Annotated in this window: 113 protein-coding genes and 1 tRNA gene (2 of these 114 running past the window's edge); 58 read left to right on the forward strand and 56 right to left on the reverse strand. The window is 60.7% G+C overall.

Going from position 1 to position 112883, the window contains the following annotated elements; all coding sequences use genetic code 11:
- The 12 genes from pheT to infC form a co-directional block, all read right to left on the reverse strand.
- Positions 1-2196, reverse strand: partial view of a phenylalanine--tRNA ligase subunit beta gene (gene pheT / locus SJY08_RS17245; RefSeq protein WP_377277161.1) — the 5' portion only. It extends 228 nt beyond the left edge of the window; 2196 of the gene's 2424 nt are visible here — the first part of the coding sequence; it begins with the start codon at positions 2194-2196; its stop codon lies beyond the left edge, outside the window.
- A gap of 82 nt (positions 2197-2278) precedes the next feature.
- Positions 2279-2557, reverse strand: coding sequence for a DUF2442 domain-containing protein (locus tag SJY08_RS17250; RefSeq protein WP_054151418.1), 279 nt, complete (start codon positions 2555-2557; stop codon positions 2279-2281).
- Positions 2541-2774, reverse strand: a complete 234-nt coding sequence (locus SJY08_RS17255) for a DUF4160 domain-containing protein (protein ID WP_054151417.1) — start codon at positions 2772-2774, stop codon at positions 2541-2543. The genes SJY08_RS17250 and SJY08_RS17255 overlap by 17 nt, the downstream gene beginning before the upstream one ends.
- Before the next feature lie 46 nt (positions 2775-2820).
- Entirely contained in the window at positions 2821-3111 is a 291-nt protein-coding gene (locus SJY08_RS17260) for a DUF2442 domain-containing protein (RefSeq protein WP_054151437.1), read from the reverse strand.
- 95 nt (positions 3112-3206) lie between these two features.
- Positions 3207-4292 (reverse strand): phenylalanine--tRNA ligase subunit alpha, encoded by a 1086-nt coding sequence (gene pheS, locus SJY08_RS17265; protein ID WP_377277164.1) that lies wholly within the window; start codon positions 4290-4292, stop codon positions 3207-3209.
- Between the two features lie 126 nt (positions 4293-4418).
- Positions 4419-4823 (reverse strand): 50S ribosomal protein L20, encoded by a 405-nt coding sequence (gene rplT / locus SJY08_RS17270; protein ID WP_006725066.1) that lies wholly within the window; start codon positions 4821-4823, stop codon positions 4419-4421.
- A gap of 37 nt (positions 4824-4860) precedes the next feature.
- Positions 4861-5064, reverse strand: coding sequence for a 50S ribosomal protein L35 (gene rpmI, locus SJY08_RS17275; RefSeq protein ID WP_054151415.1), 204 nt, complete (start codon positions 5062-5064; stop codon positions 4861-4863).
- Between the two features lie 154 nt (positions 5065-5218).
- Positions 5219-6541: a HAMP domain-containing sensor histidine kinase gene (locus SJY08_RS17280; protein ID WP_300889813.1), complete on the reverse strand. Its 1323-nt coding sequence runs from the start codon at positions 6539-6541 to the stop codon at positions 5219-5221.
- Entirely contained in the window at positions 6538-7203 is a 666-nt protein-coding gene (locus SJY08_RS17285; RefSeq protein WP_054151413.1) for a response regulator transcription factor, read from the reverse strand. Before SJY08_RS17285 ends, SJY08_RS17280 begins: the two co-directional genes overlap by 4 nt.
- Before the next feature lie 3 nt (positions 7204-7206).
- Positions 7207-7731, reverse strand: a complete 525-nt coding sequence (locus SJY08_RS17290) for a PepSY domain-containing protein (RefSeq protein WP_377277168.1) — start codon at positions 7729-7731, stop codon at positions 7207-7209.
- 147 nt (positions 7732-7878) lie between these two features.
- On the reverse strand, positions 7879-8466 hold the full coding sequence (locus SJY08_RS17295) for a hypothetical protein (RefSeq protein ID WP_246727458.1): 588 nt from the start codon (positions 8464-8466) through the stop codon (positions 7879-7881).
- A 175-nt stretch (positions 8467-8641) separates the two neighbouring features.
- Complete coding sequence (gene infC, locus SJY08_RS17300) at positions 8642-9178, reverse strand: translation initiation factor IF-3 (RefSeq protein WP_236759370.1); 537 nt, start codon at positions 9176-9178, stop codon at positions 8642-8644.
- Positions 9179-9355: 177 nt separating this feature from the next.
- Between infC and SJY08_RS17305 the strand changes: the two genes are divergently transcribed.
- Positions 9356-10150: an alpha/beta hydrolase gene (locus tag SJY08_RS17305; RefSeq protein WP_377277171.1), complete on the forward strand. Its 795-nt coding sequence runs from the start codon at positions 9356-9358 to the stop codon at positions 10148-10150.
- A gap of 174 nt (positions 10151-10324) precedes the next feature.
- Positions 10325-10942, forward strand: coding sequence for a transglutaminase-like cysteine peptidase (locus SJY08_RS17310; protein ID WP_054151436.1), 618 nt, complete (start codon positions 10325-10327; stop codon positions 10940-10942).
- 6 nt (positions 10943-10948) lie between these two features.
- On the opposite strand, the gene SJY08_RS17315 is transcribed toward SJY08_RS17310, so the two are convergent.
- Complete coding sequence (locus SJY08_RS17315) at positions 10949-12130, reverse strand: MFS transporter (protein ID WP_377277173.1); 1182 nt, start codon at positions 12128-12130, stop codon at positions 10949-10951.
- A gap of 138 nt (positions 12131-12268) precedes the next feature.
- Between SJY08_RS17315 and SJY08_RS17320 the strand changes: the two genes are divergently transcribed.
- Both SJY08_RS17320 and SJY08_RS17325 read left to right on the forward strand, forming a co-directional pair.
- A complete protein-coding gene (locus SJY08_RS17320; protein ID WP_377277175.1) occupies positions 12269-12877 on the forward strand; it encodes an RNA polymerase sigma factor in 609 nt (202 codons plus the stop codon).
- 31 nt (positions 12878-12908) lie between these two features.
- Positions 12909-13307, forward strand: coding sequence for a VOC family protein (locus SJY08_RS17325; protein ID WP_377277177.1), 399 nt, complete (start codon positions 12909-12911; stop codon positions 13305-13307).
- A gap of 28 nt (positions 13308-13335) precedes the next feature.
- Here SJY08_RS17325 and mbfA read toward each other — a convergent pair whose 3' ends face one another.
- Entirely contained in the window at positions 13336-14319 is a 984-nt protein-coding gene (mbfA, locus tag SJY08_RS17330) for an iron exporter MbfA (protein WP_069042526.1), read from the reverse strand.
- Positions 14320-14448: 129 nt separating this feature from the next.
- Here mbfA and SJY08_RS17335 point away from each other — a divergent pair, with 129 nt between their 5' ends.
- The 3 genes from SJY08_RS17335 (at position 14449) to SJY08_RS17345 (ending at position 17991) form a co-directional block, all read left to right on the forward strand.
- A complete protein-coding gene (locus SJY08_RS17335) occupies positions 14449-14919 on the forward strand; it encodes a group III truncated hemoglobin (RefSeq protein WP_054151434.1) in 471 nt (156 codons plus the stop codon).
- Positions 14920-15076: 157 nt separating this feature from the next.
- A complete protein-coding gene (locus SJY08_RS17340) occupies positions 15077-16174 on the forward strand; it encodes a TRAP transporter substrate-binding protein (RefSeq protein WP_054151405.1) in 1098 nt (365 codons plus the stop codon).
- Positions 16175-16365: 191 nt separating this feature from the next.
- Positions 16366-17991: an alpha/beta hydrolase gene (locus tag SJY08_RS17345; RefSeq protein WP_377277180.1), complete on the forward strand. Its 1626-nt coding sequence runs from the start codon at positions 16366-16368 to the stop codon at positions 17989-17991.
- A gap of 7 nt (positions 17992-17998) precedes the next feature.
- Here the strand turns inward: SJY08_RS17345 and SJY08_RS17350 are convergent, their stop codons facing one another.
- From SJY08_RS17350 to SJY08_RS17365, 4 genes are all read right to left on the reverse strand, one after another.
- Positions 17999-19027 (reverse strand): histone deacetylase family protein, encoded by a 1029-nt coding sequence (locus tag SJY08_RS17350; RefSeq protein WP_377277182.1) that lies wholly within the window; start codon positions 19025-19027, stop codon positions 17999-18001.
- Between the two features lie 138 nt (positions 19028-19165).
- Positions 19166-19534, reverse strand: a complete 369-nt coding sequence (locus tag SJY08_RS17355) for a hypothetical protein (RefSeq protein ID WP_069042528.1) — start codon at positions 19532-19534, stop codon at positions 19166-19168.
- A gap of 120 nt (positions 19535-19654) precedes the next feature.
- Positions 19655-20179: a GNAT family N-acetyltransferase gene (locus SJY08_RS17360; RefSeq protein WP_300889803.1), complete on the reverse strand. Its 525-nt coding sequence runs from the start codon at positions 20177-20179 to the stop codon at positions 19655-19657.
- A gap of 32 nt (positions 20180-20211) precedes the next feature.
- Positions 20212-20787: an XRE family transcriptional regulator gene (locus tag SJY08_RS17365; RefSeq protein WP_300889912.1), complete on the reverse strand. Its 576-nt coding sequence runs from the start codon at positions 20785-20787 to the stop codon at positions 20212-20214.
- A gap of 120 nt (positions 20788-20907) precedes the next feature.
- On the opposite strand from SJY08_RS17365, the gene SJY08_RS17370 reads away from it, so the two are divergent.
- From SJY08_RS17370 to SJY08_RS17385, 4 genes are all read left to right on the forward strand, one after another.
- Positions 20908-21474 (forward strand): XRE family transcriptional regulator, encoded by a 567-nt coding sequence (locus tag SJY08_RS17370; protein WP_300889802.1) that lies wholly within the window; start codon positions 20908-20910, stop codon positions 21472-21474.
- Between the two features lie 82 nt (positions 21475-21556).
- Entirely contained in the window at positions 21557-22759 is a 1203-nt protein-coding gene (locus SJY08_RS17375; RefSeq protein ID WP_377277186.1) for a glycine C-acetyltransferase, read from the forward strand.
- A gap of 2 nt (positions 22760-22761) precedes the next feature.
- Entirely contained in the window at positions 22762-23787 is a 1026-nt protein-coding gene (tdh, locus tag SJY08_RS17380; protein WP_377277188.1) for an L-threonine 3-dehydrogenase, read from the forward strand.
- 90 nt (positions 23788-23877) lie between these two features.
- Complete coding sequence (locus SJY08_RS17385; RefSeq protein ID WP_377277190.1) at positions 23878-24606, forward strand: MOSC domain-containing protein; 729 nt, start codon at positions 23878-23880, stop codon at positions 24604-24606.
- Here the strand turns inward: SJY08_RS17385 and SJY08_RS17390 are convergent.
- Positions 24591-26282, reverse strand: coding sequence for an FAD/NAD(P)-binding protein (locus tag SJY08_RS17390; protein ID WP_377277192.1), 1692 nt, complete (start codon positions 26280-26282; stop codon positions 24591-24593). The two genes, SJY08_RS17385 and SJY08_RS17390, sit on opposite strands and share 16 nt — an antisense overlap.
- 165 nt (positions 26283-26447) lie before the next feature.
- Between SJY08_RS17390 and SJY08_RS17395 the strand changes: the two genes are divergently transcribed.
- A complete protein-coding gene (locus SJY08_RS17395; RefSeq protein ID WP_069042536.1) occupies positions 26448-26678 on the forward strand; it encodes a DUF2171 domain-containing protein in 231 nt (76 codons plus the stop codon).
- Between the two features lie 71 nt (positions 26679-26749).
- Here SJY08_RS17395 and SJY08_RS17400 read toward each other — a convergent pair whose 3' ends face one another.
- A complete protein-coding gene (locus SJY08_RS17400) occupies positions 26750-27151 on the reverse strand; it encodes a ketosteroid isomerase-related protein (protein WP_377277194.1) in 402 nt (133 codons plus the stop codon).
- 81 nt (positions 27152-27232) lie between these two features.
- On the opposite strand from SJY08_RS17400, the gene SJY08_RS17405 reads away from it, so the two are divergent.
- From SJY08_RS17405 to lepA, 3 genes are all read left to right on the forward strand, one after another.
- On the forward strand, positions 27233-27826 hold the full coding sequence (locus SJY08_RS17405; RefSeq protein WP_377277196.1) for a GNAT family N-acetyltransferase: 594 nt from the start codon (positions 27233-27235) through the stop codon (positions 27824-27826).
- Positions 27823-28698 carry a carbon-nitrogen hydrolase family protein gene (locus tag SJY08_RS17410; protein ID WP_377277198.1) on the forward strand — a complete coding sequence of 292 codons (876 nt, stop codon included), beginning with the start codon at positions 27823-27825 and terminating at the stop codon, positions 28696-28698. Before SJY08_RS17405 ends, SJY08_RS17410 begins: the two co-directional genes overlap by 4 nt.
- 75 nt (positions 28699-28773) lie before the next feature.
- Positions 28774-30594, forward strand: coding sequence for a translation elongation factor 4 (gene lepA / locus SJY08_RS17415; protein WP_377277200.1), 1821 nt, complete (start codon positions 28774-28776; stop codon positions 30592-30594).
- A 49-nt stretch (positions 30595-30643) separates the two neighbouring features.
- Here lepA and SJY08_RS17420 read toward each other — a convergent pair whose 3' ends face one another.
- Entirely contained in the window at positions 30644-31456 is an 813-nt protein-coding gene (locus tag SJY08_RS17420) for an NAD(P)H-binding protein (RefSeq protein ID WP_377277202.1), read from the reverse strand.
- Between the two features lie 71 nt (positions 31457-31527).
- Here SJY08_RS17420 and SJY08_RS17425 point away from each other — a divergent pair, with 71 nt between their 5' ends.
- The 4 genes from SJY08_RS17425 to SJY08_RS17440 all read left to right on the forward strand — a co-directional run bounded on the left by SJY08_RS17425 (position 31528) and on the right by SJY08_RS17440 (position 32969).
- On the forward strand, positions 31528-31929 hold the full coding sequence (locus SJY08_RS17425; protein WP_377277204.1) for a winged helix-turn-helix transcriptional regulator: 402 nt from the start codon (positions 31528-31530) through the stop codon (positions 31927-31929).
- A gap of 61 nt (positions 31930-31990) precedes the next feature.
- Positions 31991-32221 carry a type II toxin-antitoxin system CcdA family antitoxin gene (locus SJY08_RS17430; RefSeq protein ID WP_076391471.1) on the forward strand — a complete coding sequence of 77 codons (231 nt, stop codon included), beginning with the start codon at positions 31991-31993 and terminating at the stop codon, positions 32219-32221.
- A 2-nt stretch (positions 32222-32223) separates the two neighbouring features.
- Positions 32224-32523: a CcdB family protein gene (locus tag SJY08_RS17435; protein WP_377277206.1), complete on the forward strand. Its 300-nt coding sequence runs from the start codon at positions 32224-32226 to the stop codon at positions 32521-32523.
- An 80-nt stretch (positions 32524-32603) separates the two neighbouring features.
- Positions 32604-32969 (forward strand): YegP family protein, encoded by a 366-nt coding sequence (locus SJY08_RS17440; RefSeq protein WP_377277208.1) that lies wholly within the window; start codon positions 32604-32606, stop codon positions 32967-32969.
- Between the two features lie 1426 nt (positions 32970-34395).
- Here the strand turns inward: SJY08_RS17440 and SJY08_RS17445 are convergent.
- From SJY08_RS17445 to SJY08_RS17465, 5 genes are all read right to left on the reverse strand, one after another.
- Positions 34396-36033 (reverse strand): CRTAC1 family protein, encoded by a 1638-nt coding sequence (locus SJY08_RS17445; protein WP_377277210.1) that lies wholly within the window; start codon positions 36031-36033, stop codon positions 34396-34398.
- On the reverse strand, positions 36030-37343 hold the full coding sequence (locus tag SJY08_RS17450) for a vanadium-dependent haloperoxidase (protein WP_377277212.1): 1314 nt from the start codon (positions 37341-37343) through the stop codon (positions 36030-36032). Before SJY08_RS17450 ends, SJY08_RS17445 begins: the two co-directional genes overlap by 4 nt.
- Before the next feature lie 98 nt (positions 37344-37441).
- Complete coding sequence (locus tag SJY08_RS17455) at positions 37442-38035, reverse strand: LysE family translocator (protein ID WP_377277214.1); 594 nt, start codon at positions 38033-38035, stop codon at positions 37442-37444.
- A gap of 104 nt (positions 38036-38139) precedes the next feature.
- On the reverse strand, positions 38140-38844 hold the full coding sequence (locus SJY08_RS17460) for a type 1 glutamine amidotransferase (RefSeq protein WP_377277216.1): 705 nt from the start codon (positions 38842-38844) through the stop codon (positions 38140-38142).
- A gap of 98 nt (positions 38845-38942) precedes the next feature.
- Positions 38943-39383, reverse strand: a complete 441-nt coding sequence (locus tag SJY08_RS17465) for a DoxX family protein (RefSeq protein ID WP_054149484.1) — start codon at positions 39381-39383, stop codon at positions 38943-38945.
- A gap of 124 nt (positions 39384-39507) precedes the next feature.
- Here SJY08_RS17465 and SJY08_RS17470 point away from each other — a divergent pair, with 124 nt between their 5' ends.
- Complete coding sequence (locus SJY08_RS17470) at positions 39508-39810, forward strand: SelT/SelW/SelH family protein (protein ID WP_069042550.1); 303 nt, start codon at positions 39508-39510, stop codon at positions 39808-39810.
- Between the two features lie 47 nt (positions 39811-39857).
- Here the strand turns inward: SJY08_RS17470 and SJY08_RS17475 are convergent, their stop codons facing one another.
- Positions 39858-40322 (reverse strand): BA14K family protein, encoded by a 465-nt coding sequence (locus SJY08_RS17475; RefSeq protein WP_054149482.1) that lies wholly within the window; start codon positions 40320-40322, stop codon positions 39858-39860.
- Between the two features lie 242 nt (positions 40323-40564).
- Between SJY08_RS17475 and SJY08_RS17480 the strand changes: the two genes are divergently transcribed.
- The 8 genes from SJY08_RS17480 (at position 40565) to SJY08_RS17515 (ending at position 46621) form a co-directional block, all read left to right on the forward strand.
- Positions 40565-40651: transfer RNA gene (locus SJY08_RS17480), tRNA-Leu, on the forward strand.
- A gap of 101 nt (positions 40652-40752) precedes the next feature.
- On the forward strand, positions 40753-42186 hold the full coding sequence (locus SJY08_RS17485; protein WP_377277220.1) for a tyrosine-type recombinase/integrase: 1434 nt from the start codon (positions 40753-40755) through the stop codon (positions 42184-42186).
- A 140-nt stretch (positions 42187-42326) separates the two neighbouring features.
- Complete coding sequence (locus SJY08_RS17490; RefSeq protein ID WP_377277222.1) at positions 42327-42812, forward strand: hypothetical protein; 486 nt, start codon at positions 42327-42329, stop codon at positions 42810-42812.
- Positions 42799-43347: an ImmA/IrrE family metallo-endopeptidase gene (locus SJY08_RS17495; RefSeq protein ID WP_377277224.1), complete on the forward strand. Its 549-nt coding sequence runs from the start codon at positions 42799-42801 to the stop codon at positions 43345-43347. The genes SJY08_RS17490 and SJY08_RS17495 overlap by 14 nt, the downstream gene beginning before the upstream one ends.
- Positions 43348-44582: 1235 nt before the next feature.
- Entirely contained in the window at positions 44583-45056 is a 474-nt protein-coding gene (locus SJY08_RS17500; protein WP_377277226.1) for a hypothetical protein, read from the forward strand.
- Positions 45053-45685, forward strand: a complete 633-nt coding sequence (locus SJY08_RS17505; protein ID WP_377277228.1) for a hypothetical protein — start codon at positions 45053-45055, stop codon at positions 45683-45685. Before SJY08_RS17500 ends, SJY08_RS17505 begins: the two co-directional genes overlap by 4 nt.
- Complete coding sequence (locus tag SJY08_RS17510) at positions 45682-46167, forward strand: hypothetical protein (protein ID WP_377277230.1); 486 nt, start codon at positions 45682-45684, stop codon at positions 46165-46167. Before SJY08_RS17505 ends, SJY08_RS17510 begins: the two co-directional genes overlap by 4 nt.
- Positions 46168-46246: 79 nt before the next feature.
- Complete coding sequence (locus tag SJY08_RS17515) at positions 46247-46621, forward strand: hypothetical protein (RefSeq protein WP_377277232.1); 375 nt, start codon at positions 46247-46249, stop codon at positions 46619-46621.
- A 35-nt stretch (positions 46622-46656) separates the two neighbouring features.
- Here SJY08_RS17515 and SJY08_RS17520 read toward each other — a convergent pair whose 3' ends face one another.
- The 4 genes from SJY08_RS17520 to SJY08_RS17535 all read right to left on the reverse strand — a co-directional run bounded on the left by SJY08_RS17520 (position 46657) and on the right by SJY08_RS17535 (position 48323).
- A complete protein-coding gene (locus tag SJY08_RS17520; protein ID WP_377277234.1) occupies positions 46657-46911 on the reverse strand; it encodes a hypothetical protein in 255 nt (84 codons plus the stop codon).
- 168 nt (positions 46912-47079) lie between these two features.
- Entirely contained in the window at positions 47080-47607 is a 528-nt protein-coding gene (locus tag SJY08_RS17525; RefSeq protein WP_377277236.1) for a hypothetical protein, read from the reverse strand.
- Positions 47608-47764: 157 nt separating this feature from the next.
- Positions 47765-48028 carry a hypothetical protein gene (locus SJY08_RS17530; RefSeq protein WP_377277238.1) on the reverse strand — a complete coding sequence of 88 codons (264 nt, stop codon included), beginning with the start codon at positions 48026-48028 and terminating at the stop codon, positions 47765-47767.
- The gene (locus SJY08_RS17535; protein ID WP_377277240.1) at positions 48015-48323 is read right to left on the reverse strand and encodes a hypothetical protein; all 309 of its coding nucleotides are present in this window, start codon (positions 48321-48323) and stop codon (positions 48015-48017) included. Before SJY08_RS17535 ends, SJY08_RS17530 begins: the two co-directional genes overlap by 14 nt.
- A 456-nt stretch (positions 48324-48779) precedes the next feature.
- On the opposite strand from SJY08_RS17535, the gene SJY08_RS17540 reads away from it, so the two are divergent.
- From SJY08_RS17540 to SJY08_RS17555, 4 genes are all read left to right on the forward strand, one after another.
- The gene (locus SJY08_RS17540) at positions 48780-49004 is read left to right on the forward strand and encodes an SHOCT domain-containing protein (protein WP_377277242.1); all 225 of its coding nucleotides are present in this window, start codon (positions 48780-48782) and stop codon (positions 49002-49004) included.
- 433 nt (positions 49005-49437) lie between these two features.
- On the forward strand, positions 49438-50007 hold the full coding sequence (locus tag SJY08_RS17545; protein ID WP_377277244.1) for a recombinase family protein: 570 nt from the start codon (positions 49438-49440) through the stop codon (positions 50005-50007).
- Positions 50008-50121: 114 nt separating this feature from the next.
- Complete coding sequence (locus SJY08_RS17550) at positions 50122-50244, forward strand: hypothetical protein (RefSeq protein ID WP_377277246.1); 123 nt, start codon at positions 50122-50124, stop codon at positions 50242-50244.
- 333 nt (positions 50245-50577) lie between these two features.
- Positions 50578-50799 (forward strand): hypothetical protein, encoded by a 222-nt coding sequence (locus tag SJY08_RS17555; RefSeq protein ID WP_377277248.1) that lies wholly within the window; start codon positions 50578-50580, stop codon positions 50797-50799.
- Between the two features lie 18 nt (positions 50800-50817).
- On the opposite strand, the gene SJY08_RS17560 is transcribed toward SJY08_RS17555, so the two are convergent.
- The 4 genes from SJY08_RS17560 to SJY08_RS17575 form a co-directional block, all read right to left on the reverse strand.
- The gene (locus SJY08_RS17560) at positions 50818-51198 is read right to left on the reverse strand and encodes a hypothetical protein (protein ID WP_377277250.1); all 381 of its coding nucleotides are present in this window, start codon (positions 51196-51198) and stop codon (positions 50818-50820) included.
- Positions 51199-51269: 71 nt separating this feature from the next.
- Positions 51270-52124, reverse strand: a complete 855-nt coding sequence (locus SJY08_RS17565; protein ID WP_377277252.1) for an NlpC/P60 family protein — start codon at positions 52122-52124, stop codon at positions 51270-51272.
- A 13-nt stretch (positions 52125-52137) separates the two neighbouring features.
- Positions 52138-52485 carry a MarR family transcriptional regulator gene (locus SJY08_RS17570; protein WP_203019140.1) on the reverse strand — a complete coding sequence of 116 codons (348 nt, stop codon included), beginning with the start codon at positions 52483-52485 and terminating at the stop codon, positions 52138-52140.
- 94 nt (positions 52486-52579) lie between these two features.
- Entirely contained in the window at positions 52580-53971 is a 1392-nt protein-coding gene (locus SJY08_RS17575) for a M17 family metallopeptidase (protein WP_069042556.1), read from the reverse strand.
- 195 nt (positions 53972-54166) lie between these two features.
- On the opposite strand from SJY08_RS17575, the gene SJY08_RS17580 reads away from it, so the two are divergent.
- Positions 54167-54940, forward strand: a complete 774-nt coding sequence (locus SJY08_RS17580; protein WP_236759373.1) for a tetratricopeptide repeat protein — start codon at positions 54167-54169, stop codon at positions 54938-54940.
- A gap of 4 nt (positions 54941-54944) precedes the next feature.
- Here the strand turns inward: SJY08_RS17580 and SJY08_RS17585 are convergent, their stop codons facing one another.
- Both SJY08_RS17585 and SJY08_RS17590 read right to left on the reverse strand, forming a co-directional pair.
- On the reverse strand, positions 54945-55532 hold the full coding sequence (locus SJY08_RS17585) for a YigZ family protein (protein WP_054149475.1): 588 nt from the start codon (positions 55530-55532) through the stop codon (positions 54945-54947).
- 11 nt (positions 55533-55543) lie between these two features.
- A complete protein-coding gene (locus tag SJY08_RS17590) occupies positions 55544-55936 on the reverse strand; it encodes a hypothetical protein (RefSeq protein WP_069042557.1) in 393 nt (130 codons plus the stop codon).
- Between the two features lie 254 nt (positions 55937-56190).
- On the opposite strand from SJY08_RS17590, the gene SJY08_RS17595 reads away from it, so the two are divergent.
- Both SJY08_RS17595 and SJY08_RS17600 read left to right on the forward strand, forming a co-directional pair.
- Positions 56191-59268 carry a DNA translocase FtsK gene (locus SJY08_RS17595; RefSeq protein ID WP_377277256.1) on the forward strand — a complete coding sequence of 1026 codons (3078 nt, stop codon included), beginning with the start codon at positions 56191-56193 and terminating at the stop codon, positions 59266-59268.
- Between the two features lie 161 nt (positions 59269-59429).
- On the forward strand, positions 59430-59939 hold the full coding sequence (locus tag SJY08_RS17600) for a ferritin-like domain-containing protein (protein WP_054149472.1): 510 nt from the start codon (positions 59430-59432) through the stop codon (positions 59937-59939).
- Between the two features lie 85 nt (positions 59940-60024).
- Here the strand turns inward: SJY08_RS17600 and SJY08_RS17605 are convergent, their stop codons facing one another.
- On the reverse strand, positions 60025-60480 hold the full coding sequence (locus SJY08_RS17605) for a hypothetical protein (protein WP_054149471.1): 456 nt from the start codon (positions 60478-60480) through the stop codon (positions 60025-60027).
- A gap of 130 nt (positions 60481-60610) precedes the next feature.
- On the opposite strand from SJY08_RS17605, the gene SJY08_RS17610 reads away from it, so the two are divergent.
- Positions 60611-61603: a YihY/virulence factor BrkB family protein gene (locus SJY08_RS17610; protein WP_054149521.1), complete on the forward strand. Its 993-nt coding sequence runs from the start codon at positions 60611-60613 to the stop codon at positions 61601-61603.
- Between the two features lie 80 nt (positions 61604-61683).
- Here the strand turns inward: SJY08_RS17610 and ngg are convergent, their stop codons facing one another.
- From ngg to SJY08_RS17650, 8 genes are all read right to left on the reverse strand, one after another.
- Positions 61684-63489 (reverse strand): N-acetylglutaminylglutamine synthetase, encoded by a 1806-nt coding sequence (ngg, locus tag SJY08_RS17615; protein ID WP_377277259.1) that lies wholly within the window; start codon positions 63487-63489, stop codon positions 61684-61686.
- A gap of 1 nt (position 63490) precedes the next feature.
- A complete protein-coding gene (locus tag SJY08_RS17620; RefSeq protein WP_377277261.1) occupies positions 63491-65266 on the reverse strand; it encodes an N-acetylglutaminylglutamine amidotransferase in 1776 nt (591 codons plus the stop codon).
- Between the two features lie 176 nt (positions 65267-65442).
- Entirely contained in the window at positions 65443-66855 is a 1413-nt protein-coding gene (locus SJY08_RS17625) for a PepSY-associated TM helix domain-containing protein (RefSeq protein ID WP_377277263.1), read from the reverse strand.
- Between the two features lie 28 nt (positions 66856-66883).
- A complete protein-coding gene (locus SJY08_RS17630; protein WP_377277265.1) occupies positions 66884-67564 on the reverse strand; it encodes a Crp/Fnr family transcriptional regulator in 681 nt (226 codons plus the stop codon).
- A 99-nt stretch (positions 67565-67663) separates the two neighbouring features.
- Positions 67664-68056 carry a hypothetical protein gene (locus SJY08_RS17635; RefSeq protein WP_069042565.1) on the reverse strand — a complete coding sequence of 131 codons (393 nt, stop codon included), beginning with the start codon at positions 68054-68056 and terminating at the stop codon, positions 67664-67666.
- Between the two features lie 137 nt (positions 68057-68193).
- A complete protein-coding gene (locus SJY08_RS17640) occupies positions 68194-69180 on the reverse strand; it encodes a GlxA family transcriptional regulator (RefSeq protein WP_054149465.1) in 987 nt (328 codons plus the stop codon).
- Positions 69181-69351: 171 nt separating this feature from the next.
- On the reverse strand, positions 69352-70509 hold the full coding sequence (locus SJY08_RS17645) for an osmoprotectant NAGGN system M42 family peptidase (RefSeq protein ID WP_377277268.1): 1158 nt from the start codon (positions 70507-70509) through the stop codon (positions 69352-69354).
- A 96-nt stretch (positions 70510-70605) separates the two neighbouring features.
- On the reverse strand, positions 70606-71304 hold the full coding sequence (locus SJY08_RS17650) for a FadR/GntR family transcriptional regulator (protein WP_054149463.1): 699 nt from the start codon (positions 71302-71304) through the stop codon (positions 70606-70608).
- Between the two features lie 154 nt (positions 71305-71458).
- Between SJY08_RS17650 and SJY08_RS17655 the strand changes: the two genes are divergently transcribed.
- From SJY08_RS17655 to hydA, 5 genes are all read left to right on the forward strand, one after another.
- On the forward strand, positions 71459-72253 hold the full coding sequence (locus SJY08_RS17655) for an ABC transporter substrate-binding protein (protein ID WP_069042567.1): 795 nt from the start codon (positions 71459-71461) through the stop codon (positions 72251-72253).
- A gap of 63 nt (positions 72254-72316) precedes the next feature.
- Positions 72317-72988, forward strand: a complete 672-nt coding sequence (locus tag SJY08_RS17660) for an amino acid ABC transporter permease (protein ID WP_377277271.1) — start codon at positions 72317-72319, stop codon at positions 72986-72988.
- A complete protein-coding gene (locus SJY08_RS17665) occupies positions 72988-73737 on the forward strand; it encodes an amino acid ABC transporter ATP-binding protein (protein WP_054149460.1) in 750 nt (249 codons plus the stop codon). Before SJY08_RS17660 ends, SJY08_RS17665 begins: the two co-directional genes overlap by 1 nt.
- Positions 73738-73765: 28 nt before the next feature.
- Positions 73766-75037 carry a cysteine desulfurase-like protein gene (locus tag SJY08_RS17670; RefSeq protein WP_377277273.1) on the forward strand — a complete coding sequence of 424 codons (1272 nt, stop codon included), beginning with the start codon at positions 73766-73768 and terminating at the stop codon, positions 75035-75037.
- A gap of 25 nt (positions 75038-75062) precedes the next feature.
- Positions 75063-76472, forward strand: a complete 1410-nt coding sequence (hydA, locus tag SJY08_RS17675) for a dihydropyrimidinase (protein ID WP_377277275.1) — start codon at positions 75063-75065, stop codon at positions 76470-76472.
- A 19-nt stretch (positions 76473-76491) separates the two neighbouring features.
- Here the strand turns inward: hydA and SJY08_RS17680 are convergent, their stop codons facing one another.
- From SJY08_RS17680 to dctP, 4 genes are all read right to left on the reverse strand, one after another.
- On the reverse strand, positions 76492-77421 hold the full coding sequence (locus tag SJY08_RS17680; RefSeq protein WP_377277277.1) for a dihydrodipicolinate synthase family protein: 930 nt from the start codon (positions 77419-77421) through the stop codon (positions 76492-76494).
- A gap of 32 nt (positions 77422-77453) precedes the next feature.
- Positions 77454-78749 carry a TRAP transporter large permease gene (locus SJY08_RS17685; RefSeq protein WP_054149456.1) on the reverse strand — a complete coding sequence of 432 codons (1296 nt, stop codon included), beginning with the start codon at positions 78747-78749 and terminating at the stop codon, positions 77454-77456.
- The gene (locus SJY08_RS17690) at positions 78746-79309 is read right to left on the reverse strand and encodes a TRAP transporter small permease subunit (protein WP_300889474.1); all 564 of its coding nucleotides are present in this window, start codon (positions 79307-79309) and stop codon (positions 78746-78748) included. The genes SJY08_RS17685 and SJY08_RS17690 overlap by 4 nt, the downstream gene beginning before the upstream one ends.
- 78 nt (positions 79310-79387) lie before the next feature.
- Positions 79388-80404, reverse strand: coding sequence for a TRAP transporter substrate-binding protein DctP (gene dctP, locus SJY08_RS17695; protein WP_069042572.1), 1017 nt, complete (start codon positions 80402-80404; stop codon positions 79388-79390).
- 206 nt (positions 80405-80610) lie between these two features.
- Between dctP and SJY08_RS17700 the strand changes: the two genes are divergently transcribed.
- Entirely contained in the window at positions 80611-81288 is a 678-nt protein-coding gene (locus SJY08_RS17700; protein WP_377277281.1) for a GntR family transcriptional regulator, read from the forward strand.
- 35 nt (positions 81289-81323) lie between these two features.
- On the opposite strand, the gene SJY08_RS17705 is transcribed toward SJY08_RS17700, so the two are convergent.
- Together SJY08_RS17705 and SJY08_RS17710 are read right to left on the reverse strand one after the other, a co-directional pair.
- Positions 81324-83213 (reverse strand): bifunctional sugar phosphate isomerase/epimerase/4-hydroxyphenylpyruvate dioxygenase family protein, encoded by a 1890-nt coding sequence (locus tag SJY08_RS17705; protein WP_377277283.1) that lies wholly within the window; start codon positions 83211-83213, stop codon positions 81324-81326.
- 213 nt (positions 83214-83426) lie between these two features.
- Positions 83427-84314: a shikimate dehydrogenase gene (locus SJY08_RS17710; protein ID WP_377277285.1), complete on the reverse strand. Its 888-nt coding sequence runs from the start codon at positions 84312-84314 to the stop codon at positions 83427-83429.
- A 185-nt stretch (positions 84315-84499) separates the two neighbouring features.
- Between SJY08_RS17710 and SJY08_RS17715 the strand changes: the two genes are divergently transcribed.
- The 11 genes from SJY08_RS17715 (at position 84500) to SJY08_RS17765 (ending at position 102572) form a co-directional block, all read left to right on the forward strand.
- Positions 84500-85147, forward strand: coding sequence for a TetR family transcriptional regulator (locus SJY08_RS17715; protein WP_054149450.1), 648 nt, complete (start codon positions 84500-84502; stop codon positions 85145-85147).
- A 193-nt stretch (positions 85148-85340) separates the two neighbouring features.
- Entirely contained in the window at positions 85341-87752 is a 2412-nt protein-coding gene (ppsA, locus tag SJY08_RS17720; protein WP_377277288.1) for a phosphoenolpyruvate synthase, read from the forward strand.
- A 222-nt stretch (positions 87753-87974) separates the two neighbouring features.
- Positions 87975-89201, forward strand: a complete 1227-nt coding sequence (locus SJY08_RS17725; RefSeq protein ID WP_377277290.1) for a tyrosine-type recombinase/integrase — start codon at positions 87975-87977, stop codon at positions 89199-89201.
- Between the two features lie 493 nt (positions 89202-89694).
- Entirely contained in the window at positions 89695-90234 is a 540-nt protein-coding gene (locus tag SJY08_RS17730) for a hypothetical protein (protein ID WP_377277292.1), read from the forward strand.
- A complete protein-coding gene (locus SJY08_RS17735) occupies positions 90235-91065 on the forward strand; it encodes a hypothetical protein (RefSeq protein ID WP_377277294.1) in 831 nt (276 codons plus the stop codon).
- Positions 91066-91262: 197 nt separating this feature from the next.
- The gene (locus tag SJY08_RS17740; protein WP_377277296.1) at positions 91263-93296 is read left to right on the forward strand and encodes a hypothetical protein; all 2034 of its coding nucleotides are present in this window, start codon (positions 91263-91265) and stop codon (positions 93294-93296) included.
- On the forward strand, positions 93296-94258 hold the full coding sequence (locus SJY08_RS17745) for an OmpA family protein (RefSeq protein WP_377277298.1): 963 nt from the start codon (positions 93296-93298) through the stop codon (positions 94256-94258). Before SJY08_RS17740 ends, SJY08_RS17745 begins: the two co-directional genes overlap by 1 nt.
- A gap of 81 nt (positions 94259-94339) precedes the next feature.
- A complete protein-coding gene (locus tag SJY08_RS17750) occupies positions 94340-95575 on the forward strand; it encodes an EH signature domain-containing protein (RefSeq protein WP_377277300.1) in 1236 nt (411 codons plus the stop codon).
- 11 nt (positions 95576-95586) lie between these two features.
- Positions 95587-98688 (forward strand): DEAD/DEAH box helicase, encoded by a 3102-nt coding sequence (locus SJY08_RS17755; RefSeq protein WP_377277302.1) that lies wholly within the window; start codon positions 95587-95589, stop codon positions 98686-98688.
- 94 nt (positions 98689-98782) lie between these two features.
- Entirely contained in the window at positions 98783-99595 is an 813-nt protein-coding gene (locus SJY08_RS17760) for a hypothetical protein (protein WP_377277304.1), read from the forward strand.
- 31 nt (positions 99596-99626) lie between these two features.
- Positions 99627-102572: a UvrD-helicase domain-containing protein gene (locus SJY08_RS17765; RefSeq protein WP_377277306.1), complete on the forward strand. Its 2946-nt coding sequence runs from the start codon at positions 99627-99629 to the stop codon at positions 102570-102572.
- Between the two features lie 109 nt (positions 102573-102681).
- Here SJY08_RS17765 and SJY08_RS17770 read toward each other — a convergent pair whose 3' ends face one another.
- The gene (locus SJY08_RS17770; protein WP_377277308.1) at positions 102682-103308 is read right to left on the reverse strand and encodes a hypothetical protein; all 627 of its coding nucleotides are present in this window, start codon (positions 103306-103308) and stop codon (positions 102682-102684) included.
- Between the two features lie 142 nt (positions 103309-103450).
- Between SJY08_RS17770 and SJY08_RS17775 the strand changes: the two genes are divergently transcribed.
- The 5 genes from SJY08_RS17775 (at position 103451) to SJY08_RS17795 (ending at position 110970) form a co-directional block, all read left to right on the forward strand.
- Positions 103451-105019, forward strand: a complete 1569-nt coding sequence (locus tag SJY08_RS17775; RefSeq protein WP_377277310.1) for an N-6 DNA methylase — start codon at positions 103451-103453, stop codon at positions 105017-105019.
- 71 nt (positions 105020-105090) lie between these two features.
- Positions 105091-106161: a restriction endonuclease subunit S gene (locus SJY08_RS17780; RefSeq protein WP_377277312.1), complete on the forward strand. Its 1071-nt coding sequence runs from the start codon at positions 105091-105093 to the stop codon at positions 106159-106161.
- Positions 106162-106170: 9 nt separating this feature from the next.
- Positions 106171-106710 carry a hypothetical protein gene (locus SJY08_RS17785; RefSeq protein WP_377277314.1) on the forward strand — a complete coding sequence of 180 codons (540 nt, stop codon included), beginning with the start codon at positions 106171-106173 and terminating at the stop codon, positions 106708-106710.
- Between the two features lie 133 nt (positions 106711-106843).
- Positions 106844-110263: a DEAD/DEAH box helicase family protein gene (locus SJY08_RS17790; protein WP_377277316.1), complete on the forward strand. Its 3420-nt coding sequence runs from the start codon at positions 106844-106846 to the stop codon at positions 110261-110263.
- Positions 110264-110412: 149 nt separating this feature from the next.
- The gene (locus tag SJY08_RS17795) at positions 110413-110970 is read left to right on the forward strand and encodes a hypothetical protein (RefSeq protein WP_377277318.1); all 558 of its coding nucleotides are present in this window, start codon (positions 110413-110415) and stop codon (positions 110968-110970) included.
- Positions 110971-111088: 118 nt separating this feature from the next.
- Here SJY08_RS17795 and SJY08_RS17800 read toward each other — a convergent pair whose 3' ends face one another.
- The 3 genes from SJY08_RS17800 to SJY08_RS17810 all read right to left on the reverse strand — a co-directional run.
- A complete protein-coding gene (locus tag SJY08_RS17800) occupies positions 111089-112258 on the reverse strand; it encodes a tyrosine-type recombinase/integrase (RefSeq protein WP_377277320.1) in 1170 nt (389 codons plus the stop codon).
- A 132-nt stretch (positions 112259-112390) separates the two neighbouring features.
- Positions 112391-112849 carry a helix-turn-helix domain-containing protein gene (locus tag SJY08_RS17805; RefSeq protein ID WP_377277322.1) on the reverse strand — a complete coding sequence of 153 codons (459 nt, stop codon included), beginning with the start codon at positions 112847-112849 and terminating at the stop codon, positions 112391-112393.
- Positions 112846-112883, reverse strand: partial view of a helix-turn-helix transcriptional regulator gene (locus tag SJY08_RS17810; RefSeq protein WP_377277324.1) — the final stretch only. Its footprint extends 367 nt past the window's final position; the window shows 38 of its 405 coding nt (coding positions 368-405); its start codon lies off the right edge, out of view; the stop codon is at positions 112846-112848. The genes SJY08_RS17805 and SJY08_RS17810 overlap by 4 nt, the downstream gene beginning before the upstream one ends.

The following is a 112883-nucleotide window of genomic DNA, read 5'->3' on the forward strand; positions in this document are numbered from 1 at the left end:
CGCCTCGACCGCCTTTTCGACGACGAAGGCAAAGTCGCGCTTCACCATCTGGAAGGCCGAGAGTTCCAGCGCCGGCTTGGTGCGGGTCGCCTTCTTCTTCGGCTCCGGCAGAGCGTCGACATAGATCTCGAAGCCGCAGAGCGTGCCTGACACGTCCAGCGCTTCCAACGTCTTCGGGTGAAATTCGCCGAAGGTGCCGAGGATAACCTTGGGGCCGGCCTTGATCGTGCCGGACCGGCCGGGGTGATACCATTCGGGGCCGCCCTGCTCGATCTGCACATTGCCCGTGGGAATACCGCAGGCTTCGAGCACGGCGAGTGCATCGGCCTTCGCGTCGAAGACATCAACCGGCTTGCCGCCGCCCTTGGCACTGTTCGACCACATGCGGCCGGAACCAGCAATCGAGGCCGTACCACGGCGTACACCACCGGCGACGCGACGCTGGGTCTCGGGCGTATCGCCCTCATAGGTGCCGGAAACTTCGAAGACCGCCACATCGCCAAAGCCACGGTCGGCATTGCGCTGTGCAGCCGTCAGCAGACCCGGCAGCAGCGAAGGCCGCATGTCGGACATGTCTGATGCAATCGGGTTGACCAGCTTCAGCTTCTCGCTGCCGCCGCCGAAGAGCCTGGCATGCTCGGCCGAGATGAAGGACCAAGTGACGGCTTCCAGCATGCCGCGCGAGGCAAGCGCCCGGCGGGCCGAACGCGTGCGGATCTGCAACGTGGTCAGGATCTTGGCATTGACCGAACCGGTCGGCGGCAGGGGCTCCGGCTTGATCTTGTCGACGCCGTGCATCCGCATGACTTCTTCGACGAGATCGGCCTTGCCATCGACATCAGGACGCCAGGAGGGCACGGAAACCCTGGCCGAGGTCTCGTCGCCCGACAGGATCTCGAAGCCGAGGGCTGTCAGGATCTGGCGCAACTCGTCGTTGGAAACGGTCAGACCCGTCAGGCGCTTGACTTCCGCATAGGGGAAATCAACGACCTTCTTCTGGTGACCCTTGTAGCCCTCGACCTTCTTTTCGGCCGCAACACCGCCGCACATTTCGAGCACCAGCTCGGTGGTGCGCTCCAGACCCGGGACCATATATTCCGGATCAACGCCACGCTCGAAGCGATAGCGCGCATCGGTGATGATGCCATGCGCACGGCCGGTCTTGGCAATGTTGATCGGATCCCAGAGGGCAGACTCAATCAGCACATTGACGGTGTTCTCGTCACAGCCGGAATGCTCGCCGCCCATGATGCCGCCGATGGATTCCAGGCCGTTGTCGTCAGCGATGACGACATTGTTCGGGTTGAGCTTGTAGGTGCGGGTGTCGAGCGCGAGGATTTCCTCGCCCTCCTTTGCGCGGCGGACGACCAGCGCGCCGTTGACCTTGTCGGCGTCGAAGACATGCATCGGACGACCCTGGTCGAAGGTCATGTAGTTGGTGACGTCAACAAGCGCCGAGATCGGACGAAGCCCGATCGCGAGCAGCCGCTGCTGCATCCATTTCGGGCTCGGGCCGTTCTTCACGCCGCGCACCAGGCGATAGGCAAAGCCCGGGCAAAGATGGTCTTCAAGCTCCAGCTTGACCTGATGCGGGGTTTCGCCCTCGACCTTGAAGGCGGGCGCCTTCGGGGCCTTCAGCGTGCCGAGACCGGAGGCTGCGAGATCGCGGGCGATGCCGAAGACCGACGTGCAGTCCGGACGGTTCGGCGTCAGGTTGATCTCGATGACCGGATCGTCGAGGCCGGCATAGGATGCGAAGGAGGTTCCAACCGGCGCATCCTCGGGCAGGTCGATAATGCCGTTGTGATCGTCGGAGATGTTGAGCTCCTTTTCGGAGCACATCATGCCATGGCTCTCGACACCGCGGATCTTGCCGACGGAGAGCGTGACATCAATGCCCGGCACATAAGTGCCCGGACGCGCCAAAGCGCCGATCATGCCGGCGCGGGCATTCGGCGCGCCGCAGACGATCTGCACTGGCTTGCCGTCGCCGGCATCGACCGAGAGCACCTTCAGGCGATCGGCCTCAGGATGCTTTTCCGCCGTCAGGATCTTGGCGATGACGAAAGGCTTGTAGGCCGCCTTGTCATCGACATCCTCGACCTCAAGCCCGATCGCGGTCAGCCGCTCGCAGATCTCGTCGAGCGAGGCCTCAGTTTCCAGGTGATCCTTCAGCCAGGAGAGTGTGAATTTCATTGAACTTTCTCGTCTTCCTCAATGCGCGTCTCGCGCAAATTCAGTATTCCGTCGCGGTCTCGTCGATAGGCCGGCGCGTCAATCAGGCCGCCTTGTCGGGCGCTTTGGCGCCCGGTGCCTTCCAGCCTGCCAGCATGCCTCGAATCGACAAATCCTCATCTACATCAGGCCAATGAACCCCCGCGAGCATGAGATGCACGTTGTTGCGCTGCGCAGGCGTTGCGTTCAGAAGGCGCGGATACCACCACAGCGGCGTCGATACCTGCCGTCCGTCGGCGAGCCGAACGTGGACCGTATGCGGGTCGCACCAGGCCTCGGTCGGGCGCTCCGCCTCTGGATAGGAATCATGCGAAATAGTCATTCCATGCCTCCAGCATCTGCTGCCTGTGTTCCGCGACCACTTCCAGTATACGTGCAAGGTCTCTCTGGCTAAAGCCCCCGGCTTCCGCGACCTTGAGATCCGCAAGCCAGACCTTCGCTTCACCTCCATTGCCATCGACGTGAATATGAGGCGGCTCATATCGGTCGGCGGAGTAGAAATGAAAGCGGAACCCATACTTGCGAAGGACCGTCGGCATCAGCTCACCCCTTGCACAATCTCCTTCAACCTGAAGGATCCTGTTCTTACTGTCTCGTTCCCATCTGTATCTTGCCCGAGACGTCCAGCGGTCGCGCGCCTGATGCCTGTCTTCCGAGGAGCATGCTGACCACCGTCACATCGAGATCGATGTCGGGCCAGTGGATGCTCGACGGCATGAATTCCACGTTGTTCCGCTCCACCGGCATCGCCTCCTGAAGGGGCGGGTACCACCAGACCGGGACGCTGACGATACGACCGTCCGTCAGTTCCACATGCAGCAGGTCGTCATCGCAAAGCAGATCGACCGGCCGCATGTTGTCGAGATGTTCAATCACGTCGCATTTGCCTTCATTCACTCGGAGAAGCGGGCTTCATCCACCCCTCCGTCTGGCCACCCCTCATTCATCGGGGCAGCCACGCATTGTGCCAATCAGCTGCTCAGACCGCCGAACAGCGTCGGCACATCGAGCGGGCGGAAGCCGTAGTGGCTCATCCAGCGGACATCGGCGTTGAAGAAGTCGCGCAGGTCCGGCATGCCGTATTTCAGCATGGCGATGCGGTCGAGGCCCATGCCCCAGGCGAAGCCCTGGTATTCGTCGGGATCAAGACCGCCAGCTCGCAGCACGTTCGGGTGGACCATGCCGCAGCCGAGGATTTCCATCCAGTCCTTGCCCTCGCCGAACTTGACGATCGGACCCGACGAGCGGTCGCACTGGATGTCGACCTCGAAGCTCGGTTCGGTAAAGGGGAAGAAGGACGGGCGGAAGCGCATGGTGACGCTGTCGACCTCGAAGAAGGCCTTGCAGAATTCCTCGAGAATCCAACGCATGTTCGCGACATTGGCCGTCTTGTCGATGACGAGGCCTTCGACCTGGTGGAACATCGGCGAATGGGTAGCGTCCGAGTCCTGGCGATAGGTCTTGCCGGGAATGACGATGCGGATCGGCGGCTTCTGGGCCTCCATGGTGCGGATTTGCACCGGCGACGTGTGCGTGCGCAGCACTTTGCGCTCACCGTTCTCGTCGGGAGAGAGGAAGAAGGTGTCGTGCATCTCGCGGGCCGGGTGGCCTTCGGGGAAGTTCAGCGCCGTGAAGTTATAATAGTCGGTCTCGATATCGGGACCTTCGGCGATCGAGAAACCCATGTCGGCGAAGATCGCGGTGATCTCGTCGACGATCTGGCTGATCGGGTGGATGCGGCCACGTTCGGCCGGCGAGGAGCGCACGGGCAGCGAGACATCCAGCGTCTCTGCCTTCAGGCGGGCGTTGATCGCCGCGTCCTTCAGCGCCGTCTTGCGGGTTCCGATTTCCTCGGTGATCTCGTTCTTCAGCGCGTTAATCGCGGCACCGCGCGTCTGGCGCTCTTCCGGCGTCATCGTGCCGAGCGTCTTCAAGAGTTCCGAGACGGACCCCTTCTTGCCGAGGGCCGCCACGCGCACAGCCTCGATCTGAGCCTCGTCCGCAGCAGCGGCGATGTCAGCGAGAAGCGTCGTCTTCAAACTGTCGAGATCGGACATGTTTCCGTTTCCTGCCCCATTGTCTCGCCACCATTTCCCGGCGGCATGAAGATCACATGAAAAAACCCGCGCCAGCCCTGCCAGCGCGGGTTTCCCAATACTTGAATTCAGTCTGGGAAGCGCTGGTTACTTGACCGCGCTTTCAAACTCGTTGGCCGTGCCTGCGTCCTTGAGGTAGGCGAGTGCCTTCTTGGAAGCTTCTACGAGCTTCGCGAATGCTGCCGGCTCATGGATGGCGAGGTCGGAAAGGACCTTGCGGTCGACTTCGATGCCAGCCTTGTTGAGGCCATCGATGAAGCGGCCGTAGGTCAGGCCGAATTCGCGGACTGCAGCGTTGATACGCTGGATCCACAGAGCGCGGAAGTTGCGCTTGTTGTTCTTGCGGTCGCGGTAAGCAAACTGCTTGGAACGATCAACGGCAGCCTTTGCTGCGCGGATCGTGTTCTTGCGGCGGCCGTAGAAGCCCTTGGCCTGCTTGAATACCTTGTTGTGCTTGGCGCGGGAAGTTACGCCACGTTTTACGCGTGCCATGTCATGATCTCCTTAATTGTCCAACAGCGAGCGGGTCTCAGAGACCGTTTGGCAGGTAGTTCTTGATGACCTTCTTGCCGTCAGGTTCAGCCAGAACCATCGTGCCGCGGGCATCGCGAATGAACTTGTTGGAACGCTTGATCATGCCGTGGCGCTTGCCAGCAGCGGCGGCGAGAACCTTGCCGGTCGCCGTGATCTTGAACCGCTTTTTGGCGGCAGATTTCGTCTTCATCTTGGGCATTTTGCTACTCCATTGTTCTTGTATCGAAACAGGCTGACGAATGCCCGTTTTCAAGCATAAAGAACGGCCACGGCATGCCCTGCCGGACCGTTCGGACGCGCGCTTATAACCGTAGACCTGAAAAAGCGCAACGGGTGGCGATCGGAATCTTCGTTTACAGGCCAGCCGGCAAAAGCAAGCTCACTCTGAGGCCACCGGTTGCCCCCCGCGAAAAGGCGATGGCACCGCCATAGGCGTTCAGAATATCGGAGGTGATCGCTAACCCCAGCCCCGTACCCTCGTCCTCCACCAGATGGACACCGCGAGCAGCAATTTCCGGGATCGCTGCCTCGGCAACACCTGGACCATCATCCTCGACTTCGAGCCGAATATGTTTCCCGTCGCGCTCCGCCACGACAGCGATCTGAGTTTTGGCGAAGTGCGTGGCATTGTCGAGCACATTGCCGAGCGCCTCTGCGAGGTCGGCTGGATCCATGTCGACTGTCAGCTGATCATCGACATCGACCTTCCAGGCGACATCACGCGCTGACGTGACCGGCGTCAGAACCGATATCAGCTTGCCGGTGAGCGAGGCCAGGCCCGTCTGCGCCATCTGCTCGACGCCGAGCCTTGCCGACTGCAGCTGCCGGTCGGAGCGTTGCCGGATCAGATCGACCTGCTGGCGGATCATGCTGCGCTCGCGCTCGGGCAGATTGTCTGCGAGCTGCAGCAGAACGGTGAGCGGCGTCTTCAGGCCATGGGCTAGATCGCTTGCTCTGGCACGGGCGCGCTCGACGGCCGTTTCCCTCTCCTTCAGGAGGCCGTTGAGCTCCGTGACGAGAGGACGGAGCTCGGTAGGGCCGGCATCGGGCAATTGGTCGGTCCGTCCGGAACGGACGAGAGAAAGCGCCTGCTGCAATCTCGACAGCGGCGCAAGGCCGATGCCGATCTGCAGGAAAGCCGCCGCCAGCAGGACGGCAGCCGTGAGGACGAGCATGATCGTCATCGCGCCATGGAATTTAGAGATGGCATCATCGATCATCTTTTGATCGAAACCGGCAAGCAGCGTCAGAGGCCGATTGCCTTCCGGCGTTTCGAGTTGAACCTCGCGCAGTTGAAGCAACAGAGGTTCACCATCCGGCCCTTCGCCCTGTCGAAATCCGTAGGCGCCGTGTTTCAGGGTCTCGGGCAGCAGCTCGACATCCCAGAGCGAACGGGAGCGGAAGACCTGGTCGGTTCCGGCGATCACCTCCCAGTAAAGGCCACTGCCCGGCAGTTCGAAGCGCGGATCACCTGGCTCGTCCGTCATGCGCGCAACGCCGGCGGGGAATTCGACGCCGGCGGCCAACTGATCGATGATCGCCGACATGTCGGCATGATAGCGGTCTGCGACATAATTGGAGAAGATCCGGCTCAGGCCGGAGGCGACGAGGAGCAGAACAAAAGCAATCGCCAGAACGGCGCCAATGAACAGGCGCAGACGTAGCGACTGGGTCATGCCTCCTCGCCTGATAGCGTGTAGCCGAAACCCCGGCGGGTCGCGATGGCAGACGGATGGGTCTTGCGGCGGATGCGCGCGATCATTGCCTCAACCGCATTCTTGGCCTGCTCGTCGTCCCGTCCCTGAACCTGGCGCGCAATCTCGATCGGATCGAAGACCTTGTGCGGCTCGGCGATCAGCATGGAAAGCAGCCTATACTCGAGCGGCGTAAGCTCGATCGGCCGGCTCTCGAAGGTCACGCGACGGGAGGTATCGTCGAGCACGAAACCTCCGGCTGATGCAGTCGCCTTTGCGCGGCCATGAACCCTTCTCAACAGAGCCTTCAGACGGGCGATGAGTTCCTCGCTGCGGAATGGCTTTGGGAGATAGTCGTCAGCGCCGGCATCGAAGCCGTCGACCCGTTCCATCCAGGATCCTCGTGCGGTCAGGACCAAGATCGGAACCTCGACACCGGCTCCGCGCCAGCGCTTGAGGATGGACAGGCCATCCATGCCAGGCAGGCCCAGATCGAGGATGATCGCCTGATAGTCGCCCGTTTCGCCCTCGGCCCAGACATCGGGCCCATTGTTGAAATGTTCGATGATGAAGCCCTCCGCCTCCAGCTTCGAACGTGTGTGGTCCGCAATGGTCTGGTCGTCCTCCGCGAGCAGAATGCGCATGTGTCACCATCCAAAGATATTGAGTTTGCGGCCGGTCGCCGCCTCGAACTTGAGTGTTCTGACACTCGAACCGCTCTGCACCTTCAACGTATAGAAGGGCTTGCGAGCCTGCATGTTGAGATCGACGGCGATCACCCGTCCGCCGCCCTGCTCGTCGAGCCGTTTTAGAATTTCCCGCAGTGGCAGGATCTCTCCGCGCCTGACGGCTTCGCGCGCCTCCTTCTGGTCGCGCTCACGCCTGGAGCTGCCGGATCGGTCGTCGTCGTCGTCCCTGTTGTCATCATCAGAGCCACGTCCCGAGCCGCTGCGGTCCTCCTTGTCGTCCTTGTCGTCCTTGTCGTCATCTTTGCCACTGTCATCATCATCATCGTCGTCAGATCCGCTGCCGCCGCTACCGCCGCTGTCGCCACCGCCGCCGTCATCGCTGTCGCCATCATCCCCTCCGTCCTTTGCCCATGCCGATGACGTCGGCATGGCGGAGGCCAGACCGAGGCTCAAAAAGGCAAGAATGAAAAGACGACGATCCATACAGGCTCTGTTCGGGTTTGTCGGAGAGTAGCGCGGGCCGAGACTTGCGCCAACAGGAGAAAAGCTATCCCCGCCCGGTGGGGGCCGGGCGGGGCGAAACGGTGAGAGGGTGCCCGCGGCGGCTCGGGCTTCACCGCTTCGAACTGGTCAGATGGCGGGGACCACGGTCACGCTGGACAGCGTGCCGCGTGGGGCCCGAAGCTTGATTTCCGTGTTGCCATGCTCCTGCTCAACCTCGAAGCGCAAACGCTTGCCATTCTGGTCGACGGGGATCATGGAGCCGCTGAGCAAGCCCTGCAGCTGGGTGTTATTGACGATAAGGCGGATCTCGTCGCGATCGCGGTTGCCGCTCCGGCGGCTGCCGTCCTCGGCGCTGTCATCATAACGATCGTCGCTGTCGTCATAGCCATCATCGTCATCATCATCGCCGCTACGGTTGCGATCGCGGTCGCGGTCCCGGTCCCGACCCGAGCTGTCGTCATCGTCATCGTCGGAGCTGTCGCGGCCACTATCGTCCCTGCCGCTGTCGTCGCTACCACTGTCATCGCTACCGCCGCCGCCACTGTCACCGCTGTCGTCGCTGCCACCATCATCATCACCGCCACGCGCTTCGGCCTGGCTGACGACGAAGGATGCAAGGGTAGAGGGCGCGAGCGAGGCGATCGCGGGGATCAGGGTGAGTGCGGCCAATGCCGTGGTCGAGACCAGCAAGGTCCGGCGCAGAAATCGGGTCATCTTGAATTCCTCCAGGTTCGCAATCGCTTTCGATGGAGGGATCATGCATCAACGCCGCTGACAGAGCGGCCGCTGTGACGATCAGCGTTCTGTCAGACAAGGAACCGGCAAAAACCACGCATGAAAAAAGCCGCCCCGTAAGGCGGCTTCATCCGGTCCTGCCATGCGGCAGCAATCAACGCGGCGCGAGCACCATCATCATCTGGCGACCTTCGAGCTTCGGCTCGGCTTCCACCTTGGCGATCGTCGCGGTGTCTTCCTTGACCTGAAGCAGGAGCTTCATGCCCAGTTCCTGGTGGGCCATTTCGCGGCCACGGAACTTGAGCGTCACCTTGACCTTGTCGCCCTCTTCGAAGAAGCGATTCATAGCCTTCATCTTCACCTCATAGTCATGGGTGTCGATGTTCGGGCGCATCTTGATTTCTTTGACCTCGACGATCTTCTGCTTCTTGCGCGCTTCGGCCGCCTTTTTCTGGTTGGCGTATTTCAGCTTGCCCAGGTCGAGGATCTTGCAGACCGGAGGCTCGGCATTCGGCGAAATCTCGACCAGATCCAGTCCGGCCTCTTCGGCCATGCGCAACGCCTGATCCGTCGCCACGACACCGAGGTTCTCGCCCTCTTCGTTGATCAGCTGGACTTTCGGAATGCGGATTTCACGGTTGGAGCGCGGCCCGTCCTTTACGGGGGCATCGGTCTTGAACGGTCTGCGAATGGTCGTATTCTCCTCAAAACATTTCGGAATGTCGCAGCGTAAACCCGCGCGCATCCGCGTCAAAGGGCTATGTGATATCTGCGACGGCAGTGTCAATAGCATGCTTGCGAAAGAAAATCACCTGTTGTCGCGCACTTCCTGGATGTGTTTTACAGCATTCGACAAAAGGAGCACGCGATGACCGACACAGCCAATATCCTCAGAGAGACGACACTGACCGTCGGTTCCGGCGATGCAGCCCGCGACATCGCGGTCATCACCCGCATGGGAACCGAGACGGACCGGCCGGCGCTTGTCTGGCTCGGCGGTTATCGCTCCGATATGGCCGGCACCAAGGCAATCGAAATGGACGCTCTCGCCCGGGATCAGGGGCTCACCGCCATACGCTTCGACTATTCCGGCCACGGGGTATCCGGCGGCGATTTCCGCTTGGGAACCATTTCGCGCTGGACCGAGGAAGCACTTGCCGTGCTTGCCTCGTCGGGCGTCAAGAAGGTCGTGCTGATCGGCTCGTCCATGGGTGGATGGATTGCGCTTCGCGTCATCCAGGAGGCACGGCGCCTCGGCCTGCCCTTCTCGGTCGATGGTCTGGTGCTGATCGCGCCGGCACCCGACTTCACATCGGAGCTCATCGAGCCCAGCCTGACTGCGGCAGAGCGGCAATCCCTGGCCGAGCGCGGCTATTTCGAAGAGCCGTCCGAATACAGCCCGGAGCCCAACATCTTCACCCGCGACCTGATGGAAGACGGGGCCGAGAACCGGGTGCTGACCGGGCTCATCGAGACCGGTTGCCCGGTCCATATCCTGCAGGGCATGAAGGACCCGGACGTGCCCTATCAGCACGCCCTGAAGCTGATGGAATTCCTGCCGCTCGACGACGTGGTGCTGACGCTGATTCGCGATGGCGACCACCGGCTTTCCCGTCCAGAAGACATCGCCAAGATGAAATCGGCGATACTTTCAACGATCTGAGTATTTCGGTGTCTCTATATCTCCTCGATCTTGGGAACCGATTCTCATTTCGGCTGTTCGAACTGTCGCATTTTAACCATACCGGATGAATTGCGCGGGAGAGAGCCTCCCGCGCCGTTGACTCACGTCCTGTCGCAATCTTAACCTTTTGTTAAGGATACAGGGGACGTGTTCATGACGAACGGCTCGCGCGCCATCAAGGCGCTGATCATTGCAGTTGCGGTGCTCGCACCTGCCCATGCGGGTCTTTCGGCACCGCAGACATTGCGATCGATGATCACCGGCGCCGTGACATCCCAGCCCATCGGCCATTACGAATTCTGCAAGGCCCTCGCCGATGAATGCAGCATCCGGACCCGTCCTTCGGTGCCACCGAAGGTCACCGATCACGGCTGGAGCGTCATCCGCGACATCAATGCCAGCGTCAATCACGCCATCGTCCCCATGACGGATGCGGAGATCTACGGCCGCGAGGAAGTCTGGGCCTATCCGGTCGATCTCGGCGATTGCGAGGATTTCGTGCTGTTGAAGCGCAAGAAGCTGATGGAAGCCGGATTCAATGCGGCCGATCTCCTGATCACCGTCGTGCGCAAGCCGGATGGCGAAGGTCATGCCGTGCTGACGGTCCGCACCCAGTCCGGCGACTTCGTGCTCGACAACCTCAACGACGACGTCAAGCTCTGGACCGAGACGCGCTATGCCTTCCTCAAGCGCCAGTCTTCGACCGACACCGGCCGCTGGGTCACCATCGAGAACGGCACCTCCGACGTTCTCGTCGGCGCGCTGCAGTAAAATCGGTCAGCTTTGTCTCTCGCGCGTCAGCGCGAGGGTCGCGATCACGGCAAGGCCGGCCATGCCTGCCAATGCAGCCAGAGCTGCATTGGTCCCGACCGTCTCGTTCAGCCAGATCACGGACACAGGCGCAATCGCCGAGGCGATGATGCGGGCGGACGCGAGCGTGCCCATGGTCCGCCCATAGCCCGCAGCGCCGAAGTAGTGCAGCGGCAAGACGCCCCGCACGATCGAGGTCAGCCCCTGCCCTGCCCCGTAGAAGATTGCAAAGGCGATGGAGAAAGCCGCCATCGGCTGGACCAGTGCGCCGGCAAGAATGGCGAGGCTCAGCGCCATGGCCGATGCGGCGATGATTGCGGTCAGCGGCGGCGAGAAAAGGTTGCGTCTGACATATTCGATCAGCCTGGCAGCTACCTGGCTTGGACCGATGAGGCTGCCAGCAAGCGTTGCCATTGCCGTGGCATAGCCGAGGTCGCGCATCAGGACGAGAAGTGTCGACCCCACCGCCGACATGACGAAACCTCCGGCGGCGAAGGCCGTTGCCATGAGGATCATCCGGCGTTTGCGCTCGCCGTCGAGAACAGGCTCACCGGTCGATTGCTCTTCACGGACGGTCTCCTCCGGCGCGATCATCCGCGCCCTTGGCAGAGCCAGATGGATCGGCAGCGCGATCAAGAGGTTCATTGCGGCCATCACCAGGTAGATGTCGCGCCAGGTCATGATGGTGAGCAGCCATTGCAGGAGCGGCCAGAAGACGGTGGAGGCAAAGCCCGCGATCAGCGTCACCAGCGTGATATGGGCGCGCGCCTCGCGGCCATGGCTCTGGGCGAGTGCTGCAAAGCCCGCATCGTATTGTACCGCAAGCGCGATGAATTCGGCGACGAGCGTGATCGCCGCGAATTGCCAGGCATTCTCCATCACCGAAAACAGCGCGAGCGAAAGTGCTGCCGCGACGGAACCGAGACAAAGGATGAGGCGTGCACCGTATCGATCGACCAAGCGCCCGAGCACGGGGGCTGCCACCGCGCCCGCCAGCAGCCCGAAAGAAAAGACGCCGAAGACGAAGCTCTGGCCCCAGCCGAATTCGCGAGCGATCTCGGGAGCCAGCACGGAGAAGGAATAGTAGAGCGTGCCGTAACCAATGGTCATGGTGACGCCCAGACCGATGGTCGCGGGAGATGCTTTCATGAAGGCGCCATATCCACGGATTATTGCAGGCATGTGACCATTCATCCTGACGCAATCGGTCACCTCAGCCAAACTCAATCTCTGTTGCTTGTCGGGTCAGCCGGGCTCTGCCACCATAACTGGTGAGTGGGGGACATCGTGCAGGCCAGACAGTTCAGACAGCTTCTCGACGAGGCGCGACGCCTCAGCAGGCGGGCGGACGAGGCGGAAGACCTTCTCCAGGACGCGCTCGTCGCGGCTATCACCGCAGGCCGGGAAGACCTTTCCAAGCCGGAGAACCTGCGTTGGCTACGCGGCGTATTGCGCCATCGCAGTAGCTTCGTGGCGAGATCGGCGGTAAGGCGACGGCAGCGGGAGAGCGTCTTCGTGTTTCGGCAACCGCAGACCAGCGAACCGGCCGAGCCGAATGACCTCGACCGCCATCTGCAACGCCTGCCGCCCGGCCTCAGAACCACCTTCCTGCTCGCTCTCAACGGCCAGACGCATGCGGAGATCCGCCATCTGCTGAAGCTCAACGAGGCGGCGCTGCGCCAGAGGATCTGCGACATCCGCAAACGCCTGCGTCCCTTTGAATTTACTGGCGCAGTACCAGAACGGCTGTGCGGAAATCTCGCCTTCGGCTCGATCCGCCAGACGCTGCGTCCGCTGATCGGCCATGTCGACGCGATGCTTGCGACCCATGATCCGGACGGTCATCTGATTTCTTTTGGACGCAACCTCACGAAAATACGGCCAGCGGCAACATGATCATGTTCGCATTCCAACACGGGAGTTCTCCATGCTGAAATCCAAAAAACTCACCAATATCTGCTACTACGTCGCCGATATCGATCGGACGGCCCGTTTCTATGGCGAGACGCTGGGGCTCGACCTTCAGCGCATGCCGAACGAGCCCGGCGAACCCGACTGGCTCATTGCCTCGACGGCCAACGGCATCAATCTCCTGTTCTTTCAAATGGAGACCAGGCCCGGCAATTCACCGATCATCGTCTTCGACCTCGACGACGGCGGCATCGACGACATGGTTGCGGGACTGGCCGAGCAGGGTGTCACAATCGTGACACCCGTCAGCCATGCGCCCGGCGGCTGGTCATCTGAATTTGCCGATCCAGACGGACATACGCTGTCCATGTACCAGACCGAGGAGATGCCGCGACAGAAGAAGGCCGCAGTCTAAGGCGAAGGCAGCCGCTCCTCGCATTGCGTCATCCCTGCCCGATCAGAACCCCGGCGGCCAGCACCAGCGAGCCGCCGAGCACCACCTGCATGGCCGCGCGCCAGAAGGGCGTCTCCATGTAGCGGTTCTGAATGAAGGCGATCGCCCAGAGTTCGAAGAAGACGATGACGATGGCGGTGATCGTCGCGGTCCAGAAATGCGGGATGAGATAGGGCAGTGCGTGGCCGAGACCGCCGACCGTGGTCATGATGCCGGAGGCAAGGCCGCGCTTCAGCGGCGAGCCGCGGCCAGAAAGCTTGCCGTCGTCATGGGCTGCCTCGGTGAAGCCCATCGAAATGCCCGCACCGACCGAGGCCGAGAGGCCGATCAGAAAGGTCGACCAGGTATCGCCTGTCGCGAAGGCGGCCGCAAAGATCGGCGCCAGCGTCGAAACAGAACCGTCCATCAGGCCTGCGAGGCCAGGCTGCACATAAGTCAGAATGAACTGACGCTTCTTCGTTTCATCTTCCGTCTCGCGTGCATCCTCCGGCAGATGCCGGTCGCCGAGCATGGTCGCGATCTCCTCGTGACCCTGTTCGGCCATGGCGAGATCGCCGAGCAGCTTGCGGATGCCGGCGTCGGAGGTGTGTTGGGCGGCCTCGTGATAGAAGCGATAGGCCCCCTCTTCCATCTGCAAGGCCTCTTCGCGGATCTGGTCCAGCGTCAGGTTCTTCCTGAGCCAGTCCGGCTTGCGATCATAGAAGCCGCGCACATGTTCGCGCCGGATCAGCGGGATACGCTCGCCGAAACGGTCCCGATGCATCTCGATCAGCATGTTGCGATGGGTATGCTCCACCTCGGCCATATCCTCGAAGACCTTGGCAGATTGTGGATAGGCCGCCCGCAACTGGTCGGCATAGGCGAGGTAGATGCGGGCATCGTCCTCCTCGGAGGAAATGGCAAGCGCCAGGATCTCCTGTTCGGAGAGTGTGTCGAAGGGGCGCTTGCCGCCCTTCTGGAAAAGACTGAACATGACGATTATCACCTATCTTAGAATTATTCTAAACTTAGGCCATGGGAGGCCTTGTATCAAGATGCCGCATAGACCATTTGCACGGCAGGGTGCATCAGGTGTCCGAAAGCCATGAACGAGACGAAACCGATGACGATGGAACTGACGGGCCGCGCCGCCCACCGCGCTGAAATCACGGCTCGTGCCCAGGCCGACATGGCAGCCATGGGTGTCGATGGGGCATTTATCGACCGCTTGGTGGAGACGTTCTACGGGCATATCCGCCAGCATCCCGAGCTCGGCCCGGTGTTCGACGGGCGGCTCGCCGGACGCTGGCCGGACCATATGGTCAAGATGAAGGCCTTCTGGAGTTCCGTCGCCTTCAAGACAGGCGCCTATGGCGGCAAGCCAGTGATGGCTCACCAGAATGTCGACGGCATGGCGGAACACCTTTTCCTGCAATGGCTGCAGCTCTTCTCCGACACCCTCGTCGAAATCGGCGCCTCGGAAGAAGCCCATGGCTGGTTCATGGCCAGCGCCGAGCGGATCGCCAAGAGCCTGGTGCTGTCCCTCTTCTACAATCCAGCCTTCGATGACCCGCGCATGCGTAGCCCGTCCTGACAGTTCCTTGCGCGGAACACCGCTTGCGCGAAAGAATAGGCAAATTTGGTAAGGTTGCCGGACAATTTCCTGAGCTTTTGAACTTGCACTCCCGGTCATGCCCGACTAGACCCACCGCGGGAGCTGGAGGAGTGCGTATTATCAGAGGCAAGAGATCATGAACCGCCGTCAATTTTTCAAGCAGGCCAGTGTCGCCGGCATCGGTGCCGCCGCGCTTGCCGCCCCCGCGATTGCCCAGGAAAATCCGAAGATCACCTGGCGCCTCGCCTCGTCCTTCCCGAAGAGCCTCGACATCATCTATGGCGCTGCCACCGACATTGCCGAAAGCGTCTCGAAGGCGACCGACGGGCAGTTCCAGATCCAGGTCTATGCAGCTGGCGAAATCCTGCCGCCGCTTGAGGTCGCCGATGGCGTCGCCGACAATACCGTCGAGATGGCCCATACCTGCTGCTATTATTACATCGGCAAGGATCCGGCCTTCGCGCTCGGCACCGCCATCCCCTTCGGCCTCAATGCCCGCATGACCAATGCCTGGTTCACCGCCGGCGGCGGCAATGAGCTGCTCAACGAGTTTCTCGCCCCTTACAAGCTCTATGCACTTCCCGCGGGCAATACCGGCGCGCAGATGGGCGGCTGGTATCGCAAGGAGATCAAGACGATCGACGACCTCAAGGGGTTGAAGATGCGGATTGCCGGTCTTGCCGGGGAAATCATGACCAAGGTTGGCGTCACGCCGCAGCAGATCGCCGGCTCCGACGTCTATCCGGCGCTCGAAAAGGGCGCCATCGACGCCACCGAATTCGTCGGCCCCTATGACGATCTGCAGCTCGGCTTCTACAAGGTCGCGCCCTACTACTATTACCCGGCCTGGTGGGAAGGCGGCCCGACGGTTCACGCCTTCTTCAACCTCGAAAAGTTCAACGCGCTGCCCGAAAGCTACAAGCGTATCCTGACGGATGCCTGCGCTGCCGCCAACGCCCGCATGCTCGCTCGCTATGATGCGTCCAACCCCGGGGCGCTTCGCGAACTCGTCGCCGGCGGCGCACAGCTGCGCGCCTTCTCGTCGGATATCCTCGACACCTGCCACAAGGCGGCGAAGGAAACCTATGCGGATCTCTCGGCCAAGAACGAGTGGTTCAAGAAGCTCTTCGATAGCCAGCAGGCGTTCAAGCAGGACGCCTATCTCTGGGCTCAGATCGCCGAATACAGCTTCGATACCTACCAGATGATCCAGCAGCGCCAGGGCACGCTCTGATCAAGGCGTCATCGTCCGACAACGACAAACCCGGCTTCCAGGCCGGGTTTGTCTGCTTTTGCCGCAGGGTCGCTTCATGCCCTTCAAAAGGCAGGACAAAACGACTAAGCTCTCGGTGGAACGGAACAGGAGCCGCAACGCTCCAACTGCATGAAGCGGGAGACAGTGCACTGTCGGTCATCGTCAGGGTCTTGATCGGCAAGCTTTCCCTGTCGGGCGTCGTTCTCGCGATCGCCTTCTTCTGCGCATCGCTCACTCCCAGTCTCATGCCACGCGAAGCCTTGGTGCAGGGCTCACTGTCCGGCATCGCGTCAGCTGTCGGCTATTTCTTCGGCGTTCTCCTGAGCTCTGTCTGGCGGCTGTTCGAGTTGCCCGAACCCCGGCTGCGTCGGGACAAGGCGCTTTTCTGGATAGCGGCGTTTGGTGTGTCCGCAATGGCCGTGGCGCTCTGGCGCTCCGCGGTCTGGCAGGAATCGGCGCGCGAGCTATGGCAGATGGCCCCTCTCGACGTGTCATATCTCGAGGCGGTGCTGGTGGCGGCAGCCCTGTTCCTTAGCCTGCTATGGATCGCCCGTCTGTTCATGATGCTGTTCAGGAGGCTGGCGGCACGCATGGCCACCATCTTCCCGGCACGCTTCGCCACCGCGATCGGCTTCGTCATCGCCGCCTTCATCTTCTGGTCGATCGGCGAAAACGTGGTTTTGCGCGGCGCAATCCGGCTCGCCGATTCCTCCTTCCAGCAATTGGACGACCTGATGGAGGACGAATTCGCCGCGCCGACGTCCTCGGCAAAAACCGGAGGACCGGATTCGCGTCTCGAGTGGCATGGTCTGGGCCGTCAGGGTCGTCATTACATCGCGTCTGGCCCGACGCGCGAAGATATCGAGCGCTTCTGGGGAGAGCCGGCGCTGGCGCCGATCCGCGTCTATGCGGGCCTCAACAATGGAGAAAACATCGAGACGCGCGTCGCACTCGCGCTCGAGGAACTTATCCGACAGGGCGGTTTCGAACGCTCGACGCTGGTGATCAAGGCTCCGACCGGAACCGGCTGGATCGACCCTGCGGCGGCAGACACTCTCGACCTTCTGCTGCGCGGCGATGTCGCAAGCGTCGCCCTGCAATACTCCTATCTGACCAGTTGGCTCTCGCTGCTAGTCGAGCCGGAATATGGCTCGGAGTCGGCAAAGGCGTTGTTTCGCGCCGTCTATCGTCACTGGAAGCAGTTGCCGCCCAATGAACGTCCCCGGCTGGTGCTCTATGGCCTGAGCCTTGGAGCGCTCAACTCGCAGAGCTCAGTCGACCTTCTCGAAATCGTCGCCGATCCCTTCTATGGCGCATTGTGGGTCGGACCGCCGTTCCAGAGCCGGATGTGGAGCGAACTCACCGCCGGTCGGGAGGCGGGCTCGCCTGCATGGCTGCCCCGCTACGGCGACGGCTCGATCGTGCGCTTCACCAATCAGCGGGCCGACCTCAATTCACCCTATGCCGAATGGGGGGCACTGCGGATCGTCTACCTGCAATATGCGAGCGACGCCGTGGTATTTTTCGACCCCCGTTCGGCCTATCGGTCTCCCGCCTGGCTCTCGGGCACGCGGGGTCCGGATGTCTCTCCTGAACTCACCTGGTATCCCGTGCTCACCATGTTGCAACTCCTGTTCGACATGATGATCGCGACGACCAGCCCGGTCGGTTACGGGCATGTCTATGCTCCGCAGCATCATATTGATCCCTGGATCGCCGTAACCGGGATTGAAATCGACCCGGCCGACGTGGCCCGGCTGAAGCGCCATTTCACCGCAGTCGCCGAGACCTATTGAGGCGCCTTCAACCTTCCAGCCCTTTGAGCACATTGGCGACGTTGAGCCCGATTTCGGGCACGCCGTAGCCGCCTTCCATGAGCGTCAGCACCGGCACGCCACTGGCCGCGATCATTTCGCCCATCCGGATATAGTCAGGGCTCTTCAGCTTGAAGAAGCTGATCGGGTCCTTCTCGAACGTATCTACGCCGAGCGAGACCACGATGGCTTCCGCGCCATAGGCCTTGATCTTCTTCAGGCTGCCTTCTAGCGCTGCCGACCAGATGTCGAAAGGCGTGCCCGAGGGCATCGGGTAGTTGGCGTTCAGGCCTTCGCCATCGCCCTCACCGGTTTCGTCGGCATAACCGAGGAAGAAGGGGAAGGCGTCTTCCGGCTCGCCATGCAGCGAGGCAAAGAAGATGTCGCCGCGGCGATAGGTGATGTCCTGCGTACCATTGCCATGGTGGAAGTCGACGTCGAGGATCGCGACTTTCTTGGCGCCGTGGTCGATGAGCCGCTGGGCGGCGACGGCGGCGTTGTTGATGAAGCAGTAGCCGCCGAAGAGATCGATGCCTGCATGGTGGCCGGGCGGGCGGCAGAGCGAGAAGGCGAAGCGGTTGCCCTCGTTCAGCCAGTCGGCACCGGACAGGGCCACATCCATCGAGGCAATCGCCGCCTCATAGGTGCCCTTGGAAATCGAAGTCTCTGCCGAATTGGTGTAGTAGCCGACGGCGCCGTCGATGTTCTTCGGCACGCGGCCCGTCTGGCTGCGGCGGCAGGGGAAGGAGGTGGCGATCGCCTCGCCTTCGAAGCCGTGCGCCTGCCAGCGGTCCCAGCAGGTGCGCAGGAATTCGAGATAGCCTGCGTCATGCACCTTGAGCGCGGTTTCAAGCCCGTGTTCGGCCGGCGCGCGGACATCGGTGAAGCCCGCCTCCCGGACGCCCGAGAGCACCCATTCGGCGCGGAACGGCCCCTCGAAAGGCTTGACCAGCAGGCCGCCATGCAGCTCGGTCTTGGCGTCTCGCAGCTTGTGCTTTTCGGAATAGAATACGCGCATGTCGGTTGTTTTCCCTCTGGTGTTTTGGAGAGAAAACTAGCCTCGTCACGGCCTCAGCCACAAGTGCAAAGGGGGCGATTTTCCTGGTCAATCGACCAAAAAAATCGCCCCCGCCCCTCGGCCCCCGCCGATCCGATGTTACTCGGTCAGGTTAATCTGCTCGGTCTCGCCACCGGTGCAGGTATAGCAGCAGTTCTCGCAATTCTCGGCATTGTCAGGACCGACGCCCCAGTAGCTCTGCTTGTCGCCGGAAATCCAGGCGCCGTAGCAGATCGTCTCGCCTTCTTCGCAAGACAGGGGGATCTCCTTGGTCTCACCGTCATCGAGATAAAAGACCTGGTTGTCACCCGGCCAGACATGGTCGCGATCCTGGCTGTAGAGCTCGACCTCGACGGCATTCGGATGATCGTTGCGCATGAAGAAGGTCACGTCTGCGGCCAATGCGGGTGCCGCAACGGCAACAGCCAGCGCCAAACCCAACCATCTCAAAGTTGCTGTTGCAACCATCTGAAGTCCACCCCCGGAAATTTGAAAACGGAGGGACGATAATCAGATGCGTCGACCGCTGAAAAGGGCGAAGCTCAGACGTTTTTTGGGCTCAATCTCAAGAACTTGGCAGAGATGCCGTCAGGCCACAGTTTTCCAGAAGATCACCGTGTCGCAGTAGCGACCATCCGGAAACAGCGCGTAGTTCGGGATGATGCCTGAACGCTGCCAGCCAAGCTTTTCATAGAGCGCCTCGGCAAGCTCGCCTGCTGCCGTGTCGAGCACCAGCAACGTGCGTCCGGCCTGCGCTGCCCCCTGTTCGGCGACCGCCATCAGCGCCTTCGACAAGCCGAGACCACGGGCGTCGCGATGCACCAAAAGCTTCATCAGATCGCCGCGATGCGGCTGGTTCGGCTTCGAGGCAAAGCCGACCTGAACCGTGCCGATAAGTCGATCGCCAAGAAAGGCCCCGTAGAGCAGGACCTCACCACGCCCGACGGCGTCCGCCACACCCCGCCAGAAGGTTTCGCCATCAGCGGGCGCAAACGGCGACATGAAGCCGAGCGAGGCGCCGCCTTCGACGCAATCGGAAAGCGTCTCGCAGAGGTCGGGCAAGGCGCCAAGCGTCTCGTCTTTGGAAAGCGGGCGGATGTCGGGCGTGGGCATGGGTCAGGTCCTGTCGTCGGAATGGGAGATGGTCAGGGGCCGAGGCAAATCACAACGGCATAGCGGGCGGGTCGATCGGTCGGGTTTCGGTAGCCATGCACGTCACCGACATTCATGAACAGGCAGTCGCCCGCCTCCAGCCGGTGTACCGTTTCGCCAACCAAGAGTTCGATCACGCCGTCGAAGACCCAGACATGCTGCGTCTGGCTGCGCCCGGTCGGGCGTCCGGGAAACCGCACCTCGGCACCGGCCGGAAACTCGACCTCGACGATATCGGTGCCGCTGCCTGTGCCCGGGGGGGAAATCGCACGGCGCAGATAGCCGCTTTCCGGATCGCGCCAGACCGGCTGGTCGGCTCGTCGTGACAGTGGCGAGGGTTCGCTCTCCGTGCTGGCAAAGAAGACGGACAGGGAAACCCCGAGCGCCGAGCAGAGCCGCGCCAGAAGCGCTGCCGTCGGACTTGCCTCGGATCGCTCGATGCGCGAGATCATCGCCCGGCTGACGCCTGAAAGGTCCGCCAGCTGATCAAGCGTCAGCCCCCGTTCGACGCGCAGGCGCTTCAGCCTTTCGGCGACATGTTTCTCGAATTGATCCTCTGATTCCATTATTTGAGAATTCCACGCGCATATATTGGAGTCAAGCTTTCATGCCCGCCCTCTTCCGTTGCGCCTGCCGGTCGGCGTAAAAGAGGCGGTCGGCACCCGCCGACGTGACCGCAGGACATTCTGATGCAGCAGCACACTCCCGAGATCGGCCCGGCCATCAAGCGCGAGCGCAAGGCGCGCAAGCTGACGCTCGAACAGCTCGGCACATTGTCCGGCGTCTCCAAGTCGATGCTGAGCCAGATCGAGCGTGGCGAGGCCAATCCGACCTTTGCCGTGCTCTGGAGCCTCACCCAGGCGATGGAGATCGAGCTCTCGGACCTCATCGGCAATGGCACCTCCGTCGCCGGACGCGAGGAGATTGAAGTCACCTCGGTCATGCACACGCCCGTCATCCGTAGCGCCGACGGCTCTTGCCGGTTGAAGATCCTGAGCTCGCCCCGGCTCGCCGGCCAGACGGAATGGTATGAGCTTGAAATGGATCCCGGCGGCGCCCTTGTGAGCCAGCCACATTCGATCGGCGCCTTCGAGCATTTCACAGCCTTCACAGACGGTTTCGAGATTTCCAGCGGCGGCAGCAAGACGGTCATCAGGGCGGGCGAAACCGCCCGTTATCGCTCCGATGTCCCGCATGCGATCCGCAATGACGGAACGGATATCGGCAAGGGGCTGCTGGTCGTGCTACACAGATAGGCGAAAGGGCAATTCCAAAATATCGATTGCCGCAGGGCAAAATTCCGATATGCTGGAATTATTCAGCATCGAGGGATTTCCCATGCAGACCGGCTTTCTCGACCACATCACCGAAACCCTCCAGGGCATCGAAGCCGACGGGCTTTTGAAGCGCGAGCGCGAGATCGTCAGCCCGCAATCGGGCCGCATCCAGGTTCGCGACGCCAGGGGCACGCGCGAGATGATCAATCTCTGCGCCAACAATTATCTCGGCCTCGCCAACCATCCCGAGATCGAAATGGCCGCGAAGGCCGCGATCGACAGCCACGGCTTCGGCATGGCCTCGGTGCGCTTCATCTGCGGCGCGCAGGACATCCATCGTGCGCTCGAACAGGCGATCGCCCGCTATCTCGACAAGGACGACGCGATCCTGTTTGCCGCCTGCTTCGATGCCAATGGCGGGATCTTCGAGACGCTGCTTGGCCCTGAGGACGCGATCATTTCCGACTCGCTCAATCACGCCTCGATCATCGACGGCGTGCGGCTCTCCAAGGCGAAGCGCTACCGCTATGCCAATTCGGACATGGACGGATTGGAAGACGAGTTGAAGAAGGCGATTGCCGAGGGCACGCGTTTCCGGCTAATCGTCACCGACGGCGTCTTCTCGATGGACGGCTATGTCGCGAAGCTCCCGGAGATCTGTGCGCTCGCCGAGAAATACGGCGCCATGGTGATGATCGACGAATGCCATGCCACGGGCCATTTGGGCGCCAAGGGCAAGGGCACGCCGACGCTGACTGGTGTCGGCACCCGCGTCGACATCATCACCGGCACTTTCGGCAAGACGCTGGGTGGCGCCATGGGCGGCTTCATCGCCGGCCCGAAAGCTGCGATCGACCTGCTTCGCCAGCGGGCGCGGCCCTATCTCTTTTCCAACAGCCTCGCCCCCGCCGTTGCAGCCGGCTCGCTGAAGGCAATCGAGATCGCCGAAAGCGCCGACGACCTGCGCGTCAAGCTCACCGGCCACACCCGGCGCTTCCGCCAGGGCCTCACCGAGGCGGGCTTCGAACTGCTTCCTGGCGAGACGCCGATCATCCCGGTCATGACCCATGACGCTGTGCTGGCGCAAAAGCTTGCTGCCGAACTCGATGCGCGCGGCGTCTATGTCGCCGGCTTCTTCTTCCCCGTCGTGCCCAAGGGCAAGGCCCGAATCCGCACGCAGATGTCGGCAGCGCTCTCCGAGGCCGATATCGACACCGCCATCGCCGCATTCATCGATGCTGGCAAGACCATCGGGATGATCTGACCATGAAGGCGCTTTCCAAGCAGAAATCCGAGGTCGGCATCTGGATGATCGACGCGCCCGTTCCCGAAATCGGGCCTGATGACGTGCTGGTGAAGATCAACAAGACGGGCATCTGCGGCACCGACGTTCATATCTACAAATGGGACGAGTGGGCGCAGAAGACGATCCCCGTGCCGATGATCACGGGCCATGAATATGCCGGCGAAATCGTCGCCGTCGGCGGCAATGTCCGAAATCTCCAGATCGGCCAGCGCGTTTCCGGCGAAGGGCATCTGGTCGGCATGAACAGTCGTGCCTCACGCGCCGGCAAGTACCACCTCGACCCCGAGACCAAGGGCATCGGCGTCAACGTGCAGGGCACCTTCGCGGAATTTGCCAGGATCCCGGCCTTCAACATCATCCCGCTGCCGGACACAATCGACGACGAGATCGGCGCGATCCTCGATCCGCTGGGGAATGCCGTGCATACGGCGCTCGCCTTCGATCTCGTCGGCGAGGATGTCATCATCACCGGCGCCGGCCCGATCGGCATCATGGGTGCGGCCATCGCCCGCCATGTCGGCGCCCGCCATGTCGTGATCACCGACGTCAATCCGGAGCGCCTGGCGCTTGCCGCCGAAGTCGCCGACGTGCATCCGGTCAACGTCGCCAACGAAGATCTGCGGGACGTGATGGCGAAGCTGAAGATGAAGGAAGGCTTCGATGTCGGCCTCGAGATGAGCGGCTCACCGGCAGCCCTCGACCAGATGATCGACCATCTCGTCATGGGCGGTCGCATCGCGCTTCTCGGCGTGCCGGCCCGGCCCTTCCATTTCGACCTCTCCAAGGTCGTCTTCCGCATGGTGACGCTGAAGGGCATCTATGGCCGCGAGATGTTCGACACCTGGCACAAGATGCTCGCCATGCTCGAAAGCGGCCTCGACATCCGCAAGGTCATCACCCACCGGATGAAGGTGGACGACTACGCCGAAGCCTTCGAACTCGCCAGCGCCGGCAAGGCGAGCAAGATCGTGCTCGACTGGACCTGATCCAATCCGGCGGAATGAGGCGCTCCGCAGAAATGCGGGAACATAGAGCGGCTTTTCGACGTATGGTGATGGTCTGAAACGGGAGTCATCATGCGAAAAATCGGTCGGGTGCGGGAAGTCTGGCGCTATCCGGTGAGTTCTCTCGGCGGAGAAGCGCTCGCCTCGATCACCGTCTCGCCTGAAGGCATCGAGGGTGACAGGCGGTTCGCGCTGTTCGATCCGGACACCGGCCTTGCCGCCGCCCCCGAGAAAGAAACGCGCTGGCGCCCCGCCCTCTTCATCACCGCCTCGCAACCGCCCTCCGGATTGCCGGTGCTGCGCTTTGCCGACGGCGCCGAACATGCACTCGATGACAGCGCATTGCCGGACCGTCTGGCAGAGCATTTCGGCTTCCCGGCCGCCATCGGGCTCGTCGGGTCAGGCGATTACCGCTTCCCCGTCGTCTCCAACCGCTACGCACCGGCGCCGCTTCACCTCGTGACCACGGCCTCGGTCAGCGCGCTTGCGGCAGTCACGGGCCTCCCGTCGCTGGATGCGAGACGCTTCCGCCCCTCGGTGTTGATAGAGACGGAAGACGATGAAGGCTTCATCGAAAACGACTGGGTGGGCCACATGGTCAGGATCGGCGAAGCGGATATCCGCGTCACCGAAGCCTCGCGCCGCTGCGGCATGACGCTGGTCGCTCAACCGGGCATGGCAGAAGAGCCCGACGTGCTGCGCGGCATCATGCGCCACAACAAGCGCAATCTGGGCGTCTACGCCACGCCGGCCGCACCCGTCACGCTGTCCGTCGGCGACCCCGTCTACGCCGAGATCTGAAACACCGGCGTATCAACGTCCACTACGTCCCTCAGGATCGCCCGGCCGACCGTCTCGCCGATATCCCGCGCGCTGGTGATGCCCTGCACGAAGGGCTCCTTGTGCAGCAGGAAGGCCACCGCTGCGCAATAGAGCCTGCCTTCCGACATCAGACCGAGACGCGGGCGATAGAATTCATCGACGTCGATTCCACCGGTGCGAACCATATCGGGATCCCGGTCGAGCGATCGGATCGCCGTCGCCTTCGGCGTCGCGGCTTCGCGCACGCCACCCTGATCGACAAGCGTCGGAAAGGGCAGATCGGTCGCCGACAGCGTCTCCTGACCGGTCGCATCGACAAAGGCCCCGAAGGTATGCGTGGTTCCGCCAACCACGATCTCGGCGCCCCGCTCCAGGCCATCCTCGGCCGTGCGGATCTTGTAATCCTCGCCGAGTTTCAGGATCGACAGCTTGCCCGCACGGGCAAGCGCCAAAAGCCGGCGAATCGACATCAGCGGTACCGTTGCATAGTCGTCGATGAAGATGCCCTTGAAGTGGCGATGGAAGCGCTTCAGATCGTTCTCATCGAGATGCGGAATGACCTTTGCCACGATCTCGTGGGTGATCAGGATCGCATAGCGCCACGGCACGGTGTAACGCTTCTGCCGGTTCTCTTCGGCCTCGGCCAGATTTTTCGCCGCCCAGACAAAGGGATCGCTTTCGCTGCGATCGGCATAATAAGCGGCCGCAAAGGTCTCGACCGTCAGCTGCGACAGACCGATCCGGGCGGCATAATCAGGGTCACGCGCAACGATTTCGCCGCGAAAGAGCTCGAAGACCTCGTCGAGCAGATCGTGCCGGCCCGTGGCAATCAGCGCATCGATCGCTTCTTCGGTGCAGACGAGGGGCGTGACATACGGAAGCGGGCAGTAGAAATCGGCCTCCGGCAGGATGCCCTTGCGTGACATCAACGTGGCGGAGAACCCTTCGGTATCGGCAGCCGGCTGATATTGCAGATCGCCGGCGGCATCGGAGAAGAACATGCCGTGTGCCGTCGCGACCGTCATCAGCGCATCGATGCCGCTCAGCGACGTGCCGAGAATGCCGACCGCCTCATTGCGGATCGATGTCAGAACGGTCGCCGGCCAGGGCGAGACGAAGTAGCCGGGCCGGATCTCCGTGCTGTCGGGCCAGTTGTGGCCGGTCGCCATGACGACATGGTCATAGGCCGCGTCATTCTCCCCGTCGGCATGGCTGACGCGAAGGCGGATCGCATCGGCCTGGATCTCAATATCAATCACCTTGTGGCGGGCAAGCACGATGATCTCGTGACCACGCTCGGCCGCGATTGCCCGCATCCGCTCGAACTGCGCCTGCATATAGTCGCCAAGCACGAGACGCGGATAAAACTCCCGCTCATCGATCGCCTCGCGCCTGATCCCGTGGCGCATCAGCGTATCGTCATCCTGTCGTCGCAACCACTCGACCAGGGTCTCCGTAAACGCCGGAAACTCGATGCTCGGGATGTTGGAGAGCATGGCGGGATCGTTCATGTCGGGATGGTAGGGCGTGCCCTTTCCCGGCTCGCCCTCTGCTTCGTAAAGCGTGATGGACAAGGGAACGGTGGAACCGATCAGTTGTTTGAAGGTGTAGAGGCCGGTGGGACCGGTGCCGATGATCGAAATTCTCGGAAACATGTATGGACTCGCTGTCGGCGAGGGATCTCGCGCGGGTGCCTATCAATGCATCTGAAGCATGGATGTTCCCTTGCCTGTCTCATGCCTTCTGCGGCGAAGCGCCCCGGAACAAATGCCGCCCGTCGCGCCTTTCTCCGACACCCCAACCCAAGAGGAGCATGACCAATGATTTCTGCAGATCAGATCCGCGAACACATGGAAGTTCTTGCCCAGGACGGCGCCCATGTTGGCACCGTTGACCATATGGATGGCGCAAGCCGCATCAAGCTGACCAAGAACGATTCCGCTGATGGCCAGCACCATTACATCCCGCTCGACTGGGTCGATCATGTCGATCAGCACGTCCATCTGTCGAAGGACGGCGATACCGTGAAGCGCGACTGGTCGGTCAACTGATCGATCAGTGCCTGGCACAATGCCGGCAGAAGAGCCGCCACGCCTATGCGTGGTGGCTCTTTCTCGTTTTATCAGCCGCCGACCTGGGCGATCCAGTCGGGAAGGCTGTAATAGTTGGAGATGCGGGCGACCTTGCCGTCGCGGATTTCGAAAAAGGCGCCCGCCGGCAGGCGGTAGGTCTGGCCATTGGCTTCCGGCAGGCCCTCGTCGGTTGAAAGATAAGTGCCGTTGACGATGAATTCGGCCGCACCCCGCGTGCCGTCCTCGTTGACCATCACCACCATGTCGGTGAGCTCTTCCCGGTAGCAGCGGTTCATGTGGTCCATGAACGTCGCGAAGGCTTCCTTCCCCGTCTGGCGGGCACCCTGGTTGATGTCATGCGCCACGTCATCGGTCAGGAGCGCGAGGAAACGGTCCATGTCGCCGGCATTGAAGGCATCGTAATAGGCGCGGATGGTGGCTGCGGCGGTCATCGGTCACTCCTCGTCGTGGAATTGCTTTCTTGGGTGGTCGCAGATGGGTATAACCACTCCGCAACGGACTGAAAACACTCTATGGCGCTTACGATCCAATCCTTTTCCGGCAGCGACGCGGCGCCCTTCTTCGGCGACCTCGCGCGGCTCAGATCGACCGTCTTCCGGGCCTTTCCCTATCTCTACGAGGGAAATCCGGATTACGAGCAGACCTATCTGTCGACCTATGCCAAGTCCGAAGGCTCGGTCTTTGTGCTGGCGATCGATGGTGACGAGGTGGTCGGGGTTGCCACAGGAACGCCGATGGCCGGTGAGACGGAAGAGGTGAAGCGCCCCTTTCTCGAGGTCGGGCTCGATCCGCAAGAGTTCTTCTATTTCGGCGAAAGCGTGCTTTTGTCCGAGTATCGCGGCCAGGGCATCGGCGTGAAGTTCTTCGAGGGTCGCGAGGCGCAGGCGAAGAAACTCGGCCTGCGCTACACCACCTTCTGCGCCGTCGAGCGCCCCCTCGACCATCCGCGCCGGCCGGTCGACTACACGCCCCTCGACACCTTCTGGGCCAAGCGCGGCTACACGCATCACCCCGCGCTTCGCACCACGTTCACCTGGCGCGACCTCGACGAGACCTTCGAGAGCCCAAAGCCGCTTTCCTTCTGGATCCGAGATCTTTCACCATGACCGCTCTCACCCTCGCCGCCTGCCAGTACAAGATCGATCTGATTGAGAGCTGGGAAGACTACGTCCTCCACCTGACACACCTCGTGCATCAAGCCGTCGATCGCGGCGCAAAGCTCGTGCTCCTGCCGGAATATGCCGGCCTGGTCCTCGCCGGCCAGCTCGACACAGCCACCCGCTCCGACCTGCACGGCTCGATCGCCGGCATCCAGCCGCTGATCCCGGCCTGGGTCGAGCTCTGCGAGGAGCTCGCCCGCACCCACGAAATCGTCTTCCAGCCCGGCTCTGCCCCCGTGCTCGACCCCGATGGCCAATACCGCAACCGCGCCTTCCTCTTTGGCCCGGATGGTCTGATCGGTCATCAGGACAAGATCATCATGACCCGCTTCGAACGCGAGCAATGGGGAATCGCCGCCGGACGCGACGGGCTCACCGCCTTCGACACCCCACTCGGCAAGTTCGGCATCCTCATCTGCTACGACAACGAGTTCCCGATGCTGGCCCATAGGCTCGCCGAACAGGATGTTGACCTCATCCTCGCCCCCTCCTGCACGGATACACTTGCCGGCGCCTATCGCGTGCGCATCGGCGCCCAGGCCCGCGCACTCGAAAACCAGATCGCCGTCCTCTCGTCACCCACCGCCGGCACCGCCCCCTGGTCGCCGGCGCTCGACGAAAACCGCGGCCGCGCCGCCCTTTACGTGCCCTCCGACTACGGCATGCCACCATCGGGCATCTATGCCGAAAGCGAGAGCGACGCGGTCGAAGAGAGCCACTGGCTGATCACCGAGATCGATCTCGATACCGTCCGGCGCCTGCGCACGGAGGGCCAGGTCGCCACCCGCCGCGACTGGCCGGAACAGTTCGGGGTGTGACAACCCCGGTTTTCCAGCCGATCGCGACAATTTCCCGCTAGGCGTTGACCGAGCTCGCTGCTATATGCGCGAGCCATGAGCACCGATCGCACGCCCCTGAGCCATATCCGCAACTTCTCCATCGTCGCCCATATCGACCATGGCAAATCGACGCTGGCCGACCGCCTGATCCAGTCGACCGGCGGCCTCGCCGATCGCGAGATGTCGGAGCAGGTCCTCGACAACATGGAGATCGAGAAGGAACGCGGCATCACCATCAAGGCCCAGACGGTGCGGTTGCACTACAAGGCCAACAATGGCGAAACCTATGTGCTGAACCTGATCGACACGCCCGGTCACGTCGACTTCGCCTATGAAGTCTCGCGCTCGCTGTCGGCGTGCGAAGGCTCGCTGCTGGTCGTCGACGCATCCCAGGGCGTCGAAGCCCAGACGCTGGCCAATGTCTATCAGGCAATCGACAACAATCACGAGCTGGTGACGGTCCTCAACAAGGTCGACCTCCCGGCCGCCGAGCCCGAGCGCATCAAGGAACAGATCGAGGAAGTCATCGGCATCGATGCGTCCGAAGCCGTGCTCATCTCGGCGAAGACCGGTCTTGGCATTCCCGACGTTCTCGAAGCCATCGTGCACAAGCTGCCGGCGCCGAAGAGCGAAGGCGGCGACAAGGCGCCCTTGAAGGCGCTGCTTGTCGACAGCTGGTACGACACCTATCTCGGCGTCATGGTTCTCGTGCGCGTGCTCGACGGCGTGCTGACCAAGGGCCAGACCATCCGCATGATGGGCACGGACGCGAAATACGCTGTCGAACGCGTCGGCGTGCTGACCCCGAAGATGGTTGCCGTGGATTCACTCGGCCCGGGCGAAATCGGCTTCTTCACCGGCTCGATCAAGGAAGTGGCCGACACGCGCGTCGGCGATACCATCACCGAAGACAAGCGCCCGACCGCCAAGATGCTGCCGGGCTTCAAGCCGGCCCAGCCGGTCGTGTTCTGCGGTCTCTTCCCGGTTGACGCCGCCGACTTCGAAGACCTGCGCGCTGCCATGGGCAAGCTGCGCCTCAACGACGCCTCCTTCTCGTTTGAAATGGAAAGTTCGGCAGCTCTCGGCTTCGGCTTCCGCTGCGGCTTCCTCGGCCTGCTGCATCTCGAAATCATCCAGGAGCGCCTCGAGCGCGAATTCGATCTCGACCTGATCGCGACGGCCCCGTCCGTCGTCTACAAGCTGTTCATGACCGACGGCAGGGAGCGCGAGCTGCACAATCCGGCCGACATGCCCGACGTGGTCAAGATCTCGGAAATCCACGAGCCGTGGATCAAGGCGACGATCCTGACGCCAGACGACTATCTCGGCGGCATCCTGAAGCTCTGCCAGGACCGGCGCGGCATCCAGACCGAACTCACCTATGTCGGCAAGCGCGCGATGATCACCTATGAGCTGCCGCTCAACGAAGTGGTCTTCGATTTCTACGACCGCCTGAAGTCGATCTCCAAGGGCTACGCCTCCTTCGACTACCATCTCGACGGCCATCGCGAGGGCAACCTCGTCAAGATGTCGATCCTCGTCAACGGCGAGCCGGTCGATGCCCTCTCGATGATGGTCCACCGCATGGCAGCCGAAAAGCGCGGCCGCGACATGTGCGAAAAGCTCAAGGACCTGATCCCCAAGCACATGTTCAAGATCCCGATCCAGGCCGCCATCGGCGGCAATGTGATCGCCCGCGAAACCATCTCGGCACTGCGCAAGGACGTGACCGCCAAGTGCTACGGCGGCGACGCATCGCGTAAGCGCAAGCTCCTCGACAAGCAGAAGGCCGGCAAGAAGCGCATGCGCCAGTTCGGCAAGGTCGAGATCCCGCAGGAAGCGTTTATCGCAGCGCTGAAGATGAGCGACGAGTGAGGGTTGGAGGGAGCCTTTTCCAAGGCTCCCACTCGCCATTTCCGCTTCATCACCCTGCCCCCCGCGCAGCCTCTGCCGCGATCGCCAAGGTCGGCCGCGGCGCTCCGGCGATCAGCGCCGGAAGGTCCGTGTTCTCCGCTTTTAGAAATCCTGCAGCCGCACTGGAATAGATCGACATCAGCATCGGCGGCTGGAAGGGCTTGAGCGGAGCACCCGCCAGCGACGCCCGCATCTCCTCGAGGCTCCATGGCTGATATGCGGCGGCGAGGACATCCGCCAGATCGGCAACACTCCAGGCTTCTGCTCCCGACAGTTCGTAGATCATGCCCGCATGGGCGCGCGGGTCCTTGAGAACCGCCAATGCGGCAGCGGCCAGATCGCGCCTCGCCACGGGCGATAGCGGCGCGGTGCCGAAGGGTGCCCGGATCACGCCATCAAGCGGTGAGGCAAGTGCCCCGATCAGCTCGGCATACAGACCATTGCGCAGGATCGTCCAGGCAAGGCGGCTGTCCTTCAGCCGCTTCTCGGTCCATCGATGGGCAAGCGAGAAAGCAAGATGGTCACCCGTTCCGCTGAGGCTCGTATAGACGACATGTCGGACGCCCGAGCGGATAGCAGCCGCGATCACCGCATCATGGCGGCGGATGACAACATCGTCCTCCGCGTAACCGGCAGAGATCATCATCAGCGTTTCGACATCGCTAAAGTCGAGCGTTTCGGGATCGTCGAAATCGATCCGGCGTCGACCTGTATCCGTCTCCTCTGCCAGACGGCTGCCAATGCAGATGTCGAGACCGGCGTCTTTGGTACCTTGCGCGATAAGCTTGGAGAGTTGGCCGGAGCCTCCAGTGAGCAGTATCATGGGTTGCGTCCTTTTCGTTGCGGGCGCATCTATTTATTGCGCCCTCAGGAACGACGTAAGGAGGCACATTGATGTTCGCCGCAACCCAGCCCGGGATCGAGACGCTCGAACCCTGCGGCACACCGGAACACGAAGATTGCGGTCTTCGCCTCACGCTTGATCGCCTCGGTGAGAAATGGACCGTCATGGCGATTGCCGAGCTCTCGGCTGGTCCGCGCCGCTACCGGGAGATCGAGCGCGCGCTGTCAGGCGTCACCCAGCGCATGCTGACGCTGACACTGCGTCGTCTCGAGCGGGACGGACTGGTCGACCGTCATGTCGAACCCACCAACCCTCCTTCGGTCACTTATTCTCTGACGCCCCGGGGCTTGGGCTTTTCGGCCGTCACGGCCGGGCTGGTCGAATGGTCGCGGGAACACAAGGAGGCGATCCTTTCATCGCGGGAAGCCTATTACGGGCGTGGCAAGGGCTGATCGGCCCATTCTCAGCAAGCCGGAGCCGTGCTATTCTCCGTCCAGCGCCGGAGACCATCCCATGTCGATCGAAGCCCGCAAAGCCCATGACCTGACCGTCAGTGAAGCCCTTGTGACCGAGGCTGAAACCCTCGGTCTCGATGTCGCGGGTGCGGCTGAACAGGGCATTGCCCGCGCCATCAAGGCCGAGAAGGAACGGCGTTGGAAGATCGAAAACGCCGAGGCGATCCAGGCGGATAACGACTATGTCGCCAAGCACGGCCTGCCCCTCGCCAAATACCGGCAGTTCTGACCATGGCGCGATTTCGGGTCCATCGCCTGAAATCGGAAGACCAGTTGGTCGTCGATCTCCAGTCCGACTTTCTCCATGATCTTCCCACGCGGGTTGTCGCACCATTACAGCCGGTCGAAACCGTCTCCTGGGTGATCGCCCGCCTTACGCCTCGCTTCGAGGTTGGCGGTAAAACCTATGTCATGGCGACCCACCGTCTCGCGGCTCTTCCACTCTCTGAGATCGGTCCCGTGATCACCGATCTCTCCGCCCGCGCCGACGACATCACCGTCGCCACGGATTTCCTCTTCCAGGGCTTCTGAGCCCTGCTTGCCCGCCCGTCCCCATCGCGCTAGCATTCGGATGCAATCATAAGCCGATAGGCAAAACAGGGGAGACGGGCATGCACAAGTTCAAGATTCTGAAGACCGAGAAGGGCGAGTTCCGCGTCCAGTTCGTCTACAATGCCGAGATCATGGTCTGGTCGGAAAACTACGCCTCGAAGGCCAGCGCGAAGAACTGCGTCGAGTCGCTGAAAAAGAATGCCCCCGCAGCGCCCATAGTCGATCTTACGAAGAAGGAGACCGGCAGCGGTTATCGTTTCGAGATCGACGAAGCCAAGAACGGCGAAACCTTCGTCCGCTTCCGCGCCGCCAATGGCGAAATCATGGTGCGCTCGGAAACGTATAAGTCGAAGTCCAGCGCCAAGAATTGCATCGAGTCGATCCAGAAACGCGTGGCGGAGGCTGCGGTGGAGGAGGCAGAGTAACGCCTCGGCTCTATCCGTCAAACTGAGACGCCGGCGGGTTTCCACCTCTCCCCTGTGTGGGAGAGGTTACAAAATCGAAGGCTTGAGAGCGATCCGGGCTAAACTTCAGACTTTGTTGGTGAGGGGATCGGCGATGGTGGCACGAGATAACCGCCCCCCTCTCTGGCGATTTCGGATGTTTAGGCGGCTTGCGCTCGCCTAGTTCATCGAAATCGCTTTCTCCCTCACCAAAGTGGGAGATGGGCGTTGCGCATGCCGCCCGCTCCCGCTTCTCCCCGCTGGGGAGAAGATGGTCCGCAGGACCAGATGAGGGGGGGCGCGAAGCGCAAGGCGATGCTGCAGAGCATTGGCGGGTTTATGGTGATCCTGTGCGCGGCGAAATCCGGCTCCGCCGCCCCCTCATCCGGCGCTACGCGCCACCTTCTCCCCGCTGGGGAGAAGAGGGAGGCCGCCGCCCCCTCAATTCCCCTAGTCGGCGGGGGATGACTTTGAGAGTTTCCTCAACAAAATCAAACCCCGACATGTTTTTTCATCCCCGCCCATTTCCACGCGCTTACCCTGATGCCCGTCCCGCCCTCGGATACACCTGACGATGCGATGTCAGGCGAGGCGGGGCCGACGCCGGGGCCAAGTGCTGTCGCAGGCACAAATCCCCGGCCCGCTGCAACGGTCTCCCTCCGGACGTGGGGTGGTAACGAAAGTGATGGGGTCGGATGCCCCGACACCGGATACCCCGATCGGAAGGACGTGCCTCAGAGGCACACAGACAAGGCGCCCACGCTGTCGCGAACATACCAGACGGCGGGGCGGATAAAACGGCGGGGATGATGGCCGAGGTCGGAAATGACCAAGGCCGCATCCCCCGGGCGAGGGTCCCGGTCGGAATGGTGCACCATCCGGCGGGAACCTCCCGGGCCACCGGCCAGGCTATGGCAGACATTCCCTTGGGAGGGCTCTGTCAAAGCCGGACCCTACGCCCGGTCATCCTCGGGCCATCCTCGGGTTTAACCCGAGGACCGAGGACCGTCGCCGCCTTGCCAGAGAGACGCATGCAGCGGGAATAGACGCCGAACGGGGCGCCGGAAGGAGCCACATAAAACTACTTAGACAGGTTGCTTCTGGCGCCTCGTCCGAGACAGATTTCAGGCGACCCGGAGGGAGCAATCCCGACCGGTGGCGAAGCTTGGGGTTTTTGACATTGATAGATCACCCTCACCCTGAGGTGCCAGGCTTGCCCGGCCTCGAAGGGCGAGGCCACCCCGCCACCCCTCATGCTGAGGTGGCACCGAAGCGACCCTCGCAGCACGAGGCCACCAGAGCGGGATGCTTCGAGGCCCTCGCCTTGCGACGGCACCTCAGCATGAGGGCCTAGCGGAATGCGCGGAGCCCATCTCCCCCGCAAGGGGGGAGATGGGGTCGTGCCCCTTCACATCCCCTCGCCCGGATTCCACAGCCTTGGCCCCGTGCCACGCCCAACGAGGTAAAACCCATCAGCCGCCACCGTCTGCCACTCCCCAACCTCGCCATCCGGCCAAAGCACGCGGATCTCGGTTTCTGCCTGTTCCCCCAGACCAAAATGATGCCAGCCGGTCTTGCCGCTGACATGGCCGCCGCCGATGGTGAGTTCGCGGCGCTGCACGACATCGCCGGTTTTCACCTCGATCCAGGCGCCGACCGCATCGCGGTTCGGACCGTCCTGGCGCAGCGCCAGTTGCAGGAAGTGGCCAACGCCTTCCGTCGTATTGCGCCAGATCTCCACCGGAGACCCCTGGTTGACGACGAGGAGGTCGATCTTTCCATCGAGATTGAAGTCTGCCAGCGCCCCGCCCCGGCCCTTGGCCATAGAGGCGATGCCGGCCTTGTCGCCCATTTCGACGAATTTGCCGTCCTCGCCCTGGACGAGCAGGTTGTTCGGGTCCTTCTCGGCAAAATCGGGCATCTCCGCGACATTGCCCTTGGCGATGAAGAGATCAGCGCGGCCGTCATTGTTGACGTCCTCGAATTCCGTATGCCAGGCGGTCGAGGGGCGGATCTCGCCGCCGGTATAGGGCCGGTGCGCCGTGGCGCCCTTGGCGAAGGCGATATCGGCGTAGGAAGGCTTCGGCTTGCCGTCGGCGGGGATTTCGGCGAGCCTCTGCAGCTTGTTGTCAGCCATGCTCGTGAGGAAATATTCCGGATAGCCGTCGAAATCGAGGTCACGGGAAGCGATGCCCATGCCCCAGATGCGCAGGTATTTCCAGCCTTCCTCCTGGGTGTAGAGCCGCGGGGCCTTGCCCGGCTCAACATGCCACATCTGCTCCTGGCCGCCCTTGTAATATTCGCGGTCGTTGGAGACGCGCAGCGAGGGCGTGCCGGAGCGGTTCCAGTCGGTGAAGAGGATCGACAGCGGGCAATAGGAGGGGTTGAGCGCGAGCGGCGGGGCGAAGCGACGCTCGGCAGCGGACAACGGGCGATGCAGCCAGTTGTCGGTGCAGGAGCCCCAGGGCTCGAAGTCCTCGAAGCGGTCGATGTAATTGCCGACGGCAAGCGTCGGCCAGGAGTTGCCGCGCTCCCAGGTGGCGGAAAAGGCCGTCGACCAGGCGTCGCCGCCGTCGAAGCCCCAAGCCTCGTTGGCGCGTTCGAAGCGGCATTCGCCCAAGCCGCGCATCACGACATTCTCGCCGGAGCGCAAGAGCACGACATCCTGCAGCCCGTCGCCATCGACATCCAGCGGATAGGCGCCGATCACCTTGTCGAGTTCGAGGCCGGACACCTGTTCGTCGAACTTGAGAGCGCCGCCAGCCTCGCTGCGGTTGAGGTAGAATTTCGCCTTGTCCTCGCCGCCCGCAAGGACGAGATCGGGGAAACCGTCGGCATTGCAGTCGAAACTACCGGCACCGCCGCCGACCATATATTCCCAATCGCCGCGATAGGTGCTGACGATACCGCTGGAGGCGGTTTCGTCGGTGAAGCGGGGCACGAGGGGGCCGCCATTGGCAAGCGCTGTGCCGGCCTGGAGCACGGCGAACAGGGCGGCCGCAAGGGCGGTTCGGCGATGGTGCGAGGCGATGGCTTCGGCCGTCATCCGCGGGTCCTCAAGGCGACCGCCTTTTCGCCGATGCAACGCCCCTGGTCGAGGCCACGATCGATCGCGGCGCGGAAATGAATGCCGCCATAGAGACGCGAGATGCCGGCTTCTTCAGCCGCATCCCAGAAGCTCTTGAAGCTGCGGTTCGGCAGCTTGTCCTTTTCATGGGTGTTGTCGGTGAAGGCGAAGTTTTCGCCGAAAAAGGCCGTCAGCACCGTGGCTGCCGCACCCGACTGGGTGGAATGGCCGGAGGGATATTCCGGGAAGGGCGGCGTGATCAGGATCGGCTCCCATTTGGGATCGATGACCCGCTTAATATAGGTGACCGGGCGGAGCAGGTCGTATTCGAATTTCGAATGCCAGCAGCCGATGAAGGCATCGGCGAGCGAAATCCCGAGCCGGGCGAGCAGGTCGGCATGTTCGGCTGCACCCGCCTCCTGCTCGTCGAGGACTTTAAGGGCAATCACGATCCAGTGACCGGGCGGGGTCGGCGAGAGCATCGGATCATCCGACCAGAAGCGGGCGATGGCGCGCTGCTCATCGGTCACGCTGTTCACCGCCTCATAGACCTCCATCGCTTCCTTGTAGAAGTCGGAATCCTTGTCCTCGCTGTAGACAGGCGGCGCCGGCAGCGGGCAGGCATTGCCGGTCTGCAGGGCGAAGGGACGGTTCTCGCCCCACTGGGGAAGAAGGGGCATTTGCTGCTGATTGATCAGACTGGTCGGCACCCAGCTGTCCTTGTTGCTCCCCAGCGCGAATTCCAGGGGGAAGCCCATGTTTTCGACCTTGGCGCCGCCGTCGTCCAGCGACCAGGCAAGGATATGCGCCGTTATGCTCTCGCCATAGGCCCGGCTGCGGGCGACGAGATCGGGGGCAAGTCCGACGGACACTTCGGACGAGAGCTTTTCGGTCATGCGCTTCAGGGCGCGCTGACCGGTCGGGCCGGTATTGCCGAAGAATTCGCGCGCGGCTGATGACAGGGCGGCCTGCATGACGACGGCCTCGTCATAGGCGAGGCCCGCTTCACGCCGAGGTACTGGGGTGAGGCCGTTCAACTGACCGGCAAGCGAGGTCATGGTCGTGTCGCCGGCCGCCAGCGCCTCATAGGCGGTGACCCCGAGATAGGCGAAGGCGCGGCTTGCCACGGGGGGCGAATAGGTCGGCGTATGACGGACAAGTTCGAGAATGAGGCGATACCAGTCGCGCATGACCGTGTCGGCGCCCACAGGGGATGCCTGGGCCGGCTGGAAGGCCAGCCCGATGATGATGAAGCAGAGCGCAACCAGGCGCTTACCCACTGCCTTCATATCCCCCTCCCACAGGTTTCTGAAGCGATCTCAATCGATTGAAGTTCGATTAAGCACGGGGGCGGATGGCTCGCAAGAGGGAGGCGAATGACGGGGGATCAAATCCAGCCGATGGCGCGGCCGGCAAGGCTCAAGGCAAAGACCGCGAGGCAGCTTGCGGCGACCCGCCCGAACAGCAAGGGGTTGGTGGTTGCCAGCCGCCGGAGGATGGCGGCGCCGGCGCTCAACCAGCAGGTGGCGACAATGACGACGAGCAGCAAAAACATGGCGAGATAGGGGAGCGGCCGGAGCAGTGCTTCCAGCGAACCCGTTCCGGCGGCGGGAATGAGGGCGAGCCCGATGATCAGGGCCTTGGGGTTGAGCACCGTGGTGGCGTAGACCGCGACCACCGTCGTTCCGGCCTGCGCATTGGCCGAAGGCGGACGCGTCCAGAGCCGGGCGGCGAGCAGCAAGACCCAGAGGGTCGAGGCGAGCTTGATGCCAAGCGCTGCAGCCGGCTGGTCGATGAGCAGTGGTGCTGCCAAAAAGACAAGCGGGACGATGGCCGTGAGATAGCCGGCACATTCGGCACCGATCAGCGGCAGCGAGGCCTTGAGGCCGCGGGTGGCGCCTGAAACGGCAAGCAGGGTATTCGTCGGCCCCGGTGTCAGCAGGAGGAGCAGGACGGCAAAGGCAAAGGCGGACAGGGACAAGGCAGAACTCCGATCAGTGAGGTCGGAGATAACAGGTCGGGTGCTGCGGCGGCTTGATGTCGGTCAAACCCTGAGAAGGGATCCGGGTGACGCGGGAGATGCGCTCAAGACGGTAGGATCTGCCGGACCCATGCACGAGCCAGGGCCAGCCCGGCTTCATCGGAAAGCTGCCCGTCGGTCGGTTCGATCTCAGGATGGCGGTTGAGCCAGCCGGGTTCCTTGCGCTCGATGACCTCTGGGAAATGCGTCATCCAGTTGCGCACAACCTCGCGGTTAGCCTCGAAATGGAACTGGAAGCCATAGGCAGCGCGGCCGATGCGGAAGGCCTGGTGGCGAGCCGCTTCGTTTTCCGCGAGGTGAGCAGAACCTTGCGGCAGCGTGAAGGTGTCGTCGTGCCACTGGAAGGAGAGGAATCGGTCGGGCATGGCCGAGAGCACCGGATCCTGTCTGCCGGCTTCGGTGCGGCCGATGCTGCGCCAGCCGAATTCGGGAGCGGCACCGATCAGGTTGTCGCTGCCATAGGCGCGGGCGAGGAGCTGGCTACCGAGACAGATGCCGAGCACGGCTTTCGCGCTGTCGCCGAAGAGACGCATCAGGCTTGCGAGTTCCGGGAGATAGGGATGCTTCTCGTCATCGCGGGCATTCTGCTCACCACCGAACACCACCAGAGCGTCGAAGTCATCGAGGTCCGGCAGTGGTTCGCCGGCATAGGCTCGGATGGTGGCGGTTTTCGCGCCCGCCTCGGCCAGAGCAATGCCAACCTGACCGACTTCGGTGACGCGGGTGTTTTCGACGATGGCAACACGCATGGGGAATCGGATCTCGTGGGTGGTTGCCCCCAGAGAAAGCATGCGGATGCGAATGTCGCAAGACGGAGGGGCGCCGCAAGCAGCGCCCTTCCGGGACCTCAGAAGGTTTTCTTCAGACGGGCGTCGACAGAGTGGCGGTTGCCGCCACGGATGACGAAATAGAACGTCATTGCCGCCCACAGCAGCGATTTTTCCGCGCCGGAGAAGCCCTGATCCAGCTGGATCCAGTGGAAATAGACCGTGACCAGCAGGACGATCGTGGCTGCAAAGGCCGCCGGCCGAGTGAGGAGACCGATCGCGAGCAAGATGCCACCGAAGAATTCGGTGATCGCCAGAAGCGGCGACCAGAAGACGCCGGGATAGAAGCCGAGGCCTTCGACCATCTGGACGGCGCCGAAGGGATCAACGATCTTGCTGGCGCCATGGATGACGAGGAAGCCACCGGCCACCAGACGCAGCAGGGTTTCGACCCCGTCGTGACCGGAGCGATAGACGGGGGCAAGGGCAGGAACAAAAAGACGGTTCGGTTCAATGGACATGAACAAACTCCAAAAAAGACAATAACCTGCGCGTCATGGCCGAAGCTTAGCTGCGTGGCAATTGGACGCACGCAGAAAAGTTGATTAATTGGGTTAACTTATCCGTGAAGTGAGGAATACGCCGATGGAAAAACCCCGGATTTCGATCACCTACTGCACCCAATGCAACTGGCTTCTGCGGTCAGGCTGGATGGCGCAGGAACTGCTGCACACCTTTGCTGACGATCTGGGCGAAGTGGCACTTATCCCTGGCACGGGCGGGATTTTCGAGATCAAGCTGAACGACGACCTGATCTGGGAACGCAAGCGTGATGGCGGCTTTCCAGGCCCGAAGGAGCTGAAGCAGAAGGTGCGTGATGCCATCGATCCCGAGCGCGATCTCGGCCATGTGGATAGGGTGAGCCGCAATGAAGGGCTCGACAGCTGACACAGGGGCGAAGGCGGCCGCAGAACCGCCTTCGAAGATCGCTCGTCTCAATAGAAGGGCGATTGGCAGACCTTGTAGTAGCCGCTCGTCGAGAGGAACTGGTTGGTGCGGGGATTGTAGGACCGGTAGCGGTTCAGGCACCAGTCGACATGCCGCTCCCAGGACCGACGCGGCGGACGATAACCCGGATCCTCGTAAACCGGCGGGCGCGGCCGTGGACGGTAGCCGGGTTCGACATAGACAGGCGGACGCGGCCGTGGGCGATAGACCGGCGGCTCGTCATAGACGGACGGCGGATAATATTCCGGTGGCAAGGGGCGTGGACGGCGCGGCGGCGGGCGGTCCCAGGTCTCGTAGCAACCGGAGAAGTCGCAGACGATATCGATCTCTTCGACATCGGAGCCCGGCTGCGAAATCAATGGCATCGGCTTCGTCATCGCAGCATCCGCCACGGAGGTGAAAAGCTGGGCGCCGGCGAGCGCCACGGCCACAAAAGCGGATCGAATCGTCATATAGTCATCCCGTCGTTCATCCCGGCGGCGGGCAAACCGCCTCGCCGACGGCAAGATAGAGCGTTTCGATCACGGCTTTTTCACGGCCGCGTTATCCGTGGCAGACTGTGCAAAAGGCTTGTGTCCCAACGCATCTGCGAATCCGCTTCCGGCATTCAGGCAGACGCCTTCATCGCGCCGACATGAAAACTTCAAAAAGCCGGTTGACAGGTCGGAGCAGTCCCTTTACACGGCTCCTCGTCGCCCAGATGGCGGAATTGGTAGACGCGCCAGCTTCAGGTGCTGGTACTCGAAAGGGTGTGGAGGTTCGAGTCCTCTTCTGGGCACCATTCCATTTTAGGTTTCCCCTTGGAAACCAATCTATTCAATGTCTTGACGGTAAGCCGGGGTACACTTTGAGGTACACCCGGGGGTCATTTTGAGGCTGACATTGAACCTTCCCTACGTCCAAAAACACAAGAACGCTTTCAGGTATCGCCGCAAGTACCCCGAGGACATCTCGACGGTACTAGGGAAGCTTTGGCACTTGGCTCCGCTCGGGAAAACAGAGGCTCAAGCGGCGGATAACTGGAAGCGGGTCAATGCGGCTTACGACAAGGCCGTGAAGGATGTCCGCGACCGTCACCGTGAGAAATCCCCCTTCGAGACCTATACCGAGAGCGTGAGCCTCATCCGGCAACTCGGGTTTGATCCCAGCAGCCCCTATGACCGTGCAACCTTCCCAGATGATGCAGACGGGGAAGATGCGGCTAGGGAGCAAGCAGCAGCAGAAATCATTGAACGCTACCCGCTGGACCCCTCTGGGCACCCCGTGGGGATGTCGGCGGCTCATGAATTGCTCGTAAGGTCTCTCCTGAACGGCGCTCCTCCCCGCCCATCACCGCGATTGAGTGATATCGTTTCACTCTACAAGGCGGAGAAGTGTGCCGGGGAAGACAAGCGGGAAAAGAAATATGCGCAGCGGGTTGATCGGGTCGCTGAACTGTTCACGAGGGTTATCGGTGCCGATGCCGAATTGCTGTCGATCAACCGCGAGGACGCTCGTCGGTTCCGTGATGCCCTTGCAGAAACCGGGATCAAGCCTGAGTCGGTTCGGCGGGGCATCAACATAATCAGGGCAGTAGTAAACCACGCAATCCACGAGAACGGCCTAGCAAACAGCTACAGTAACCCATTCAACAAGCTACCGATTGCCAACCTAGACGCCGAAACGGACGTAGAGAAGCGCGATCCGCTGCCTACCGACGTACTACAAGCAGTGCGCAGCAGGGTATTGTCCCGAGGCAAGACCGAGCTACAGCTTATCTGGAGACTGCTTGAGGGTACGGGATGTCGATTGGCTGAGATCACTGGACTTCGTGTGTCTGATGTCGAGGTGTCCACTGCCACTCCTTACATTACCGTTGAATGGCATGAAGATCGGCGGGTAAAGACCAAGGCATCTAGAAGGGACGTGCCACTCTTGGGGGACACCTTGGAAGCCGCCAAAGAAGCCCTGAGGCTCGCTAAGGGACGCGCCATGCTCTTCGACGCATACGGCAACGAAAACGGCCCAGACAACGCCTCAGCGGCCCTCATGAAGCATGTTAGAGCGGTCACCAAGAACCCACTCCACGTAGTGCATTCACTCCGCCACAACATGTCTGACTGGCTGAGGGCGGGTGGGGCACAAGAGCGAGAGGTGAACTTGACACTTGGACACTCGCTCTCGGGTACCGGCTCGCGTAACTATGGGAGCAAACCAGAACGCCTGAGAGCAACAACCGAGGCGATGAAGAAGGCGCACGAAGTAAAGAACCGGGAAGCGGGTCCTATACCGCAGGAGACCCCAGCGGAACCCATGCGACCCAATGTGTCAGGCTGAGGCTTTCGGAACGCTCAAAGTCATGCCAAGGTAGAGTTGCAATGGCGACCTGCTTCGCCTCTGCGACAGCCAATCTACAAAGCCAATCCTAGGCTAGACCTTGCCATGCCCACATCCGTCGCCATTTATGGTATACTTTGATGCGTAGCCCGTTCCTGCTGGCTTGGAATATCGCGCTATCGGTCGCTGTCATCGTCCTGCTGTCAAACCACCAGTTCGTTGACCGAGCGCTCTACGACGAGGTGAAGACGGCACAGGGTAAGAACTCGCTGAGCATAGCTATCGAGCTCGGGAGACTGGACTTCGCATCGTCGCTGATTGCCCTTGTGGGCATCCTTGTAGGTGTCGGCGCATTGTTCGGTTACATCGAAGTGCGCTCAAGGGCAGCGAGGGAAGCGAGGGAGGCCGCGATCCCTATAGCCAAGGAAGAGGCTACGCGCATTGCACGAGAGGAAGCGGAGCGCGTTGCCCGTGCTGTGGCTGCGGAGATCGTTCCTCCAATCGCGAGGCGGATGGTGACGGATTATAAGAACAGTCGTGTTCTGCTGGGTGAAGAAGAGATTTCCGATAAAGAAATCAATGAGATAATGAGGAACCTGGACGAGGAAGACAATGGAAAACGATAGCGATATGGAGGTCTTGGAGCGCTATCTAGGCCGGACACCGATCAACGTGATTGGTGCTATCCGGGACCTTGGCATTGAGTACTTCGAAGAGCCGCTGGACGATGGTGTCTCGGGCAGCATCGACTTGATCGATGGAAAGTACGAGATCCGGGTGAACTCCAATCAGTCGCTGCAACGGAGGCGTTTCACCGCCGCGCACGAACTGGCCCACTATCTCTTGCACCGAGACCTTCTTCGTCAACACGGACACCTAGACCGACTGTTCAGCAGTGGGCAAGTGGTCTCAGGTCAGACGCTGAGTCCTGCCCATGAAGTTGAGGCCAATAAGCTCGCCGCAGAAATCCTGATGCCGGAGCGAGCAGTAAGAGACGAGCTCGTCTGGAGCCACTACGACATTGAGAAGATCGCTAGGCAGTTTCAAGTGTCGGTTCCTGCGATGGAGATCCGGTTGAAAGTGCTTGGCATAAGCCTGGATGCGGAGAGAGCGAAGGACGAACACTATAGGCGCTCGGACGGTCCCACCCCTTTCGTGTAATCGAACCAGCGCACCTCCAGTCATCAACGTTGCTCACGACCTTTCGATAGCCCCTCAGATGCCCTCAGGGACTCGCTGAGAGCGATCCCGCAGTTTTTGGTGTGCACATACCAGAAAACAACTTATGCGCGTCAGCGAGCCCCTGAGGCCCCTTAGCGCAAACCATCCGTTCCCCTCCGGCTCACCTGCCGTTCCCGTTCCATTAGCTCCGCTTCATTCACCAGCCCAAGAATGGAACAAAGCTCATGCGATGGGCTGAACAATTACCGCTAGTTCAAGTAGCGGGAAATGCACCTGTCCGCACCCCTCCGGGATCACCGGCCATGTCGCAGCGGGAACACGCATGAACGGCCTCGACGGCAACAGAAAGAATGCAGGTTTCAAAGCGGGGAGCAGGTCACCGGCAGCGGTCCCGGCGACCCTCGCAGACACCCGAGGGCGGCAATTTCCTTCATACAGAGAGACCAAGAAAATCGAAGTGATCCGAGCGGCAATCTCGGCATCCTCCGGGGGATCGGACAGTGCACCGCAGGGGACACCGGCAGCGGTCACAGCAAGACACATTAGCAATCACTCCAAAGCACTGAAACTAAACAATAAAATAATTACCCCTTCATCAAGAATAGACGAAGCTCCACGACAGACCGAATTGGACAGCCGGAATGGCAGGAGCAGAAGCTTAGACGAGCACGAACAAAAAAACACAACCAAAGGTATTGACAGTGACAGCAGGAGATAGTAATCGCGTGTGCGCTTCTTAAAGATATAACTCTAAGTTATATATAAGATACCCTTAGGTTACCTCTGCAATGTTTATTGAAAGACAAAGTAGGAGTAGTACCTAGAGATAACCTCAAGGTTCCCTTAAGGTATCCCATGGCTCCTCCCGGGTGTCCTTCCGAGACATCCACCTCCCCTGTTTCCATCAGCACCTATACTTCCGAGTCCCCACAGACTCGCTGAGGGCCTTCCCGTCCTCTCCGCTATCTCGACACCTCCGGGACCCCTGAACGCTCTCCACGGGCTCCTGTGAGTCAAACAGGGCATCCTCCGCCCTACACCGCCCCCATCCTCGCAACCCATCACCCCTTCCGCCCCTCTGGGACACCCAGCGGGACGCCTCAGCGTGTCCAGTCGCAGCCCCGCGCCGCCTCGACCGCTCTCAGCGTTTCACGACGCAATCCCACCGGGACACCCTCCCGGTTCTCCGCATACTGGAAAAGGTATCCAGCAGCATGACCACGACCACCCGCCACACAGACCCCATCGCAACCATTGAACTCTTCGGCTCCTACGGTGCCCGACATGTCGAGAGCGGCACGTCCGTTGACATGGCTCCGCCAAAGGCGACCCGCCGTATCCCCAAGAGGACCACGACCCGAAGCCCTATCCCGGTCATCTGTCGGGAACTGATCGCCCAAGGGATCGACCCCGAGACCCGCGCCCATATCCTCACGAAGTCGCTGGACCACGGCGGATTGATCCCAGTCTTCAAACGAGATCGCACCATTGCCGTTTGGGCAGGGCTGGACGCCATCGAAAGCGAGGCCGAGTCAGTCCGCATCGTCAAACACCGGCCATTCCCCCGTGCGCTCGTGACGAAAGAAGCGGGGCCGGGAGCAGCGACACCTAGCGTCACCCGAGAAACGCAACGGCCCTCAGAGGTCACGACCGCACACCCGGAAACCGCCGTGGGAGAAGCCGCATGACCGCTTTTCGCGTTCTCGTCGCCTGTGAGTTCTCCGGGACCGTCCGCAACGCCTTCCTCGCTCGCGGTCATGACGCTTGGTCCTGTGACCTCCTTCCGGCAGAAGACGGCAGCAACCGCCACATTCGCGGCGATGCCCGAGACATCCTCAACGACGGATGGGATTTGCTCATGGTGGCGCACCCGCCATGCACCCGCCTGTGTAACTCAGGGGTCCGCTGGCTTTCATCTCCTCCGCCTGGAAAGACCCGAAACGAAATGTGGGCGGAGCTGGAAGAAGGTGCAGCCCTGTTTTCGGCTTTCTGGAATGCTCCAATTGAGCGCGTCTGCATTGAAAACCCAGTGATGCACCGACACGCAAAGGAGCGCATTCGGAACTACCAAGAGTTTGCGCAGAGCGTCCAGCCTTGGCAGTTTGGACACCCCGAGGTGAAGCGCACCTGTCTATGGCTCCGCAACCTCCCGCCCCTCGTCCCGACTGCAATCGTTGAAGGACGAGAGGCCCGTGTCCATCGCATGTCACCCGGCCCGAACCGATGGCGAGAGCGCAGCCGGTTCTTTACGGGAATAGCGGAGGCCATGGCGGACCAATGGGGCAACATCTCAACAACTGAAAGGATCGCAGCATGAAGCGAGAGACCCTACTCATTCGCGGATTGAAATCTGGCGATCTGGAATACCTGGCTGACAACCTTCGCAACGCAGACAAGCAGGAATTGGCAGCAGCCAGCGGAAGCCGCAACTTCCTATCCCGCCTCTCTGTCTCTGCCGAGCTTTCGGACAGCGTAAAGGTGGTGGAGGCCGAAGGCGTTCCCCTGCTAATCTTTGGGACCGCTGCGATCAGCAAGGACACCAAGGCTGTCTGGCTTGTCGGCACCAAGCGCATAAACGCCTACAGCCGCGCCATGGTGGAGGAAGCGAGACAGGTTCTCCGCCATTGGTTTGAGGGTGACAGCAACCTCCTCCGCCTCATGAACTTCACCTATGCCAAGAACAATCTTCACCACAAATGGCTGAGGGCGCTAGGTGCGGAGATCATGCCAGCGGAACCAGTGGGAACCCGTGGCGCACTCTTCCATCCGTTTGAAATTCGGAGGGAAGCCTGTGTGTGATCCCGGATTAGTAATCGGCATTGCAGCCGGTGCCGCTCAGGCGGCTGGACAGGCTCAGGCGGCTGATCAGAACATCGAAATGATCAACCAGCAAACCAAGCTTGAGTATTCCGCACAGCAGCGAGAGCAGATTGTGCAGGACAACGCCGCCAACAAGGCGGGGTATCAGGCCCAACTTGAGTCCGACCGGATGGCCTCAGCAGTCAAGACAGACGGTGCCGGGATCGGTGGAGCGACTGCCGGTCAACGCATGGCCGAGCAGCGGCGACAAGGAGCGTTGTCTATTGAGAGTGCCAAGGATCGCAAGGACGCCGCACGGGCCAACTATGCGTTGGGTTCGAAGTCCTCGCAGATCACCGCGCAAAACGGCATATCTCAACAGCAGGTCAGTCCAATGACCACGTTCGCAAACATCGCCTCTTCGGGCATGGCGAACTACGGAGCGTTTGGCTGAGGTGGAGTTGGACACCGAAGGGAGGGGAAGACAGGTTAAGCCCTGTCGCTCCCGCCGGTCCTTGCGCTGATCTCGCAGAGAACCCCAAGGGCAAGCCCGAGAAGAAGCCCGACGAATGCTTGGTTGATCGCCTCGCCACTTGTGGCAGTCGCGAGATACCGCGCCGATGCAGCCCGGTTGCTCTCGGAGTCAACGGAGTTGAACGCGACGAAGAAGGCCAGAGCGAGCCTCACTATGCTGCCCCAAAAAATGACGTGCGCAATCACCTTGCCAATACGAGTGAAGAACATGAACCTATACCCTCCAAAGTGGTCCCCGGCAGCGGCCTTAGCAGAGACCGCCCATGGGGAGCAAGGCAGGGTGTGGAGACAGGTGGAGCGCGGAACCCAGCGTTCCCCGAGAGGATCGCCGGGGGATCATCGGCCCCCGGCAGGTCCCTCCGAGGCGGAAGGTGCGAGCTAGTCGCGAACAACGACCTGTTTGTCGGATGCGAAGAACTTGATCGCTGACATCGCCGCATCAAAGTTCTGGTCAGTTCCCCCGAGATTGAGTTCAATGGTGTGGCCCAGCGGGTAGAACGGTAACCACATTGCCCAACCCATCCAGCCTCTCCGAGGGAAACGCTTCCGATCGATCAGGTGGAGCATAATTACACGGTGCTTGCGAAACGTGCGTCGCGAAATCTCGTGAAATTCCGACCAGGGAATTGTCACGGTGGACCATCCACGGTGTAGAATGCCGTCCGGCCCAATCCCGATGTAGTTTTGAGTATTCCAACACCGGAAGGCAGATGCCAGACCAAGTTGTGTAGAAATTACAACGGTCAGCCAGCCGAACGCCATTACAAATTCTGGGCTGTAACGACTTGAGGCTTTCACTGGGCCCCACAACCCGGCCATCCTGGTGCCAAAGTAGAGCATCACCAAAGCGAGTAACAAGAGCAGACCGCACTTCCAGCGTACATTGTTTGCCGAAAAGTCCTTCATGACCGCGCTACACCTTTCAGCTGCAAGCTGCACATTTTGCTGTCCACTACCAGAACGCCCAGACGCGGACAAGGCGTACCTGTTGACACAGCAGGTCGCCAGCGCTGGCCCCCAGTGAATGTGAGGAGCGGAGCAGCACCGGCAGGTCCCTCCTGTGTCACGGCGAGAACACCGAGGGAACCCCGTGTTGCCTCAAGAGGGTCCGCAGCGACACAGTGATGTCATGGGTCATTTGCCGAACCTCTAGCGCCTCGTCAAACGCCTCGTACCGGACAGCGCCGAGCGGCATATGCTGTCTGGCATAAAGACCCACGTCTTCCGGCCCGTAGGCTCGCCGGGTTTCTGAGAACACCACCTCCCCGGCCTCGTCGTAAAAGACAACCGTGTAGAGGGTTTTCTTGTCGTGCTTACGCCGTGGCATGGTCGAGACCCTCCTCCGCCTTGTCCCTGCCGAGCAAGTCGAGCAGGAGCGAGTAGATCGAAGGACCGAATAGCTCCCGGTTCCCAGCGGGTGCCAAGGGTCCCACGATGTCGAGCCCTTCGACCAGCTTGAACTCCAGCCCATCGGCCTCTTCTAAGGCTTGGTCCGCAGCGTCGAAATAGTCGGTTACGTCAAGGAAGTCCGTGCAGAGGACCGTGCCATCCTCTTCGAAGTAGATGACACCCCAGAGGTTATCCAGCGTGGTCACAGTGGCGGCATTGGTGAGCGTGTGCATGTCCCTTGTTCTCCTCTTGGAACGCCGCAGGATCGCGGCAGGGACCTCCTACAATTCACACGAAATGACAGACTGCAACATGTTAAACTCTACGATATCGCAGGGATTTCAATAGCTTCGCTATCGCAGGGACAGCCGACAGTCTCTCTCCTAGTGGGTCCCATGGGAAACATCGGCCCACTTCCGGCTGTCTCTGCGATAACGCAGCATTGCTCATTTTTGGGCTAGCATGTCCCCTGCCTCTTCCTCCGCCTCTCCTGACTCCCCAGAGCCCCATAGAGAGCGTTCTGTTGCGGGAGGTGTCGCAGGCCATCCGAGTTGCGGGAGGCGCATGAATGGCCTCGACGGCAACAGAAAGAAACGCCTTCACGACGCGAGCCCCATAGACTAGCTCGCCATTGTCATTGACCGATGGTTGCAGTAACCCAATCAGAACGAGACCAGAGGAGGAAGACCGTGGGAAGCTTTTCGATTTGGCACTGGATAGTTGTCTTCCTGATCCTCTTCCTCCCGCTCTACCTCCTCTTCCGCAAGCCCCGGCGCAAAGCCAGCCAAGACAGCGCAGCGCAGAGCGGCGGATTGTCGAATGTCGAGAAGCTGGAGAAGCTCGCCAAGTTGAAGGCTGACGGTGCAATCACCGCAGCGGAGTATGACGCAGAGAAGCGGCGGATAATCGGGTAAACCACACAGGTCCCGGCGGGAGTCCCTGAGGAACCCCGCGACCTTTTTTACAAAAGTTGTGTGAGCGTATTACGTATACTCCCCCTCGCTAAAACCCCCCCGGTGGTGGGGGTGGGGTCCCGCCCTGTCCTATCCCGGCCTATCGATCCAAGACCCCGGCACCTCTTGGTGCTCCCGGCATGTCCTTCTGGTTCGTCCTGTTGATCGCCGCTGATACCTCCGCACTGTCCCGGAGGATCGGCAGGGGGCAAGGGAGGGGCAGGAGCGGCAGCCCCTCAGAACCCCGACAGGGGATCGCAGCGGGACACCCGGAGGGACAGCGACAGTCCCGCCTGTCCACAATGTTTACTTTCTGGACACTGCCCACTTGACTGTCCATTTAGCGTCCACTAAGTCTACGTCCACAACAGCTATAGAGGAAAGTGGACGGCAGATGATCGTAGGATATGCGAGAGTGAGTTCAACCGGACAGGATCACGCAACCCAGATCGACCGCCTCACGGCAGCGGGTGCGGAGAAGCTGTTCAGTGAGAAGCAGTCGGGCTTGGACAAGGACCGCCCTGCCCTTGAGGAATGCCTTCGGTTCGTCCGAGAAGGTGACGTGCTGCTTGTGACTAAGCTGGACCGCCTCGCCCGTTCTGCCTCACACCTTCACCAGATCGTTGAGGGCTTGAACCAGAAGGGCGTAGGCTTCCGGGTGCTGGACGATGCCACGCTAGACACCACCACCCGCACTGGGAAGCTCGTCTTCGGCATCCTAGCCAGCATCGCAGAGTTTGAGACAGCGCTTCGGAAGGAGCGGCAGCTTGAAGGCATAGCCAAAGCCAAGGCCGAAGGCAGGACCGGAGGGAGACCCGCCCAGATCACCCCAGGCATCAAAGCGGAAATCATTCAGTTGAGCGCTGGAGGCATCAGTGTCCGCAAGATCGCGGCGGAGGTGGGGTTCAGCAAGTCAGCCGTTCAGAAGATCTTGGACGAAGCGAAGGCCGCAAAGACACCCTGAGGGACCCATGGGTAATCTTGCTCTCGTCTGTCCTTCCACATTTTTCCACCTCTCCGCCTGAACCCTCTCCTATCCCGCTGCGAACCCCGCAGATTACCCGCAAGGAACCCCGCCATGACCACCGGAGAAACCATCTTCCTCACCCTCGTGACCATCGTGGGCTACGGGACCCTTTTCGGCCCTCCGATTGTCGTCCTCCTGAGCAAGCTTCGGGAACGCAAGCAGAGTGGGAAGTGAGGCACAATAAATCGATGGGCAGGGGGTACACTTTTGGTACAAACCGGGGTACACACTGGGAAAGCCCTGGACGTCGATGGTCTCATAAGCCTTTGATATTGATGGTGGATTTGATGCGTCTGATTTGGAGTATGGTGCTCACCTCTCCTCTTCTGGGCACCAAATTCCGATTTGAGATCAGCAGTTTATGCTATCCTCAAACACTTTAAAAAGCCCGGCTTGCCGGGCTTTTTTCTTGTCTGAAAATTGAGTTTCCGGTGCTGTCGCACTGTCGTTTTCAGTGCGATTTTTCACGCATTCCCGAGCACCCCAAGACCGCCACAAGGACAGACCATGGACGAGACCGTCGCCATCGAAAGCCGCAGCGAATTTGCCCTCTGGGCGATCGAACGTGCCAAGGAAATCGTTGCCCAAGAGGGCACGGCGCTGGCGCTTGCGGCGCGCGATATGGACGAGGACGGTTTGCGCGAGGCAGGCCACAAGCTCGGCGGCGCGATCAGCGAAGCGCTGATCGAAGTGTTCGACGGTTTGCTCGGCCAGGACGATCACGGCTGATCGCCCCGGAGCGCGATATCAGTCGATAACCCTTGGATTGACGCCGGGATACCACATGCGGCCGGACCGCGGCGGCTCGGTGCCTTCATAGACGATGCCGTTCTTTTCGCAGCGATAGACCGTGTAGGGCAGGCTGTCGCGCAGATCACCGCGACCGAAGTGATGGCGGTTGGGGACAACCGTCCGCGTTTCACAGCTGACGTTTTCACCGAACTGGTTGACAGGATCCTGCGGCTTGACGCCAGGCAGGTCCTTGAAACTCTCCTGTCCGGCTCTGCTCCAGGCGATGCCTTCTGAGGCTGAGGCGGGGGCGACAGCTGCGAAGACGGTCAGCGACGCCAGCACCAGAGCAGTGCTGATCTTCGTGGACGTGTTGTTCTTTCGGCAGGCCGGCAGCATGGGCAATCTTCTCGTCAGCTCTAATGGTGCCGATATAGGCACTCGACGCGGCGGCACCAAGACCGGAATCATCACGTTTCGGCGACGGGGCGGCGGTAGCCGGTCGGGGTGCCGTAGAGCCAGCCGATGCGTTCGATGGCGGCCTCAAGCGTCTCGCGGGCCACGGACATGGTGTTGCCGTTGGCGTGGATCATGGTCGTTTCGTCTTCCATGATCGCCACATGGCCCTTCCAGAAGACGAGATCGCCGCGCCTGAGTTCGGCACGCTCCACGGGCACGCCGAGGCCCGATGCCTGCATGTCGCTGTCGCGCGGGGCCTTCTGCCCTGCCATGCGCATGGCCAGCTGGACAAGGCCCGAGCAATCAATGCCGAAGCCGGACTTGCCGCCCCAAAGATAGGGCGTTTCGAGGAACAGCGCTGCAACGGCGACGTAATCCGGTGCAGGAGGTTCGGCGATCGGGCGAATGTGGCGGGAAACAAGGGCTCCGCCGTCCGGCATCAGCAGATAGCGGGTGCCGCGGGTTTCCGCCTCCCCCTCGATCGTTAGCCGGCTTCCCATCGACAAGGCCATCCGCGTCGGGAAGCGCAGATCGGGGCCAGAATAGACGAAGGTGCGCGGCACAGTGACGAGATGGGTTGCTACGGCAACAGCGCCGAGCGTTTCTTCCAGCAGATAGCCGACATAACCATCATCCACGGCCTGAACCCAGGCCCAGCCATTCTTGCGCTCGAAAACACGGACTTCTTCACCCATCAGGAGTTCGGTATCGATTCCCGTGGAAAGATCGGCTTTCGGACGAAGGGGCACGACCGGCTGGGTGATCATCGCCGGTTCCGGGGTGACAAACCTGTCCGCTTCGACTTGCCCCTTCAGGGCGATATCGGCGAGATCGGGCCGGAAGGCGTTGAGGCGCCGGTCGAGCATAATCAAGTCTCCGTCAGCCGAGCGCGCGGCCCCGGGCGATGATGTTATCGCCGAACTTTTCGAGAAAAAGCGCACCGCCGACGGTGCGCTTGACGATGACGCTGCGGCGGTCGAGCTCGTCCCTGATACGGTCAACGAGGCCCAGCTCCCCGAGCGTATCGAGGGCGCGGGTGATGACCGGCTTTGTGACATTGAGGGTTGCGGCAAGGCCGCGCACCGTATGGGGCGGCGGCACAAGATAAATCTCGAGAAGCACGGCGAGCTGACGCATGGTGAGGTCGTGGCCGTCTTTCTGGACCTGATCCAGGGTCACCCTGTGCCACAGGCAAAGCGCCTGGGTCGCCGTCATTTCGAGGCCCATGGCCCCTCCCCCTCGTTCTGATCCGGGCCAGCAGCCCCTCGCGAGTATCATTCCGGTAAAGGAACGATCTGGCAAGGGGCTGGTGGATTCAGGCTCAGTCGGCGCCGGACTGCAGGTAGCGGTAAAGCGCGCGGATCGCCTGAGCCTCGCCGCCGACAGGCGAATGGGCCCGCTCCGTCGGCGACCAGCCGAAAATGTCGAAATGCGCCCAGCGGCGGCCCGGCGAGACGAAGCGCTTGAGGAAGAGGGCGGCCGTGATGGCGCCCGCCATACCGCCCGAGGGGGCATTCGTCACGTCGGCGATCTGGGCCTTCAGCATGCGCTCATACCCCTTGTAGAGCGGCATGCGCCAGAGCGGATCGTCGACCGCGAGGCTCGCATCGGCGATGCCATGGGCAAGGTCTTCGTCATCGGTGAAGAAGGGCGGCAGATCCGGGCCGAGCGCGACACGGGCGGCCCCCGTCAGGGTGGCCATGTCGATCAGCAGATCCGGCTCTTCGGCGTCGGCATAGGCCAGCGCATCGGCAAGGATCAGGCGTCCTTCGGCATCGGTGTTGTCTATCTGGACGGTCAGACCCTTGCGGCTCTTGTAGACGTCACCGGGACGGAAGGCATTGCCAGCGATGGCATTTTCGACCGCGGGAATGACGACGTGGAGATCAACCTTGAGCTTGGCATCCATGATCATCAGCGCAAGGCCGAGAACATTGGCGGCGCCACCCATGTCCTTCTTCATCAGAAGCATGGAGGAGGCCGGCTTGATGTCGAGGCCGCCGGTGTCGAAGCTCACGCCCTTGCCGACAAGGGTGACCTTGCGATGGCCCTTCTTGCCCCAGCGCATTTCGATCAAGCGCGGGGCCACCGTCGAGGCGCGGCCGACGGCGTGGACGAGGGGAAAGTTCTTCTCGATGAGTTCGTCGCCGGTGATGACGGAGACCTCGGCCTTGTAGTGTTCGGCGAGGCGACGGACGGCGGCTTCGATATCGGCCGGGCTCATGTCGTTGGCCGGGGTGTTGATCAGGTCACGGGCGAGATAGACGCCCGCCAACTGGCGCTTGATGTCGGCGGCATCGGCATCCTGCGGGATCAGCAGGCGCGGTTCCGTGACCCGCTCGGAGCGATAACGGTCGAAGCTGTAGGCGCCGAGGCCATAGCCGAGCAGCAGGCGGTTGGCGGTGAGCGGGGCGGTTTCGATGTGCCATTCGCCGGCCGGCAGCGCACGGGCGAGCTTGCCAGTCAGATAGGGATTTTCGGAAGGGTTGGCGCCGAGCCCGAACAGCGCGCCACCCACATGGCCGTCGGCGGTGGGGATCAGCAGCACCGAGCCGGCCTCGGCCTTGAAGCCGGCCTTCTTGGCCCAGTCGAGGGCGAGTGGTTCCAGCGTGCCGGTCTCGACATGGGCCGGGGTGACGGCGAAGACCGGGAGCGTCTTGCCGCCCTTGGTGCTGAAGGGGGACGGTCTTTCGATATACTGGAACGGGGCCATGGCGAGACGCTTTCTGGAGATTCGGCTGAAGAATCGTTGGGGGCTCGATTAACACTCCGTTAGGGTTAACAGATTATTGCTTGAGTGGAGGTTGCGCCGCCCGGACGAGGCGCGGCGGCGGGGACTAGCTAACTCGGGACGATCACCATGCGCATGCGAATTCCAGGCTCGGCAAACCATCTGCGGATCGTGGCCATGACAGGTCTGGTGATGGCGGCGATGACGCTCACCGGCTGCGGCTCGGCGAAGAAGGAGCTGACGACGGGCTCGATCCCCAAGGCAAGCCAGCAACTCGATTCGCTCAGCGGTCCGCAACTGAGCCGCGCCGTGGAAGGCATCGGCCAGGCCTATGACCGCAACCCGAAGGACCGGAATATCGGCCTCTCCTATGCCAATGGACTGATGATGACAGGCCGCAATACGCAGGCGCTTGCTGTCATGCAGCAGGTGGCGATTGCCCATCCGAACGATCGCGAGGTGCTCTCCTCACTCGGCAAGGCGCAGGCTGCGGCGGGGCAGCTGGAAAAGGCACTCGGCACCATTCAGCGGGCGCAGACACCGGACCGACCCGACTGGCGGCTTTATTCGGCGGAAGGGGCCGTGCTCGACCAGCTCGGCCGTTCCAGCGAGGCGCGCTCGCGTTACCGCATGGCGCTGCAGATGCAGCCGAACGATCCAAGCGTATTGTCGAACATGGGCATGTCCTTCGTGCTTTCGGGCGACCTGAAGACGGCCGAGGACTATCTGCGCCAGGCGTCGCAGCAACCCCGTGCCGACAGCCGGGTCCGTCAGAACCTCGCGCTGGTGGTCGGCCTGCAGGGCCGGTTCCAGGAGGCAGAACAGCTGGCGGCCCAGGAGCTCGATCCGCAGCAGGCGGCGGCCAATCTGCAATATCTGCGCGGCATGCTTGCCCAGCAGAATTCCTGGAAGCAGCTTTCCAGCCAGGACATGCCGAAAAAGAAGAGCTGAGCGCTCAGTCCGGAAAGACGAGGCTTGACCGGCCGCTGGTGAGATCGCGCACCAGCCGGATCGCCTGATCCTCATCGCCCTGCCTCAGCGTGACCGCGAGATCGACACCCTCTGCCGTGAAGCTTTCGACGAAGGTGAGATGCGGGATTGCGGCGAGCCGCGACTTCACGAGGGCGAGGTCCGAGAAGCTGACCGATGATTCGCCCGTCACCATCGGGATGATCTCCCGCTTGTCGGCCGATCGGAGCATCTGGGCAGCCGTTCCGCCATAGGCACGCATCAAACCGCCACTGCCGAGCAGGATGCCGCCGAAGAAGCGGGTCACGACCACAACGATACCGTCGAGTTCCTGGCCATCGATCGCCTGGAGGATCGGCTTGCCAGCCGTGCCCGAGGGCTCGCCGTCGTCGGAGAAACGGTAGGCCTGACCGATGCGCCAGGCCCAGCAATTGTGATTGGCGGCGGGATCGGAGACCGAGGCGAGAAAGGCCTTGGCTTCCTCTTCGCTGGCAATCGGTGCCGCTTGCGCGATGAAGCGGCTTTTCTTGATGTCCTGAACGAACTCAACCGGCGCGACGAGGGTGAACGGCATAGTGTGCTGCCTCAGCCGTCTGCTTCGTGTGCGAGAAGCCACTCGGCAAGTGCCGCGATCACGGAGAGGCGCAAGGCCGCTTTCATGGCGAGCGCGCGGGTGAGCGAGGCGTCGCGGCTGGAGAAGCCGAGTTCGGCCATGACACCGGAGGGCGAGAGTTTTCGAGCGCGCATGACCGCTTCGACCCGCTCGATCGTCGATGGCAGCAGATACCGGCCATTGGCGATGAGGGCCGCGGCGTCGTCTGGAATTGGTTCGGCACCGGACGGATCGGGGGCGGCCGATGCGCGGGCCCGCACTTCTGCCGAGACCAGATCCAGAAAGGCCTGGCGATCCTCGGGCCCCGCTGATGTCCAGGCCTTCAGGAGCTTCTTCAGGGGACTGGGCTTCTCTTTCTTCGACATGACCGGCTTTCTGTTCGTCCCCGTCCATAGCCCGAGCGGAGACACGGTGCGAGAAAAAAACTTGGGGGGCAGCATCTTCCGGCGAGGGGCGAAATTCGGCTTTGGCAACAGCGGTATCGGGGACGAAAGGGCCCGATTCAGACCCTTCGTGCATTAGAGATTTCTGCCGGACAGAAAGCGGTCGTTAACCTTTATTTTCTACTCAGATAGCTCAGTTTTCGCGTTCTTGTATCCCGCCAGCGTTCAGGTTTCCGATGCACCCTCCCCGTTCAAATTCCGCGTATCAGGTCAATCATTTAGGGGACAACAAGGGTGAAGGCGCCGATCAGTCGGCAGCCGACCAGATCGAGGGGCGTGAGGAAACGCCCGTCTGGCAGAAGGCCTTCGTGTTAGGTCCCAATGTGCGTTTCACCCGCACGCCCGACCGCGTGCCGGGCAAGGCCGAGCCAACGCCTGCGCCTGTCGCCCAGCCGAGCGCACCGCCTGCACGGACGGTCGCACAACAGCCGGCGATGCCTCAGGCGCCCACACGACAAGCCTATCAGCCGACAGCTCAGCCGGTGGCCCCTGCCCCAGCAAGGCCTGCCTCTTCTGCGGCGAGCAGCGTACCCTATGCCGGATTGCCGCGCACAGGCGCACCCGCACCCGTCCCGGCGCCGAAGGCCGAAGTGCCGCGCATGCCTGCTTCCGTGACCTTGCCGCAGCCGCCGGATGCCGTGGGCGCGCGCGCGCTCACCTACAAGCTTCGCCGGGAACTCGCCCGCCAGCAGGCCGAACAGGCCGCCTGGGAAGCATCGATGGCAGATGGCGCATCGCCGCAGGAAATCGGCCCTGCCCCACAGCCCGTTCAACCGGCGCCCCTGGTGCAGGGCATGCGTAGCGTGCTTGCCAGCACCCAGGCCGCGACCGTCGGGACAAATGCTCGACCGACGACCGAGGCTCATGTGCCGCCGCACCTGCAGCGGTCGCTCGCCCAGCAGGCCGAAGCTTTGCGGCTTGCTGCCCAGCAGGCGGCCCCCGCAGCGCGTCCGCCGATGGTGCGCAATGCGTTTCTGCGGACACCGCCTGCAGCGGCTGCACCTGAGCCGGTTGCGGCTCCTGTGTTTGCTCCGCCATCCGTCCAGCCTATTGTCACGGCTCCGGCCGTCACGGCATCTGTTACATCAGGCTTTGCCGCGTGGACGCAGATGACCAATCCGTCACCGACGCAGCCCGAGGCAGTGACTGCGGTCGCGCACGAAGCGCAGGTTGAGCGTCTGCCGATCGCAGCGCTGCTGTCGGACCACATCTTCTTCGAGGCGATGATCGCGCCGGTGGATGCTCCATTGGAGATCGAAATGGCGCGGACCCCGATTGCGCAACCTGTTTCACAGGCTTGCCAGCCGGCGGCTCCGCAAAGGGCTCAGCACACCGCACCGCAGCCGGTTCGCAGCATTCCAGCACCTGCACCTCAGGCTGTTTCAACGGTGCGCGCCGAAGTCGTGCGCTATCGCCCAGAAGGGGTTTCGGCCACCGCACATCCGGTGACCGTTGCGGCGCGCAAGCCCGTGTTCGACGCAACCCCGGGCTCGGTCGTCGCGCTGTATCGGGAAGTCGCATATCGGGAGGTGTCAGCGCCGTCCTACGCGTTGCAGCAGGCGCAGGCAGCGGCGACCGAGACGGTTGCCCCCCTTGAGGCCGTTGTTCCGGAGCCGCTTCAGGCGAACCATTCGTCGATTGCTCCGATGTCTGCCGCCCTGCCACGCCAGCCGCTGTTCAAAGCGCAGGAAGCGCTGGGCGAAGGCGAATATGAGCTTCCCTACCTCGACTTCCTGCAGATGCCGCCGGTCCAGACGGGCGTGACGATGACGGCAGAGGCGCTGGAGCAAAGCGCCGGGCTTCTTGAAAGCGTGCTCGAAGATTTCGGCATCAAGGGCGAAGTGATCGACGTACGTCCCGGCCCCGTCGTCACGCTCTACGAATTCGAGCCGGCACCGGGGGTCAAGTCTTCCCGCGTCATCGGTCTCTCCGACGATATCGCCCGTTCAATGTCGGCGCTATCTGCCCGCGTCGCTGTTGTCCCCGGTCGCAATGTGATCGGCATCGAACTGCCGAACCCGGTACGCGAGACGGTCTATCTGCGCGAGCTGATCGAGACGCCCGATTATGCCGAGACGCGCTACAAGCTTCCGGTCTGCCTCGGCAAGACCATCGGTGGCGAGCCCGTGATCGCGGAACTCGCAAAGATGCCGCATCTGCTCGTTGCCGGTACCACCGGTTCGGGCAAGTCGGTCGCGATCAACACGATGATCCTGTCGCTGCTTTACCGGTTCCGGCCGGACGAATGCCGGTTGATCATGGTCGATCCGAAGATGCTGGAGCTTTCCGTCTATGACGGCATCCCGCATCTCTTGACCCCTGTCGTTACCGATCCGAAGAAGGCCGTGATGGCGCTGAAGTGGGCGGTCCGCGAGATGGAGGATCGCTATCGCAAGATGAGCCGCCTCGGCGTGCGCAATATCGACGGCTACAATGCCCGTGCCGCCCAGGCGCGCGAAAAAGGCGAGACGATCACCGTGAGCGTGCAGACCGGCTTCGACCGGCAGAGCGGCGAGATTGTCTACGAGGAGCAGGAGCTCGATCTCTCGCCGATGCCTTACATCGTCGTCGTGGTCGACGAGATGGCCGACCTGATGATGGTTGCCGGCAAGGAAATCGAAGGTGCGATCCAGCGACTGGCGCAGATGGCGCGTGCGGCCGGCATCCACCTGATCATGGCGACGCAGCGGCCCTCGGTCGACGTCATCACCGGCACGATCAAGGCGAATTTCCCGACGCGCGTTTCCTTCCAGGTGACCTCGAAGATCGACAGCCGCACCATTCTGGGTGAGCCGGGTGCCGAACATCTGCTCGGCCAGGGCGACATGCTGCATATGGTCGGCGGCGGGCGCATTGCCCGCGTACATGGTCCCTTCGTCTCCGACGAGGAAGTCGAGAAGGTCGTCGCGCATCTGAAGATGCAGGGCCGTCCGGACTATCTGGGCACCGTGACTGAGGATGCGGACGAAGCCGAAGAAGAGCCGGAAGAGGACGTGGCCGTTTTCGACAAGAGCGCGATGGCGGAAGAGGACGGCAACGACCTCTACGACAAGGCGGTCAAGGTTGTGCTGCGCGACAAGAAGTGCTCGACCTCCTACATCCAGCGCCGGCTATCCATCGGCTACAACAAGGCGGCTTCGCTTGTGGAGCGGATGGAGCAGGAAGGCATCGTCGGTGCTGCCAACCATGTCGGCAAACGAGCGATCATCGTCGGCGGGCGCGAGGTGAATGCCGAGGGCGACTTCGAAGGCTGATCCGGATCGCCGAAAGGTCCAGCGCGGGCAACAGACCAGTCTTCAATAAGGCACGCCAGGCTGCGGCGTGCCTTTTCCATGATCCACCCGGCATCTTGGCCACTGGGAACCCTTCAGGGGACTCGCGGTTCGGAGACGGTCAGATCAAGGAGACAGAGACAATGGCAGAAGACAGACGTTCGCTTTTCGTTACCGGCCTGCGCAATGCGCATGCGATGGAAAACCAGGCAATCTCGATCATCAAGCCACAGCTTTCCCGAATCGAAAACTATCCTCAGGTGGCACGGCGACTGGAACAGCATCTGCAGGAGACCGAAGTGCAGTTGAAGCGGCTCGAGGACATCCTCGCGAGCCTCGACGAGGATCACTCGACCATCAAGGACTGGATGCTCTCGGCAGGCGGCAGCATGGCTGCAATCAGCCACGCCATGGCGGGTGACGAGATCCTGAAGAACTCATTCGCCAACCAGGCTTTCGAGAATTACGAGATCGCCGCCTATAACTCGCTGATGGTCATGGCGGAAATGGGTGGGTTCCAAGGCGCGGCCAGCGGCCTGCAGCAGAACCTCGCGGAAGAAGAGAACATGGCCCAATGGCTGAAGGACAATCTACGTGAGGTGACGATGGAATTCGTTTCACGGCAAGAGGCTGGGGAAAGCGCCAAGGTCTGAGGCCCGAGCTACTTCGAAAACGGCAAAAGCGGAAGCGGGTGTGGCCCGCTTCCCTCAGGCCGGCATCATGACAGCCACGCTTCGATCAGATCTGGACGGGTCTGATCGTGTCTACGCCGATCTCGCCCTCGATGAGGCCGCGGGTGAGACCCTGCCTGTCACGCGCGATCTCGGTGACCGTGTAGAGTTTCTCCGAGCGGAAGGCACTTGCCATTCCGGTCGTCACGTCCTCGGCAGGTTTGGCGTCGATTTCCATATAGTCCAGCTCCTGCGAGGCCGCGACGAGGCGGGCATCGCCCGTTGAGCGGGCGGCTACCGTCACCACACCATGGCCAGGGGCATTGTCCCAACGCGGATCGTCCGGCGCGGCTATGGGCTCCAGCCGGTAGATGCTGAGCAGTTCATCGCCCCTCGACATGCCATGTTCCACGGCGGCTGCATCCGACCGGCGCGCGGCGGCTTCCAAGGGCTGCGCCAGATGCGGATCGACCTCCTCCCGCTGATGGCCGGTCGATAGTTGGTGCTTAGTATTGTCGGACATGGTCTTCTCCCTGTGAAGCATTTGGGAGCCCAACCGACCTCGGCCGGCTACGGTTCCGCCCGGCTTCTCTCGTCTCGGCAGGGAACATGGCGGCATGTGGACCAGTTTCCCTGACAACAAGGAGCCCGACATGCCGCCAGTGACACCTTCATCCACGCCCCTCACTGCCTCCCAAGTCCGCGATGAACGAGGGCGAGACGCGTGCAGCCCCAGCGACATTCCGGTGCGTGGCCTGTGGGACGTTTCGCTCAGGGTCCTGTCGCGGCTGACATCCGACCGGGTCACGCTCGCTGCAGCAGGCGTGTCCTTCTACGTGATGCTGTCGCTGTTTCCCGGTCTTGCAGCGCTGGTGTCGCTTTATGGCCTGATTGCCGATCCGACCACGATCGCCGGACGGCTGGATTTCCTCTCCGAACTGCTGCCTGCCGATGGGGTCACGATGATCCTGGGTCAGTTGCAGGCGCTGGCCGACGAAAACAACAGCACCTTGAGCACGGGTTTTCTGGTCGGTCTTGGCGTGTCGCTGTTCAGTGCCCGCAACGGGATGCTGGCGCTCTTCGAGGCCATGAACATTGCCTATGAGGAACAGGAGAAACGCGGCTTCGTCCATACTACGCTTCTGGCCGTCGCATTTACACTTGGCGCCATGGCCGTTCTCGCCGTCGTCGTCACGGCACTCGCAATTCTGCCGCTGATCATGTCGGTCGTCTTCATTTCCGCGCGGGCCGAAATGATCGTCGGGTTTATCCGCTGGCCGATCCTGATCGGCGTGATCTGGCTGGGGTCCGCGATGATCTATCGTTATGGGCCGAGCCGCGAGAACGCCCAACTGCGATGGCTGACCTGGGGCACTTTGCTGAGTTCGCTCGTCTGGATGATCATGTCGCTCGGCTTCTCCTTCTATCTGGAGAATTTCGCCGACTACAACGCGACCTATGGCGCGCTCGGCACATTTATCGCCTTCATGTTCTGGACCTGGCTGTCGGTGGTGATCCTGATTGTCGGGGCCATGCTGAATGCGGAGCTCGAACATCAGACGGCAGTGGACACGACGACTGGACCGGCAGAGCCGATGGGACGTCGGGGCGCGCATATGGCGGACACGATCGGAGAGTCGCAATAGCCATGATGAGGGCTCCAAAGAAGAAGGGCGGCACCGGAATGCCGCCCTTCTTCTTCGGGTCTTATCGATCACGCCTGTCGTCAGGCGTTGCGGCGCTCACGGGCCCGGCTGCCGGGAAACAGCAGCTGGATAAAGCATTCGGCCGTTGGCTGCGGCTCGTGATTGGCAAGCCCGGGCCTCTCATTGGCTTCAATGAATACGTAGTCCGGTTTTGCAGGATCATGGACCATGAAATCGATGCCGACGACCGGGATCTTGATGGCCTTGGCGATCCGGCAGGCGGCATCGACAAGGTCGGGATGGACAGTAGCAGTGACATCATGGATCGTGCCGCCGGTGTGGAGATTGGCAGCCTTGCGGACGGTGATTTCGCGGCCATCTTCGAGCACGCTGTCGAGATCGAGGTCCTGCTCGGCGAGGCATCGCTTCGTCTCGGCATCAACAGGAATCCGGCTTTCGCCACCGGTTGCGGCAGCGCGACGACGGGACTGCTGTTCGATCAGCCTGCGGATCGGCGAGCGGCCATCACCAATCACGCGGGGCGGGCGACGCACGGCGGCGGCGACGAGCTTGTAGTCGATGACGACGAGGCGGAGGTCTTCCCCTTCGAAACAGGCTTCCAGAAGCACACGGTCGCAGACCTGGCGGGCCTGGCGGATGGCGGCCTGCAGGGCGTCCATCGAGGAAATGCCGACCGAAATGCCCCGGCCCTGTTCGCCGCGGGCGGGCTTCACCACCAGCTTGCCGTGTTTTTCGAGGAAGGCGTGCTTTTCGTCCTCGGGGGCGTCTGCGGAGAGCTGTTCGGGGACTCTGAGACCCGCCGTCTGGGCGAAGCGGCGGGTGACGGCCTTGTCGTCGCAGATCGACATCGCGACCGATGAGGTGAGGTCCGAGAGGCTTTCGCGGCAGTGGATGCTGCGCCCGCCATGGCTCAGACGGAAGAAGCCGCCTTCGGGATCGGTCACCTCGACATGGATGCCGCGGCGGAGCGCCTCGTCAACGATCAGGCGGGCATAGGGGTTGAGCGCCTCGTAGCCCTCGACCGGCTGGGCGAAGAACTTCTCGTTGATGGCATTCTTGCGCTTGACGGCAAAGAGCGGCACCCGGCGGAAGCCGAGCTTCTCGTAGAGGCCGATCGCTTTGTCGTTGTCATGCAGGACGGAGAGATCGAGATAGGCGAGGCCCCGCGCCTGAAAATGTTCGGCAAGGATACGCACAAGGCCCTCGCCGATGCCCGGCTGGCGGGCTTGCGGGTGGACGGCGAGGCACCAGAGCGAGGCGCCACGCTCCGGGTCGTCGAAGAGGCGGTGATGGTCGATGCCGGTGACGGTTCCAACGATCTCACCGGTCAGATCGTCCTGCGCGACGAAATAGGTGACCGGCCTGTTGTCACGCTCGCCGGTGAAAAAGTCCTCGCGCACCTGGACCATGCCGCAGCTGGCATAGACCGCATTGATACCCGCCGCATCGCTTTCCGAGGAGAAACGCCTGATGGTGACGCCCTTGGGGCGGCGGCCTCCGGCGCGATAGGTGGAGAGATCGAGCCTAAAGGTGTGGGACGGATCGAGGAAGATCTCCTGCGGTGCCTGGGCGAGCAGGACATGGGGATCGCCGACGTGAAAGGCGATGTCGCGCGTGTCGGGGGCTTCTTCGCGGAGCGCTTCGAGGAGGTCGGTATAGGCCTCGAAGGTCGGCGTGAAAAGAAGCCGACCCCAGCCGCAATCGAGGGCGACGTTGCGGTTGCGTGCATCCGGTTCACAAGTGCGGCTGGTTGCCCCCTGGCCACTGCCGCCAGGGGTTCTGAGGCGCGTCAGCCGATGCGATAGCGCGTTGCCGCGACGCGCCTTGCGCGGCTGGGTGGCGGGCTTCTTCTCTGCCTTGCTCACGTCAGTTCTCCTGAGCCTGCAACCACATTTCGAGAAGGCCGATCTGCCAGAGTTCGGAGCCCTGCAGCGGCGTGATATGCGCTGCGGGATCGGCCACCAGACGATCGATGTAATCCTGGCGGAAGAGGCCACGTTCGCGGGCAGCCTGGGACGACAGGGCGTCACGGAGCATGTCGAGATAGGGACCGGCGATGTATTTCAGCTGGGGTACCGGGAAGTAGCCCTTCTTGCGGTCGATGACCTCGGAGGGGATGACCTTGCGGGCGACATCCTTGAGGATGCCTTTGCCGCCGTCGCGGAGCTTTTCCTCCGGGGGAATGCGGGCGGCGAGTTCGACCAGTTCGTGATCGAGGAAGGGCACGCGCGCTTCCAGGCCCCAGGCCATGGTCATGTTGTCGACGCGCTTGACCGGATCGTCGACGAGCATGACATTGCTGTCGAGGCGGAGTGCCTGATCGACCGGGCTGTCTGCACCGGCGCGCAGGAGATGTTCGCGGAGCAGGTCGCCGCTGACATCGCGCTCAGTGATCCAGCGGTCCCGGAGCTGGGTTGTCAGCGTTTCATGCGAGCGATCGCGGAAGGCGCGGCCGTAGTCGCTGACGACATCGGTGGAGCCGACCAGCGGCGGATACCAGTGATAACCGCCGAAGACCTCGTCGGCGCCCTGGCCTGACTGGACGACCTTGATGTGTTTCGAGACTTCCTTCGACAGAAGGTAGAAACCGACATTGTCATAGGAGACCATGGGCTCGGACATGGCAGCGATGGTGCCGGGAAGCGCGCCCATCAGATCGGCCGAGGGTACGAAGATCTTGTGGTGGTCGGTGCCGAAGCGTTTGGCGATCAGATCCGAATAGACGAATTCGTCGCCCTTTTCGCCATTGGCTTCCTCGAAGCCGACGGAGAAGCTCATCAGGCCCGTCTGACCTGCTTCCGCGAGCAGACCGACGATCAGGCTGGAATCGACGCCGCCTGACAGAAGGACGCCAACGGGGACATCGGCAATCATCCGGCGCTTGACGGCGAGACGAAGCGCATCGAGCAATTGCTCCTGCCAGTCCTCGCGGCTCATGCCTGCATCTTCGGCCCGGCGCGTATAGGCGGGGTCCCAATAGCGTTTGTCCTTGAAGCTGCCATCAGGCTGGTAGACCCTGATCGTTGCCGGGGGAAGCTTGCGCACGCCCTTGTAGATCGTGCGCGGCGGCGGCACGACGGCGTGGAAGGTCATGTAGTGATGAAGCGCCGTGACATCGATCGCGGTGTCGACGCCACCCGCCTTGACGATGGCGGGAAGCGAGGAGGCGAAACGCAGGCCACCGGAGACTTCCGCCAGATAGAGCGGCTTGATGCCGAAGCGGTCGCGCGCCATGACGACGCGGCCGGTGTCGCGCTCGTGGATGACGAAGGCGAACATGCCGTGTAAGCGGGATACGCAGTCCGTGCCCCAGGCATGCCAGGCCTTCAGGATAACTTCGGTGTCGCCATCGGAGAAGAAGCGGTAGCCCTTGGCTTCCAGTTCGCTGCGCAGTTCACGGAAGTTATAGATACAGCCGTTGAAGACGAGCGAAAGGCCGAGATCGGGATCGACCATCGGCTGCTGTGATTTGTCGGAAAGATCGAGGATGCGCAATCGTCGATGGCCGAGCCCGACATTGCCCCTGACCATCACGCCGGCCGAATCCGGCCCTCGTGGGGCCAAGACGTCCGCCATGATCGAAACTGCTGCTACCGACGGCGAAGCGCCATCGAATCTCACTTCTCCACAAATGCCACACATGAACCGGGCTGAAACCTCCGTTGAAAGACCAAACGAAAAGGTGCCGGCAAACCACTCCTGGGTTTACCGGACACACTGTTTTGCAAATGGCCGAGAGGTTCCATTGTTCCATTCTTTTTTCAGAACATGGCTTGAGGCGGGCTCGGCGCCCCGCTTTTGGGGGCGCCGATATTCAATCAGCTCAAGGCCTTTTTCAGCGGCCTGATGTGGCGAAAGACCAGGAGGTCAAGGAGGAGGACAGCCAGGAGGACCGCGCCTGAGAGCGGGAAAAGCAGTGCCGTTCCCAGCATGACCAGCGCTCCGGTCTTCCAGAGGGGGCCGGGCTCGCCAACGGTCGGGGCCATGAGACGACCGGCACCCTTGGGACGGCGCTTCCACCACATGACGAAGCCGCTGACCGAGAGGAAAATGATCGACAGACAGACGAGATTGACCAGCACCAGGTTCCAGAGGCCCATATCGCCCTCGTGGAAGGCGATACCGGCGGCCATGGCCCTGCCGGCTGCGCCGTAGTCGTCGAAGCCGACATCGGCGAGGATGCGGCCGGTATACTGGTCGATGTGAACGGTGCGATCCATCAGCGGATTGGCACTGTCATTGCTCATCGTGTCGCGGGCGATTGTCCAGACGGCCGTCTCGTCACCCGGGAACGCCAGCTGGAAGCGCTGGTCGAAGCCAAGCGTGCGGGCGAGCGTGACGATGGCGTCCAATGAAACGGGCTGGCCTTCCGGGGTGCCAGTGATACCGGCATCGGAGCCGGAAGCGGGCATCGGAGTCTGCTCCAGTGTCCACGGGACTTCCTTGACGCCGCCATGGTTCATGCTGGCATGGGTCTTGTCGGACAGGGGCACGTTGTCCCATTTTTCCGCCGGGAAGGTGCTCCAGGCCTGGGTCATTTTCTCGCCCCAGATGCCGGCCCAGGTGAGGCCTGACAGCAGGAAGACGACGAGGAAGAGCGAGGCATAGAAGCCGATCGTCAGATGCAGCGACTTCCAGAGCTGGCGGCCCCTGGCGGAAAGCTGCGGAAGCAGCACCGAGCCGAAACCGCGGCCATCGCGTGGCCACCAGAGATAGAGGCCGGTGATCACCAAAACGATGCCAAAGCCGGCGGCGATCTCGATCAGACGGTCTCCAAGGGTGCCGATCAGCAGGGTGCCGTGGATGTCGCTGGCGAGGTCATAAAGACCATCTCGGCGATCCCAGTGGCCGAGGACTTCGGCACGGTAGGGATCGACTGCCACCATAAAGGAGGCGTCGCCCTGATTGATACGAAAGAGGGCGGCCTGTTCGGGCGTGCGCGGGGCGATGTACTGGATGATCTGGCCGGGGATTTCGAGGGTCGCGGCTCCCGCCTGGTCCGAGACGGAGGAAACCGCGGCTTGCGGCTCGACCGTATAGGTCTTCTCGCCATCGCGGCCGAACAAGGTCGCCGTCCACAGCATCATCAGGCCGGTGACGGCGAGCATGATCATGAAGGGCGCGACATAGAGGCCGGCATAGAAGTGCCAGCGCCAGGCGGTGATGTAGAAGCGGCGCGACAGATCCTTGTCTGTCGCCTGGGCGGGGGTGAGGTCGGAAACGATGGTCATCCTAATTCTCTGTTGGTTATGGGAAAATTCAATTGGCGAGCGCATAAGCGCCGACAGCGACGCCTGAGAGCTGTTCCGGATCGAGCACGGTGACGAGATCTCCATGCTTGATCTCGATGAGCCCTGCCTTCTTCAGACGGGTGAGGCAGCGGCTGACGGTCTCGATGGTGAGGCCGAGCCAGTCGGCGAGATCGCCGCGTGTCGGGTAAAGATGGAAGGTGACGGACCTCCGCTTCCTGTCACGCGCGGCGCGGCCAAATTGCTCCGCAAGATCGATGAGGGCGGAGGCGACACGCTCCGGTGCGGTCTTGCGACCGAGCAGCATGACCAGGCTTTGCGAGCGGGCCAGCATTTCGCTCAGCGCCAGATCACGCTCGCCCTGGGCCATGCTTTCAGACACGGCCTCCAGCCGGGTGAAACCCAGCGTTTCCGCGGAATAGCGGTTCTGATCGCCAAAACCGAGGCCGATCAGGCGTCCGGGGCCGACGAGATCGATGATCTGGCGCCGACCATCGACCAATGTCTGGGCGGTGGCGACACAGCCATCGACGACGCGGTATTGCGGGGAGCGCGCCAGACCTTCGAGAAAGACGACGGTGCGCGGTGGCAGAAGCGGACCGGCGAGCGACATCGCCCGTTGCGGCGACAAGGTTGAAGAAACAGGCGGGAACGCAGGCGGCGCCCCGCAATCGGCAAACATTTGGAGCATGACAGACATCCGATTTCGACCGGAGCTGCGCGATTGCTAGCTCACCGGCCTGACGACACGGACAGCCGGGCGCAGACATGCGCCGGCCATGGTTTTCGATCAGGCGGTGATAGGGGGCGCGCGGGGATGGCTGTCGGGAGGGAAAAGCTGGCGATAGTGAGCCTCTGCCGGTTGCGGCAGGGTGATGGCTGCGATGAGCGGCATGCGGATGCCGACCGAATCGGCCGGCGCAGGCAACAGCGCCGACGCCGCGATGCGGCAAGCTTCACAATCGGACGAGGCGGCGTGCCCCTTGGCCTTGCCGTTCTCTGTGGGCAGGCAGAGCTCAGGCAGGCTGCCATCCGGCAGGGTAAGGGCTGCGATTTCCTGCGGGGAAAGCTGCGGTGTGGGTGGAACGGCAGGGCGATGCGCGAGGCCGAGCAGCACAAGCGCGACAACGCAGATCATGCGTATCGCCCGGTCAAAGCTCAAATCTACGCCCCGTTCGGCCATTCTATCCCCCGACAGATGTCCGCTGGATAGCACCGGCCGAGTCGGCTCACAAGCGGGCGGCCGGGGCCTTTGCGTCGCAGGCAACAGACCTAAAAAAGGTACTCCTAACGCAGCTGGTGCGCGAGCCCCGATCGCGGTCAAACCGTCGGATGGCTGCGCATCTGGCCTGGTGTCCGGCCATAGGTGCCCTTGAAGACGCGGGTGAAATGCGAGGTGTTCTGGAAGCCGACCTGAAGGGCGATATCGATCAGCGACGCATTGGTTTGGGTGACCAGCATCTTGGCACGCTCCATGCGCAGCTTGGTATAGATGCGGGCGGGCGAGACATCGATCTTCTGGGCGAACAGGCGTTCGAGCTGGCGGCGCGAAAGGCCGACCGAGCGGGCAAGCTGATCGATGGTCAATTCGTTTTCGAGGCTCTGCTCCATCAGGATCAGAACCGCTTTCACCCGGGGATCGTCGCATTCGATGGTGAGCGGGCGACGGACCTGGATGTCCCTGTTGGTGCGGGCCTTCTCGATCTGCAGGACTTCCAGCGCGTTTCGCTCGGCATCGTGGCCGAGATACTGTCGGACGATGAAGGCAGCGAGGTCGGCGGAGCTGCTGCCGCCGGCACAGGAGCCGCGGCGGCGATCGAGATTGAACAGACGGTCGGAGCGGACCTCATGATCGGGAAAACGGTCCCGGAACTGCTGGTAGTGGAGCCAACTGACGCAGGTCTGGTGGTTCTTCATCAGACCCGCGTCCGCGAGGATGAAGGTTCCCGTGCAAAGGCCGATCAGTGGCACCTTCTGGGCATCGGCCCTTTTCAGGAAGGCGATGGTCTGATCGTCCACGGCGGCCTGGCGCCCGAGAAGGCCGCCGACCACGACGATGTAATCAAAGCGGCTCGGATCGACGAAGTCGCTGGTCGGTGCGACCTGCACACCGCAGCTCGAACTGATCAGGTGGCGCGTGCTGCCGAGCACCTGCCAATCGGCGAGCACGCGGCCCGAGCGATCATATTCGTCGCTGGCAAGCCGGATTGTATCAATGAAGAGGGCAAAGGCGGACAGAGTGAAGGAGCGCGACAGCACGAAGCCGATCTTCAGCCGCGGCCTTTTCGTTGCCTCGTCGCCCGACATTGTCTCACTCTCCGCAGGTTCGGCGCATCCGCCATGCCGAACGCTAGCAGGGGGAAACAACCGCCGCAATCGGATGTCAAGCCATGCGCGAAACTTCGCAACAATCGCGCCTCAAAAGCGGCTTCAACTGTGGCGATCCGCGACGTGGGCGGATGGTTCGAAGTGCCGGAATTATGGTTCGTCGGGTTCGTTTGCTCGAAGCACCTGCTCGGCCGGTGCCACCTTCTGACGGGTGAAGCCGCGCAGACCGGAAACCTCCTCGGAATCGCGTTCGATCTGGACTTCGCTGGCGGCGTAATGGACCACCAGCTTGGCCACCGAGATCAACGCATGGAGATGGATGCGCTCGTAGCCGTGCGAGGCATCGACGCCGAAGGCGAGCAGTGCGGTGCGCACATCATGACCGGCCTCGACCGCCGAAGCGGCATCGGAGCGATAGTAGCGAAAGACATCCTTCTGGACGCGGATGCCATGTTCGCCGCACAGTTCGAAGAGCTTCTTGGACAGGTGATAGTCGAAGGGCCCGGTCTGGTCGGCCATGGCAAGCGTTACGCCGAATTCGTCGGAAGCCTGACCGGGTGCGGTGGTGCCATTGTCGATGGCGACCAGGGAGGCGATCTCCGGCACGAGCGCGGCAGAGGCGCCGACGCCGACTTCTTCGCCGATGGTGAACAGCCAATAGGTATCGACCGGTGTCTCGATTTCTTGCCGCTGCATCGCCTCGAGTGCTGCCAGCATGATCGCGACGCCGGCCTTGTCGTCGAGATGACGCGAGACGATGAAGCCGTTTTCGAGAAACTCCGGCTGCGGATCGATCGCAACAATGTCGCCGATATCGATGCCCAGCTGCACGATGTCCTTGCGGTCGCGCGCCAGAGCGTCGATGCGCATTTCAATGTGCCGCCAGCCGGTCGGCTGTGTGTCGACCTCGTCGTTGAAAGTATGCCCGGATGCCTTCAATGGCAGGATGGAGCCACGGTAGATGCCCTTGGTCGAAAAGATCGAGGCGCGGGCGCCCTCGGCAAAGCGCGCCGACCAATGGCCGATCGAGACCAGCTCCAGGCGTCCATTGTCTTTCAGCGCCTTCACCTGGGCGCCGAGGGTGTCGAGGTGGGATACGATGCCCCGGGCGGGTCTGTCGGCGGCTCCCGGTCGACGGGCGCGGATCGCACCCCTGCGGGTCAGCTTGACCTCAAGTCCGAGACGCTCGAGTTCGCGGGCGGTGTGCCGGACAGCCTCGTCTGTGAAGCCTGTAGGGCTCGGAATGGCGAGCAATGCCTTCAGCCGAGACCTGAGATAATCCGGGTCGATATCGATCGGTGTATGCATCAGAGCCTTGTCGCAGTCCTTGGCCAATGGGTCAACACCGGGACGGACTTGCCGATCCAGGGCCGGGCCGCCTCTGCATGGGAGGAGGTCTGTCGCTTACGGCTCGAGGCCGGCGCAACGCGCGGTGTTGCGGATATGGGTTTCCATCTCGAGCTTGGCGCCTGCGCCGTCATTGGAGCGCAGGGCAAGGATGATCCGGCGGTGTTCGGCGATGGATTCCCGCATGCGTTCGGGATCGGTGATCGGGATCGGCTGGCGCTGCGTTTCCGTCACAAGATCGCGGACGGTCTGGTAAAGGGCCTTCAGCATGGCATTCGAGCAGGCCGAGACGATCAGCCCGTGAAACTCGAGGTCTGCCTCGACATTGGCGAGGAGATCCTGATTGGCCCAGCACTCTTCCATTGTTCGCGTCGCCTGCTCCATCTTGTCGAGCTGCAGCTGCGTCAGGCGGCCAGCCGCCAACCGGGCAATCTCGCCTTCCAGCAGGATGCGGGTCTGGAAGACATCGAAGACCGAATGGCTGTCGGAATAGCGCCAGGGGGCCATGTGACCGGTGGCAGCGGAGGCTGGCGTGGCAGGACTTGCGACGAAGGTGCCCCTGCCCGCCTCCGTCTTCAACAGACCGAGTGTTTCCAGCGTCAGCAGCGCTTCGCGCAGGGAGGCGCGGCTGATACCGAACTTCTGGGAAAACTCCCGCTGCGAAGGGATCTTTTCGCCGGGCTTCAGCTGCCCGGACTGGATCATGCCCTGGATCTCGCGTGCCACCGATTGTGGCACGAGCGTCTTGTTGAACATGCGGTCCCTTCCCCGGCGGCGTGCTTCGACACCTAATCTATTTTTTTCGGCATCCCCTTGCCAAGCGGAAAGCCGCATGCTTGTTTGGCCTGACTGGTCTGACCAGTTAGACCAATGTAGATTGAGTCATGTTCAAAAAACAAGGGGAACTCTCATGACACGTTCAACCACATTTAAAGCATCCATCTTCGCGGGCCTGCTTGCCGCATTCGGCACATCCGCCCATGCAGCAGATCTGACCGTCGGCGCCAATATTGGCAACGTCCCGTGGGAATTCGAAGACGCCAGCGGCAAGGTTACCGGCTTCGAGGTCGATCTCGTCAACGAGATCGCCAAGCGCCTCGGGAAAACGGTCGAATTCGTCAACACGCCGTTCAACGGCCTCTTCCCGGCCGTGCAGTCGGGCCGCATCAACATGGCGATCTCCTCAATCACGATCACCGAAAAGCGCCTGGAATCGGTGTCCTTCGCGCAGCCCTATTACGACAGCGACCAGTCGCTGACCGTGACTGCCGCCTCCGGCATCATGGGTCTGAAGGACATGGGCGAGAAGGTCGTCGGCGTCGACACCGGCTCGACCGGCGACATGTGGTCCGAGGCCAACAAGGGCGAATACAAACTCGGCGAAATCCGCCGCTTTGAAGGCCTGCAGCCCGCGATGCTCGACCTGGTTGCCGGTCGCATCGATGGCTATATCTCCGACATCCCGGCACTTCTCTATTACGCGAAGGACAAGCCGGAACTGAAGGTGGTCGAGCGTATCCCGACCGGCGAGAAGTATTCGATCATGTTCAACAAGGACGATCCGCTCGCAACGGAGGTCAATGCCGTGATCACCACGCTCAAGCAGGAAGGCTTCATTGCCCAGCTGCACGAGACCTGGTTCGGCGCCAAGGCCGAAGACACGACTTCGACGGTCACCGTGCTCGACATGCCGAAAGCCATGTAACGCTCAAAACGCGATCGGCGGGACGCTCTTGTCCCGCCGACTTGCCAAGGGAGCCGATGCGGCATGACACTCCTCAACACCTTCTTCAATCTGCAGGTCCTGGCTGACAGCCTGCCGGCCCTCCTATGGGGTCTGGTGGTGACCTTGCAGATCGGCGTGACCAGCATTCTGGTCGGTCTTGCCGGCGGACTTTTTCTGGCCGTCGCCCGCCTTTACGCGCCGACTTTCTTCAAGCTTTTGATCCGCGTCTACATCGACATCTTCCGCTCGATCCCGCTTCTGGTCCTGCTGATCGTCGTCTACTACGCGCTGCCATTCGTCGGCATCCGGCTATCGCCATTTCTGTCTGCGGTCACGGCGCTCTCCCTGGTGTCCGCAGCCTACACCGCCGAGATCTTCCGCGCCGGTATCGAGGCGATCCCGCATGGCCAGTTCGAGGCATCGGCTGCACTCGGTCTTTCCAATCGCCACACCATGATCGACGTGATCCTGCCGCAGGCGATCCGCATCGTCATTCCGCCGCTGACCAACAACTGCATCAACGTGATGAAGGATACGGCACTCGCCTCCGTCGTCGCCATGCCGGATCTTCTGAAACAGGCGACCCAAGCGCAGGCGCTCGCTGCCAATCCGTCACCGCTGATCGGGGCGGCTTTGATCTATATCGCCCTGCTCTGGCCGATGGTTGCCATCGTCTCGCGTCTCGAGAAACATTTCAGCCGGGGGAAACGCTGATGACCGGAACCACAGCCCCGCTCATTTCGATCCGCGGGCTCACCAAGGCCTATGGCACCTTCACCGTGTTGCACGACATTGACCTCGATATTGCCGAAGGCGAAGTCGTCTGTGTTATCGGACCCTCGGGCTCGGGGAAGTCGACGCTGATCCGCTGCATCAACCACCTCGAAGCTTTTGCGCCGGAAAGCCGGATCACCGTCGACGGCATCCGCGTCGAGCCGGGCCCGGCGCTTGCCAAGGTGCGGGCAGAAGTCGGCATGGTCTTCCAGTCCTTCAACCTCTTCCCGCACATGACCGTGCTCAAGAATGTCATGCTTGCGCCGATGCGGGTGCGCGGCACCTCGGTGGCGGAAGCAGAACGCAAGGCGCGCGAACTGCTCGCCCGCGTCGGGATCTCGGAGCAGGCGGAGAAATTTCCCGGGCAACTTTCGGGCGGCCAGCAGCAGCGCGTGGCGATTGCCAGAGCGCTCGCCATGGAACCCAGGGTGCTCCTCTTCGACGAGCCGACATCGGCGCTCGATCCGGAAATGGTCGGCGAGGTGCTCGACGTGATGCGCAAGCTTGCAGGCTCCGGCGTCACCATGATCGTGGTGACACACGAGATGGGCTTTGCCCGCCAGGTGGCCGATCGGGTGATCTTCATGGATGGCGGTCGCCTCGTGGAAAGCGGAGCGCCCGAGGATATCTTCGACACGCCCAAACACGAACGGACGCGCGGTTTCCTGCGCGCCGTCCTCAACCACTGAACAAAAAAAGACCGGAGGACACCCTGCCATGGCAACCCCAACCCCAAAGGCGCTCGATCTCGATTATGTGCGGAGCCAGTTTCCGGGCCTCGCCCGCGGTTGGACCCTCTTCGACAATGCGGGCGGCTCGCAGATCCTCAAAGGCGCTGTCGAGCGCATCAACACCTTCCTTCTTGAGAAGAACGTCCAGATCGGCGGCTCCTACGAGGTCTCGCAGGCTGCAGCCGCGGCACTCTTCGAGGCGCGCACTGCGGCCATGCATCTGGTCAATGCCAGCCGGCCGGAAGAGATCGTCTTCGGCAATTCCACGACCGCGCTGTTGCAGAACCTCGCACGGGCTATGCATAGCCAGCTATCGGCAGGCGACGAGATCATCATCACGATTGCTGACCACGAATCCAATATCGGACCCTGGGACCGGCTGCAGGAACGCGGCGTGGTGTTGAAGATCTGGCCGCTGAACAAGGACACGATGACGCTCGACCTTGCCGATCTCGCACCGCTGATGACAGAGCGGACGAAGCTCGTCTGCGTTACCCATTGCTCGAACCTGCTGGGCTCGATCAACCCGATCCGCGAGATCGCCGATTTCGTGCATGCACGGGGCGCCAAGATCTGCGTCGATGCCGTCGCCTATGCACCGCATCGCGCGGTCGACGTGCAGGCCTTCGACGTCGATTATTATGTCTTCAGCCTCTACAAGACCTATGGTCCGCACTACGCGCTGATGTACGGCAAATACGACCTGCTGTACGAGCTCGACCCGATCTACCACTACTTTTACGGCAAGGATAAAGTGCCGGCCAAGCTGGAGCCGGGCAACCCCAATTACGAGCTCGCCTATTCCACATGCGGGATCGTCGACTACCTCGTGAGCCTTGGCGAACAGGCCGGCGAAACCGGCAGCGTGCGCCAGAAGATCGAAGCCGCCTATCTGGCGATCACGGCGCAGGAGGACGCCCTGACCGAACGGCTGCTCACCTATCTGCGCTCCCGCAACGACTGCATGATCGTCGGGCAGTCAGCCAATCACGAGAGCCGCCGGGTGCCGACCATCGCCTTTCGTTTCGACGGTCGCGAGGCCGGCGAGATGTGCAGGGCGATGGACGCAGAAAAGATCGCGATGCGCTTCGGCGACTTTCACTCGCGCCGGCTCGCCGAATATCTCGGCCTGACGGATCATGGCGGCATGCTGCGCGTCTCGATGGTGCATTACAACACCCTGGAGGAAGTGGATCGTTTCACGGCAGCGCTTGACCGGATCCTGGCCGGACAGGCCGGGCTTGCGAAGGCGAGCTGAGCCCCAACAGAGAAGGACGAGCCCCATGCATTTCGACACGGTGATCCGCAACGGAACGGTGGTGACAGCAAGCGACAGCTTCGTCAGCGATGTCGGCATCAAGGATGGCCGGATCGTGGCGCTGGCGACCGATCTGACGGATGCCGACGAGGTGATCGATGCAACGGGGCTCTTCGTCCTGCCGGGCGGGATCGACAGCCACGTGCATCTCGACCAGCCCTCCGGCGAGGGCATCGTCATGGCCGACGATTTCGACAGCGGCACGCGGTCGGCTGCGATCGGCGGCAACAGCAGCGTGCTCGCCTTCTGCATGCAGGAAAAGGGTCAGTCACTGCGCGAGGCGCTCAAGATCTATCACGGCAAGGCCGAGGGGAAATGTCATATCGACGTCTCCTTCCACCTCGTCGTGACTGACCCGACGGCGGAAGTTCTCGGCCAGGAACTGCCGGCGCTTGTCGAGGATGGCTACACCTCGCTCAAGGTCTTCATGACCTATGAGGGACTGCGTCTGCGTGACGACGAGATTCTGGCCACGCTGGATACGGCAAGGCGCACCGGTGCGCTGGTCATGGTCCATTGCGAGAATGAGGATGCGATCCGCTACCTGATCGGCCGGCATGAAGAAGAGGGCAAATTCGCCCCTAAATACCATGCCACAACCCGCCCGGTGGCGGCCGAACGCGAAGCGACCCACCGAGCGCTGTCGCTCGCCGAAATCGTCGACGTACCCATCGTGATTGTGCATGTCTCCAACCGCGAGGCGATGGAGGAAATCCGCCGCGCCCGCCAGCGCGGACAGAAGATCGCCGGCGAGACCTGCCCGCAATATCTGATGCTGACGGCGGATGACCTTGATCTCGAAGGTCTGGACGGCGCAAAGTTTGTCTGCTCGCCGCCGCCGCGCGACAAGCCGAGCCAGGATGCCTGCTGGGAAGGTCTCGAACAGGGCGTTTTCGACCTCTTCTCGTCCGATCACTGCCCGTTTCGTTTCGACGATCCGGAGGGCAAGCTGAACGAGAAGGGCAAGCGGCATTTCCGGTGGATCCCGAACGGAATACCGGGTGTGGCAACGCGCCTTCCCATTCTGTTTTCCGAAGGGGTGATGAAGGGGCGGATCGATATCAACCGCTTCGTTGCGGTGACGTCGACCAACCACGCCAAGCTCTACGGCATGTATCCGCAGAAGGGCACAATCGCGATCGGCTCAGATGCCGACATCGCGCTGTGGGACCCCACAAGGCAGCTCACCCTGACCAATGAGATGCTGCAGCACGGGGCAGATTACACGCCCTATGAAGGGCTTGCGGTGACGGGGTGGCCGGTGCGCCTGCTGGTCCGCGGCAAGACCGTGATGGATCAGGGATCCATCGTTCGTGCGGCAGAGGGACGTTACCTCAGTCGCAAACGATCGGCCTTGAGCACCGCACCGGCCTAAGTTGGGCGAAAGCCTTGGCTCAGGCTCTCGCGATTTTAGAGCGGAAACGGTCCGCACCCGTCACGATATGATCCAGAATGGTCTCCACGGCCCAGTGGCGTTCCGCTATGTCATGCGGCACGGCGCGGCTATGGACATTCGAGAACGTGCCGATGCGGCGATGGAAATGCTTGGCGAGCTTCGGATAGCCGTAGCTCTCCGACATGGCCGAGAGGACGAGGAAGGTGTCGAGTTCGGCGGCAAGTTCCGGATCGGCTTTGCCGTGATCGTAGAGCCAGCGATAGAGATCCGGGTGGAAGTTGTTCATGACACCCGAAAAGCCGTGGCCACCGGCCTGAAGGAAAGGCCAGGCAATCGCTGCATTGGCATTGTTGATTGCAAGCGGCGTGTTTTCGACGAGGGCAAGCCGGCGGCGGATGTGGTCGAGATCGCAGGAGACATCCTTCAGGAAGGCGAAGCGACCGCTCTCGGCGCACCAGCGGACCTCATCATCGGTCAGCAATCTGCGATAGGGTGCGGGGCATTCGTAGAGCCCGAGCGTCATGTCTGCCGGGATCGCGCCGAGCAGGTCCTGCATGCGCGAGCGGAAGACGGTGGCATCTTCGTCGGCAGCCGCCAGGCGGTTTGTCACCAGCACGACGGCATCGACGCCCGTCTCAGCCATGGCCCGAAGTTCCGCCTTCTGGTCGTCCATGCTCTGAGAGATATGCCCGGAAGCGACGACCGGGACGCGGCCCTTGACTTGGCGGACCGTGAATGAGGCGAGCGCGGTGCGCTCCTCGAGCGTCAGAAACAGCATTTCCGAGGACTGGCACACGGCGAACAGGCCATGGGAGCCATTGTCGATGTACCATTCGATCAACCTGGCATAGCCGTCCCAGTCGATCCCGTTTTTGTCGGTAAAGGGCGTGATCATCACCGGGACGATCCCGTGGAAGTTATGCGTCATGGAAGCGGTCCTCGAAACAGGGGCAGTTGCGGTCAGCCGGCATAACCGAGGGCACGCGGCAGCATCAGGGTGATGTCAGGAATGAGGATCAGCAGCAGCAGGGCAACCATCAGGGCCGCCAGGAAGAGCCAGATCTCTCGGATGATTTCAGCGAGCGGTATGCGCGTCACGGCATTGATGACGAAGAGCAGGATGCCGTAGGGCGGCGTGATCAGGCCGATCATGCAGTTGACCACGGCCACCACACCGAAGTGCACGAGGTCGATGCCGAGCGCCCGGCATGTCGGAATGAACAAGGGAATGATGACCAGGATGATCGTCGAGGCATCGAGGAAGCAGCCGAGCACGAGCAACAGAAGGTTGACGGCGAGCAGGAAGACCAGCGGGTGCACATCGAGGTCGACCAGGGCGTTGGCGACGACGGTCGGAATGTTCTCCGAGGCGACGATGTAGTTCAGGATCAGCGCGCCGCCAATGATCAGGCCGACGGCAGCGGAGGAACGTGCGCTGGTGACCAGGATCTCGTAGAAATGCTTGAAGCTGAGCGACCTGTAGAAGATCGTCGCCAGGATCAGCGCATAGAAGGCCGCCACAGCCGCCGCCTCGGTCGGCGTCGTCACGCCGCCATAGATGCCGTAGAGCAGGATCGCCGGCATCATCAATGCAGGGCCGGCATTGATCGTCAGGGCCGGGAATTCCCGCAGCGGCACGGGCTCATGCTTGGCAAAGCCACGCCTGTGCGAAATCCAGGCATTCATGGCCATCAACATGGCACCCATCATCAGGCCGGGGACGATACCGCCGAGGAAGAGGAAGCCGATGGAGGTGTTGGAAACGAGGGCATAGAGCACCATCGGGATCGACGGCGGGATGATCGGGCCGATGGTGGCGGAAGCGGCCGTGATCGCGGCGGCGTAGCCGCGCGTGTAGTGGCCGGACTTCACCATCATGTCGATGATCATCTTGCCGATGCCGGCGGCATCGGCAATCGCAGAGCCGGACATGCCGGAAAAGACCAGGGACGAAAGGATGTTGACATGGCCAAGGCCGCCGCGGAAGCGGCCGACCAGGGCGACGCAGAACTGCAGCAGACGATCGGAGACCGAGCCGGCATTCATGATATTGGCCGCGATGATGAACAGCGGCACGGCCAGCAGAATGAAGCTCTGGTAAAGGCCATCAAGCAGGATCTTGCCGCTGATGCCGATGCTCTGACCGCTGGCTGCAAGATAGGCGAATGAGGCGACGAGGATCGCATAGGCGATGGGCGTACCCATCACGGCGAGGCCAAGCAAAATGACGATGCAAAGGAGGAAGGCGATGCTCATGCCTGGCCTCCCGTCTGTCCGGTATCACCAGAGCCGCTGAGGCTCTCGCGCAACGCCTGCCAGACCTGCCACAGATAGCGGCCGGCGACGGCGACGAGGAAGACGATATAGATCATGTAGACATCCCGCATGCGGATCCAGTCGCCGAAGAGATCACCGAGAGTGGCCGTCTTTTTCAGGCGAAGAATGGCGAGGCGATCCCAGGTGGGCGCTACCGACAAGAGAAGCGCGATGGCGACCGCAAGGCCGGTGACGATGGTGAAGATCCGCCGGACACGCGGGGAGACGGAAACATAGAGGACGTCGAAGGTAACGTGATCCTCGACCCTGACGACGAAACTGTTGCCCCAGAAAATCAGCCAGACCCAGATGGCGAGACAGAATTCCAGCGTCCAGCCAAAGTTGGTCGGCTGGAGAAAGGGCATGTTCTCGGCGACCCAGGGCAAACGCGCCGTGTAGCGAACGAGGACCTGCAGAATGAAGGTCGCAAACATGGCGGCCATCAGCGCGGCAGCCACGGCCTCCGCCGAAGTCCGAAACAGTCTGATTAGAGAAGACACACCATCACCTTCGACAGGACATCATGTTCGACGAGGGGCCGGAGATCACTCTCCGGCCCGGTTCAGGTCAGATCGGGATCAGTCGGCGAGCGCATTGACCTTTTCGAGAACACCTTCCGGCCAGGCCTTGGCGAAGTCGGAGCCGACATACTGTGCCTGGACATGGGTACGGAACGCGTTCAGATCGGGCTCATAAACATCGAGGCCCTGTTCCTTGAGGAAGGCGACGAGTTCGTCTTCCTTCTTCAGCTGGCCTTCCCGGCCCGACTGCGCCGCGTCTTCGGCGGCCTTCTGGACCGTTGCCTGCTGCTCCGGCGTCAGCTTGTCCCAAACAGCCTTGGAAAGGGCGATGTAGTTCAGGTCAACGAGGTGGGCGGTCAGGCTCACCTGCTTGGTGACTTCGTAGAACTTCGCATCGACAACCGTCGGCAGCGGATTGTCCTGACCATCGACCGAGCCGGTCTGCAGGCCGGTGTAGATTTCGGTGAAGGCCACCGGTGTCGGGTTTGCGCCGAGCGCGCGGCCGAGGAACTGCCAGGCGTCGCTGCCCGGCATGCGCAGGTTGACGCCGGCCAGGTCGGCGGGAGTCATGACGTTCTTTTCGGAACGCGGGAAGCGCAGGTTCACATGGCGCTTGCCGAGATACATGACGGCAAGCAGCTTCACGCCGAGTTCGCTTTCGACCTTGTCCTTGAACGGCTGCATCAGCGGGTCGTTGAAGACATTGACCTGATGCTGGGCGCTGCGATGAACATAACCGGTGGCGAAGATCGAGAATTCCGGCAGGAAGTTTGCCAGTTCCTGGGCCGAGGTGATCGACATTTCCAGATCGCCGGCTGCAATGGCCTCGAGTTCCGAGCCCTGCGGCACGAGGGAGGCATTGTAATGCGGCTGGTAGGTGGCGAATTCGCCGATCGCCGGGCCGAAGACGGTCGCCAGCGCAACGGATCGCTGATCGGTCTCGGAGGCCGGTGTGGACATGCGGATCACCGGCTTGTCCTGGGCGACGACGGTTGCGAGCGGGCCGCTCGCGGCGAGTGCCGTGAAGGTGATGGCGGACGCCATCAGGAAGCGGCGGGTCAGTGTGAGTTTCATTGCGTAGTCTCCTCCCGTTTGACTATTGAACTTCTGGTTGTTTTTCCGCCCCAGCACGCTTCCGGTCCTCCAAACCTGTGAAAACGCGCTGCTGGCAGAGATCCTGCCTTACTGATATCGAACTAACATGTTAGTGTGCTGTTATCAATCCCGAACAACGACAGTGTGACCCCATGAGAGACAAACCGAGCGCCCGGCAGGCAGTTATGTCGACGACAGGTGAAAGCTCCCTCAGGCAGCTCGCCTATAGTCGAATTGAAGAACTTCTGAATTGGGGCCGGCTGAAGCCGGGCCAGGTCATCTCCCAGCGCGCGCTGGTCGAGACGACGGGTCTGACGCTCAGCGCCATCCGCGAAGCCATCCCGCGGCTCGAGGCCGAAGGCCTTTTGCAGACGCTTCCGCAACGCGGGCTGATGGTGCCCAGCCTCGACGTGACCTTCGTGCGGGAAGCGTATCAGATGCGCCGCATCATCGAACTCAGCGCCATTCCGGACATGATTCAGCGCCTCGACCGCGCCGTGATCGCGAACTGGCTCGACTGGCATATCCAGGCGCGCGAGCGGCTCGGCGGCGACGACATCACCGACCTTCCCGTCTTCCTGCGCGAATTGCAGGTCTATGACTGGCAGATGCATGCCGACATGGTCGATGCCATGGAGAACAGTCTGATCGCCAATGTCTACCGTGTCACGGCGATCAAGATCCGGATGACGGCGCAAACCAGAGTGCGCGTGACCCGCGACAATGCCAAACGGGTTATCTCCGAGCATCTGGCCTTCCTCAACCCGCTGCTGGAGGGGTCTTCGGAGCTGGCTACCGCGGCTCTGTCGCGTCACATCGACCAGTCGCTGACGATTGCACTCGGCGGCACGGTGGCGAACTGAACGGCTGCGACCGGCTGCGTGGATAATCCGGGCGCTCATTTCGGCATTCCCTTCGGACGCAGATGGCGCTTGAGGGCAGCGATGCGGAAGATCGCATTCGGCGCTCCATAGCCACGATAGCCCCGACGCTCGACGATTTCGAAGAAGAAACCCTCGCCATAGGTTGGCGAGTAAAGCTGGAAATACTCCCCCGCTTCATCCTGATCATAGAGGATGTTCGCCGATTTCATCCGCTCGACGAGATCGGGATCGAGACCGAAGCGGGCTTCGATGTCGTCATAATAGTTGGGCGAGATCACGAGGGATCGGAAACCCTTGGCGGCAAGTGCCTCGGCCGTGGCGAAGATATCGTCGGTCTCGAAGGCGATGTGCTGGATACCCGAGCCGAAGGTTTCGGCGATGAAGCGGCCGGCCAGCGTGTTGCGGTTTTCAGCGCCGTTCAGGGTGATTCGCAGGCGTCCGTCCGGGGTCTCGACCACCTGGCTTCTGACGAGGCCGGCCGGATCGATGATGTCGACCATCGGCGTCTTCCGGGCCTCGAGCTGCGATGTGTAGAAGAGCAGCCAGGTGAGCATTTCCTCATAGCGCGTTGTCTGGGCGATGTGGTCGACCCGGGTCAGGCCGATGTGGACGCTGCTCTCCGGCGTTTCATCGAGAGGCATGAACTCGACGTCGAATATCCGCGCGAGTTCACTCTTTTGGTCGAGGAAGTAGACGAGCCCTCCGCCGACGCCGCGGATCGCCGGGACCTGCAGCTCGCCTGGACCGACGGACTGGCGGAAATCCTCGGCACCGAGCTGAAGCGCGCGCCTGTGGGCCTCTGCTGCGTCATCGACCATGAGCCCGAAGGCATAGGCATTGGCCCCATGGACGAGATAGGAGGCGTTGGCGAAACCCTTCTCTTCCCTGTTGATGACGAGGTTGATGTCGCCCTGGCGATAGAGGGTCACGGCCTTGGAGCGATGCCGGGCAGTGGGCACGAAGCCGAGCAGCGTGAAAAGGGCTTCGAGTTCGCGCTCCTCGTCCTCGCCGGCGGCAAATTCGATGAAGGCGATGCCGGATACTTTGGCGCGATCGGGCATGGCCGGCACCGGTATGCTGATCTTCGGTTCAGCCCGGGCCACCTGATCCATGAGGTTGACCAGCGAGCGACGTCCGTCGCGCGATATCGCGTCGGGTGAGCCGCCGCGAAACTGGTCGTTGAAGATTTCCAGCGACAGATAGCCGTTGTACCCGGTGGCCGCGACGGCCTGCATGAAGGCGGTGACGGCCAAGTCACCTTCGCCCGGCATGTTGCGGAAATGGCGCGACCAATAGAGGAGATCCATTTCGATCAGCGGCGCATCCGCGAGCTGGACAATGAAGATGCGATCGCCGGGGATCGACCGGATCGAATTCAGCTCGATCTTGCGAGACAAGGTATGGAAGCTGTCGAGGATCAGGCCAATGCTGGGGTGGTCGGCGCGGCGCACGATCTCCCAGGCGTCGCGGTGGTCGTTGATATGCCGACCCCAGGCGAGCGCCTCATAGCCCACCCGCAAGCCGCGGCGCGCGGCACGTTCGCCAAGCGCATGGAAATCCTCGGCGGCGCGATCGATCCCGCCCAGCGCGACCGGTGAGGCGTTCGAGCAGATCAGCATCAGATCCGTGCCGAGCTCGGCCATCAGATCGAATTTGCGCTCGGCGCGATCGAAATTGCGAGACCGGAAGGGTTCCGGCATGCCTTCGAAGTCGCGAAACGGCTGGAAAAGCGACACGGCAAGCCCGTGATCACGAACCATCTGTCCGACCTCTGCTGGCGAACGGTCAAAGGCGAGGAAGTCGTTCTCGAAGATCTCGACGGCATCGAAGCCGGCGCGCGCGATGGCGGCGAGCTTTTCCTCGAACTCACCGCTGATGGAGACTGTCGCAATCGAGGTCTTCATGCGAGCCTCCTCGCACAGGCGGGAACAGCCAGCACAGCGGATCGCATGCAAGGAGTTGGAGCATGGGACAGCGACAGGTGGCGCACAGCCCGGGAGTACAGGATATCGATGATGCCGGACATGTCTTCCTCCTTCCCGCCCTTCCAGGCCACCAGTTTCAATCCAGACAGGCTGCCAGCGCCTGATGCCCGCACTCCAAATGCACTCTCCGCCTCAAGCCGTCTGAGGCTGGGGCGTGACACCACCCTCCGTCAGCACTTCAAAATGGCGAAGCATGCGACCGACCTCCGGCTGGAGGCCCGTGAACAACGAGAATGCGCCGACGGCCTGGAAGACGGCCATGCCACCTCCGTTTGCCACGCGACATCCGCGCTGGCGGGCGGCCTGCAGTAGCGCCGTCTCCAAGGGGAAGTAGACCACCTCGGCGACCCAGAGGCCCGGGTGCAACAGTTCTGCGGGCACGGGCATGCCGGGATGCTTGTCCATTCCGATCGGCGTGGCATGGACGAGCCCGGTTGCGCGGCCGATGACAGTCTGCAGATCGAAAACCACGCTGACCGACGCTTCCGGGAAATGTCTCGCCATGAGGGACGCGAGTTCCGATGCCTTGTCCGGATCGATATCGAAGACTGCAAGTGACCGCGCGCCCATTTCGAGCACGGCATAGGCCGTCGCCGCGCCGGCACCGCCAGCACCGATCTGAACCACAGACGACAAGTCTGCGTCAGGCAGCTGCCGGCTAAGCCCTTGGGCAAATCCCCACCAGTCGGTGTTGTGGCCGATGCGCTTTCCGTTTCGCAAGATCACCGTATTGACCGCGCCGAGCTTGCGCGCGTCCTCGGAGATGTCGGTCAGCAAGGGCAGGATCCTTTGCTTGCAGGGATAGGTGATGTTGAGGCCGCAGAAGCCGCGTTGCTCAGCCTCGGCGACAAGCGCATCGAGGTCATCGGGGCCGAGCTTGCGCTCATTGAGGTCGATGAGTTCGTACTGATAATCAACGCCGTGGGCCGCGCCTTCGCGCATGTGCATGGCAGGGGTCAGCGAGCGCTGAATGCCGAACCCGATCAGTCCGGCGCGCAAGATATCGCGCTTTTGCGTCATAACCGCCTCCCAATGTCGAAGCCCGGATCTCGTCCAAGCTTCCGGCCTCCCAACCTGGCAGAAACGATAATGTACTAACTAGTTAGTGTCAACACTCGCCGGCTTGAAGCGTGGGGCCGAGATCACTATGAACTGAAGGCGCGCTGCGTCGGCAACGGCCGCAATCGCGATCGGGGATGGAAACTATGGCGAAAACGGCGAGGGAAACGCGCAGGAACGACCCTGAGCGGACGCGGGAAGACATCCTGGATGTCGCAACGGAGGAGTTCGCCGAATTCGGCCTGTCGGGCGCGCGAGTGGATCAGATCGCCGAGAAGACGCGCACCTCCAAGCGGATGATCTATTACTACTACGGCAGCAAGGAAGGGCTTTACCTCGCGGTGCTGGAAAAGGCCTATCGCAAGATCCGATCGCTCGAAGCGGATCTACAGCTGTCGGAACTGGAGCCCGACGAAGCTCTGCGCCGGCTGATCAGCACGACCTTCGACCATGACGAACACAATCCCGATTTCGTGCGGCTCGTCAGTATCGAGAACATTCATCACGCGATGCACATGAAGCGATCGAGTGAAATCGCTGATCTCAACATTTCCGTCATTCGCACGCTGCAGGACATCATCGACCGTGGCCTGAAGAGCGGCCTGTTCCAGCGAAGGGTCGACGCGATCGATCTGCACATGCTGATCAGCGCCTTCTGCTTCTTTCGCGTCTCGAACCGCTACACCTTCGGCACGATCTTCAAGCGTGACCTTTCCGAACCTGACCTCTACGACCGTCACAAGTCGATGATCGCCGACGCCGTGCTCGGATATCTGCGCAGCACCGACCCTTAAGCGTCCAGCATTCAGCGGCATGTTGCAACAGATCGGACAGCCAAGTGCTGGCCGCGTCGGAGTTGCATGACTAAAACCGTAGGATCCGGGCCGAGCCGAACTCTCCTTGATGTGTATCAACCGCAAGTCGGCGATTTGCCGATAGCCTTCTCTCGGGTTCGCTTGAAACAACCCGTCCTTGGAGGAGGTAGGCATGCATCAGGTAACCGCTCATGTTGTTTGGTTTGATGACCTCAAACGCTCGGATGTCGCCAAGGTCGGGGGCAAGAATTCCTCGCTCGGAGAAATGATCCAGGAGCTGGGTCTCCAGGGCGTCGATGTTCCGCCGGGCTTTGCGACCACGTCTGATGCCTACTGGCATTTCGTCGACGAAAACCAGATCCGCGAATCGATCGGCAAATCGATCGCCGACTGGACAGCCGGCAAGGCAAGCCTTTCCGAGACGGGGGCAGCCATCCGCCAGCTGTTCCTCAGGGCTGACTGGCCGGCCGCCACGGCCGCTGCCATCGTCGAGGCCTATCGCGGCCTGGCAGACAGAGCCGGTCAACCTGAGGTCAGCGTCGCCGTCCGCTCCAGCGCCACGGCCGAGGACCTTCCGGATGCGAGCTTTGCCGGACAGCAGGAGACCTTCCTCAATATCGTCGGGGAGACGGAACTCTTGCAGGCCTGCAAGCGCTGCTTTGCCTCGCTGTTTACCGACCGGGCGATCTCCTATCGCCAGACGAAAGGCTTCGACCATATGAAGGTCGCGCTGTCTGTCGGGATCCAGCAAATGGTGCGTTCCGACATTGGCGGGTCCGGCGTCATGTTCTCGATCGACACGGAAACGGGTTTCGACAAGGTCGTCCTGATCGATGCCGCCTGGGGGCTCGGCGAAAATGTCGTTCAGGGCGCCGTCGACCCGGACGAATATCAGGTCTTCAAACCGCTCCTGGACGATCCGACGCTCAGCCCGATCATTTCAAAGAAGTGCGGCAGCAAGACCATCAAGATGATCTATGGCTCTGCCGAGCAGCCGACGCGCAACGTGCCGACATCGAAAGCGGAGCGCGCCGCCTTCGTGCTTTCCGACGCCGAGATCCTGACACTTTCGCGCTGGGCCACGACCATCGAACGCCATTACGGCTGCGCCATGGATATGGAATGGGCCCGGGACGGGCATTCCGGGCGCCTCTACATCGTCCAGGCCCGACCAGAAACGGTCCAGTCGAACCGCGAAACCGCAGTGTTCAGCTCCTACGAGATCAAGAGCAAGGGCAAGACACTGCTCAAGGGCCTGTCGATCGGCGACGCCGTCGTCTCCGGCCAGGTCTGCCTGATCGAAAACGCCCGCGACATCGGACAATTCGTCGACGGATCGATCCTGGTCACGTCCACGACCGACCCCGACTGGGTTCCGATCATGAAGCGGGCAGTTGCGATCGTGACCGACCATGGCGGCCGCACCTCGCATGCTGCTATTGTCAGCCGGGAACTGGGGCTGCCCGCCATTGTCGGGACGGGGACAGCAACCCAGGTCCTGCATTCCGGCCAGGAAATTACCGTGTCCTGCGCCGAAGGCGACGAGGCGTCGATCTATGAGGGCCGCGCCGACTACGAGGTCCAGACACTGGACATGGAGGATATTCCGGCGACAAAGACCAAGGTAATGCTGAACCTCGCCAATCCGGGTGCCGCATTCCGCTGGTGGCGACTGCCGGCGGACGGCGTTGGCCTGGCGCGCATGGAATTTGTCATCAGCAACGCCATTCGTATCCATCCCATGGCACTGGTGAATTTCGACGGACTGTCCGATCAGAGTGCCAAGGCCGAAATCGCCGAACTGACGGCGGGCTATGCCGACAAGTCCGCCTACTTCGTCGACAAGCTCGCCGAAGGACTGGCGAGGATCGCAGCAGCCTTCTACCCGCAGCCTGTCATCGTGCGGATGAGCGATTTCAAGACCAATGAATATGCGGGGCTTCTTGGCGGTGCCGCGTTCGAGCCGACCGAGGAAAACCCGATGATCGGTTTTCGCGGCGCCTCGCGATACTATTCGCCGCGATACCGGGACGGATTTGCTCTCGAATGCAGGGCAATTCGAAAGCTGCGCAACGAACTCGGCTTCAAGAATGTCGTGGTGATGATCCCCTTCTGCCGGTCCGTTGCGGAGGCTGAAAAGGTACTTGGCGTGATGGCCGAAAACGGACTGAAGCGCGGGGAGAGCGACCTGCAGGTCTTCGTCATGTGCGAGATCCCCTCGAACGTCATCCTTGCCAAGCAGTTCGCCCAGCATTTCGATGGGTTCTCCATCGGATCAAACGACCTGACCCAACTGACACTCGGGGTCGACCGCGATTCCGGCGAGCTGGCCGATCTCTTCGACGAGCAGGACGATGCAGTCAAATGGATGATCCGCAGCGTGATCAGCGAAGCCAAGGCTGCAGGGGCCAAGATCGGCATTTGCGGCCAGGCACCGAGCGACCATCCGGAATTTGCCAAGTTCCTCGTGGAGTGCGGCATCGACAGCATCTCGGTCACGCCGGACAGCTTTATCGCGGTCAAGCAGAGCGTTTCGGAAGCCGAGAATGCAGGGGGAACCGCCAACACTGCGCCATCGGGGTGAATGGCATCATATAGTCGAATGGAGATGGGGAAGAATGGCGGACAGGGTGGCCGCTCCCGCCAGCTGATCAGCCAAACCTAATCGGTCTCATATCATATTGTATTTAAACGTTCTTTTCCCAATATAAAGCTTGTCCACATGCCATCTCGTCTCATCCCGTAACATCAAATCGCGGCACTTGTGGCGGGCTGAATGGCGGGCTAGCAAACCTTCATGGAGTGCATGAAGGAGACGAAAAAGATGCTCAGCGACGCCAAGGCACGCAAGCTGAAACCGAGCGACAAAGCCGTTTCAGACGGTACGATTGTCGGGCTCTACCTCATACCTGGGGGCAGCCCCGGCAGCGGAAAGTGGATCCTGCGTTTCCTATCACCGGCGACCGGCAAGCGTCGAGAAATGGGGCTTGGAAGTTATCCCACTACATCAATCCGAGAGGCCCGGACGAAGGCTTTCGAAGCACGTACCGTGATTGACGGCGGAAACGACCCTTTGGAGATCCGCCGTAAGCAGGAACGGGAGGCCGCTCGCCTTGCGGCTGTTCCGACCTTTGCAGAAGCGGCGCGCCAGCACTTTGCGGACAAGGCTGAGGGCTTCCGCAACAAGAAGCACCGTGATCAATGGATCAGTACGCTTGAAAGGTTTGTTTTCCCGAAGATTGGCAAGACCCGCGTAGACGAGCTTGCTCCGGCCGACTTTGCCGCCTGCCTTAAGCCCATCTGGTTGGAGAAAGCGGAAACCGCATCCCGGGTAAAGCAGCGTTGCAACTCGGTGATGAATTGGGCCGCCGCGAACGGCTTCATTCTGGCAAGCCCCGTCGGCGTCGTCGACAAGTTGTTGCCGAAGCAGCCGGGCAAACGAGAGCGGGTCGAGCATCATCCTGCCCTCCCATGGCGATTGTTACCCTCGTTCTTCACCGAAGTACTCTATGCGGGGGAATCGAACAGTACGCGACAGATGCTTGAGCTAGTGATCCTCACGGGCAGCCGTTCAGGCGAACTTCGACATATGCAGTGGCACGAGATCGACTTTTCCCATCAGATCTGGACGGTGCCTGCCCCCAGGATGAAAGCCAAGGTTGCGCACCGCGTTCCATTGGGACCGCGAGCGATCGAAATCCTCGAAGAACGGCTCGAGCTCACGGAAAGCGGAGAAGGCCTCGTCTTCCCATCCCGGACCAAAAAGGCAGTCACGGATATGGCGCTAACGAAATTCCTGCACCATCATAAAGTCGAAAGCGACACCCCAGGACGGCATGCGACAGCGCATGGCTTTAGATCAAGCTTCCGCGACTGGGCGTCGGAGAACGGCTATTCGCGGGATTTGGCTGAGCGTGCCCTTGCGCATACCGTGAAGAATGCCGTTGAGGCTGCCTATCATCGAACCGATCTACTGGATCAGCGGCGACCGATGATGATGGACTGGGAGAGGTACTGCCTCGGAGCGGCGTAGCCTGAACCTGCATGGGGCTGTGAACTTAGCGTTGCTACAGCTCAGATATTATGGAACTATTTGAAGGTCGGCGCGCAGGCCAGTCATCAGGCGCACAATTGCAGCGGTGCGTGAAATGGCGCTGTCTCCGACCAGCTTCTTGCTTATAGAAACCTAGGGGCGAGACTGGTCTCAAATGTGCTGTAACTCCGGACGCGTAACGCTAGCCGATCATGCCAATCGATACGGCGGCTTAACTTCTATTTAGTTGCGTCGTGAGGGTGCCAGAGATCTGATACCTTCTAGCCTGACCGCAAGTCCCAAACCTACAAATGAGCCCGATACAGACCTGCCGGCGTATCTAGCGCTTTCGCAAACCGCTGCCGCTTACCGGTGACGGAAAACTAACCAACATACCCTAGTGCCCTCGCTATTCGGCGCCGCCACATTGAAAATTCAGACTTTCTAAACGGAACTGCAGCTACCCCTTTTGTCTACAACTCGGGGATGCATAATGCTTGTTTTTATTAGGAAATATCTGCTCGGAAACATCCCGAGGATCGTTAAAGGCGAATGGTCAAGCATGAGCCTCCTGGACAAGTGGGATGCTGCCGCGCGAATTTGCGGGGCTATCGGTATCGTCACTGTGGCCATGTCTCCCGAACTCGAAGTTCTGACAGAGATCAAAAATCGCCTCGGACCCGAGGTGAAGGAATTTGACACCCTTTATGTCAGCCGCGCGGCAAGAGAAGGTGACGCGATTGCGATAGACCTAAAGAAGGTGCGCACAGAAGAGCCCCTGCAATATCAGCTTTGGATGTGTGGAGGCCAAGAAAACCGCAACATGGTTTTCTTTGGTGAGGGGTTCATGGGCCGGGAAGAAGCAGGGAATACGTTACGTGTTCCGATTCCCGATACACCCTCTCAGGTCCTGCTAAAGGTCACTGCGGGAAACCTTAGTTATGTGCGGCACGAGGAGTGGGATTTGTATCGTTCTGTGAAGGAAAGCGACACGAAAGTAATTGAGGGCGACGCCAATTGTGGGGAAGTGTAAATGCTGAGCAGCAAGCGTGATTTTTTAAGAGGGATGGCGGCTTCTAGCCTCGTGTTGGGAGCGACCAATAACTCATGGGCCCAGAGCCTCTGCTCTGTATGGGACAAGACCGTGCTTTGGGATCTACGCAATGCACTTTGGGGGCGAGTTGGTGAATCCACTGCCAGTGTTTACCTAATTGGCGCTCCCTGGTGCCCTTTCTCCCGCCAAGCAGTAACAGACTATTTCTCTGGCGGACTGCCCTTCGAACTGCGCTTCGTCCCCGTCGACAGCGTGCAGATCCGTCATCGCGCGCAGCAGGCGGACATCGTTCTTAACAACTTGGATGGAGTGAAGCGAACTTTCCTTGATAAGAACCCAAAAGTCCCTTCTACAGATCCAGACCTCCAGAAGCTCATCCATGACGCCAATTTCATCGCGTTGACCGGCTATCGTAAGCGCCTTAGCAAAATTGCCTCACCGACATTCATCTATGAGACCTCTCGGGGCAGTGCGAGTGTATTTGGACACCTTCCTTGGGCGCAGTTTACCAGTGATCTGAAACCCCTAGATCACGAGCCCACAGACTTCGCGGCGCAGTTGGAGGCCATCCTAGCCGAGACTAAGAAGCTGGGACGACCAACTGAGATGCAAACAGTATACCGCACGGCAATCCACTCGTTGCCTGACACAGCATCGGCTTCTGCAGGTTGCGTCAGCCACACAAAATTTACGGCAGTTGCCGAGCTAAGCCGCAATGGCACTGACTGGGTGCAAGTACGGGCTTTAACTTCCAACGAGGACGAATTCATAATGGGATATGTCGATCGCCTCGACGTGGAGTTTCTATAAGCTAAATTTCTGCAGCAAACATGATTTGCCTGGTGTAGTCGTTTTAGAAGCTCTTGCGGCCTAGGGTGGTAGCCGTGCGAGCACACGTCACTTTAAGCTGGATAGAATGTTTTAAGGTAGACAACCTGAGGCGGTTTTATGCAAACGTCTCCTGATAGAGTGCGACGGTGATTTGCCGTCTGATATTGGGGGCATAGGTGCAGATCGTAACATCGACCGGGGACTTTTTCCGCACATTCATTTTGTACATCGCCGGACTGCTGACGCATGAATCTGCTCCGGGGTTCGTGGCATTTCTTCTGCTAGCATCTTTGATCATCGCATCCATCGCCTTTTGGAGAAGGGTCAGTCGGCAGAGGCGTGCCATTCTGTGGCTAAAAAGAGAGATCTCTGCGAGCGCTGACGAGCTCGAATTCAGCCGGAACATCGACGCGCTCGGAGCAAAGATCGCTGAGAATGCGAGGTCGCCCCAGCAGCGGCAACTCGCCCACGCGTGGACGGAATACCGTGAAACCTTCGTTCCACATGAGGAAGACGGTAACGTCATCCTACGCAATGCCGTGAGGCCCTCGACATTTCTCAACGTCGAGGATCTGGGGTTTGGCGCCGGGGCGTGGAGGATCGCCCCTGGCCTCTTTGTGACGATCGGATTGTTCCTGACCTTCCTCGGGTTGATCTCAGCGCTGAATGCAATGTCTCAAGGAGATGAGATCAATAGTGCAACGATGCGAACGTTGCTGAGCATCGCGTCAGCAAAATTCATCATGTCGCTTACAGGTCTGTTCTGTTCGATCGTCTTCACAATCGTTTTTCGTCGCGTCTATGGCGGGCTGCTTCGGGCTGCTCACGACCTTTGCGAGGCGATCGAGAAAAAGCTGACATACATCAGTCTTGAGGCGCTAGCATCTGAACAGCTTCAGGCTATTCGCGAGCAACGCGAGCATTTTCGCATAATTGGAATGGAACTGGTCTCAGAGCTCGGGCGTCCGCTTCGCGAAGAACTGCCAAAAGCAATTTCTGCGTCCATCAGCGACGCGATGGCACCCATGATGGACCGTGTGGGAAAAATCGGCGCGGAGGGCGTTGGCGATCTGGTTTCCGGTCTATCGAGCCAACTGACTGACACTGTTGGCCTTGCATTGTCGGATGCAAGCCAACGGCTTTCGGAAGCGGGAATGAAGATTGGTCAACTTGCCGATCGCATGGATCAGAGTTCCGGACGTATGGGATCGGAGATGGAAACCGCGACGATTCGTGTTGCGCAAGCCGTTGAAGAGCTGAGGAACTCGATGGCTGCCACCACGCAATCGGCGGGAGGCGCGTTCACGCAAGGCGCAGAACGACTGCTCGACGTGATGAACCAGACGCTTGAGGGAATTCGGAGCAATACGGGGGAAGGAGCCCAAGCGATGGCCGCGGCTGCGGGCGAAATGCGCGCTGCCGCAGAATCATTTCGCTCGGAAATCGAAGCGGCGGCGAAGTCTGGGACAGAGGCCGCCAACGCAAGAATTCAGGCCGCGACGACTGACGCGAGCGGCTCGATCAGCACAGCCGGTCAAAACGTGGTTGAAGCTTTTGGGAAAACCAGTGCTGAAATCAGCCGGATTTCAGAGCAGGCTGCGATCAAGGCAGGACAAGAGCTGATGGCCCCACTTGAAGCGATTGCATTGCAATTGAAGGAGATGATTGCCGGGCTCAACCAAGGCAACGCCGACCTCCGGCGTATGGCGGATGGCGTGCGAGCAGGGGCCGAGGCCTCGTCCGAAGCTGCAGGCACATTCCGCTCAGCATCCGGGGATCTGATTTCCGCAGCCACCCCAATCCGCTCCATAGCCGACCGGATAGACACATCGGTTCGGCAGTTGACTGACAGTACGCAGCACGTCGCAAGCGTAGTCTCCAGAACAGCCGAGACAACAGCTGAATCTGCCGCAGCCGCGCTTCAGGCGGCGGAAAAAATCTTGGGGCAGGAGCGACTTGCTATCGAGACTACGATGTCTGGGCTGAAAACGTTGGTTGACCAGATGCGAGGTCAGGGCGATCGCCTAGACGACATGGACAGCAAGCTTGGAAGCGCCTTCGAGATTTATACCGAACAGGTCGCTCGTGCTGTCGATGGAATGTTCGGACACGTCCGAGACATGCAGGAACGTTTAAATCCGGCGCTGGATACGATGAGAGAAATCGTCGAACAAGCCGAGCAATTTGCGCCACAATCGCGGAGAGTGTGATGCGCGGCGGCATCAGGGTTCAGCATCAGGAAGAAGAAGAGGAAAGCGCTTTCGTGTCCATGACGGACATGACTGTAAGCTTCCTATTCGTTGTCATGCTTTTGCTCGCGTTTTTTGCAAGTCAGTACAGTGAGAGCGATACGGTCAGCAGGACACTATACGAAGAGGTGATAGCCCAACGGGACAGCGCACGCCAGCAAATTGAAGAGCTTCGGAATCTTGTCACTGAGAAGGAGAAGATTATCGAAGTGCAATCTACCCTAGTTGAGAAATTGAGAGATGAAATTGCTGAGCTCAAGCGCAAAATTGCCGAGCTTGAGGAGGTCATTGCGAAGTCGAAAAAGCCTGATCCGTTGGAAGCATACCTCACGAGATCGGCAGCAGAACGGCGCCGAATACTCGAAACTCTCCGCGACCAGTTGAAAGTGGATTTTCCAGATCTTGAAGTGGTGATTAGTGAGGAAAGCGACGCACTGCGTTTTCAGGGAGAGGGTCTTTTCGACAGGGGCGTCAGCACATTGAAGGCAGATCGAAGGGCGGTCGTCGAAAAAATCGCGGCGCGCCTTGAGCAAATTCTGCCTTGCTACACCCTAGGTCAAAATAAGAATTGGAACGTGGAATGCAATCCAAGCTTCTCCATCATCGAGGCATTGCAAATCGAAGGCCACACGGACTCCGACGGAACTCCGGATAGTAACCTGAATCTTTCCACGGCAAGGGCAAACTCCACCTTCACCACGATGACTGCGAGCAAGCCCGACCTAGTGGATTTCCATAATTTCCGCAATCAACCAGTGTTGTCCGTTGCCGGATATGGCCAGATGCGCCCCATCCGTACCAACGATACACCTGAAGGAAAGGCGACCAACCGGAGGGTCGATCTGCGGATCATCATGTACAGCCCGAGCCGGTCCGATGAGATCGAACGAATTCGCGAGTCTCTCGAAAAGGGTGACGGGTGACGAATGGGAATCATTGAGAAACTGAGAGCGCGTGGGCGCTTCGACGCTCCCGCCCTTCCCGCAATCAACCGGCTGTGGTCCGTGACAGAACGTATCCTGTCCCGCTGGCCCGACGTCGTGGCAAACCCACCGGAGCGCGATCGCGAGAAGCTGGTCGCCGAAATCAACCGCCGCTTCCAGAACGAGGATTGGAACGACACGCCGATGTCGCTTGTCACCTCGGCGGCAAGAGCCCTGTTCGATGAAGAGCGGCGTGAGCGGCCGGACCTCCTTGATCTTCGGAGCTTCTATTACGACGAATGCCGCGCCTCAACGCGGATGGGCTTTCTCGGAGCTATGGCATCGATCTACATCAGCACCTACGATCCCGCCGCCCGGCACAGCGTTGAGCTATCGAAAGCACTTCGTGAAGTTCGTGAACGTCTTGGCGGGCGCTGGAAGAACCTCTTGGAGCACATCCCGGAAATACTCGACCCATTCATCGCGCATGAGGCCGTCTCGCAGAAGATGGTTCAGATGGATGATCCGTGGACTGGCCTGAGAACTATGGGTCTCCGCAGCCCGCATGCAAATGGACTGATGGACCACGCTCACCTTGCCTATATTCGCTCGATCGCGCCGGAGCTGAAGAACCGGGAAGGTATGGCAAAGCTATTTGGGTGGCTGAAGCCCGACAATCAGGAAGCGAAGCTTACGGGCTCCGCCGACGCGATCTCAGCTTGCCTCGGCCATTGGACACAGACCGCACCAGCGGAGGATGATCAACGTTATCTTTTGGAAAACCTGATTGGACTCTACGGCGATCCTCGGGTGCAGCGTAGCGGCGCCTGGAATGGCGTGCCCGAGCCGCTCATGAACGTGATTCTTCGATGGCTGACCCGTGAGAACATCCGCTTCTTCCTCGACGTAGTGTCGGCGGTCGAAGAAAGCCATATGTGGGAACCGCGGCGAAAATTCTGGCTTGGTCTCCACCAGCAAGGTCGGATCGATGCAGCCTGGGTTGCCTTCAGTGACCGAGCAGCACAAGAAGCGCGATCAAAAAGCAAACAATCCGGGAGCCGAGGGACGCTTCGCTTTGGTCGTCAAGTTGCCGGCGGTGGCCGCAGCAATACATCGCTTCTGATTTTGAAGGTGGGGCGCAAGATCGTCGTAGAAGGCTCGCACAGCTATAAGGTCCATGTTTTCGACGCGACAAACCCGCGAGCTCCAGCCCTCTACGGCAATCACTACGATTGCGATGACATCCGAGACATACCAGGCGCCAAGGCGAAATCTCACCAAGGCTATTGGCAGGGCTGGGTGATGGAAAACATCTGAAGGAAACCGCCTTGGAATTTGATGTCTCATTAGATCAGAGCGCTGTCACCGTTACCCTTCGTGAAAAACGACACGGGTTGCTTAGTCGGCTGATTTCCAAGAGGTCCGAGGCCGACCTCGACACCATTCCCATTGAGGAACGCGACCTCATCTTGGCAATGGCTGACCTCCGCGCGATTGGCGACGAGATCGGAGCTCCACCCCGCGTCACATCGAATGCCATCGCTCTCGATCATCGCCTTGTCGCCGCTCTCGACGCAAGGACCGCGGAAACTCTGGGATTGCCCCCGGTAGTCGATCTGGTCCTGAAGACCGACGTTGAAGGCATTGTTGGAGCCAATAACTTTCGGCTGAAACATGAATGGCTGCGCAATGGACAGCGACAATTTCCGAAGAGGATCGGCTCCATTCTGGAAACGGCGAACGGATTGCGCCGCATACCATTGTGGATGATGGACGCGATCGAAACGTCGGAAGTACATCGGCCCGGCAACGGCGATACAACAGACTGGGAAGCCTTAGCACAATTCCGGCAGATGTTAGATCCGGGCGCAGATGGGGAAAACAAAGGTCCTGCTGCTCGGCTTTCTATGACCGACTTTCTTAGCGGCCTACAAGTCCGGATGGCGGACAGCTTTTCCATTTCACCCCGCAATGCATCCGACTTTGATGTCGTTCCATTTTCGTCGCAGCGCTTGGAACGCGATCTGAATGGTTTCGATGAAGTTTCCGAGGATATGAGCGAAATTCGGAACACCGATCTCGGTATTTTTCAGAACCGGGTTCGCGAACGTGGCGCTCTACCCGCTTACAGATTATCGCCAGGCAGCTACCTGGTTGTTGACCGTTCCGCTACGCCCGCGCTGCAGGTGATGGCAGAGATGCAGCATGCGCCTTCCGCAGAACGCCAAGACTTCATCCGCAACCCGGGCTTGAGAATATCGAATGCCGTAGAAGCTTCGCTTCGATCTCAAGGCAAGCTCGAAGGTCTGTCACCCCAAGCCGAGCAGGAGATGATCGAAGTCGCGGCAGGCAGCCTCATCGTCGAAACCAAGGAGTTTTCCGAACGCGTGACAGGCGTCGTGACCTTCGAGAAGATTGCGCTCGACATCACGGAAGGCAGTAGCACGACTTGGCTGCCTGAAGAATTCAGCCGAAAACTCGGAGAGGCGCTCGGTGCGATGCCTCGCTCCGAACTAGAGGCGTTACGGGAAAGAGTTTCATCTGCGATCGAGGAAGAGAAATCCGCGGTTGAGCTCGGCGAACTGTCGATACCGGCTAGGCCGGAAATGCTGAGCGTCATAGACAATCATCTCAGCGCTGCAATCGACAACGACGACAATGATAACGATGGTGACACGGTCGGTGAAGGAAAGCGAGGCCCAGTCGTCCTCGACACAGCAGTCAACTTCGAAGACGTTTCCTGGCACGCGAAACTTACTCCGAGATCATCGACGGTTGGTTCCGAGATACCGGCTTCGATCAGAACACCTCTGAAACCTCATCAGGTCGAAAGCCTGCAATGGCAGATCGAAGCCTGGAAGGCGGGCCTCCCCGGCGTACTGAATGCAGACGAACAGGGCTTGGGAAAGACGCTTCAGACCATCGCCTTTCTGACTTGGTTGAAGTCTCACATGGCGGAAACCGGTGCGCAGAATACAGGTCCGGTACTTGTGGTTGCTCCGACATCTCTGCTCGAAAACTGGGAACAGGAGGTCGCTCGTCATCTCCACGATCCCGGCTTGGGGCACCTCATCCGGCTTTATGGTAGCAGTCTCGGTGGCCGAAAGCTGGTCGGCGCAAAGGGGCGCGATACCGACAGCGGAGACGCCAAACTCGACCTAAGCTCCCTTCATGAAGCGATCGAGGAGGGCCGTGCTCACCAATTCTGGCTTTTGACGACCTACACAACCCTTACGAACTATCAGCATTCGCTAGGGCGCATTCCGTTCTCCGCGATCGTCTTCGACGAAATTCAGGCGTTAAAGAACCCCGTCAGCCTGAGAGCCGTCGCCGCACGAGCGATGAATGCCGACTTTCGCATTGGTTTGACAGGTACACCTATCGAAAACGCTGCGACCGATCTCTGGTCGATCATGGATCAGCTCGCACCAGGCTCCCTCGACAGTCTGCGGGAGTTCCACGGGAGATACAAGGAACCGACGTCGGAGAATATGACCGATCTCCATGCACGCGTTTTCCGCTCCAACAAGGATTGCCCACCGCTCGCACTGCGGCGTCTGAAAGACGAGGTCGCCTCCGATCTACCCAAAAAGTCGAGAAAGATTCATCCCAGACTGATGCCGGAAGGCCAGGCTATTGCCTACGACGATGCCAAACTGAAATTGGCAACTGGCGGGCTCGGCGCTCAGCTGAAGATGCTGCATCACATTCGTACCGTATCAGTCCACCCGTCCGTCCAGTCGGCATGGGCCGACGATGACTTCATTTCGGCATCTGGGCGTCTAACTGCCGTCATGGACATCCTGCGTCGTGTTCATGCGAAGGGTGAGAGGGCCCTCGTCTTCATAGAGCATAGGCAGATGCAGTACCGTTTCGTCGAGCTAGTAAGAGCCGAGTTCAAGCTACAGAGGGTCGACCTGATCAACGGCGATACGCCAATTCCTCAGCGCCAGGCAATCGTCAACCGGTTCCAACGGCATCTGGAAGATGATCGAGGATTCGATCTCCTTGTGTTAGGACCCAAGGCTGCTGGCACGGGGCTAACTCTTACCGCCGCCACGCATGTCATCCATCTGTCCCGATGGTGGAATCCAGCTGTCGAAGAGCAGTGCAATGATCGTGTCCATCGCATCGGGCAGATGAACCCCGTAACGATCCACATTCCTATGGCCATACATTCTTCCTACAGGGACCAGTCGTTTGATTGCCTTCTACAAAGCCTCATGATGCGTAAGCGACGCCTCGCAAGCTCAGCGCTGTGGCCCATGGGCGACACGCAGGATGATGTCGCAGCACTTCAGCGTCTAATGAGTGCCGAGAAAAGCGCCGACAACCAGGATCCAGTAATGGTCGCAATGCAGGGAATGTTTGAACGGGACCACCTGAGGCTTCCGGCCGCAGACGCCGACGGATCGCTAGCAATCGATTGAGCGGATCGAGCCATTCTACAAGAATTTTCTGTATCGCGAGGCACCTGCGCAGTTGCCCACGATTAGATAGCCTTAAAGTCAAGCTGGACAGACCATGACGAATAACAATCCTAGCGTCACCACCATGATCTCTATCGACAAGGCCCTTGTGGTTGCAGACCCGTGGATCAGCTTAATCCTGAGCGGTCAGAAAGACTGGGAGATGCGATCGACTTCAACCGCCCATCGTGGCTGGTTCGGGTTAGTTTGGAAGGGGCTTGGCGCAGTCTATGGCGTCGCTCGACTGGTAGATGTGAAATCAGCGCAATCCCCTGAGCAGATGATCAACGCATTCGAACGTCATCGCATTCCAGAGGAGATGATACGATCTGGCGAAGTGGCTACTTGGAACACTCCTTGGGTGCTTGCTGATGTGCAGCGGCTGACGACGCCAATTCGCTACCGTCACAGAAATGGCGCGGTAACATGGGTCAACTTGGACGACGATGTTTCGGATGCAGTTTTGCGGCAGTTGAATGCCAAACACGCCCATAGTGACCCGCTGACTGCACCTTCCGCACCACCCAGCACTAAAGAAAAGAGACTTGGAAGAGTGGTCGGTGAGGTCGAGATTACGCAAGGCAACATAGATCACAACCACATATATCTTCGCAGCTTCTTTGATCGCTTTCCCGCGGACGCGGTGGGGGGCTCAAATAAGGCGGCCAAAGCATTGAGGGAAATCTCAGTAGACTGGGGTCAGGACATTATTTGGACGGACCTCGACGGCTCAAAGAAGTTCTTCCGAGCACGCGGATGGATCGGATCCTTCTTCCAGATCAATAAGGCACAAGCAGGCGACATGGTTGTTGTCGAAGAAACGGGGCCCTATCAGTATCGAGTAAGGCTCACCAAGCGCAACGGGTAGATCCGATGCCGACATCTCTAAGGCAATTTCATTGATCCAGCTGCGACAGCGCCCTCTCATTGGGCTTCTCAGCAATCCTTTTTGGCTTAGCGCTCGCGCATTTGAGCTATCTGGGTCGGACATGCTTGTGACCAAGCGCGGCTCGACATCGACGGTTTCACTAGAGGATCTCATCTCGCCGCCATCGATCGAAAAGGGACTATTTGGCACCTCTTGCAAGTTCTTGGCATCCGGTGGACGCGAATTCCTGTTGCGCGGCGTACGGTTTCCGGATGCTTGTTCCTTTTCTGACGCCGTCAAGACGGCTTGGATTGCCTTCAACCTAGATGCTTTGGAGCGCGATGCGGATCGGTTAACACGCCTTCATGCTCAGATCGAAAATCTAGCATGGCCGACTACCTATCCCGCCGCCTGTCTAATCACACCCCTGCTACACGATGCGAAAGCCCTCGATGCCTCACTTCTGTCGAAGCTCAATCCCCAGGCCATCGGGCCGGAGGCGGCAGCGCTTTCAGCACGGGTCAGAAACTTCGCTCAGAAACCAAAAGCCATACGCTCGGCTGCAATCAACTCCTTTGTCATCAGCGAATTGGAGCGCTGGAAAGCGTTCTTCGATACGATCGAAAGCAAACCACTGACGCCCGAACAGCGACTTTCGGTCGTTGTCGATGAAGACGCCACGCTGGTTCTTGCGGGGGCCGGCTCCGGCAAGACAAGCGTGATCACGGCCAAGGCCGCCTATCTTGTCAAAGCCGGCATTCGCCGGCCGGAAGAGATCCTGTTGCTGGCCTTTGCAAAAAACGCGGCAGCGGAAATGTCCGAACGCGTTGAAGCACGCTCAGGCGTCCCGATCGTAGCCCAGACATTTCATGCCATTGCCTATGACATCATCGGCAAGGTGGAAGGCACAAAGCCACCTCTGGCCGACCACGCCACGGACGACCTGGCATTTACTAATCTGATCAAGCAGATCCTCAAGGATCTCGTCCTGACCCTGACTGAGGTGTCCAGAGCCATCATCCAGTGGTTCGCGCACTTCCTGGTCGAGCCCAAGACCGAATGGGATTTCAAGACGAAGCATGACTATTACAGCCACCTGGAGAAACAGGATCTGCGCACCCTCCAAGGGGAGAAGGTAAAGAGCTACGAAGAGCTGCAGATCGCCAACTGGCTCTACGAAAACGGCATCGCCTACGAGTATGAACCAGACTACGAGCACAAGATCGATGAAACCGGGCGCCGGGATTATTGTCCCGACTTTCGCCTGACCGAGAGTGGTGTCTACATCGAACACTTCGGGGTTCGACGTCAGATCCTGGCTGATGGCACCGAGCGCTTGGTCACGGCTCCGTTTGTTGCTCGAGAAGCGTATCTGGCCGGCATGGAGTGGAAGCGGAAGGTTCACGCCGAGCATGAGACCACGCTGATTGAAACCTACAGCTATGAGCGGCAGGAAGGGCGCCTGCTTACCAGCTTGGCGGAAAAGCTGGCGCCTTATGCCACCCTCAATCCACGGCAAGCCGACACCATCTTCGATCGTGTCGTTGAAATGGCGCAGGTGGATACCTTCTCACAACTGCTCGCGACGTTCCTGCGCAAGTTCAAGAGCGGTGGTCACAGCTTGGCCGATTGTGACGCCAAAGCAGAGCAGATGAAACTCGGCAAACGCGGCAAGGCTTTCCTCGCGGTCTTCGCCCCGGTATTTGCGGAGTATCAGAAACGGCTCGGCGGACGGATCGACTTCGAGGATATGATCCTGCGGGCCGCGCAATACACCGAGACGGGCCGATATGTGAGTCCGTTCCGCCATATCCTCGTCGACGAGTTCCAAGACATCTCCCAGAGCCGAGCGCGGCTGGTGAAGGCGTTAAAGGGCCAGCATCCAGACGCACGCCTCTTCGCCGTCGGTGACGACTGGCAATCGATCTTCCGTTTCGCCGGTTCTGACATCCACCTCATGCGCCAGTTCGGCGCTGAGTTCGGCGGCGGCTTTGACGGCGAAACCGGAGTTCATCGAACGGTTGATCTTGGGCGCACCTTCCGTTCGGTAGATCAGATCGCCTATGCGGCCAGATCCTTCGTGTTGAAGAACCCCGCCCAGATATCCAAGCAAATCGTTCCTGCCGGCACGGCAACTGAGCCTGCCATCAGGATACGGATGATGGCGAAGAACGAGAACCAAAGCGCACTGGACGAAGTGCTTCAAGGTCTCTCCGGCAGAGTTGAGCCCGGAACAACAGCCGCCGTCTTACTCTTAGGGCGCTACCGATTTATTGAACCTGATATGCGGGACCTCCAGCGGCGGTTTCCGCGGCTGCGTATCACGTTCAAAACGATTCACGCCTCCAAGGGGCTTGAGGCCGATCATGTCATTCTGTTGAATGCTGACAGCGGGCGAACAGGGTTCCCTTCGGAGACGGTCGACGACCCGCTGCTCAGCCTGGTTTCGCCCGAGATGGAGGCCTTCGAGAACGCAGAGGAGCGCCGCGTCATGTACGTGGCCATGACCCGCGCTAGGCATACGCTGACAATTCTCGCTTCGAAGTCGCGTCCGTCATCCTTCGTCATCGAGTTGGCAAAGGAGCCTGCCTACCAGATCGCTGCCTTAGCCGAAGAGGAGCTCGACCATGAGTGTGGCGAATGCGGCGGGCGGTTGCTTGATGTCAAAGGCCAGGATGGACGGAACTGGTACCGTTGCGAGCATGTGGATCATTGCGGAAACATTCTCCCGGCATGTTCGTCCTGCGGCACCGGCCTGCCCCGGCATGCTGACGGGACACCCGATCTGGCATGTCGGTGCGGAGACACGGTTCCAACATGTCCGGAGTGCGCGGATGGTTGGCTGGTCGAACGCTCCGGGCGATACGGTGCGTTTCTGGGCTGTGTCCGGTTCCCTGTATGTCCCGGAAAGGGTCGAAGTGCACCGGTAGCTCCCCGAAAGCCGAAGAAAAGGATGGGGCGAGAAGACGGCAGCTAGAGATCTGAAACCCAATTCTCCTCCAGTTTTCGGGGATCAAAGCGTAGGAATTTAGCCACCAAATGTGCCACAGCCCGAATTGAACCCGCTCGGGACGGGATGTTGGCTTCTAAGCCACGATCCCTGCCCACTCCGCCGCATGGCTTCCCTCATGGTTCGCCATGCCAGGCTTCGTCAGGCAACCCACCGGTTTCGTGTAGCTGTCGATCCGCCGCTCGGGACGCTCGTGCCAGCTGATGTTGAAGGCCCAGTACGTCGGGAAGAAGTAGAGCGAGGAGTAAGGCAGGTGGTCGTGGATCCACCAGGCGAGCTTCTGCCAGTCCGCCTCTGCCTGGAATCGGTCCCAGAAAGACGGCACGACGATGCAGGCGGTGGCGCCCATGAAGCCGTCCGCATCGCGACGATCCCAGATGTGTCCGGCATAGTTCGATTCATTCGATGCACAGCTGTATCCAGCCTTCTTGGCACGCTGCATCTCGTTGCCAAATCCATTGACCTCGGCCGACCGGAATGCTGAGCGGATGGCGATCCGCCCAAATGCGTCCTGCAACGGTTCAAGCAGGTCCTCACACAGGCGCGTCCCGGCAGCGATCGCGAGATCGGGATCGTCCGGCACATTGTTGAAACCGTGGATCGATGCGATGTCGGAGAACAGGAAATCCCGCATGAAGAAGGTCTTCGACAGGCGCACGCGACCAAATTCGGTGAGGCTGGTGACACTGGTCGGCTTCTTCATTCTGGGTCCTTCTCCTTGACGATGCCTCACTGAAGCATCGCGAGTTTCTTTGGGCAAGGCCAACTCATCGCTCATCCCCCGGTTGCCTCTCCGCCTCGCTTCGCTACAGTCGCGCCCACATGATTTGGAAATGGAATGCAGCATGCTGAACGGTGAAATTCGCTCGAAGGTCGATCAGGTCTGGAATGCCTTCTGGGCGGGCGGGATTGCCAATCCGCTGGAGGTGATCGAGCAGATCACTTACCTGCTCTTCATGCGCGGGCTGGATGACATCCAGACGCGTGAGGAGAACAAGGCCAATATGCTAGGCCGGCCCATGGAGCGGGTGATCTTTCCAGACGGCGTCTATCGCACGGTGCGCGATGAAGAGACCGGCGAGGTGAAGGAAGAAATCACCTATGCCCAGCTGCGCTGGTCGCGCTTCCGCAATGATGATCCGGCACGCATGTTCTTCATCGTCTCGGACAATGTCTTCCCCTTCCTGCGCGACATGGGCGAAAAGGGCACGGCCCATGCCGAGCATATGAAGGGTGCGCGCTTCACCATCCCGACGCCGGGCCTCCTGGCCAAGGTGGTGGATATGCTGGCGGAAATCCCGATGGAGGATCGCGATACTAAGGGCGATCTCTATGAATATATGCTGGGCAAGATTGCCAGCGCCGGACAGAACGGCCAGTTCCGCACGCCGCGCCACATCATCAAGCTGATGGTGGAACTGACGGCGCCGACGGAAAAGGATGTGATCTGCGATCCCGCGAGCGGCACCTGCGGCTTCCTGGTCGCGGCGGGCGAATATCTGCGCGATAACCATCCAAAGCTGTTTCAGGACAAAGTCAGCCGCGAGCATTTCCAAATGGGCATGTTCCACGGCTATGATTTCGACCAGACCATGCTGCGCATCGGCTCGATGAACATGCAGCTCCATGGTGTCGAAGGGGCCGAGATCCGTTACCGGGATTCGCTCGCCTCCTCCCATGGTGACGATGCCGACAAATACTCGCTGATCCTCGCCAACCCGCCCTTTGCCGGTTCGCTGGACGAGGAAACGGCGTCGGCTGATCTGCGCGCCATCGTCAAGACGAAGAAGACCGAGCTTCTGTTCATGGCGCTGTTCTTGAAGCTTTTGAAGCCGGGCGGACGCGCGGCGGTCATTGTGCCGGACGGCGTGCTGTTCGGCTCCTCCACGGCGCATAAGGCGATCCGCAAGAAGCTGGTGGAAGACCACAAGCTCGATGCGATCGTGAAACTGCCGTCCGGCGTGTTCAAGCCCTATGCCGGGGTGTCGACAGCCATTGTCTTCTTCACCAAGACCAATTCCGGCGGCACGGACCATGTCTGGTTCTATGATGTGCAGGCCGATGGCATGAGCCTGGATGACAAGCGCCAGATGCTGGTAACGGAAGAGAAATTTGGCCCAATGCCGAAGGTGCCTTTGTCGGCAGAAGAGCACGCCAAGAACAACCTTCCCGATGTAGTGGCCCGCTGGAAGGAGCGCGAAGGCCGCGAACGCGAAAACCCGCGTACCGGCCAGAGCTTTACCGTCAGCCGCGAAGAGATAGCGAGCGCCGATTACGACCTCTCGCTCAACCGCTACAGGCAAGTCGTGCACGAAGCAGCAGAGCATCGCGCGCCGAAGGAGATCATCGCCGAGCTGCTGGCGCTGGAGGACGAGATTGCCGCTGGGTTGCGAGCGCTGGAGGGGATGCTGTGATCTCGCTCGGCTCTATAATATCGCCTGCAAAATCTCCGCGTGCAGGGAAATCAGAATTTCCGATTCTTTCAATGACGATGCACAACGGCCTCGTAGATCAGGCGGATAAATTCAAAAAGCGCGTCGCAAGCGAGAATACTTCTGCCTACAAGATTGTGTCGAGAGGACAGCTAGTCGTTGGGTTTCCGATAGATGAGGGTGTCCTATCGTTCCAAAAGCTTTACGACGAGGCCATCGTAAGCCCGGCATACGCCGTTTGGGATGTTTACCGATCTGATGTGGATGACAATTATCTCGAAAAGTTTCTAAGGTCACCGATCGCGCTCAAATTTTATGCGAATAAACTTAGATCGACCACGGCACGCCGTAGATCCATACCGCAGGACACCTTCCTTGAATTGCCCGTTCCCCTGCCACCCCTCGCTGAGCAGAAGCGGATTGCGGCGATTCTCGACAAGGCCGATGCGCTGCGCGCCAAGCGCCGTCAGGCCATCGCACTCCTCGACAGCCTCACCCAATCGATCTTTCTGGAGATGTTTGGGGATCCAGTGAGCAATCCCAAGGGGTGGCCCACCTTTAAGCTTTCAGATGTAGCGGAGTTCTTTGCCGGCAACTCTCTACCAGAAGGTCTAGAATTTAAGAGACAGGTTGGCGGTTATCTGCAGCTAAAGGTCTCAGATTTGAACCTCGCCGAAAACGCCGAGCATGTAGTCATAGCAGCCTCCTTCTCGGACAAGCCTGGATCACGCTCTGGAACGGCGCCGGCGGGGGCGATTGTGTTTCCTAAGAGGGGGGGAGCCATCGCCACCAACAAGAAGCGAACTCTGGCACGCCCTGCAATTCTCGATCCGAATTTAATGGGAGTCGCACCCAAGCCACAGCATTTGAATTCGCCCTTTCTTGCTGCATGGTTCAAGTTCTTGGATTTAGCGTCAATCTCATCAGGAAGTTCAGTGCCGCAGTTGAACAAGCAAGATCTTGCGCCACTAGATATCAGTGTGCCGCCGTTGCAACTGCAGGAGGTTTACAAAGCGCGGAAGGATCAGCTGTCTGAGAATGTCTCTCATGGTTCGGCATCTCTTTTTGCGTCCGACAGGCTCTTTACAACCCTCCAACACCGCGCCTTCACTGGCCAACTCTGAGCTTGCACCATGCCCAAATTGCACCACCTGAAACTTCCTGGCGGCATGACGGAACGGGGCTTCTGGCTCTATGTCTGGCGGGTGGAAAATCCGAACGGTGAGGAGTTTCTCTACGTTGGACGCACAGGAGACAATTCAAGCCCTTATGCGGCATCCACTTATCGCCGGATGGGACAGCATCTGGGCGACGCAGACAACACAAATGCGCTGCTCAAGCATCTCCGGGAGCACGACCGCGCACGCCCGATTCACGAGTATGAAACCTTTGAGATGATCTCCTACGGCCCAATTTTTCCGGAAGTAGAGAGACATCCAGACTTTGCTTACCGTGTCGAGCCGCACTGGACTGACGCCAGAAATCGTCATGATCCGTTTCGAGATCGAATGGCGGCGCTTGAGAAGAAGCTGGCCCAGGAACTCAAGGCACGGAAATACAACGTGATGAACACGGTGAACTGCGACAAGCCATTGCTGGACGAGGATTGGCCGCCGGTGAAGGTCGCTTTCGCCGAGCATTTCCCCTTGCTCGATGGCGTCGGGTCGAAGTGAGAATTTCCTGAAGAGGAGAAACATCCAACTGCGAAGGCCTGGCCCACCATAGAAGAGAGTGTGCACAAATAGATTGCAACTCAGGCGCAATCTGGAGACTATGCTGTTCAACCGTCCAGCCGAAGAATAGTTGATGTCCAATTTTGCCTTTCTCGCCACCGAGTTTCCCGAAATCTTCGAGAGCGCGAAGAGGGCAGAAGGCTATGTGGCCGGTGATCCACGCACGGCGGCTTTCTATGCGAGGCGCACCGTCGAGCTTGCCGTGCAATGGGCTTACAAGAACGACAGCGGACTTTCCTTTCCCTATGACGATCGGATTTCGGCGCTGATTCATGAGCCGAGTTTTCAGCGCCGCGCTGGACGGGCGGTCTTCGAGAAGGCGAAGCTGATTATCCGGATCGGCAATCACGCCGTGCACGAGACCCGCGAGACCTCGGCGAAGGATGCCGGCGATGCTGTGCGCGAGCTTTTCCATCTCTGCTTCTGGCTGGCCCGCACCTATGCCAAGGCGCCGCCGCCGGATGGGCTTGGCTTCGAGGCTAACCAGCTGCAGCGCAAGGACGATCTCGTCAAACGCGCCTTTGCCGAGCTGACGCGCCTGAAGACCGAGATGGAGGCGAAGGACAAGGCCTTTGCCGACTTGCTGCGCGACAAGGGCGATCTGGATGCCGAGCTGAAGGCGGCGCGGGCGGAGCGCGACCGCGTTCGTCGCGAAAACGAGCAGCGGCCGGACACGCATGATTATTCCGAAGCCGAGACCCGCGACACCTTCATCGACCTTCTCTTGAAGGAAGCTGGCTGGGCGCTGAGTGCGGCGCGGGATCGTGAATTTCCCGTTTCCGGCATGCCCAACACGGCGGGCGAAGGCTTTGTGGATTACGTGCTGTGGGGCGATGACGGCAAGCCTTTGGCGCTGGTGGAGGCCAAGCGCACCAAGCGCAACCCGCGCGAGGGTCAGCAGCAGGCCAAGCTTTATGCCGATTGCCTGGAGCAGCAATTCGGCCAGCGCCCCGTGATCTTTTACACCAACGGCTACCAGCATTGGATCTGGGACGACCGCACCTATCCGCCGCGCGAGGTCTCCGGCTTCTACAAGAAGGACGAGCTGCAGCTTCTGATCCAGCGGCGCAGCACCCGCAAGCCCATGGCCGGCGTGCCGATCGATCGCAAGATCGTCGAGCGCTATTATCAGGAGCGGGCGATTGCGCGGGTGAAGGAGGCGTTCGAGGCGCGTCAGCAGCGCAAGGCGCTTCTGGTCATGGCAACCGGCTCCGGCAAGACGCGCACGGTGATTGCGCTGATCGATGTGCTGATGCGGGCGGGTTGGGTGAAGCGCGTGCTGTTCATGGCCGACCGCGTGGCACTGGTGAACCAGGCGGCAAAGGCCTTCAAGGCGCACCTGCCAGACTCGTCACCGGTCAATCTGGTGACGGAAAAGACCGGCGAGGGCCGTGTGTTCCTTTCCACCTATCCAACCATGATGAACCTGATTGACGAGCGCAAAGGCGGCACGGCGCGCTTTGGTCCTGGGCATTTCGATCTCGTCGTCATCGATGAAGCTCACCGTTCGGTCTATCAGCGCTATGGCGCGATCTTTGATTATTTCGACAGCCTGCTGGTGGGACTGACCGCGACGCCGCGCGAGGAGATCGACCGCAACACCTATGGGCTTTTCGATCTGGAAGAGGGTGTGCCAACGGATGCCTATTCGCTTGATCAGGCGATTGCCGACGATTATCTCGTGCCGCCCATGGCAGTCTCTGTGCCGCTCAAGTTCGTGCGTGAAGGCATTCGGTATGACGATCTGTCCGACGCGGAAAAAGAGCAGTGGGATATGCTGGAATGGGACGAGGAGGATGGCGATCCGCCCGACAGCGTCGATGCCCAGGCCGTCAACAAATGGCTGTTCAATGCCGATACGGTCGACAAGGTGCTGGCCCATGTGATGACCGACGGCGTGAAGGTGGCCGGTGGTGATCGGCTCGGCAAGACGATCATCTTCGCTAAGAACCAGGAACATGCGGAATTCATCGAACAGCGGTTCAATCTCGGCTATCCGCACCTTGCCGGGCATTTTACCCGCATCATCACCTTCAAGACCGAATATGCCCAGTCGCTGATCGACGACTTCTCCAAGAAGGACGGCGCACCGCATATCGCCATCTCGGTCGATATGCTCGACACAGGCATCGACGTGCCCGAGGTGGTGAACCTCGTTCTGTTCAAGCTGATCCGCTCCAAGACCAAGTTCTGGCAGATCATCGGACGCGGCACGCGTCTCTGCCCGGATCTCTTCGGGCCTGGCGAAGACAAGGAATTCTTCCGCGTCTTCGATTATTGCCAGAACCTCGAATTCTTCCGCCAGAACATGAAGCCCGACGAAGGCGCGACGGCGAAATCCCTCAGCGAACGGCTGTTCGCTGCCCGTTTCGATCTGGTGCGGGCGCTCGATGAAAAGGCGGTTCTGGATCGTCCGCCCGGCGTGGCTGAAGATGGTGATGACTATGATGCCGGACCGGATGCGACCCTGAGCGAGAGGCAGATCCGCGCCAGTGCGCTGGACTTCCTGAAAACCTATGTCAGCACCATGAACCTCGACAATTTCGTGGTTCGAACCAGACGCCAGCTGGTGGAAAGATATCAGGCACCGGGAGCCTGGGACACGCTTTCGGATGAGATGCGCGACGAACTGGTCGACGATGTTGCACCTTTGCCCAATGCGATGAAGAGCGAGCCGGAAGAGGCCAAGCGCTTCGACCTCCTGATGTTTAACCTGGAGATCGCGCTGTTGAAGGGCTCGAAACGGTTCGAGCGGCTGAAGAAGCAGCTGGTCGATATCGCGTCGGCGCTGGACGAACAGACCGCCATCCCGGTGATTGCCGCCCAGCATGCATTGATCCTCGACATTCTCGCGGACAACTGGTGGGAGGGTGTCACCATGCCGCTGCTGGAGCTGGTGCGGCTTCGTCTGCGCGGCCTGGTGCTGCACATCGAGAAGGGCAAAAAGGCGATCGTCTACACCAATTTCGAGGATGAGCTGGGGAAGGCGCAGCCGCTCGACTTGCCGCAGGTGGGCGAGGTGGATTTCGCCCGCTTCAAGAAGAAGGTCCGGCATTTCCTGCGTGACCACGAAAACCATATCGCCATTGCCAAGCTGCGCCACGGCAAACCGCTGACGGCGACAGACATTGCCGAACTGCAGCAGATGTTGGTGACGGCCGGAATCGGCGACCAGGAGCATTTCGACAAGGCAGCCGAGCTGGCGCATGGCTTCGGCGCCTTCATCCGCTCTCTTGTTGGCCTAGATCGTCACGCCGTTGCGGAAGCTTTCGGCGAATTCCTGGCCGACGGTGCCGCGACCGCCCAGCAGATCGAGTTCGTCGAAATGGTGATCGAGCACCTGACGGAAAAAGGCACGATGGATCCCGGTCTGCTCTATGAGAGCCCCTTCATCGACAAGGCTCCGGAGGGACCGCAGCAGGTGTTTGACTTCGACAAGACGAAGCGGCTGATCGAGGTGATCAAGGGGCTGAACGACAGTGCAGTGGGATGATGGTGAGCAAGTCGGCTTCTTGCGGATGCATCATGAACGCTCTCCGCGCTGGCACCCTCGATGTGAAGCCTACGGTTTAGCTCGCACTTGCGCGGCTGAAAGTCGGGCTGATCGTATAAAAAACATCTAACATCACTTAGGGGGTAGAAATGAGTGAGGGAATGCTTGGGGCCATTGCCGGGATAGCAGCAGTGATCGTTACAGCCTGTCAAGGTCTGTATGTGTTCTGGGTATCGCGGCGGCAACGCGATGGGGAAATGACACGCTGGGGTGCCGAGGTGATCGAACTGATAGCTGAGCTCGAGACCGCCGTATCTCCTTTGAGCGCCGAGACAAAGTATACGACTATGGAGATTGAACGGCTTGGGCATCGCGCTAGTGCCTTGCTTGACTATGGCCGTTTGTTTTTCCCCAACGTCAGAGACGGCAAGCTGCCAGACGACGAAGGTATTCGCGTAAGGATTCTCGATCAGGTTTTGAAGGCCTGCTACGTCGCCCGTCATGCAGCGATACACCCAAATGCCGATGGCCCTCTTTTGCGCCATCACTTGTGGGAAGCCAGGCGAGCTTTTGTGAAACTCCTTCAGGATGAGATGAGAGGCGCTCTCAAAAGGTCCGGTAGCGATAAATCTGGGGACCGGGTTCCAATGGACCCCACGACATGGTCAACTCCAACGCGCAGGCTCGCGTTACCGTCTTCGCTTTGACCGGACCGTCCTTTCCAATGAACAGCGGCGCAGAAACTAGGTCTCGGACCTTAGCGCCCGCTTGCTCCCAGGTTGCGCGATGCCCGGCGGCAACCATACCGCCGGGCATCATCACGGGTTAGTTCTTGTCTAACGCCATTTGCAGGATCTTGCGAACCACATCCTGTGTTTCAAGGCTGACGCGCTCCGCAAGCTCACCGATGTCGCGAGCAGCAGGGTTCTTCTGCTTCTCTCGCATCTTGCGGAACAGCTCCTGCTTCAGGTCGGGCTCAACATCGCCGTAGTATTTCGACGTCGTGCTAATCTGCTCGTGTCCCAAGTTCTGGCTGAGCGCCTTCATGTCGCGCAATGACGATGCCCACTCATCGCAGAGCTTGGCGACGGTAGAGCGAACTGCGTGGGGCTTGAAATAGGGAACACCCGCGGCAGCGGCTGCCTTGCGCAAGACCTGCCGAACGGGCGCCGCTGTCGTGAGGAACTCCAGCTCAATGCTGTGCCGGCCGATCCACGGCTTGAACGGTGCCGTCGGAAAGAGGGGGGCATCATCAGCAGCACCCATGCTCCGTAGCTCTCCAATCCATTCTGTAACGATGCGTTCGATGTCGTCACCCACCGGGAACCAGTCCACGAAACTCGTCTTACTGAACTTGGTTTTCACCTCTCGCGCGTCCTGGAACACCTGCTTGCGATCGATATCGATGTGTTTCAGGCGAAGCGAGATCAGCGCACCATCGCGGACACCAAACAGGAAGAGCGCCGCCAGCATCGCACGGTCCCGCCTTTGTGAAGGCACGTTCGCCGGCATTGCCTTCAACATTGTTCGAAGTTGATCCGCGCTCGGAACAAATTTAGGGGCCGCAGCTCCTGCCAGCTCCACGAGGTGCCGCGGGGAGTTGAAGTGGTTGTAAAGCTGGCTGGTGATCGAACGTCTATAACCTTGCTGTCCGGAAAGCCACGAGAAGAAAGCCTTCAGATTTCCGAAGGTGTGCACGATCGTAGATGCGGACAGCCCATCTTTGCCGGTCTTATCTGATCGGCCGATTAGCTCGTCCTTGAACTCCTCGATCATTCTGCGGGTAACGGCTCGAAAATCCACTGAACCCGTGTGTTGCTCGAAGTGCCAAATGTGTCGGAGGGTGTCGTTGACAGTCTTCGGGTGAAAGCCCTTACCGTGCTTCAGCTCGCCTTGATAAAGATAGACGATGAAGGCGTTAGCCTTAGAGAGGTTCATATTGATATCTTTCAGTTCAATGCGATCTAACGAGATCGCGCAGGTTTGCTTGGCCAAAGGTCGACCTTTGGCTCGGGAAAGAGTTTCGGCGGAGTGATATCCATGGTTGGGAGACAAGGGAGTGCTGAGGCGGCCCCGGAGTCGAGACCGCCCGATTTGCACAAAGCCGGAGTGAACTAACGAAACATGTTAGTCGCGAGTCTCGCGTCCGGGATTGGCTTCACGAAGCTTCCAGATCGTATCGACCTCTTCGCTGCAAACGTACCTGTTGGCCTGTACTCCCGTGTGTGGACATATGACCGAAGCGCGGAACATCCCCGGGGTCCTGCCGGGATCAATAGAGATGTCCCCGTCAATCAACGAGTGATGGCCCTTGCAGCCGAAGCAGTTGGCCATGAACGGAGCCAATGGCGCGCCTGAAGCCCTTTCTCTACGACGAGCGTGAAAGTGGTTCAGGTCTTTGCCACGGAAAAGTCGCATCTCGGCATCGACGAAAGGCAGTCCCTCGGCGATCCAATTCGTGAGCGTATTGCGTGAGATCTCATATAGCTTGATGACATCATCGCTGGAGTAAAGCTGATGGCACTTGGCCTTCCGGTCACTCTGGAGATTGCGACGCTTCTTGCGAGGAGTGATAGGCGCGCTCATTGGCTAGCCTCCCCGCGCGAAACTTCGAAGGCAA

The organism is Rhizobium sp. R86522 (assembly GCF_042466255.1).
Classification (GTDB): domain Bacteria; phylum Pseudomonadota; class Alphaproteobacteria; order Rhizobiales; family Rhizobiaceae; genus Allorhizobium.

Excerpts from the sequence above, each read along its gene's own strand:
- SJY08_RS17250 (WP_054151418.1), bottom strand. The coding sequence starts at position 2,557 with ATGACTATTTCGCATGATTCCTATCCAGAGGCGGAGCGCCCGACCGAG.
- SJY08_RS17255 (WP_054151417.1), bottom strand. The coding sequence starts at position 2,774 with ATGCCGACGGTCCTTCGCAAGTATGGGTTCCGCTTTCATTTCTACTCC.
- pheS (WP_377277164.1), bottom strand. The coding sequence starts at position 4,292 with ATGTCCGATCTCGACAGTTTGAAGACGACGCTTCTCGCTGACATCGCC.
- rplT (WP_006725066.1), bottom strand. The coding sequence starts at position 4,823 with ATGGCACGCGTAAAACGTGGCGTAACTTCCCGCGCCAAGCACAACAAG.
- rpmI (WP_054151415.1), bottom strand. The coding sequence starts at position 5,064 with ATGCCCAAGATGAAGACGAAATCTGCCGCCAAAAAGCGGTTCAAGATC.
- SJY08_RS17280 (WP_300889813.1), bottom strand. The coding sequence starts at position 6,541 with ATGACCCAGTCGCTACGTCTGCGCCTGTTCATTGGCGCCGTTCTGGCG.
- SJY08_RS17285 (WP_054151413.1), bottom strand. The coding sequence starts at position 7,203 with ATGCGCATTCTGCTCGCGGAGGACGACCAGACCATTGCGGACCACACA.
- SJY08_RS17290 (WP_377277168.1), bottom strand. The coding sequence starts at position 7,731 with ATGGATCGTCGTCTTTTCATTCTTGCCTTTTTGAGCCTCGGTCTGGCC.
- SJY08_RS17295 (WP_246727458.1), bottom strand. The coding sequence starts at position 8,466 with ATGACCCGATTTCTGCGCCGGACCTTGCTGGTCTCGACCACGGCATTG.
- SJY08_RS17305 (WP_377277171.1), top strand. The coding sequence starts at position 9,356 with ATGACCGACACAGCCAATATCCTCAGAGAGACGACACTGACCGTCGGT.
- SJY08_RS17310 (WP_054151436.1), top strand. The coding sequence starts at position 10,325 with ATGACGAACGGCTCGCGCGCCATCAAGGCGCTGATCATTGCAGTTGCG.
- SJY08_RS17315 (WP_377277173.1), bottom strand. The coding sequence starts at position 12,130 with ATGAAAGCATCTCCCGCGACCATCGGTCTGGGCGTCACCATGACCATT.
- SJY08_RS17325 (WP_377277177.1), top strand. The coding sequence starts at position 12,909 with ATGCTGAAATCCAAAAAACTCACCAATATCTGCTACTACGTCGCCGAT.
- mbfA (WP_069042526.1), bottom strand. The coding sequence starts at position 14,319 with ATGTTCAGTCTTTTCCAGAAGGGCGGCAAGCGCCCCTTCGACACACTC.
- SJY08_RS17335 (WP_054151434.1), top strand. The coding sequence starts at position 14,449 with ATGACGATGGAACTGACGGGCCGCGCCGCCCACCGCGCTGAAATCACG.
- SJY08_RS17340 (WP_054151405.1), top strand. The coding sequence starts at position 15,077 with ATGAACCGCCGTCAATTTTTCAAGCAGGCCAGTGTCGCCGGCATCGGT.
- SJY08_RS17350 (WP_377277182.1), bottom strand. The coding sequence starts at position 19,027 with ATGCGCGTATTCTATTCCGAAAAGCACAAGCTGCGAGACGCCAAGACC.
- SJY08_RS17355 (WP_069042528.1), bottom strand. The coding sequence starts at position 19,534 with ATGGTTGCAACAGCAACTTTGAGATGGTTGGGTTTGGCGCTGGCTGTT.
- SJY08_RS17360 (WP_300889803.1), bottom strand. The coding sequence starts at position 20,179 with ATGCCCACGCCCGACATCCGCCCGCTTTCCAAAGACGAGACGCTTGGC.
- SJY08_RS17370 (WP_300889802.1), top strand. The coding sequence starts at position 20,908 with ATGCAGCAGCACACTCCCGAGATCGGCCCGGCCATCAAGCGCGAGCGC.
- SJY08_RS17375 (WP_377277186.1), top strand. The coding sequence starts at position 21,557 with ATGCAGACCGGCTTTCTCGACCACATCACCGAAACCCTCCAGGGCATC.
- tdh (WP_377277188.1), top strand. The coding sequence starts at position 22,762 with ATGAAGGCGCTTTCCAAGCAGAAATCCGAGGTCGGCATCTGGATGATC.
- SJY08_RS17385 (WP_377277190.1), top strand. The coding sequence starts at position 23,878 with ATGCGAAAAATCGGTCGGGTGCGGGAAGTCTGGCGCTATCCGGTGAGT.
- SJY08_RS17390 (WP_377277192.1), bottom strand. The coding sequence starts at position 26,282 with ATGTTTCCGAGAATTTCGATCATCGGCACCGGTCCCACCGGCCTCTAC.
- SJY08_RS17395 (WP_069042536.1), top strand. The coding sequence starts at position 26,448 with ATGATTTCTGCAGATCAGATCCGCGAACACATGGAAGTTCTTGCCCAG.
- SJY08_RS17400 (WP_377277194.1), bottom strand. The coding sequence starts at position 27,151 with ATGACCGCCGCAGCCACCATCCGCGCCTATTACGATGCCTTCAATGCC.
- SJY08_RS17405 (WP_377277196.1), top strand. The coding sequence starts at position 27,233 with ATGGCGCTTACGATCCAATCCTTTTCCGGCAGCGACGCGGCGCCCTTC.
- SJY08_RS17410 (WP_377277198.1), top strand. The coding sequence starts at position 27,823 with ATGACCGCTCTCACCCTCGCCGCCTGCCAGTACAAGATCGATCTGATT.
- lepA (WP_377277200.1), top strand. The coding sequence starts at position 28,774 with ATGAGCACCGATCGCACGCCCCTGAGCCATATCCGCAACTTCTCCATC.
- SJY08_RS17420 (WP_377277202.1), bottom strand. The coding sequence starts at position 31,456 with ATGATACTGCTCACTGGAGGCTCCGGCCAACTCTCCAAGCTTATCGCG.
- SJY08_RS17425 (WP_377277204.1), top strand. The coding sequence starts at position 31,528 with ATGTTCGCCGCAACCCAGCCCGGGATCGAGACGCTCGAACCCTGCGGC.
- SJY08_RS17430 (WP_076391471.1), top strand. The coding sequence starts at position 31,991 with ATGTCGATCGAAGCCCGCAAAGCCCATGACCTGACCGTCAGTGAAGCC.
- SJY08_RS17435 (WP_377277206.1), top strand. The coding sequence starts at position 32,224 with ATGGCGCGATTTCGGGTCCATCGCCTGAAATCGGAAGACCAGTTGGTC.
- SJY08_RS17440 (WP_377277208.1), top strand. The coding sequence starts at position 32,604 with ATGCACAAGTTCAAGATTCTGAAGACCGAGAAGGGCGAGTTCCGCGTC.
- SJY08_RS17445 (WP_377277210.1), bottom strand. The coding sequence starts at position 36,033 with ATGACGGCCGAAGCCATCGCCTCGCACCATCGCCGAACCGCCCTTGCG.
- SJY08_RS17450 (WP_377277212.1), bottom strand. The coding sequence starts at position 37,343 with ATGAAGGCAGTGGGTAAGCGCCTGGTTGCGCTCTGCTTCATCATCATC.
- SJY08_RS17460 (WP_377277216.1), bottom strand. The coding sequence starts at position 38,844 with ATGCGTGTTGCCATCGTCGAAAACACCCGCGTCACCGAAGTCGGTCAG.
- SJY08_RS17465 (WP_054149484.1), bottom strand. The coding sequence starts at position 39,383 with ATGTCCATTGAACCGAACCGTCTTTTTGTTCCTGCCCTTGCCCCCGTC.
- SJY08_RS17470 (WP_069042550.1), top strand. The coding sequence starts at position 39,508 with ATGGAAAAACCCCGGATTTCGATCACCTACTGCACCCAATGCAACTGG.
- SJY08_RS17475 (WP_054149482.1), bottom strand. The coding sequence starts at position 40,322 with ATGACGATTCGATCCGCTTTTGTGGCCGTGGCGCTCGCCGGCGCCCAG.
- SJY08_RS17490 (WP_377277222.1), top strand. The coding sequence starts at position 42,327 with ATGCGTAGCCCGTTCCTGCTGGCTTGGAATATCGCGCTATCGGTCGCT.
- SJY08_RS17495 (WP_377277224.1), top strand. The coding sequence starts at position 42,799 with ATGGAAAACGATAGCGATATGGAGGTCTTGGAGCGCTATCTAGGCCGG.
- SJY08_RS17500 (WP_377277226.1), top strand. The coding sequence starts at position 44,583 with ATGACCACGACCACCCGCCACACAGACCCCATCGCAACCATTGAACTC.
- SJY08_RS17505 (WP_377277228.1), top strand. The coding sequence starts at position 45,053 with ATGACCGCTTTTCGCGTTCTCGTCGCCTGTGAGTTCTCCGGGACCGTC.
- SJY08_RS17510 (WP_377277230.1), top strand. The coding sequence starts at position 45,682 with ATGAAGCGAGAGACCCTACTCATTCGCGGATTGAAATCTGGCGATCTG.
- SJY08_RS17515 (WP_377277232.1), top strand. The coding sequence starts at position 46,247 with ATGATCAACCAGCAAACCAAGCTTGAGTATTCCGCACAGCAGCGAGAG.
- SJY08_RS17520 (WP_377277234.1), bottom strand. The coding sequence starts at position 46,911 with ATGTTCTTCACTCGTATTGGCAAGGTGATTGCGCACGTCATTTTTTGG.
- SJY08_RS17525 (WP_377277236.1), bottom strand. The coding sequence starts at position 47,607 with ATGAAGGACTTTTCGGCAAACAATGTACGCTGGAAGTGCGGTCTGCTC.
- SJY08_RS17530 (WP_377277238.1), bottom strand. The coding sequence starts at position 48,028 with ATGCCACGGCGTAAGCACGACAAGAAAACCCTCTACACGGTTGTCTTT.
- SJY08_RS17535 (WP_377277240.1), bottom strand. The coding sequence starts at position 48,323 with ATGCACACGCTCACCAATGCCGCCACTGTGACCACGCTGGATAACCTC.
- SJY08_RS17545 (WP_377277244.1), top strand. The coding sequence starts at position 49,438 with ATGATCGTAGGATATGCGAGAGTGAGTTCAACCGGACAGGATCACGCA.
- SJY08_RS17550 (WP_377277246.1), top strand. The coding sequence starts at position 50,122 with ATGACCACCGGAGAAACCATCTTCCTCACCCTCGTGACCATCGTGGGC.
- SJY08_RS17555 (WP_377277248.1), top strand. The coding sequence starts at position 50,578 with ATGGACGAGACCGTCGCCATCGAAAGCCGCAGCGAATTTGCCCTCTGG.
- SJY08_RS17560 (WP_377277250.1), bottom strand. The coding sequence starts at position 51,198 with ATGCTGCCGGCCTGCCGAAAGAACAACACGTCCACGAAGATCAGCACT.
- SJY08_RS17565 (WP_377277252.1), bottom strand. The coding sequence starts at position 52,124 with ATGCTCGACCGGCGCCTCAACGCCTTCCGGCCCGATCTCGCCGATATC.
- SJY08_RS17570 (WP_203019140.1), bottom strand. The coding sequence starts at position 52,485 with ATGGGCCTCGAAATGACGGCGACCCAGGCGCTTTGCCTGTGGCACAGG.
- SJY08_RS17575 (WP_069042556.1), bottom strand. The coding sequence starts at position 53,971 with ATGGCCCCGTTCCAGTATATCGAAAGACCGTCCCCCTTCAGCACCAAG.
- SJY08_RS17580 (WP_236759373.1), top strand. The coding sequence starts at position 54,167 with ATGACAGGTCTGGTGATGGCGGCGATGACGCTCACCGGCTGCGGCTCG.
- SJY08_RS17585 (WP_054149475.1), bottom strand. The coding sequence starts at position 55,532 with ATGCCGTTCACCCTCGTCGCGCCGGTTGAGTTCGTTCAGGACATCAAG.
- SJY08_RS17590 (WP_069042557.1), bottom strand. The coding sequence starts at position 55,936 with ATGTCGAAGAAAGAGAAGCCCAGTCCCCTGAAGAAGCTCCTGAAGGCC.
- SJY08_RS17595 (WP_377277256.1), top strand. The coding sequence starts at position 56,191 with ATGCACCCTCCCCGTTCAAATTCCGCGTATCAGGTCAATCATTTAGGG.
- SJY08_RS17600 (WP_054149472.1), top strand. The coding sequence starts at position 59,430 with ATGGCAGAAGACAGACGTTCGCTTTTCGTTACCGGCCTGCGCAATGCG.
- SJY08_RS17605 (WP_054149471.1), bottom strand. The coding sequence starts at position 60,480 with ATGTCCGACAATACTAAGCACCAACTATCGACCGGCCATCAGCGGGAG.
- SJY08_RS17610 (WP_054149521.1), top strand. The coding sequence starts at position 60,611 with ATGCCGCCAGTGACACCTTCATCCACGCCCCTCACTGCCTCCCAAGTC.
- SJY08_RS17620 (WP_377277261.1), bottom strand. The coding sequence starts at position 65,266 with ATGTGTGGCATTTGTGGAGAAGTGAGATTCGATGGCGCTTCGCCGTCG.
- SJY08_RS17625 (WP_377277263.1), bottom strand. The coding sequence starts at position 66,855 with ATGACCATCGTTTCCGACCTCACCCCCGCCCAGGCGACAGACAAGGAT.
- SJY08_RS17630 (WP_377277265.1), bottom strand. The coding sequence starts at position 67,564 with ATGCTCCAAATGTTTGCCGATTGCGGGGCGCCGCCTGCGTTCCCGCCT.
- SJY08_RS17635 (WP_069042565.1), bottom strand. The coding sequence starts at position 68,056 with ATGGCCGAACGGGGCGTAGATTTGAGCTTTGACCGGGCGATACGCATG.
- SJY08_RS17640 (WP_054149465.1), bottom strand. The coding sequence starts at position 69,180 with ATGTCGGGCGACGAGGCAACGAAAAGGCCGCGGCTGAAGATCGGCTTC.
- SJY08_RS17645 (WP_377277268.1), bottom strand. The coding sequence starts at position 70,509 with ATGCATACACCGATCGATATCGACCCGGATTATCTCAGGTCTCGGCTG.
- SJY08_RS17650 (WP_054149463.1), bottom strand. The coding sequence starts at position 71,304 with ATGTTCAACAAGACGCTCGTGCCACAATCGGTGGCACGCGAGATCCAG.
- SJY08_RS17655 (WP_069042567.1), top strand. The coding sequence starts at position 71,459 with ATGACACGTTCAACCACATTTAAAGCATCCATCTTCGCGGGCCTGCTT.
- SJY08_RS17660 (WP_377277271.1), top strand. The coding sequence starts at position 72,317 with ATGACACTCCTCAACACCTTCTTCAATCTGCAGGTCCTGGCTGACAGC.
- SJY08_RS17665 (WP_054149460.1), top strand. The coding sequence starts at position 72,988 with ATGACCGGAACCACAGCCCCGCTCATTTCGATCCGCGGGCTCACCAAG.
- SJY08_RS17670 (WP_377277273.1), top strand. The coding sequence starts at position 73,766 with ATGGCAACCCCAACCCCAAAGGCGCTCGATCTCGATTATGTGCGGAGC.
- hydA (WP_377277275.1), top strand. The coding sequence starts at position 75,063 with ATGCATTTCGACACGGTGATCCGCAACGGAACGGTGGTGACAGCAAGC.
- SJY08_RS17680 (WP_377277277.1), bottom strand. The coding sequence starts at position 77,421 with ATGACGCATAACTTCCACGGGATCGTCCCGGTGATGATCACGCCCTTT.
- SJY08_RS17685 (WP_054149456.1), bottom strand. The coding sequence starts at position 78,749 with ATGAGCATCGCCTTCCTCCTTTGCATCGTCATTTTGCTTGGCCTCGCC.
- dctP (WP_069042572.1), bottom strand. The coding sequence starts at position 80,404 with ATGAAACTCACACTGACCCGCCGCTTCCTGATGGCGTCCGCCATCACC.
- SJY08_RS17700 (WP_377277281.1), top strand. The coding sequence starts at position 80,611 with ATGTCGACGACAGGTGAAAGCTCCCTCAGGCAGCTCGCCTATAGTCGA.
- SJY08_RS17705 (WP_377277283.1), bottom strand. The coding sequence starts at position 83,213 with ATGAAGACCTCGATTGCGACAGTCTCCATCAGCGGTGAGTTCGAGGAA.
- SJY08_RS17710 (WP_377277285.1), bottom strand. The coding sequence starts at position 84,314 with ATGACGCAAAAGCGCGATATCTTGCGCGCCGGACTGATCGGGTTCGGC.
- SJY08_RS17715 (WP_054149450.1), top strand. The coding sequence starts at position 84,500 with ATGGCGAAAACGGCGAGGGAAACGCGCAGGAACGACCCTGAGCGGACG.
- ppsA (WP_377277288.1), top strand. The coding sequence starts at position 85,341 with ATGCATCAGGTAACCGCTCATGTTGTTTGGTTTGATGACCTCAAACGC.
- SJY08_RS17725 (WP_377277290.1), top strand. The coding sequence starts at position 87,975 with ATGAAGGAGACGAAAAAGATGCTCAGCGACGCCAAGGCACGCAAGCTG.
- SJY08_RS17730 (WP_377277292.1), top strand. The coding sequence starts at position 89,695 with ATGCTTGTTTTTATTAGGAAATATCTGCTCGGAAACATCCCGAGGATC.
- SJY08_RS17735 (WP_377277294.1), top strand. The coding sequence starts at position 90,235 with ATGCTGAGCAGCAAGCGTGATTTTTTAAGAGGGATGGCGGCTTCTAGC.
- SJY08_RS17745 (WP_377277298.1), top strand. The coding sequence starts at position 93,296 with ATGCGCGGCGGCATCAGGGTTCAGCATCAGGAAGAAGAAGAGGAAAGC.
- SJY08_RS17760 (WP_377277304.1), top strand. The coding sequence starts at position 98,783 with ATGACGAATAACAATCCTAGCGTCACCACCATGATCTCTATCGACAAG.
- SJY08_RS17770 (WP_377277308.1), bottom strand. The coding sequence starts at position 103,308 with ATGAAGAAGCCGACCAGTGTCACCAGCCTCACCGAATTTGGTCGCGTG.
- SJY08_RS17775 (WP_377277310.1), top strand. The coding sequence starts at position 103,451 with ATGCTGAACGGTGAAATTCGCTCGAAGGTCGATCAGGTCTGGAATGCC.
- SJY08_RS17780 (WP_377277312.1), top strand. The coding sequence starts at position 105,091 with ATGACGATGCACAACGGCCTCGTAGATCAGGCGGATAAATTCAAAAAG.
- SJY08_RS17785 (WP_377277314.1), top strand. The coding sequence starts at position 106,171 with ATGCCCAAATTGCACCACCTGAAACTTCCTGGCGGCATGACGGAACGG.
- SJY08_RS17790 (WP_377277316.1), top strand. The coding sequence starts at position 106,844 with ATGTCCAATTTTGCCTTTCTCGCCACCGAGTTTCCCGAAATCTTCGAG.
- SJY08_RS17795 (WP_377277318.1), top strand. The coding sequence starts at position 110,413 with ATGAGTGAGGGAATGCTTGGGGCCATTGCCGGGATAGCAGCAGTGATC.
- SJY08_RS17805 (WP_377277322.1), bottom strand. The coding sequence starts at position 112,849 with ATGAGCGCGCCTATCACTCCTCGCAAGAAGCGTCGCAATCTCCAGAGT.